123 protein-coding genes and 2 pseudogenes (1 of these 125 cut by a window edge) are annotated in these 115343 nt (G+C 30.2%); 103 read left to right on the top strand and 22 right to left on the bottom strand.

The window, feature by feature from the left end:
• The 102 genes and pseudogenes from smc to C3E89_RS07970 form a co-directional block, all read left to right on the top strand.
• Nucleotides 1-1086: the 3' end of a chromosome segregation protein SMC gene (gene smc / locus C3E89_RS08470; protein WP_236912049.1), read on the top strand. Its footprint begins 2493 nt before the window's first position; 1086 of the gene's 3579 nt are visible here — the last part of the coding sequence; the start codon falls outside the window, past its left edge; it ends in the stop codon at nucleotides 1084-1086.
• A 209-nt stretch (nucleotides 1087-1295) separates the two neighbouring features.
• Nucleotides 1296-2162, top strand: coding sequence for a signal recognition particle-docking protein FtsY (ftsY, locus tag C3E89_RS08465; protein WP_336512967.1), 867 nt, complete (start codon nucleotides 1296-1298; stop codon nucleotides 2160-2162).
• 100 nt (nucleotides 2163-2262) lie between these two features.
• Entirely contained in the window at nucleotides 2263-2646 is a 384-nt protein-coding gene (ylxM, locus tag C3E89_RS08460) for a YlxM family DNA-binding protein (protein WP_236912046.1), read from the top strand.
• On the top strand, nucleotides 2646-3986 hold the full coding sequence (ffh, locus tag C3E89_RS08455; RefSeq protein WP_236912044.1) for a signal recognition particle protein: 1341 nt from the start codon (nucleotides 2646-2648) through the stop codon (nucleotides 3984-3986). Before ylxM ends, ffh begins: the two co-directional genes overlap by 1 nt.
• A gap of 30 nt (nucleotides 3987-4016) precedes the next feature.
• Nucleotides 4017-4289, top strand: coding sequence for a 30S ribosomal protein S16 (gene rpsP / locus C3E89_RS08450; RefSeq protein ID WP_236912042.1), 273 nt, complete (start codon nucleotides 4017-4019; stop codon nucleotides 4287-4289).
• Between the two features lie 18 nt (nucleotides 4290-4307).
• Nucleotides 4308-4538, top strand: a complete 231-nt coding sequence (locus C3E89_RS08445; RefSeq protein WP_005587773.1) for a KH domain-containing protein — start codon at nucleotides 4308-4310, stop codon at nucleotides 4536-4538.
• 85 nt (nucleotides 4539-4623) lie between these two features.
• Nucleotides 4624-5127 carry a ribosome maturation factor RimM gene (gene rimM / locus C3E89_RS08440; RefSeq protein ID WP_236912041.1) on the top strand — a complete coding sequence of 168 codons (504 nt, stop codon included), beginning with the start codon at nucleotides 4624-4626 and terminating at the stop codon, nucleotides 5125-5127.
• On the top strand, nucleotides 5124-5852 hold the full coding sequence (gene trmD, locus C3E89_RS08435) for a tRNA (guanosine(37)-N1)-methyltransferase TrmD (RefSeq protein WP_236912039.1): 729 nt from the start codon (nucleotides 5124-5126) through the stop codon (nucleotides 5850-5852). Before rimM ends, trmD begins: the two co-directional genes overlap by 4 nt.
• A gap of 114 nt (nucleotides 5853-5966) precedes the next feature.
• The gene (rplS, locus tag C3E89_RS08430; RefSeq protein WP_236912038.1) at nucleotides 5967-6314 is read left to right on the top strand and encodes a 50S ribosomal protein L19; all 348 of its coding nucleotides are present in this window, start codon (nucleotides 5967-5969) and stop codon (nucleotides 6312-6314) included.
• Between the two features lie 157 nt (nucleotides 6315-6471).
• A complete protein-coding gene (gene ylqF / locus C3E89_RS08425; RefSeq protein ID WP_236912036.1) occupies nucleotides 6472-7320 on the top strand; it encodes a ribosome biogenesis GTPase YlqF in 849 nt (282 codons plus the stop codon).
• Between the two features lie 15 nt (nucleotides 7321-7335).
• Nucleotides 7336-7947 (top strand): ribonuclease HII, encoded by a 612-nt coding sequence (locus C3E89_RS08420; protein WP_236912032.1) that lies wholly within the window; start codon nucleotides 7336-7338, stop codon nucleotides 7945-7947.
• Between the two features lie 14 nt (nucleotides 7948-7961).
• Nucleotides 7962-9326, top strand: coding sequence for a hypothetical protein (locus C3E89_RS08415; protein ID WP_236912031.1), 1365 nt, complete (start codon nucleotides 7962-7964; stop codon nucleotides 9324-9326).
• Nucleotides 9327-9328: 2 nt separating this feature from the next.
• Nucleotides 9329-9619 carry an EscU/YscU/HrcU family type III secretion system export apparatus switch protein gene (locus tag C3E89_RS08410; protein ID WP_236912029.1) on the top strand — a complete coding sequence of 97 codons (291 nt, stop codon included), beginning with the start codon at nucleotides 9329-9331 and terminating at the stop codon, nucleotides 9617-9619.
• Nucleotides 9609-9965, top strand: coding sequence for a YraN family protein (locus C3E89_RS08405; protein WP_236912028.1), 357 nt, complete (start codon nucleotides 9609-9611; stop codon nucleotides 9963-9965). The genes C3E89_RS08410 and C3E89_RS08405 overlap by 11 nt, the downstream gene beginning before the upstream one ends.
• Nucleotides 9966-10035: 70 nt before the next feature.
• The gene (locus C3E89_RS08400) at nucleotides 10036-11565 is read left to right on the top strand and encodes a YifB family Mg chelatase-like AAA ATPase (RefSeq protein ID WP_236912026.1); all 1530 of its coding nucleotides are present in this window, start codon (nucleotides 10036-10038) and stop codon (nucleotides 11563-11565) included.
• A gap of 6 nt (nucleotides 11566-11571) precedes the next feature.
• Nucleotides 11572-12669: a DNA-processing protein DprA gene (dprA, locus tag C3E89_RS08395; protein WP_236912025.1), complete on the top strand. Its 1098-nt coding sequence runs from the start codon at nucleotides 11572-11574 to the stop codon at nucleotides 12667-12669.
• Between the two features lie 25 nt (nucleotides 12670-12694).
• The gene (gene topA / locus C3E89_RS08390; RefSeq protein WP_236912023.1) at nucleotides 12695-14779 is read left to right on the top strand and encodes a type I DNA topoisomerase; all 2085 of its coding nucleotides are present in this window, start codon (nucleotides 12695-12697) and stop codon (nucleotides 14777-14779) included.
• Between the two features lie 105 nt (nucleotides 14780-14884).
• Nucleotides 14885-15415: an ATP-dependent protease subunit HslV gene (gene hslV, locus C3E89_RS08385; protein WP_236912021.1), complete on the top strand. Its 531-nt coding sequence runs from the start codon at nucleotides 14885-14887 to the stop codon at nucleotides 15413-15415.
• 13 nt (nucleotides 15416-15428) lie between these two features.
• Nucleotides 15429-16814, top strand: coding sequence for an ATP-dependent protease ATPase subunit HslU (gene hslU / locus C3E89_RS08380; protein ID WP_236912019.1), 1386 nt, complete (start codon nucleotides 15429-15431; stop codon nucleotides 16812-16814).
• 13 nt (nucleotides 16815-16827) lie between these two features.
• Entirely contained in the window at nucleotides 16828-17610 is a 783-nt protein-coding gene (gene codY / locus C3E89_RS08375; protein WP_236912018.1) for a GTP-sensing pleiotropic transcriptional regulator CodY, read from the top strand.
• 260 nt (nucleotides 17611-17870) lie between these two features.
• A complete protein-coding gene (flgB, locus tag C3E89_RS08370) occupies nucleotides 17871-18278 on the top strand; it encodes a flagellar basal body rod protein FlgB (RefSeq protein WP_236912016.1) in 408 nt (135 codons plus the stop codon).
• A gap of 2 nt (nucleotides 18279-18280) precedes the next feature.
• Nucleotides 18281-18721: a flagellar basal body rod protein FlgC gene (gene flgC / locus C3E89_RS08365; RefSeq protein ID WP_236912014.1), complete on the top strand. Its 441-nt coding sequence runs from the start codon at nucleotides 18281-18283 to the stop codon at nucleotides 18719-18721.
• A gap of 5 nt (nucleotides 18722-18726) precedes the next feature.
• The gene (gene fliE / locus C3E89_RS08360; RefSeq protein WP_236912012.1) at nucleotides 18727-19026 is read left to right on the top strand and encodes a flagellar hook-basal body complex protein FliE; all 300 of its coding nucleotides are present in this window, start codon (nucleotides 18727-18729) and stop codon (nucleotides 19024-19026) included.
• A 31-nt stretch (nucleotides 19027-19057) separates the two neighbouring features.
• Nucleotides 19058-20584: a flagellar basal-body MS-ring/collar protein FliF gene (fliF, locus tag C3E89_RS08355; RefSeq protein ID WP_236912011.1), complete on the top strand. Its 1527-nt coding sequence runs from the start codon at nucleotides 19058-19060 to the stop codon at nucleotides 20582-20584.
• 15 nt (nucleotides 20585-20599) lie between these two features.
• The gene (gene fliG / locus C3E89_RS08350) at nucleotides 20600-21601 is read left to right on the top strand and encodes a flagellar motor switch protein FliG (RefSeq protein WP_442870611.1); all 1002 of its coding nucleotides are present in this window, start codon (nucleotides 20600-20602) and stop codon (nucleotides 21599-21601) included.
• Nucleotides 21594-22358, top strand: a complete 765-nt coding sequence (locus C3E89_RS08345) for a FliH/SctL family protein (protein ID WP_236912007.1) — start codon at nucleotides 21594-21596, stop codon at nucleotides 22356-22358. Before fliG ends, C3E89_RS08345 begins: the two co-directional genes overlap by 8 nt.
• 5 nt (nucleotides 22359-22363) lie before the next feature.
• On the top strand, nucleotides 22364-23692 hold the full coding sequence (fliI, locus tag C3E89_RS08340) for a flagellar protein export ATPase FliI (RefSeq protein WP_236912006.1): 1329 nt from the start codon (nucleotides 22364-22366) through the stop codon (nucleotides 23690-23692).
• A gap of 20 nt (nucleotides 23693-23712) precedes the next feature.
• Nucleotides 23713-24147 carry a flagellar export protein FliJ gene (gene fliJ, locus C3E89_RS08335; protein ID WP_236912004.1) on the top strand — a complete coding sequence of 145 codons (435 nt, stop codon included), beginning with the start codon at nucleotides 23713-23715 and terminating at the stop codon, nucleotides 24145-24147.
• A 14-nt stretch (nucleotides 24148-24161) separates the two neighbouring features.
• Nucleotides 24162-25397, top strand: a complete 1236-nt coding sequence (locus C3E89_RS08330; RefSeq protein ID WP_236912002.1) for a hypothetical protein — start codon at nucleotides 24162-24164, stop codon at nucleotides 25395-25397.
• Between the two features lie 30 nt (nucleotides 25398-25427).
• Nucleotides 25428-26741: a flagellar hook-length control protein FliK gene (locus C3E89_RS08325; protein WP_236912000.1), complete on the top strand. Its 1314-nt coding sequence runs from the start codon at nucleotides 25428-25430 to the stop codon at nucleotides 26739-26741.
• A gap of 105 nt (nucleotides 26742-26846) precedes the next feature.
• Nucleotides 26847-26987: pseudogene (locus C3E89_RS13445) on the top strand (flagellar hook capping FlgD N-terminal domain-containing protein); the annotation flags it as partial.
• Nucleotides 26967-27350: a hypothetical protein gene (locus tag C3E89_RS13440; RefSeq protein WP_336512966.1), complete on the top strand. Its 384-nt coding sequence runs from the start codon at nucleotides 26967-26969 to the stop codon at nucleotides 27348-27350. The pseudogene C3E89_RS13445 and the gene C3E89_RS13440, both read left to right, overlap by 21 nt.
• Before the next feature lie 27 nt (nucleotides 27351-27377).
• Complete coding sequence (locus C3E89_RS08315) at nucleotides 27378-27758, top strand: TIGR02530 family flagellar biosynthesis protein (protein WP_236911996.1); 381 nt, start codon at nucleotides 27378-27380, stop codon at nucleotides 27756-27758.
• 79 nt (nucleotides 27759-27837) lie between these two features.
• Nucleotides 27838-29118 (top strand): flagellar hook protein FlgE, encoded by a 1281-nt coding sequence (locus tag C3E89_RS08310; RefSeq protein WP_236911994.1) that lies wholly within the window; start codon nucleotides 27838-27840, stop codon nucleotides 29116-29118.
• 69 nt (nucleotides 29119-29187) lie between these two features.
• The gene (locus C3E89_RS08305) at nucleotides 29188-29400 is read left to right on the top strand and encodes a flagellar FlbD family protein (RefSeq protein WP_236911993.1); all 213 of its coding nucleotides are present in this window, start codon (nucleotides 29188-29190) and stop codon (nucleotides 29398-29400) included.
• Nucleotides 29401-29403: 3 nt separating this feature from the next.
• Complete coding sequence (locus C3E89_RS08300; protein ID WP_236911991.1) at nucleotides 29404-30189, top strand: flagellar motor protein; 786 nt, start codon at nucleotides 29404-29406, stop codon at nucleotides 30187-30189.
• On the top strand, nucleotides 30189-30905 hold the full coding sequence (locus tag C3E89_RS08295) for an OmpA/MotB family protein (protein WP_236911989.1): 717 nt from the start codon (nucleotides 30189-30191) through the stop codon (nucleotides 30903-30905). Before C3E89_RS08300 ends, C3E89_RS08295 begins: the two co-directional genes overlap by 1 nt.
• 22 nt (nucleotides 30906-30927) lie before the next feature.
• A complete protein-coding gene (locus C3E89_RS08290; protein ID WP_236911987.1) occupies nucleotides 30928-31350 on the top strand; it encodes a flagellar basal body-associated FliL family protein in 423 nt (140 codons plus the stop codon).
• Between the two features lie 18 nt (nucleotides 31351-31368).
• Nucleotides 31369-32355, top strand: coding sequence for a flagellar motor switch protein FliM (gene fliM, locus C3E89_RS08285; protein ID WP_236911986.1), 987 nt, complete (start codon nucleotides 31369-31371; stop codon nucleotides 32353-32355).
• Between the two features lies 1 nt (nucleotide 32356).
• Nucleotides 32357-33472 carry a flagellar motor switch phosphatase FliY gene (fliY, locus tag C3E89_RS08280; RefSeq protein ID WP_236911984.1) on the top strand — a complete coding sequence of 372 codons (1116 nt, stop codon included), beginning with the start codon at nucleotides 32357-32359 and terminating at the stop codon, nucleotides 33470-33472.
• Between the two features lie 30 nt (nucleotides 33473-33502).
• A complete protein-coding gene (locus C3E89_RS08275) occupies nucleotides 33503-33865 on the top strand; it encodes a response regulator (RefSeq protein ID WP_236911982.1) in 363 nt (120 codons plus the stop codon).
• A 2-nt stretch (nucleotides 33866-33867) separates the two neighbouring features.
• Nucleotides 33868-34380 (top strand): flagellar biosynthetic protein FliO, encoded by a 513-nt coding sequence (locus tag C3E89_RS08270; RefSeq protein ID WP_236911980.1) that lies wholly within the window; start codon nucleotides 33868-33870, stop codon nucleotides 34378-34380.
• Entirely contained in the window at nucleotides 34364-35110 is a 747-nt protein-coding gene (fliP, locus tag C3E89_RS08265) for a flagellar type III secretion system pore protein FliP (protein ID WP_236911979.1), read from the top strand. Before C3E89_RS08270 ends, fliP begins: the two co-directional genes overlap by 17 nt.
• A 10-nt stretch (nucleotides 35111-35120) precedes the next feature.
• Entirely contained in the window at nucleotides 35121-35390 is a 270-nt protein-coding gene (gene fliQ / locus C3E89_RS08260) for a flagellar biosynthesis protein FliQ (RefSeq protein ID WP_236911977.1), read from the top strand.
• A gap of 13 nt (nucleotides 35391-35403) precedes the next feature.
• Nucleotides 35404-36183 carry a flagellar biosynthetic protein FliR gene (gene fliR / locus C3E89_RS08255; RefSeq protein ID WP_236911975.1) on the top strand — a complete coding sequence of 260 codons (780 nt, stop codon included), beginning with the start codon at nucleotides 35404-35406 and terminating at the stop codon, nucleotides 36181-36183.
• A gap of 16 nt (nucleotides 36184-36199) precedes the next feature.
• Nucleotides 36200-37276, top strand: coding sequence for a flagellar biosynthesis protein FlhB (gene flhB, locus C3E89_RS08250; RefSeq protein WP_236911972.1), 1077 nt, complete (start codon nucleotides 36200-36202; stop codon nucleotides 37274-37276).
• 11 nt (nucleotides 37277-37287) lie between these two features.
• Nucleotides 37288-39312: a flagellar biosynthesis protein FlhA gene (flhA, locus tag C3E89_RS08245; RefSeq protein ID WP_236911971.1), complete on the top strand. Its 2025-nt coding sequence runs from the start codon at nucleotides 37288-37290 to the stop codon at nucleotides 39310-39312.
• Nucleotides 39312-40388, top strand: a complete 1077-nt coding sequence (locus tag C3E89_RS08240; RefSeq protein WP_236911969.1) for a flagellar biosynthesis protein FlhF — start codon at nucleotides 39312-39314, stop codon at nucleotides 40386-40388. Before flhA ends, C3E89_RS08240 begins: the two co-directional genes overlap by 1 nt.
• A 1-nt stretch (nucleotide 40389) precedes the next feature.
• Nucleotides 40390-41289, top strand: a complete 900-nt coding sequence (locus tag C3E89_RS08235; protein ID WP_236911967.1) for a MinD/ParA family protein — start codon at nucleotides 40390-40392, stop codon at nucleotides 41287-41289.
• 1 nt (nucleotide 41290) lies between these two features.
• Complete coding sequence (locus C3E89_RS08230) at nucleotides 41291-41956, top strand: flagellar brake protein (RefSeq protein ID WP_236911966.1); 666 nt, start codon at nucleotides 41291-41293, stop codon at nucleotides 41954-41956.
• A complete protein-coding gene (locus C3E89_RS08225) occupies nucleotides 41957-43000 on the top strand; it encodes a protein-glutamate methylesterase/protein-glutamine glutaminase (RefSeq protein ID WP_236911963.1) in 1044 nt (347 codons plus the stop codon).
• 2 nt (nucleotides 43001-43002) lie between these two features.
• Nucleotides 43003-45021, top strand: a complete 2019-nt coding sequence (locus C3E89_RS08220; protein ID WP_236911962.1) for a chemotaxis protein CheA — start codon at nucleotides 43003-43005, stop codon at nucleotides 45019-45021.
• 14 nt (nucleotides 45022-45035) lie between these two features.
• On the top strand, nucleotides 45036-45467 hold the full coding sequence (locus C3E89_RS08215; protein ID WP_236911960.1) for a chemotaxis protein CheW: 432 nt from the start codon (nucleotides 45036-45038) through the stop codon (nucleotides 45465-45467).
• A 14-nt stretch (nucleotides 45468-45481) separates the two neighbouring features.
• Nucleotides 45482-46084 (top strand): chemotaxis protein CheC, encoded by a 603-nt coding sequence (locus C3E89_RS08210; RefSeq protein ID WP_236911959.1) that lies wholly within the window; start codon nucleotides 45482-45484, stop codon nucleotides 46082-46084.
• Nucleotide 46085: 1 nt separating this feature from the next.
• Nucleotides 46086-46568, top strand: coding sequence for a chemotaxis protein CheD (locus C3E89_RS08205; RefSeq protein ID WP_236911957.1), 483 nt, complete (start codon nucleotides 46086-46088; stop codon nucleotides 46566-46568).
• Between the two features lie 27 nt (nucleotides 46569-46595).
• Nucleotides 46596-47342 (top strand): sigma-70 family RNA polymerase sigma factor, encoded by a 747-nt coding sequence (locus C3E89_RS08200; RefSeq protein WP_236911956.1) that lies wholly within the window; start codon nucleotides 46596-46598, stop codon nucleotides 47340-47342.
• A 15-nt stretch (nucleotides 47343-47357) separates the two neighbouring features.
• The gene (locus C3E89_RS08195; protein WP_236911955.1) at nucleotides 47358-48770 is read left to right on the top strand and encodes a DUF342 domain-containing protein; all 1413 of its coding nucleotides are present in this window, start codon (nucleotides 47358-47360) and stop codon (nucleotides 48768-48770) included.
• 12 nt (nucleotides 48771-48782) lie between these two features.
• The gene (locus C3E89_RS08190; RefSeq protein WP_236911953.1) at nucleotides 48783-49091 is read left to right on the top strand and encodes a hypothetical protein; all 309 of its coding nucleotides are present in this window, start codon (nucleotides 48783-48785) and stop codon (nucleotides 49089-49091) included.
• Between the two features lie 13 nt (nucleotides 49092-49104).
• The gene (locus C3E89_RS08185; protein WP_236911951.1) at nucleotides 49105-49569 is read left to right on the top strand and encodes a DUF6115 domain-containing protein; all 465 of its coding nucleotides are present in this window, start codon (nucleotides 49105-49107) and stop codon (nucleotides 49567-49569) included.
• Nucleotides 49570-49720: 151 nt separating this feature from the next.
• Nucleotides 49721-50428: a 30S ribosomal protein S2 gene (gene rpsB, locus C3E89_RS08180; protein ID WP_236911950.1), complete on the top strand. Its 708-nt coding sequence runs from the start codon at nucleotides 49721-49723 to the stop codon at nucleotides 50426-50428.
• Nucleotides 50429-50500: 72 nt separating this feature from the next.
• Nucleotides 50501-51148 (top strand): translation elongation factor Ts, encoded by a 648-nt coding sequence (gene tsf, locus C3E89_RS08175; protein ID WP_236911948.1) that lies wholly within the window; start codon nucleotides 50501-50503, stop codon nucleotides 51146-51148.
• Nucleotides 51149-51225: 77 nt separating this feature from the next.
• A complete protein-coding gene (gene pyrH / locus C3E89_RS08170) occupies nucleotides 51226-51942 on the top strand; it encodes a UMP kinase (protein ID WP_236911946.1) in 717 nt (238 codons plus the stop codon).
• A gap of 2 nt (nucleotides 51943-51944) precedes the next feature.
• A complete protein-coding gene (gene frr / locus C3E89_RS08165; protein ID WP_236911944.1) occupies nucleotides 51945-52502 on the top strand; it encodes a ribosome recycling factor in 558 nt (185 codons plus the stop codon).
• A 50-nt stretch (nucleotides 52503-52552) separates the two neighbouring features.
• Complete coding sequence (locus C3E89_RS08160) at nucleotides 52553-53296, top strand: isoprenyl transferase (protein ID WP_442870591.1); 744 nt, start codon at nucleotides 52553-52555, stop codon at nucleotides 53294-53296.
• Nucleotides 53297-54073 carry a phosphatidate cytidylyltransferase gene (locus C3E89_RS08155; RefSeq protein ID WP_236911942.1) on the top strand — a complete coding sequence of 259 codons (777 nt, stop codon included), beginning with the start codon at nucleotides 53297-53299 and terminating at the stop codon, nucleotides 54071-54073.
• A 22-nt stretch (nucleotides 54074-54095) separates the two neighbouring features.
• Entirely contained in the window at nucleotides 54096-55109 is a 1014-nt protein-coding gene (rseP, locus tag C3E89_RS08150) for an RIP metalloprotease RseP (RefSeq protein ID WP_236911941.1), read from the top strand.
• 4 nt (nucleotides 55110-55113) lie between these two features.
• Complete coding sequence (gene ispG, locus C3E89_RS08145) at nucleotides 55114-56163, top strand: flavodoxin-dependent (E)-4-hydroxy-3-methylbut-2-enyl-diphosphate synthase (protein WP_236911940.1); 1050 nt, start codon at nucleotides 55114-55116, stop codon at nucleotides 56161-56163.
• A gap of 22 nt (nucleotides 56164-56185) precedes the next feature.
• On the top strand, nucleotides 56186-56845 hold the full coding sequence (locus C3E89_RS08140; RefSeq protein WP_236911939.1) for an MgtC/SapB family protein: 660 nt from the start codon (nucleotides 56186-56188) through the stop codon (nucleotides 56843-56845).
• 18 nt (nucleotides 56846-56863) lie between these two features.
• Nucleotides 56864-61141: a PolC-type DNA polymerase III gene (locus C3E89_RS08135; protein ID WP_336512940.1), complete on the top strand. Its 4278-nt coding sequence runs from the start codon at nucleotides 56864-56866 to the stop codon at nucleotides 61139-61141.
• Between the two features lie 178 nt (nucleotides 61142-61319).
• On the top strand, nucleotides 61320-61784 hold the full coding sequence (rimP, locus tag C3E89_RS08130; protein ID WP_236911938.1) for a ribosome maturation factor RimP: 465 nt from the start codon (nucleotides 61320-61322) through the stop codon (nucleotides 61782-61784).
• A 14-nt stretch (nucleotides 61785-61798) separates the two neighbouring features.
• Nucleotides 61799-62848 (top strand): transcription termination factor NusA, encoded by a 1050-nt coding sequence (gene nusA / locus C3E89_RS08125; RefSeq protein WP_236911937.1) that lies wholly within the window; start codon nucleotides 61799-61801, stop codon nucleotides 62846-62848.
• 19 nt (nucleotides 62849-62867) lie between these two features.
• On the top strand, nucleotides 62868-63140 hold the full coding sequence (gene rnpM, locus C3E89_RS08120; RefSeq protein ID WP_272876593.1) for an RNase P modulator RnpM: 273 nt from the start codon (nucleotides 62868-62870) through the stop codon (nucleotides 63138-63140).
• Between the two features lie 42 nt (nucleotides 63141-63182).
• Nucleotides 63183-65219 (top strand): translation initiation factor IF-2, encoded by a 2037-nt coding sequence (infB, locus tag C3E89_RS08115; RefSeq protein ID WP_236911936.1) that lies wholly within the window; start codon nucleotides 63183-63185, stop codon nucleotides 65217-65219.
• Between the two features lie 13 nt (nucleotides 65220-65232).
• Nucleotides 65233-65610, top strand: a complete 378-nt coding sequence (rbfA, locus tag C3E89_RS08110; RefSeq protein ID WP_236911935.1) for a 30S ribosome-binding factor RbfA — start codon at nucleotides 65233-65235, stop codon at nucleotides 65608-65610.
• Nucleotides 65603-66577, top strand: coding sequence for a DHH family phosphoesterase (locus C3E89_RS08105; protein ID WP_236911934.1), 975 nt, complete (start codon nucleotides 65603-65605; stop codon nucleotides 66575-66577). Before rbfA ends, C3E89_RS08105 begins: the two co-directional genes overlap by 8 nt.
• Nucleotides 66578-66582: 5 nt before the next feature.
• On the top strand, nucleotides 66583-67476 hold the full coding sequence (gene truB, locus C3E89_RS08100) for a tRNA pseudouridine(55) synthase TruB (RefSeq protein ID WP_236911933.1): 894 nt from the start codon (nucleotides 66583-66585) through the stop codon (nucleotides 67474-67476).
• A gap of 10 nt (nucleotides 67477-67486) precedes the next feature.
• Complete coding sequence (locus C3E89_RS08095; RefSeq protein ID WP_236911932.1) at nucleotides 67487-68410, top strand: bifunctional riboflavin kinase/FAD synthetase; 924 nt, start codon at nucleotides 67487-67489, stop codon at nucleotides 68408-68410.
• Between the two features lie 130 nt (nucleotides 68411-68540).
• Nucleotides 68541-68804 (top strand): 30S ribosomal protein S15, encoded by a 264-nt coding sequence (gene rpsO / locus C3E89_RS08090; RefSeq protein WP_272876679.1) that lies wholly within the window; start codon nucleotides 68541-68543, stop codon nucleotides 68802-68804.
• 162 nt (nucleotides 68805-68966) lie between these two features.
• On the top strand, nucleotides 68967-71057 hold the full coding sequence (locus tag C3E89_RS08085; protein WP_236911930.1) for a polyribonucleotide nucleotidyltransferase: 2091 nt from the start codon (nucleotides 68967-68969) through the stop codon (nucleotides 71055-71057).
• A gap of 128 nt (nucleotides 71058-71185) precedes the next feature.
• Nucleotides 71186-71893 carry a polysaccharide deacetylase family protein gene (locus tag C3E89_RS08080; protein ID WP_236911929.1) on the top strand — a complete coding sequence of 236 codons (708 nt, stop codon included), beginning with the start codon at nucleotides 71186-71188 and terminating at the stop codon, nucleotides 71891-71893.
• A gap of 29 nt (nucleotides 71894-71922) precedes the next feature.
• The gene (locus tag C3E89_RS08075) at nucleotides 71923-73197 is read left to right on the top strand and encodes a M16 family metallopeptidase (RefSeq protein ID WP_236911928.1); all 1275 of its coding nucleotides are present in this window, start codon (nucleotides 71923-71925) and stop codon (nucleotides 73195-73197) included.
• A 9-nt stretch (nucleotides 73198-73206) separates the two neighbouring features.
• Nucleotides 73207-73638 carry a dUTP diphosphatase gene (dut, locus tag C3E89_RS08070; protein ID WP_236911927.1) on the top strand — a complete coding sequence of 144 codons (432 nt, stop codon included), beginning with the start codon at nucleotides 73207-73209 and terminating at the stop codon, nucleotides 73636-73638.
• 101 nt (nucleotides 73639-73739) lie between these two features.
• Nucleotides 73740-73979 carry a YlmC/YmxH family sporulation protein gene (locus C3E89_RS08065; protein WP_236911926.1) on the top strand — a complete coding sequence of 80 codons (240 nt, stop codon included), beginning with the start codon at nucleotides 73740-73742 and terminating at the stop codon, nucleotides 73977-73979.
• Between the two features lie 123 nt (nucleotides 73980-74102).
• On the top strand, nucleotides 74103-74786 hold the full coding sequence (locus C3E89_RS08060) for a ClpP family protease (protein ID WP_442870610.1): 684 nt from the start codon (nucleotides 74103-74105) through the stop codon (nucleotides 74784-74786).
• Nucleotides 74787-74845: 59 nt separating this feature from the next.
• Entirely contained in the window at nucleotides 74846-75676 is an 831-nt protein-coding gene (uppP, locus tag C3E89_RS08055) for an undecaprenyl-diphosphatase UppP (protein WP_236911924.1), read from the top strand.
• Between the two features lie 49 nt (nucleotides 75677-75725).
• The gene (locus tag C3E89_RS08050; protein ID WP_236911923.1) at nucleotides 75726-77870 is read left to right on the top strand and encodes an FtsK/SpoIIIE family DNA translocase; all 2145 of its coding nucleotides are present in this window, start codon (nucleotides 75726-75728) and stop codon (nucleotides 77868-77870) included.
• Nucleotides 77871-77873: 3 nt separating this feature from the next.
• Complete coding sequence (gene rimO / locus C3E89_RS08045; protein WP_236911922.1) at nucleotides 77874-79202, top strand: 30S ribosomal protein S12 methylthiotransferase RimO; 1329 nt, start codon at nucleotides 77874-77876, stop codon at nucleotides 79200-79202.
• Complete coding sequence (pgsA, locus tag C3E89_RS08040; protein WP_236911921.1) at nucleotides 79199-79744, top strand: CDP-diacylglycerol--glycerol-3-phosphate 3-phosphatidyltransferase; 546 nt, start codon at nucleotides 79199-79201, stop codon at nucleotides 79742-79744. The genes rimO and pgsA overlap by 4 nt, the downstream gene beginning before the upstream one ends.
• Nucleotides 79745-79758: 14 nt before the next feature.
• Entirely contained in the window at nucleotides 79759-80979 is a 1221-nt protein-coding gene (locus tag C3E89_RS08035) for a competence/damage-inducible protein A (protein WP_236911920.1), read from the top strand.
• 107 nt (nucleotides 80980-81086) lie between these two features.
• Nucleotides 81087-82130, top strand: a complete 1044-nt coding sequence (gene recA / locus C3E89_RS08030; protein WP_236911919.1) for a recombinase RecA — start codon at nucleotides 81087-81089, stop codon at nucleotides 82128-82130.
• A gap of 40 nt (nucleotides 82131-82170) precedes the next feature.
• A complete protein-coding gene (locus C3E89_RS08025; RefSeq protein WP_236911918.1) occupies nucleotides 82171-83157 on the top strand; it encodes a metallophosphoesterase family protein in 987 nt (328 codons plus the stop codon).
• Between the two features lies 1 nt (nucleotide 83158).
• Nucleotides 83159-84601: an AAA family ATPase gene (locus C3E89_RS08020; protein WP_236911917.1), complete on the top strand. Its 1443-nt coding sequence runs from the start codon at nucleotides 83159-83161 to the stop codon at nucleotides 84599-84601.
• Between the two features lie 11 nt (nucleotides 84602-84612).
• Nucleotides 84613-84864 (top strand): hypothetical protein, encoded by a 252-nt coding sequence (locus C3E89_RS08015; protein WP_236911916.1) that lies wholly within the window; start codon nucleotides 84613-84615, stop codon nucleotides 84862-84864.
• A gap of 4 nt (nucleotides 84865-84868) precedes the next feature.
• On the top strand, nucleotides 84869-85525 hold the full coding sequence (locus C3E89_RS08010) for an ATPase (protein ID WP_236911915.1): 657 nt from the start codon (nucleotides 84869-84871) through the stop codon (nucleotides 85523-85525).
• Nucleotides 85526-85709: 184 nt separating this feature from the next.
• On the top strand, nucleotides 85710-87239 hold the full coding sequence (rny, locus tag C3E89_RS08005; protein WP_336512965.1) for a ribonuclease Y: 1530 nt from the start codon (nucleotides 85710-85712) through the stop codon (nucleotides 87237-87239).
• Nucleotides 87240-87355: 116 nt separating this feature from the next.
• Nucleotides 87356-87616, top strand: a complete 261-nt coding sequence (locus C3E89_RS08000; protein WP_005582731.1) for a stage V sporulation protein S — start codon at nucleotides 87356-87358, stop codon at nucleotides 87614-87616.
• A 24-nt stretch (nucleotides 87617-87640) separates the two neighbouring features.
• On the top strand, nucleotides 87641-87901 hold the full coding sequence (locus tag C3E89_RS07995; protein WP_236911914.1) for a stage V sporulation protein S: 261 nt from the start codon (nucleotides 87641-87643) through the stop codon (nucleotides 87899-87901).
• A 162-nt stretch (nucleotides 87902-88063) separates the two neighbouring features.
• On the top strand, nucleotides 88064-88879 hold the full coding sequence (locus C3E89_RS07990; RefSeq protein ID WP_236911913.1) for a PHP domain-containing protein: 816 nt from the start codon (nucleotides 88064-88066) through the stop codon (nucleotides 88877-88879).
• Nucleotides 88880-89269, top strand: coding sequence for a PadR family transcriptional regulator (locus C3E89_RS07985; protein ID WP_236911912.1), 390 nt, complete (start codon nucleotides 88880-88882; stop codon nucleotides 89267-89269).
• A gap of 78 nt (nucleotides 89270-89347) precedes the next feature.
• Nucleotides 89348-90541, top strand: coding sequence for a pyridoxal phosphate-dependent aminotransferase (locus tag C3E89_RS07980; RefSeq protein WP_236911911.1), 1194 nt, complete (start codon nucleotides 89348-89350; stop codon nucleotides 90539-90541).
• A 115-nt stretch (nucleotides 90542-90656) separates the two neighbouring features.
• Nucleotides 90657-91343, top strand: a complete 687-nt coding sequence (locus tag C3E89_RS07975; RefSeq protein ID WP_236911910.1) for a HesA/MoeB/ThiF family protein — start codon at nucleotides 90657-90659, stop codon at nucleotides 91341-91343.
• 502 nt (nucleotides 91344-91845) lie between these two features.
• Nucleotides 91846-92829: a tyrosine recombinase XerC gene (locus tag C3E89_RS07970; RefSeq protein WP_236911909.1), complete on the top strand. Its 984-nt coding sequence runs from the start codon at nucleotides 91846-91848 to the stop codon at nucleotides 92827-92829.
• Between the two features lie 25 nt (nucleotides 92830-92854).
• Here C3E89_RS07970 and C3E89_RS07965 read toward each other — a convergent pair whose 3' ends face one another.
• Complete coding sequence (locus tag C3E89_RS07965) at nucleotides 92855-93175, bottom strand: LysM peptidoglycan-binding domain-containing protein (RefSeq protein ID WP_236911908.1); 321 nt, start codon at nucleotides 93173-93175, stop codon at nucleotides 92855-92857.
• A 211-nt stretch (nucleotides 93176-93386) separates the two neighbouring features.
• On the opposite strand from C3E89_RS07965, the gene lexA reads away from it, so the two are divergent.
• The gene (gene lexA / locus C3E89_RS07960; protein WP_236911907.1) at nucleotides 93387-94004 is read left to right on the top strand and encodes a transcriptional repressor LexA; all 618 of its coding nucleotides are present in this window, start codon (nucleotides 93387-93389) and stop codon (nucleotides 94002-94004) included.
• 41 nt (nucleotides 94005-94045) lie between these two features.
• Here lexA and C3E89_RS07955 read toward each other — a convergent pair whose 3' ends face one another.
• The 21 genes and pseudogenes from C3E89_RS07955 to C3E89_RS07855 form a co-directional block, all read right to left on the bottom strand.
• The gene (locus tag C3E89_RS07955; protein ID WP_236911906.1) at nucleotides 94046-95350 is read right to left on the bottom strand and encodes a methionine gamma-lyase family protein; all 1305 of its coding nucleotides are present in this window, start codon (nucleotides 95348-95350) and stop codon (nucleotides 94046-94048) included.
• Nucleotides 95351-95427: 77 nt separating this feature from the next.
• On the bottom strand, nucleotides 95428-95661 hold the full coding sequence (hfq, locus tag C3E89_RS07950) for an RNA chaperone Hfq (RefSeq protein WP_236911905.1): 234 nt from the start codon (nucleotides 95659-95661) through the stop codon (nucleotides 95428-95430).
• 13 nt (nucleotides 95662-95674) lie between these two features.
• Nucleotides 95675-96622: a tRNA (adenosine(37)-N6)-dimethylallyltransferase MiaA gene (gene miaA / locus C3E89_RS07945; RefSeq protein WP_236911904.1), complete on the bottom strand. Its 948-nt coding sequence runs from the start codon at nucleotides 96620-96622 to the stop codon at nucleotides 95675-95677.
• A gap of 13 nt (nucleotides 96623-96635) precedes the next feature.
• Nucleotides 96636-98480: a DNA mismatch repair endonuclease MutL gene (mutL, locus tag C3E89_RS07940; protein ID WP_236911903.1), complete on the bottom strand. Its 1845-nt coding sequence runs from the start codon at nucleotides 98478-98480 to the stop codon at nucleotides 96636-96638.
• Between the two features lies 1 nt (nucleotide 98481).
• On the bottom strand, nucleotides 98482-101097 hold the full coding sequence (gene mutS / locus C3E89_RS07935; RefSeq protein WP_236911902.1) for a DNA mismatch repair protein MutS: 2616 nt from the start codon (nucleotides 101095-101097) through the stop codon (nucleotides 98482-98484).
• Between the two features lie 16 nt (nucleotides 101098-101113).
• Nucleotides 101114-102436, bottom strand: a complete 1323-nt coding sequence (gene miaB / locus C3E89_RS07930) for a tRNA (N6-isopentenyl adenosine(37)-C2)-methylthiotransferase MiaB (protein WP_236911901.1) — start codon at nucleotides 102434-102436, stop codon at nucleotides 101114-101116.
• Between the two features lie 166 nt (nucleotides 102437-102602).
• Nucleotides 102603-102749 carry a hypothetical protein gene (locus C3E89_RS07925; protein WP_236911900.1) on the bottom strand — a complete coding sequence of 49 codons (147 nt, stop codon included), beginning with the start codon at nucleotides 102747-102749 and terminating at the stop codon, nucleotides 102603-102605.
• Between the two features lie 176 nt (nucleotides 102750-102925).
• Entirely contained in the window at nucleotides 102926-103519 is a 594-nt protein-coding gene (locus C3E89_RS07920; RefSeq protein ID WP_236911899.1) for a MerR family transcriptional regulator, read from the bottom strand.
• Between the two features lie 172 nt (nucleotides 103520-103691).
• Nucleotides 103692-104690 carry a M42 family metallopeptidase gene (locus tag C3E89_RS07915; protein WP_236911898.1) on the bottom strand — a complete coding sequence of 333 codons (999 nt, stop codon included), beginning with the start codon at nucleotides 104688-104690 and terminating at the stop codon, nucleotides 103692-103694.
• A gap of 1 nt (nucleotide 104691) precedes the next feature.
• On the bottom strand, nucleotides 104692-105711 hold the full coding sequence (locus C3E89_RS07910; protein ID WP_236911897.1) for a M42 family metallopeptidase: 1020 nt from the start codon (nucleotides 105709-105711) through the stop codon (nucleotides 104692-104694).
• Nucleotides 105702-106757 carry a M42 family metallopeptidase gene (locus C3E89_RS07905; protein ID WP_236911896.1) on the bottom strand — a complete coding sequence of 352 codons (1056 nt, stop codon included), beginning with the start codon at nucleotides 106755-106757 and terminating at the stop codon, nucleotides 105702-105704. The genes C3E89_RS07910 and C3E89_RS07905 overlap by 10 nt, the downstream gene beginning before the upstream one ends.
• 62 nt (nucleotides 106758-106819) lie before the next feature.
• A pseudogene (locus C3E89_RS07900) lies at nucleotides 106820-107638 on the bottom strand (CheR family methyltransferase); the annotation flags it as partial.
• A gap of 149 nt (nucleotides 107639-107787) precedes the next feature.
• Entirely contained in the window at nucleotides 107788-109761 is a 1974-nt protein-coding gene (locus C3E89_RS07895) for a bifunctional 4-hydroxy-3-methylbut-2-enyl diphosphate reductase/30S ribosomal protein S1 (protein WP_236911894.1), read from the bottom strand.
• 11 nt (nucleotides 109762-109772) lie between these two features.
• A complete protein-coding gene (locus C3E89_RS07890; protein ID WP_236911893.1) occupies nucleotides 109773-110357 on the bottom strand; it encodes a lysophospholipid acyltransferase family protein in 585 nt (194 codons plus the stop codon).
• A 4-nt stretch (nucleotides 110358-110361) separates the two neighbouring features.
• Nucleotides 110362-111024, bottom strand: coding sequence for a (d)CMP kinase (gene cmk, locus C3E89_RS07885; RefSeq protein ID WP_236911892.1), 663 nt, complete (start codon nucleotides 111022-111024; stop codon nucleotides 110362-110364).
• Between the two features lie 50 nt (nucleotides 111025-111074).
• Nucleotides 111075-111431 (bottom strand): chorismate mutase, encoded by a 357-nt coding sequence (gene aroH / locus C3E89_RS07880; protein WP_236913452.1) that lies wholly within the window; start codon nucleotides 111429-111431, stop codon nucleotides 111075-111077.
• Nucleotides 111432-111487: 56 nt separating this feature from the next.
• Nucleotides 111488-111937, bottom strand: coding sequence for a hypothetical protein (locus C3E89_RS07875; protein ID WP_236911891.1), 450 nt, complete (start codon nucleotides 111935-111937; stop codon nucleotides 111488-111490).
• 87 nt (nucleotides 111938-112024) lie between these two features.
• On the bottom strand, nucleotides 112025-113245 hold the full coding sequence (locus tag C3E89_RS07870; RefSeq protein ID WP_336512964.1) for an NAD(P)/FAD-dependent oxidoreductase: 1221 nt from the start codon (nucleotides 113243-113245) through the stop codon (nucleotides 112025-112027).
• On the bottom strand, nucleotides 113245-113856 hold the full coding sequence (locus C3E89_RS07865) for a histidine phosphatase family protein (RefSeq protein WP_236911889.1): 612 nt from the start codon (nucleotides 113854-113856) through the stop codon (nucleotides 113245-113247). The genes C3E89_RS07870 and C3E89_RS07865 overlap by 1 nt, the downstream gene beginning before the upstream one ends.
• 130 nt (nucleotides 113857-113986) lie before the next feature.
• Nucleotides 113987-114862, bottom strand: coding sequence for a MurR/RpiR family transcriptional regulator (locus C3E89_RS07860; RefSeq protein ID WP_236911888.1), 876 nt, complete (start codon nucleotides 114860-114862; stop codon nucleotides 113987-113989).
• A partial coding sequence (locus C3E89_RS07855) for a 2-oxoacid:acceptor oxidoreductase family protein (protein ID WP_236911887.1) occupies nucleotides 114846-115343 on the bottom strand: 498 nt, incomplete at its 5' end. The genes C3E89_RS07855 and C3E89_RS07860, both read right to left, overlap by 17 nt.

Raw genomic sequence — 115343 nt, 5'->3', positions numbered from 1 at the left:
GAAAACAATGCTGAAAAGATTAAATCTATAGAAAAAGAATTAGAAGATACTATAAGTCTTATTGGGACTAAACAACAAGAGTTATCGAAAAATAAAGAAGAAATAAGTAATATAGCAGATAAGACGGTTCATATTGAAAATGAAATATCTAAAATTATTACACTAAAAGATAAACAAGATAAGGATTACATGGAATTGAAAGAAGAAAAAGATCTATTGATGAAAGATTATTATTTTGAACAGGATGTGTTAAATGAGTTTAACGAAGAAATAAATAAATTATCAAAGGCGATAAACAACTGGGATCTAAAAGAGACTAAATATTGTGTACAATTAGAGAATATCAATTCAAAGCTATTAGAAGACTATGAGTTAGAATATGCAGAAGCGGTAAAATTGCGTATAGATATTGAGGATATCCAAAAGGCAACACAAGATGTAAAAAAATTAAAAAGAAAAATAAAGGATATAGGTACAGTAAATTTAAGTGCTATTGAAGATTATAAAATGGTGAAAGAGAGACTGGAATTTATAACTAAACAACACAAAGATTTATTATTGGCAAAAGAAAATCTCCATGAAGTTATTGATGATATGGAAACAAAAATGAAGAAACAGTTTTTATATAATTTCAATAATATAAATGAGAAATTTAGTGAGGTGTTTTCCATATTATTCAATGGTGGAAAAGCTAGTTTAGTATTAGAGGATGAGGACAATGTATTAACTTGTGGAATAGAGATTAAAGTACAACCTCCAGGTAAGAAATTACAAAATTTAAATCTTTTATCGGGAGGAGAAAAATCCTTAACCGCTGTGGCTTTGCTCTTTGCAATACTCAAGGTAAAACCTACACCTTTTTGTATATTAGATGAAATAGATGCTGCTCTAGATGAAGCTAATATAAGTAGATATACAAATTATTTAAAAAACTTTTCAGATAATACTCAATTTATTATGATAACTCATAGAAAGAGTACCATGGAAATGGCAGATATTTTATATGGGGTAACTATGGAAGAAGAAGGTATAAGTAAAATTGTATCTGTCAAGTTAACGGATAATCTTGAAGGAATCGCAAGCTAAGGAGGATTAGTATGTTCAAAAAATTATTTAATCGAAATAAGGAAGATAAAAAGAAAGGAAATGAAGAAAAGAATATTGTTAATGAGAGAGTAAGAGAAGATAAATTAGATAGAGAAATAGATAATAAAGAAGAATTGGAAATAAAAGAAGAACCTAAATTAAATTTTTTTGATAAGCTAAAAGCTGGTTTAGATAAGACTAGAAAAGGAATGACTGATAAAATAGATGCTATTCTTAAATCTTATGGTAAGGTGGATGAAGAGTTATTTGATGATTTAGAAGAAATATTAGTTACTGCCGATGTGGGAATAAATACTACTATGGAGATAATAGATAGGTTGAAGATTAGAATAAAGGAAGAAAAAGTCACTGAACCAGAGATGGTAAAAGGGTTATTAAAGAAAGAAATAAAGGAAATTATGAAGGAATCTGGTGAAAAAAATAGTTTAAATATTGAACCATCACCAGCAGTAATTTTAGTGGTTGGTGTAAATGGAGCTGGAAAGACTACAACAATTGGGAAACTATCCTATAATTTAAAGAATGAAGGCAAGAAGGTAATAATTGCTGCAGGAGATACTTTTAGAGCTGCAGCTATAGAGCAACTTGAAGAATGGAGTAATAGGTCTGAAACGGATTTTATTAGCCATAGTGAAGGTTCAGACCCAGCAGCAGTAATTTACGATGGTATACAAGCAGCAAAGGCGAGAAAATCTGATGTGCTAATTTGTGATACAGCAGGAAGACTTCATAATAAGAAAAATTTAATGAATGAATTAAATAAAATTTTTAGGGTTGTAGACGGAGAGTATCCAGAAGCTAGAAAGGAAGTATTATTGGTGTTAGATGCTACTACGGGTCAAAATGCAATTTCTCAAGCCAAAGTTTTTAAAGAAGTATGTGATATAACAGGAGTAGTTCTTACAAAACTAGACGGGACTGCCAAGGGAGGAGTTGTAATTGCACTTCAATCTGAGTTAGGATTGCCAGTAAAACTGATAGGTGTTGGAGAAAAAATCGATGATTTGCAAGAATTTAATGTAGAGGATTTTGTTGAAGCTATTTTCAACAATTAAATAAAAATTAATAACTTTAGCATTGACAAAAGAACTAGATTATACTAGAATAGTACTGTCAAGCTATTAACTTGACAGTACTATTTATTTTGGTGATGCTATGGTTGAGAAATTAGTAGAAGTTGGTATTTTGTTTGATTTTTATGGTAAATTGCTGAGTGAAAGGCAGTTTACAGCTATTGAATTATATTATGTTCATGATTTATCTTTAGCAGAAATAGGGGAAGAACTGGGTATTAGTCGCCAAAGTGTATATGATACCCTAAAAAGGGCTGAAGAGAATTTATATGAATATGAAAAAACCCTTGGATTAGTAAAGAAGTTTGATTTTAGCAGAGAAGAGATAGATAAGCTATATGGAATAATTGATGAAATAGAAATTGAAGCTGGCAATATAAACAACTATATGATATTAAAAAAGATTAAAGACCTAAAAGAAATAGTCAGAAGAATAATTGATAATAGCCAGGAGGTCGTTAATTAATGGTATTTGAATCTTTATCCGAAAAGTTGCAAAATGCATTAGGAAAGCTAAAGGGTAAGGGAAAACTTTCAGAAAAAGATGTTGACTTAGCTATGAGGGAAGTTAGACTTGCCCTTTTAGAAGCGGATGTAAATTTCAAGGTTGTTAAAGATTTTGTCAAAACAGTTAAGGAAAGAGCTGTTGGCTCAGAGGTCATGGAAAGCCTAACTCCTGGACAGCAGGTAATAAAAATTGTTAATGAAGAATTAACTAAACTTATGGGAGAAAAAGAATCTAAACTAATCTTTGCACCTACTCCACCGACGATTATTTTAATGTGTGGTTTGCAAGGCGCTGGGAAAACTACTACTGCAGGCAAATTAGCTAATAATTTAAAAAAGCAAAACAAGAGACCATTATTGGTAGCTTGTGATATATATCGACCTGCAGCTATTAAACAATTAGAGGTCGTTGGAGAAAGAGTTGGAGTACCTGTTTTTACCATGGGAGATAGAAATAATCCAGTAGATATTGCAAAGGCTGCAATTGAACATGGCAGAAGGAATAATAATGACTGTATTATAATTGACACAGCTGGTAGACTCCATATTGATGACGATTTAATGAATGAGTTGGAAAACATTTATGAAGCTGTTTCACCTCAAGAGGTTTTATTGGTAGTAGATGCAATGACTGGGCAGGATGCAGTTAATGTAGCTGACACATTTAATGAACGACTTGAAATAACAGGTGTAGTTCTTACTAAACTAGATGGTGATGCAAGAGGAGGGGCTGCCCTTTCAATTAGAGCAGTTACAGATAAACCTATTAAGTTTGTTGGTATGGGTGAAAAATTAGATCAGTTAGAACCGTTTCATCCTGATAGAATGTCCTCTAGAATATTGGGCATGGGAGATGTATTAAGTTTAATCGAAAGAGCCCAATCTTCAATTGATGAAAAGAAAGCATTAGAATTAGAAAAGAAGATTAGATCTCAACAATTTACACTAGATGATTTTTTAGACCAAATAGATCAAATGAAAAATTTAGGACCTATAGAGGAGCTTTTAGGAATGATACCTGGAGTAAATTCCAAGGCCCTTAAAAACTTAGATGTAAATGAGAAAGATATTATAAAAATTAAGGCTATCATTCAGTCTATGACCTCAGAAGAGAGGAACGACCCTTCTATTATTGATAGTAGAAGGAGAAAAAGGATAGCAAGTGGCAGTGGTACAACTGTTCAAGACGTAAACAAACTGTTAAAACAGTTTAAGGATACTAAAAAAATGATGAAAAGATTTACTGATATGGAAAAAACCATGAAGAAAAAAGGGAAATTTGGATTCCCCTTTTTCTAGATAGATATTAGTCTTAGAGGAGGTGAAAAGATGGCAGTTAAAATTAGACTAAGAAGAATGGGAGCTAAGAAGAACCCTTTCTATAGAATTATTGTTGCTGATTCTCGATCTCCAAGGAATGGTAGATTTATCGAGGAAATAGGCTATTATAATCCATTAACTGAGCCAAAAACAGTTAAGATAGATGATGAAAAAGCTACCAAATGGTTAAATAATGGAGCTAAACCTACTGAAACTGTTGATAGGTTGTTTAGGGAAAATGGTATATATGACAAAAACAAAGAAACTAATACTGAAGAATAATTTCTAGGAGGTGCTAAAATGGGAGAGTTAGTTGAGATAATAGCTAAAGCACTTGTAGATAATCCTGATGAAGTAGAAGTTAACGAGATTGAGGGAACTCAATCTGTGATTATTGAGTTAAAAGTAGCTGAAGAAGATATGGGAAAGATAATAGGTAAACAAGGTAGAATCGCAAAGGCTATTAGAACTGTAGTGAAAGCAGCAGCTATTAAGGAGAATAAAAGGGTGGTAGTGGAAATTATTCAGTAATATAGTATTTTCGTCTAATAAAAGGAAAATACTTTTAGGGTGCCTTTTAGGGTACCCTTTCTACTATAATTTGGTTGGTGAAAATATGGGATACATTAAAGTTGGCTGGATAATGAATACACATGGTATTAGAGGGGACATAAAAATATATCCTTTAACTGATGATATTAATCGATTTGAATATTTAAAAACGGTATATTTAGGAGAAAATAAGTTTAAAACCCAGATAGAAAGAGTTAAATATAGTAAGGGATTGGTTATTTTAAAATTAAGTAACTTCAATAATATTAATGAAGTTTTACCTTTTAAGGAAAGTTACCTCTATATAGATGAAGAAGATAAGGTGGATTTACCTGAAGACCATTTCTTTATCTTCGATATTATAGATTGTGTTGTATTTGATACTAAGGGAGATAAAATAGGTACAGTGGTAGATGTTATACAATCTGCCAGCAATGACGTATATGTAGTAAAAGACTATGAAAGAAATAAAGAATATCTAATACCTGCAGTAAAGGAGTTTTTTATTAATATAGACATTTCAAATAAAAAGATAGTCATCGATCCTATTGAAGGAATGATAGAATGAAAATCGATATATTGACTTTGTTTCCAGAAATATTCCAAGTTTTTGAAAAATGGAGTATTGTAGGCAGAACCATTGATAAAGGCATAGTATCTTTAAATAAAATAAATATAAGAGATTTTTCAGAAGATAAGCATAAACGAGTTGATGATTATCCCTTTGGTGGAGGCCCTGGTATGGTAATGAAACCAGAACCCATTTTTAAAGCCTTAGAAGAGGTTAAAACTAATGACTCATTGGTTATCTATTTATCTCCCCAGGGAAAAGTTTATAATCAGCAATTGGCTAATACATTGTCCAAAGAGAAACATTTAATTCTATTATGCGGTCATTATGAAGGTATTGATGATAGAATAGTAGAAAACTATGTTGATTTAGAGATTTCTATTGGGGATTATGTTTTAACTGGGGGAGAAATACCAGCAATGGTTGTAATAGAATCTATTATTAGGTTATTACCAGGTGCATTAAGTGGAGAAAAATCCTATATGGAGGAGTCCCATTACAATGGTCTGTTAGAACATCCCCAATATACAAGGCCAAGGATTTTTAATGGCTTAGCTGTTCCAGAGATATTGCTTTCTGGAGATCATCAGAAAATTGAGGCTTGGAGAAAATATGAATCCTTAAAAAACACCTATATAAAAAGACCAGATTTACTAGAAAAAATAAAATTAACAAATGAGGAAATTCAGATATTAGAAGAAATAAAAGAAAAATTGGAATAAAATAAGTTGTATTTTATAAATACATATGCTATAATACAGAACGTATGGAAGTAAGGACGGTCCTCTGTCATGAATAGATGGCAAGAACGTCTAGGGAGAAGGGAGGTTTGAACAGTGGATATAATTAAAATTTTAGAAGATGAACAAAAGAGAGATAACCTACCAAGTTTTAATGTGGGTGATACTGTTCAAGTTCATTATAAGATAAAAGAAGGTACTCGTGAAAGAATTCAAATCTTTGAAGGTACAGTTATTAAAAGACAAGGTGGAGGAATTAGAGAAACTTTTACTGTAAGAAGATTATCTTATGGAGTTGGCGTTGAAAGAACATTCCCTCTACATTCTCCAAGGATTGAAAATCTTGTTGTAACAAGAAAAGGTAAAGTGAGAAGATCTAAACTTTACTACTTAAGAGAAAGACAAGGTAAGGCAGCTAAAGTTAAAGAAAAAAAGAGCTATTAATGTATTGGGACTTTCATAGTCCCAATTTTATTTATAAAGAATAGATAAGTCATCACTTGTAAAGCATTGACTAGAGGAACTTGGCCTGTATGAGTTTCAAGAAAAGCTGTCTATAATATTTTTAGTTAGAAGACTTTTATAAAGAGTAGGTGAATTTATGAATATTAATTGGTATCCAGGACATATGAAAAAAACTAAAGAATCTATTAAGAAAAACTTATCCTTAGTCGACATAGTATATGAAGTAATCGATGCCCGAATACCTTTTAGTAGTAGAAATCCAGATATGGATGAGATTTTAGGAAATAAACCAAGATTAATAATTATGAATAAATCAGATTTAGCAGATAAGGCAGCCAATAGGAAATGGCAAGCTTATTTTGAAGAAAAAGGGATTTCTTCAGTTTTAGTTGACAGCATAAAAAATAAAGGATTGGAAGATGTAGTAGTCTTATCCTATAAGTTAACTGAAGAAAAGAAAAAAAATTTGGCTAAAAAGGGTATTAAGAATAGACCAATTAGAGCGATGATAGTGGGCATACCTAATGTAGGCAAGTCCACTTTAATAAATAGTCTCTCGAAACGTAAAGGTACAAAAGTTGGCAATAGGCCGGGAGTAACTAAAACAACTCAATGGATAAGAATAAAAGGTGATTTAGAATTATTAGATACCCCTGGTATATTATGGCCAAAATTTGAGGATAAAGAAGTAGGATTAAACTTGGCCTTTACAGGAGCCATTAAGGATGAATTACTTGATGTTGAGAATCTAGCAATCAAATTAGTAGAAAGGCTTAATTCCATATCTAAGACTTTTATTCAAGAAAGGTATAGTGTTTTAATTGAAAGAAAGACTCCTTATGATATATTATTAGAAATTGGAGAAAAGAGAGGGTGTATCATAAGGGGAGGAGAAATAGATTTTGACAAAGCGAGTTATATAGTATTAGATGAATTTAGAAAAGGTGTTATTGGAAGAATCACCCTAGAGTTGCCTATTTGTTAGTGTAGGAGGGTTTGTATGCCAATTAAAATAGAAAAAGAGTTACAGAGGAAAGGTTATGATTTGATTGCCTGTATAGATGAAGTGGGAAGAGGATGTTTGGCAGGAGATGTGGTAGCTTGTGCGATTATCATGCCCAAAGATATGGAGATTCCTGGAGTTAATGATTCCAAAAAACTATCTGTTAAGAAAAGGGAACAGTTATATAATGAAATCGTTAAAAATGCTATAGCTATTGGTTTAGGACAAGTAAGTCCAAAAATAATAGATGAGATTAATATTAAAGAAAGCACTAGGTTAGCAATGAAAAATGCAGTATTAAATCTAAAAGATAAAAGTGGTGCACCAGTAGTTCCAGATTATTTATTGGTTGATGCAGAGAATGTGCCTATTAATATACCTCAATTAGGTTTAATAAAAGGTGATGAAAAAAGTCATGGAATTGCTTGTGCTTCTATTATAGCTAAGGTATATAGGGATAGATTATGTGAAAAATGGGAAGAGGATTATAAAGGGTATAAAATTGGGAAAAACAAGGGTTATGGTACTAAAGAACATAGAGAAGCTATTAAGGAGATGGGACCGTCACCAATACATAGAATGACTTTCTTGAAGAATATTATAGGGTAAGGTGGTGAAAAATTATGAAGATAGAAGGTATAATTAATTCTAAAGAATTCTTTATCAAGGAAAACGAGAAACTACTCCAAGAAGGCGATTTAATAGAAGGAGAAATATTAGATGTGGAGGATAATCTTCTATTAGTCCATATAAAGGATCTAGGTATAATAAAGGCTAAATCTGAAAAACCTTTATACCAATATGAAGGTAAAACCTTAAGCTTCATAATCAAAGAATCACTACCGAATAAAATATATTTAAAACCTATCCTAGAAAATATTGTCCAAAAAGTACCTTCTTCATATCCAAAGAATAAAGAGGAATATTTGATTAATATTTTGAAAGAATTCAATATCAAACCTAGTGCTCTTTCTATTGATTTTTTAGAGAATCTAATTGGGTTTAATTTGCCCATAAATAAAGAAAATTTAGTTAATGGAATTGGTATATTAGATAAACTAGTTCAATTATTGGAAGTTCAAGAAGATGAAATAATAATATTAGCCAATTCAAAAGATGAATTTATTACTGCTGAGAAAGAGGATATAAGAAATCTACTAATTGTTAAAGAAAATGAGAAAATTAATATCCCAGAAATTTTAAAAGAAAATGTTAATTTTGAGTTAAAAGAATGGATGAATAATTTTCCAATTAATAAAATTGATAAAGAGTTGCTGAATACCGTTATTTTTTTCATCAAATATAATATTAAGCCCACTTTGAATAATATCAAATACTTTACGGAGCTAAAGGAAGACTCAATATTATTTTCTAAAGATTTTGAAATATTAAAAGAGATTATGAATAATAAGTTTACAAATTTCGTTAAAAAGATTATGATTAATAGTGGTGATACAAAAAGTTTAATTGAGGAAAACCATTCTAAATATAAAGATATACTAAATAGAATACTTGATTATCTTAAAGATAATAGTAATGTAAATAAAGATATTAAGAAAGACATTGGAGAGTTGGTTAATAAAATTGAGTTTTTAAGGGAAATGAATAAGGAGCTAGTCTTTGTTTATATACCTTTAAATTTAGATGAAAATATCCATGATACAGCTATAACTCTACTAAAGAAAAGAAAGAAAAAAAGCGGATATAAGGATAATATAAATATGTTTATCAATTTAAACACTGAAAACTTAGGCAATGTTAAAATATACTGTTTAGTATCTAATACCTATATAGAAATTAAATTTAGTGGTATAAATAAAGAGGATATTTATTTATTTAAATCCAGAGAAAATGAATTAAGAGTTTTAGTGGAAGCTTCAGGATATCAAATAGGGGCTATAGAATATCTTCCTAATAGCAACCAAAATATTTTAGATTCTTTAATAGTTAATAGGCAGGCTATATATAACTTGGATGTGCAGGTGTAACCATGAAAAAAGATATGAATAATAAAAACAAAAAGGCTGTAGCTCTTTTTTATAAGGAAGGATTTAACGCTCCTAAAGTTATAGCTAAGGGGAAAGGTGAAATAGCGGAAAAAATTATAGATGTTGGAAAAAAGCAAAATGTAGAGATATATGAGGATAAGGATTTAATTGATGAATTGATTAAATTGAATTTGCATGATGAAATTCCTCCTCAGCTATATGAAGCTGTTGCTAAAATTGTATTTTTTGTCTACCAATTAGACAAAGAAAAAGGTGAATATGATGAAGAATAATATATCTAAAGGCATATTAGGAGAAAATGAAGCTGTAGAATATCTAATATCTAAAGGGTATAGGGTAGTAGATAGAAATTACAGAACAAAAGTTGGGGAAATAGATATAATTGCCATTAAGTTTAACATTCTAGTTTTTGTGGAAGTAAAGACTAGGACTAGTATTAAATATGGATATCCTTATGAATCAGTGAATTGGAGAAAACAACAGAAGATTTATAAATCTTCGTTAATATATATGAACCATAAAAAGATGAACAACTATCAAATAAGATACGACATAATAGAAGTGTTTTTGGAAGAAAAGCCTAAAATTAACCATATAGAAAATGCTTTTTGTATATAATAGTTGAAAAATATGTTATTTTCACTATTACCCAGGGAATAGTAAATCATATTTTAATAAGGGGGCAAATATGTATTCTAAAATTAATACTTGTGTTTTACAAGGATTGAATGGATATATAATAGAGGTAGAAACAGATCTATCTAGAGGAATGCCAGTTTTTAATATTGTAGGATTGCCTGATGCATCTATTAAAGAATCGAAGGAAAGAGTAAGGACAGCTATAAAAAATAGTGGATTCGAATTTCCTCTTTCAAGGATTACAGTCAATTTAGCACCTGCCAATTTAAAAAAAGAAGGTTCTCAGCTGGATTTAGCTATTGCATTGGGAATTTTACGAGCTATGGGAGTCATTAGTGACTTTGATTTTCAAGAAACTGCTTTCATTGGTGAACTTTCGTTAGATGGACGGTTAAACCCTATAGAGGGTGTATTACCTATGGTTATATCTATGAGGAAATCGAATATTAAAAGATGCATTGTTCCTTATGAAAATAGAGATGAGGCTTCAGTAGTTGAGGATATAGATATAATTCCAGTTAAAAATTTAAATCAAGCTATTAATAGTTTAAACAGTGAAGAAGAAATATTGCCTTATAAAAATCCAATCCCTTTTTCTGAGGATGAAGAGGAACAGTTTGATATGGATTTTAGCGATATAAAGGGTCAGGAGGGATTAAAGAGAGCCTTAGAAGTGGCTGCTGCTGGCTCTCATAATATGCTTATAATAGGACCCCCAGGAGCTGGAAAAACTATGGCAGCTAGAAGACTGCCCACTATACTTCCTAAATTATCTTTTGAAGAGGCAATCGAAGTTACTAAAATATATAGCGTAGCTGGATTATTAAAATCTAATGCATTAATAAAAAAACGTCCATTTAGGGCTCCTCACCATACTGCTTCTTCTACATCATTAATTGGTGGAGGTAGAATACCTAAGCCTGGTGAAGTTTCCTTAGCTCATAATGGGGTCTTGTTTTTAGATGAGATACCAGAGTTCAAAAAGGATGTATTAGAAGTTTTGAGGCAACCTATGGAGGATGAAATTGTTACTATATCTAGGGTCAATGCTACTCTCACTTATCCAGCTAAGTTTATGATGATAGCTAGTATGAATCCATGTCCATGTGGCAACTTTGGAGATCCTTTCCACGAGTGCACATGTTCACAAAGTAGTATTGATAGATATCTTGGTAAACTTAGTAATCCTCTACTAGATAGGATCGATATCCATATTGAGGTTTTACCAGTAGACTATAAGGATTTAGAAGATAATAAAAATTTAGAAACGTCAAAAGATATTAGAGAAAGAGTAAATAGATCGAGGCTAATTCAATTGGAAAGATATAGAGATAGCAATATATATAGTAATTCACAATTAAGTCCAAGGCAAATAAAAAAATACTGTAAACTAACCAAGGGGGCAGAGACAATTTTAAAACAAGCTTTTAAAAAGTATAGATTTAGTGCGAGAACATATAATAAAGTATTAAAAGTAAGCAGAACAATAGCTGATTTAGATGGAGAAAATACAATACTTGAGAAGCATGTTTTAGAAGCTGTAAGATATAGAAGTTTAGATAATAAATATTGGGGGTAACATGGAATGATGGAGATTTCCAATAGGGATATTTTGATTTGGTTAAATAGTTTAAATATTGGGAACAAAACTATTGAAAGAATAATAGATCAAATTCCTCAATTAGTTGATCTTTGGGACCTACCATCTGACAAATTATATAGTTTAAGAAATATTAAAAGTGAAATAAAAGATAAGATATTGCATAATCGGAATGATGACTATTTAAAAAGGTTATTTTATTTGATAAACGAACAAGAAATCGATGTAATTACAATTTTTGATAAAGATTATCCTAAGAGACTACACTATATATACGATAATCCTAAAGTTTTATATTTAAAGGGAAATATTACTAAGGAAGATGATCTTGCAATTGCTATAGTAGGTTCAAGAAAAGCCACCTCTTATGGACGATGGGCTACTGAAAAATTCGTTGAGGAGCTTATAGAATTGGATGTTACTATTGTTAGTGGATTGGCTTTAGGTATAGATAGTATAGCACATAGAAAGGCTTTGGAAAATAGTGGTAGGACCATTGGGGTTTTAGGAAATGGTTTAGACATTATCTATCCTAAAAGAAATAGAAATATATATGAGGAAATCTATAAAAAAGGTGCATTAGTATCTGAGTACTTTTTAGGAGTGCCACCACTAGCATATAATTTCCCTCAGAGAAACCGAATAATTAGTGGGTTATCTTTAGGTGTAATTGTAATTGAAGCTAAAGAAAAAAGTGGCTCTTTAATAACAGCCCATCATGCCTTAGAACAGGGAAAAGAAGTTTTTGCGTTACCTGGTAACATTAATAGCATTTTTAGCAAAGGTACGAATATGTTGATAAAAGATGGGGCTAAACTAATAATGGATATTGATGATATTATTGAAGAGGTATATGAGTTGCAAGAAAAATTAAAAACGAAGAAAGAAGACGGTTTAGATTATTCTCAATTTAGTCCTATGGAGAAAAAGATAATAGAATGTATAAAAGAGGGGCCTATCCATTGTGATAGAATAGCTTTGAATACAGGAATGGACATATCTACTGTTAGCAGTATTCTTACTGTATTGGAACTAAAAGGGGCAATTAAAGAGATGACAAGTAGAATATTTACTTTGTCTTGATTAAGGTTAATCGGAGGTGTGATCATTGCAAAAGAATTTAGTTATAGTTGAATCACCTGCAAAAGCAAAGACAATTGGAAAGTTCTTAGGGAAAAATTATAAAGTTAAAGCTTCTGTAGGACATATAAGAGATCTACCCAAAAGTAGCTTGGGTATTGATATAGAGAATAATTTTAAGCCCAAATATATTACTATAAGAGGAAAAGGGCCGGTAGTACAAGAATTAAAGAACGAGGCCAAAAAATCCAAAAAAGTTTATCTAGCAACAGACCCGGATCGAGAAGGTGAAGCTATTTCATGGCATTTAGCATATATTTTAGATATAAAAGAAGATGAACTTGTAAGAGTTGAATTTAATGAAATAACAAAGGATGCTATATTAAATGCCATAAAAAACCCTAGACCAATAGATCGAAATTTAGTCGATGCACAACAAGCAAGAAGAATTCTAGATAGGTTAGTTGGGTATAAAATAAGTCCACTACTTTGGAGAAAAATTAAAAGAGGATTAAGCGCAGGTAGAGTTCAATCTGTTACAGTTAAACTTATATGTGATAGGGAAAAAGAAATTGAAAACTTCAAACCTACAGAGTATTGGAGTATAAAAGCATTATTAGAAAAAAACAAAGTTCCCTTTGAGGCAAGTTTTTATGGTATTATGGAAGATGGTAAGGAGAAAAAAATGGATCTTCCTAATAAAGAAGAAGTAGATAAAATATTGAAATCTTTAGATATGGATAACTTTATTGTAAAGGAAGTAAAAAAGGGTACTAAAAGGCGAAATCCTTATGCACCTTATACTACCAGCACTTTACAACAAGATGCATCTAAAAAATTAGGTTTTTCCACTAGAAAGACTATGATGTTAGCACAACAATTATATGAAGGAATAGATATAAAAAAAGAAGGTACTATTGGATTGATTACCTATATGAGAACAGACTCAACTAGGGTTTCAGAAGAAGCAGTAAAATTAACTAAATCATATATAGTTAAAAATTATGGAAAAACTTACAGTAATGGAGGAAAAACTTATTTAAATAAAAGTAAAAAAGAAGCTCAAGATGCACATGAAGGTATTCGACCTACATCTATATTAAGAAAACCTGATGATATAAAAGCTTCTTTAACGGAAGATCAATATAAACTGTATAAACTGATATGGAACAGGTTTGTTAGCTCACAGATGAGCCCTGCTAAGTATAATACTATTTCACTCAAGATCCTTTCTAAGGACAATATATTTAAAGCATCAGGTTCAAAATTAAAGTTCGATGGATTTTTAAAGGTTTATAATATAGAGGATAATAAGGAAAATTCTAATGAAATGCCAATGCTTGAGGAAGGAGAAAAAGTTAAGGTCAATAAGATAGAGCCTAATCAGCATTTTACTCAGCCTCCAGCTAGATATACTGAGGCTTCGCTAATAAAAACATTAGAGGAATTAGGAATAGGCAGACCAAGTACTTATTCACCAACTATTTCTACCATATTAAGCAGAGAGTATGTTAACTTAAATAATAAATCTTTTGCACCAACTGAACTTGGTCTATTGGTAAATGATTTGTTGGAAGAGTATTTTAAGGATATCGTTAATGAAAAATTTACAGCTGAATTAGAAGGAAAACTAGATGAAATTGCTGAGGGAAAATTTACTTGGCAAATAGTAGTAGAAGAATTTTATAAAGAGTTTGAGAAAGTATTGAAAATTGCTGAGGAAGAAATAGATAAAATTGAAATTGAGGATCAGGTTACCGATGAAGTTTGTGAAAAATGTGGCAAAAACATGGTAATTAAATATGGAAGATATGGTAAATTTTTAGCCTGTCCTGGATATCCAGAGTGTAAAAATACCAAACCAATATTGGATGAATTAGATGTTCCATGCCCTAATTGCGGCGGAAATATTGTAAGAAGAAGATCAAGAAAAGGTAGGATGTTTTATGGTTGCAGCAATTTTCCGGATTGTAATTTTGTTTCTTGGGATGAGCCTGTAAAGGAAAGATGCCCTAATTGTGATGGACCTATGGTTAAGAGAAAGTCTAAAAAAGGAATACTAATAAAATGTATGGATAAAGACTGCGGTTATAGTAGAAACGAAAAAGAATAAATTTTTCTGTACATTTCCTTTATAATGTAGTAATCTATTGTATAGATGATTAAATATTCTGAAAACAATATATGGATTTTATTTACATTTAGTGGGGTGTTAGTTATGATGAGTGGTACTACTATTGTAGCCATTAAAAAAGATGATAAAATAGCAATTGCGGGTGATGGGCAGATAACATTTGGAAATACTACAATTATGAAAGATACTGCAAAAAAAGTTAGAAAAATATATAACAATAATGTTATAATAGGTTTTGCAGGTTCAGTAGCAGATTCTTTAACATTAGCAGAAATATTAGAAGAGAAATTAGAGCAATATAGTGGAAACTTAAGAAGGGCGGCAGTTGAACTAGCAAAAGACTGGAGAAGAGATAAAGTATTAAGGCGATTAGAAGCATTGTTAATTGCAGCTGATAAGGAAAATTTACTTTTAGTTTCTGGAAATGGTGAAGTAATAGAGCCAGAAGAAGGAATAATTGCCATTGGTTCTGGAGGCAATTTTGCTTTAGCTTCAGGTAAGGCTTTGCTTAAACATTCTAATCTTACTGCAGAAGAAATAGCTAAGGAATCCATTTTAATTGCTTCATCTATTTGTGTTTATACTAATAATAATATAACCGTCCAAGTAATTTAAGGAGGCTGATAGGATGAAGGAATTGACTCCAAAGCAAATAGTAGAAGAGTTGGATAAATATATTATAGGACAGAAAGAAGCAAAAAAGGCTGTTGCCATCGCTTTGAGAAATAGATATAGAAGAAATTTGCTTTCTGATGAATTTAAAGATGAAGTAAAGCCAAAAAATATTCTTATGATAGGTCCAACAGGAGTCGGTAAAACAGAAATTGCAAGAAGGTTGTCAAAATTGATAGATTTGCCTTTCGTAAAAGTAGAAGCTACAAAATTTACAGAAGTAGGATATGTTGGAAGAGATGTTGATTCCATGGTCAGAGATTTAGTTGAAGAGTCTGTTCGTATGGTAAAAGTAAAGAAAATCGAAGAAGTATATGAAAAAAGTAAAAAAATAACAGATGACATTATAATTCAAATTTTATTGCCTTTGCCTTCAAAGGAAAAAGGCAGTAATCCATTAGAAATGATATTTGGAACTACAGAAGAAAAAGATGATATAGCTGAAAATGAAAAAGAGCTAATATTTAATAGACGTAAGGAATTAAAGGATAGGTTATTGAGAGGCGAATTGGATAATGAACTTATTGAAATAGATGTAAAGGATAGCCATAACTCTACCGTTGAGCTATTTAGTGGACTTGGTATGGAAGAATATAATATCAATATGGGAGATATTTTTGGTGACTTATTGCCAAGAAAGACCAAGAAAAAAAGAGTAACCATTAAAGAAGCGAGAAAAATAATTCAAAACCAAGAAGCGCAAAAACTTATTGATATGGATGAAGTAATCGATTTAGGCATTAAAAAAGCAGAGGAAAATGGAATGATTTTTATAGATGAAATAGATAAAATTGCTGGCAAGGATTATGGTGGTGGTCCTGATGTATCCAGGGAAGGAGTTCAAAGGGATATATTACCCATTATTGAGGGCACGACTGTTATGACTAAATATGGACCAGTTAAAACAGACCACATATTGTTTATTGCAGCAGGAGCATTCCATGTTTCAAAAGTAGGTGATCTTATACCAGAAATTCAAGGTAGGTTTCCTGTTAGAGTTGAGTTGGAAAGTTTGACAGAAGAGAATTTTAAAGAGATTTTGACTAAACCCAAAAATGCAATAACAAAGCAATATGAATATTTAATTAAAACTGAAGGTATTAATTTGGAATTTACCCAAGAGGCTATAGATGCTATTGCAAAGGTAGCCTTTGTATCCAATGAGCAGTCAGAAAATATAGGCGCTAGAAGATTGCAAACCGTCATGGAACAATTACTTGAGGATATTTCTTTTGAAGCCCCTGATTTAGATACTAGTGAAATAGTAATTGATGAGGCTTATGTGAATAAAAAGTTAATGGCTTATATACATGAAAAAGATATATCAAAATATATATTATAGAAGGAGGATATAGATGACTGAAAGTTTGTTACAAAAAACAAGAAGACTAAATAAAACCTTACAGAGTTCAGGTTCAAAACCTGTATCTTTTCAAGAATTAAGTAGAATACTTAGTGAAATATTAGAAGCAAATGTATATATCGCTAGTAAAAGAGGTAGAGTATTGGGTTATGAATTATCCACAGGCTTTGATTGCGATATTATTCAAAGTGAAATAGTGAAAGAAAAAAGATTTCCCAAAAAATATAATGATGAGTTGTTAAAGGTTTCAGAAACCAAAGAAAATGTTGAAGAGATAACAGAGTGTGTATTTGATCAAGTGTCACAATGTGATTATCCTGATAAGATTGCTACCATTATACCCATAAATAGTGGTGGAGAAAGATTGGGAACTTTAGTTTTAGCCAGATTTGGCCGAATGTTTACAGAAGATGATTTAGTATTAGCCGAATATAGTGCAACTATTGTTGGAATGGAAATTCTTAGATCTAAGGCAGAGGAAATAGAAGAAGAATCTAGAAAAAGGGCTATGGTACAAATGGCCATTGGAACTTTATCCTATTCAGAATTAGAAGCAATGGAACATATTTTTGAAGAATTAGATGGTGAAGAAGGACTTTTAGTTGCTAGTAAAGTAGCAGATAGAGTAGGAATAACTAGATCAGTAATAGTTAATGCTTTACGAAAGTTTGAATCTGCTGGGGTAATAGAATCCAGATCCCTGGGAATGAAAGGAACCCATATTAAGATTCTAAATGATAAATTATTAGAAGAATTAGAGAGAATGAAAGAATAATAAAAAAATAAATATTGATAAAAAAGTAGTGGATTTCCACTACTTTTTTTATTTAAAATTAGGCCTTGAGATGCATTTCCTAAAATAGGCAAAATTTTACTATGAAAATGTAGAATAATGATGTATTATATAGAATAGTTAATGCATTATATCGAATATTGTATAAAATAAAAGAATACTGTGAAAAAAGGTAAATATTGGAGTAATTAACTTGAAATATCCATTATTATGTAATGAAATATTAAGTATGAGGTGATAAAATGTTTCAACGTTTAAATGCCAATATAGACTTATATAATAAAGTACTAGATGGCTTGTGGCTAAGAGACAAAACTATTAACCATAATATATCAAATGCCAATACACCCAATTATAAAAAACTTACGGTAAATTTTGAAGATCAATTAAAATTAGCCTTAGAAAAAAACAAATCAAATCTAACTAGAACTCATATTAAGCATTTACCAGTTACGAAAAGTATTGGAGAAATAGAACCCAATATTAGCGTAGATAGAAGCCACTCCTATAGATTTGATAAAAACAATGTAAACATCGATACTGAAATGGCGGATCTAGCAAAAAACACTATAATGTATAATGCTGTAATTAATCAAGTAACAAATGAATTCGATAAGATAAAAAATGTAATTAATGAAGGGAGTAAATAAAAATGGGTATGTTTGATTCAATTAATATTTGCGCTTCAGCATTAACAGCGGAAAAGACTAGAATTGATATTATTAGCAAAAATATGGCAAACGCTAATACAACCAGAGCTACAGGTGGAATGCCTTATAGAAGGCAGATGGTAGTATTTGAAGAGAATAAGGAGAGTGCTTTTTCATCTTATTTAGATAGGTATACTAATAAATTTACTGGCAATGGTGTAGGAATAAGTGAAATTATAGAAGATAATACTCCTTATAAATTGAAATACGAACCTGGCCATCCAGATGCAGATGAAAATGGTTATGTTATGTTACCTAATGTAGATATGGTAACTGAAATGGTAGACATGATAGATGCCCAAAGAGCCTATGAAGCTAATATTACTGCTATGAATGGAACAAAGTCAATGTTAATGAAGGCATTGGAAATAGGTAGGAGGTAGGTTAGATGGAAATTAAAACTATTGGACTAAATAGCCAAATTTTATCCAAGGATGGACTAAATGAAGATTTCAAATCGGGTAATAGTAATCGATTCAGTCTATTTTTTAATGATGCATTAAATAAGGTTAATGAATTACAATTGAATAGTGACGCATATAAAAAATTATTGATTACTGGGGAAGTGGACAACCTTCATGATGTAACTATAGCAGCAGAAAAAGCAAATATTTCATTACAATTGACTTTAGGTATTAGGAATAAGGTAGTTGAAGCTTATAGAGAAATAATGAGAATGCAGATATAGAATAATAAGCTGTAAGAAATGAGGTGTTAAGGTGGGGGAAGCAATACAGCAGATGAGGAATCAGCTAAATGAAGTTTGGCAAGAAATGGATAAAAGTAAAAGGATTAAGCTAATTATTATTGGCATTGTTGTTATCTTATCAATAATTATACTTTCTATAGTATTTACTAGAACCAAATATGAAGTACTTTATCAAGACCTATCTTTAAAGGATACATCTGAGGTGACAAAAAAACTGGATGAGATGGGTGTAAAATGGAAGACACCTAGTAATGATACTACGACTATACTAGTACCATCAGAGATGAAGAACAAAATAAAGATTGAATTAGCATCCTATGGGATTCCTAAGGAAGGCTACAGTTTTCAAGATGCTTTTGATGATAGTAGTTGGACAATGACCGATTATGATAAAAAAGAAAGAATGAAACTGGCTTTGCAAAATGAGTTATCTTCAACTATCTCAGAAATAGAAGGAATTGAAAAGGCCACTGTGTACATAAACGAAAAAGAAGGTTCAGGTTTTGTTTTGGAAGAAAACAGCAAAGAGACTACTGCTTCTGTATTCGTAGAGAAAAGTGATAATAGATCAATTAAAGGGGAAACAGTCACAGCTATACAAAATCTCGTAGCTGGCTCTTTAAATATGGATCCTGAAAAAGTTCAGATAGTAGATAGTGAAGGGAAACTATTGACTGGAGAACAAGACCAATCGGATCTATTAATGACAGACCAATTTAATATTAAAAATAATTTGGAACTTAGAATAAATGAGAGCATAAAGAATTTTTTGGAAAATGTTTTTGGCACAGGAAACGTAGATGTAAGATCCAGTGTTAAGATTAACTTTGATAGTGAAAGCACTAAAGTAGTTGAATTTAGTCCTCCTATTGAGGGAAGTGAAGAAGGTTTAATTAGAAGCATGGAAGAAATAGAGGAACATATGGTAGGAGGAGGAACTGGAGGAGTACCAGGAGTGGAAGAAAATCCCCCAGATTATCAAATGGAAGACGATGGTGGGGAAAGATACGACAAAAGAAGTAGTACTATCAATTTTGAATTAAATGAAATAAACAAGGAGATTAGAAAAGCTCCTGGACAGGTAGAAGATATAACTGTAGCTGTTTTAATTAACAGAGATGTCTTAATCGATGGAGATTTTTCTGCAGACAAGGAAAGAGAAATTTCAGAACTTATATATGCTGCAACAGGTTTAGATACTAGACAAGTTGCAGTTAAAGCAGAAAGCTTTAGAACCCAAGACTTAACTGATAATGTAGTAGAGGCTAAAGATTATAATTGGTTAGCTATTATTTTGGCTTTGGTGGCTGCATCTTCTGTTACAGGATATATCCTATATAAGAGAAAGAGAAAAAGAGAATTAGAAGAGCTAGAGGAACTAGAAACTCAGATTGAAGATGTAAGGTCAATAAGAGATGAAGTAGAAGATTTAGAATTTGAAACTGAAGAGTCAAAGATGAAAGCTCAAATAGAGAAATTTGTTGATAAAAAGCCTGATGCAGTAGCTCAATTATTAAGAACTTGGTTAAATGAATAGGAGCGAATTAATATGATGAAGAGACAGTTTAATGGTAAAGAAAAAGCAGCAATATTGCTTATAGCTTTAGGGCCAGAAAAGTCTGCCGAAATTTTCAAACATCTAAATGAGGATGAAATTGAAGAACTAACTTTGCAAATAGCGAATATGCGTATGGTTTCTTCTGAAGAAAAGCAACAGGTTATAGAAGATTTTTATCAAATTGCTTTAGCTCAAGAGTATATATCAGAAGGCGGAATTAATTATGCAAAAGAAGTTCTTGAAAGAGCTTTAGGTTCTGATAAAGCCGTTGATATTATTAATAAATTAACTTCTTCATTACACGTTCGACCTTTTGAATTTATTAGAAAGGCAGACCCTAATCAATTATTAAATTATATACAAAATGAGCATCCTCAGACTATAGCTTTAATTCTGTCTTACCTACAACCTGCCCAGTCAGCCCAAATTCTTGCTAGTTTAACGCCGGAAAAGCAAGGAGAAGTGACTATGAGGATAGCAACTATGGATAGAACATCACCGGAAGTGATTAAGGAAATAGAAAGGGTACTTGAAACGAAGTTCTCTGGCATGCTGTCTCAGGACTTTACATCTACAGGTGGTATTCAATCTGTTGTTGATATATTAAATTCAGCAGATAGGGGTACGGAGAAATTTATTATGGAAGAGCTAGATATGATGGATGCAGAACTAAGCGAAGAAATTAGAAGAAGAATGTTTGTGTTTGAAGATATTGTATCTCTAGATAATAGAAGTATTCAAAGAATTATTAGAGAAATTGACAACGCTCAATGGGCAGTTGCTTTAAAGGGTGCTAGTGAAGAAGTAAGAGAAGTTGTATTTGCCAATATGAGTAAAAGATTGGTTGAGATGATAAAAGAAGATATCGAATTTATGGGACCTGTTCGTATTAGGGATATAGAAGAAGCACAGCAAAATATTGTTAATATAATTAGAAAGCTTGAAGAAGATGGTGAAATAATCACACCTAGGGGAGGAGATGAAATTATTGTCTAATATAATTAAATCCTCTAAAGTTATTGAAAGCAGTCTAGTATCTGAAAAAAATATCGATTTAGAAAATATAGCATTAAAGGAAGAATTATTAGAAGAGGCTAGAGAACGGTGTGATGAAATCATCTCGAGAGCTGAAGAAAAGGCTAGGGAAATAATCGATTGTGCCCATGAAGAATATGAAGAAAGATTAAATCAAGCTTATGAAAAATCTAAGAATATATTCAATAGATTTGAAAAAGAAGGATACGAGAAAGGTTTTAAAGCAGGGCAAGATGAAGGCTATAAGGAAGGTTATGAAATAGGGTATGGAGAAGGAAAAAGTGAATCAGAAGTGTTGATAAAAGAAGCCCTAGAAATAAAAGATAATTATATAAAAAAAAGAAATAGAATGTTAAAGGAATTAGAGGAAGATATAATACTTCTTGTTATATCTATATACGAAAAGGTGCTGTATAAAAAAGTAGAAGAAGATAAGGAACTCATTATTTCTTTAGTACTAAATGGAATAGATAATTTGGAGATATCTGAAAAACTTACTATCATTGTATCATCAGAAGATTTTCACATAGTAAATGAATCTAAGGACATTATCTTGGCAAAAGCTAGTTTAATAGATGAATTAGATATTAAGATGAATAGCAGTATGGAAAAAGGTGATTGTATATTAGAAACATCTAGAGGAAGTGTAGATGTTAGCTTAAAGAATCAATTAAAAGAAGTAAAAGATCTTTTGAAATCAATTTTAAGTAATGAGTGATAAATATGGAAGATAGTTTAAATATTAAAAAGTATATAAAGATGGTGAATGAAAAAAGATTTGTTAAGTATACAGGAAAGATAACCAAAGTAACTGGCTTAACTATAGAATCTAATGGACCAATGGCTGCTATTGGTGAATTGTGTTATATTTATCCTCACGACAAAGATGAACCAGTTTTAGCAGAAGTAGTTGGCTTAAAGGATGATAGAATTCTTTTAATGCCCTTAGGAGATATGGAAGGTATTGCTTCTGGTAGTAAAGTAGTAGCTAGTGGGAAAACTTTAAGGGTTAATGTAGGCGAAGAGCTGGTTGGCAGGATATTAGATGGTTTAGGTAATCCTATAGATGGAAAAGGGCCTATTAAAACTTTAAAGACTTACCCTGTTTTTAATTCTCCGCCAAATCCCTTAGATAGGCAATTAATTGATGAACCTTTACCTTTAGGAATAAAAGCTATTGATGGTTTTCTTACCTGTGGCAAAGGTCAAAGAATTGGTATTTTTGCTGGAAGTGGAGTTGGGAAAAGTACTCTTATGGGGATGGTATCGAGAAGTAGTTCTGCAGATATCAATGTTATAGGTCTAATTGGAGAAAGAGGAAGGGAAGTAAGGGAGTTTTTAGAAAAGGACTTAAAGGATGAAGGACTAAAAAAATCAGTAGTAGTAGTAGTTACTTCAGATCAACCTGCCTTAATAAGGGTTAAAGGAGCTTTAGTTACTACTGCCATTGCAGAGTATTTTAGAGATAGAGGGAAAAATGTATTATTATTAATGGATTCTGTAACAAGATTTGCAATGGCCCAACGGGAAATAGGGCTAGCCATAGGAGAACCACCTGTTACTAGAGGGTTTACTCCATCTGTTTTTGCTATAATGCCTAAGTTGTTAGAAAGAGCCGGTACATCCTCAAAGGGGACTATTACAGGGTTATATACGGTTTTAGTGGATGGAGATGATTTGAGTGAACCGATTACTGATACTGTAAGGGGTATCTTAGATGGTCATATAATTCTTTCACGAAAGCTGGCCAATCAAAATCATTATCCAGCTATAGATATTCTTGCAAGTGTAAGTAGGGTTATGCCTAATATAGTAGAACAAGATCATTTGGATAAAGCCAATTCAATTAAAAACATAATGGCAACATATAAAGAATCAGAGGATTTAATAAATATTGGGGCTTATAAAAGAGGTACAAATAAAAAGATAGATAAAGCCATAGAGTTAAAGGATTATATTGATGAATTACTAACCCAAGAAACCCTAGAAATATATCCATTTAGTAAAACTATTGCAATGATGGAAAAAATAGATAGTCAAATTAATGAATGATAACAGGGGGTAAGTAGGATATGGATTTTAACTTCAGATTAGAAAAAGTTCTAAATTATAAAAAAACAATAGAAGACTTAAAGAAAAGCCAATATGGGATAGTTCAGCAAAGATTAAATAAAGAAGAAAATAGGTTAGATGATTATGTGAAGTTTAAAAAGAATTTACTAAATGAAAAAGATTTGTCAGTTATGAAAACTAGTGTTGGAAATTTAGCCATGTATAGTAATTATATTAATCATGTAAATACTAGGATAAAAAAACAAGAGGAATTAGTAACTAAGGTCCAAAAAGAGTTAGAAGAAACTAAAGAAGAAATGGTTACTGCAGTAAAAGAAAAGAAAATATTTGAAAAATTAAAAGAAAATGAATATGAAAAATATTTATATGAAATTAAAAAAGAGGAAGAGAAACAAAACGATACAATAGTAAATTATAAGGTTAGTACCCAATAGTAGGGGGAATAGCAATGGAAAACATAGAGTTACCTAAGAAGGGTAAGAAGAAGAAATTAAAATTAATTTTAATAGTAGTTCTTATTATTATTCCTATTTTAGTTATAGGTCTAATCTATTATAATAATATGACTTTTAAATCGAAGATAAATAAGGTTTTAGGTAATGTGCCAGGAGGAGTTGGTGAATATTTTAAATCTTCTCCTACAGAATCTGAAAGAAATGATAAAAAAACATTTTTAGCTAACCATTACCTATCCTTAGATCCTGCAATAGCAGCAGATAAATTATACATAGTAAAAAAGGATGATGAGAAATTATATAGCGAAATCATAAGGTTGATGAATTCTAATTCTACATCTAGGACTGGAGAAATAATTAAATTAGTCAGAAATATTGAACTGAGAAAAGATTTGTTGTTTTCAATCCATGATGAAATTCAAAAAGAAAAACAGAACGAATTATTAGATGAAATTAATCGATTAGAAAATCAAGACCTTTTGCTAACTATTAATGAAATTGAAAATAGAATACAGACAGACCATGAATTCAAAGAAAATATACTAGATATTTTTACCCTTATGGATGAAGGCAAAGCAAAGGATATACTTTATTATATGGACGATGGTATTAGAGAAGATGTTTTATCGTCTTTATCTAACGACAAAAGAACCAGTTTAGAGAGCCGGTTATCTACTAAAAAGATTGAAATAACGAAGTTAGCAGATTTAGCCAATTTTTATGAAGTTAAGCCTATAGAAGAAATTTTGGAGGAAGTTGGAAATTCAAACAAGTATTCTATGGAAGAACTAGGGATTATATATAAGAATTTTTCCATATTGAAATCTGCAGAGATCTTATCAAAAATTGAAGAAGACAGCTTTGTAGAAGAATTGTTTGGTGCCATTAGAAAAGAGGAAGAATTAAATGGGGAAGAAGAATCCATAACCAATGAAATTAGCAAATCTATCCAATTTATTACTGAATACAATAAAAAGATTGACGATTTGGTAACTGTTTATAATAAGATGAGTCCAGATAAGGTGGCTAAAATAGTGGAGCAGATGATGGGCAACAATACTACAGTAACTGCACTGGAAATAAATTCAGAACCTATCTTTCAATTAACTGATGCTTCAATAATTATTGATGTACTTTCTAGAATGAGAAATAAAACTCTATCTAGCATTATGGACTATATGAGTACTGAAAATGCCTCTAGGCTAACCCAAGCGTTAGCTAGACCATAAATTATTAAATTCTGGGAAGGAGGTGAAGAATTGACCGGTTTAACTATTTTAGTAAATGAACTTCAAAAAACAGACATTAACTTTTCCAATTCTAATAGAGTTAGAAAATGCAACGATAAGGATTTTTCAAAAATTCTTGAAGGCAAAGAAATTAGTGATAGTGATGCAATAAAAAATCAAAGTAGTAAGACTCAATTTACTAAAGAAGAAAAAGTAACGGAAAATGAATTAGATACAAAGGATGATGAAAAACTAAATAAAATTAAAGATGGGTTAGAAGAAGCAATTTCTCTTTTTGACTCAATTTATAAGTTACTTCTAGGCTTAAGTTCATCAACAGAAAAAATAAGTAAAATAGATTTGGAGACTCTAAATATTGAGCTTAAACAATTGTCTACTGTTTTAGAAGAGTTATTAAACCAAAAGCAACTTATATTTACTAATGAAGACCAAAAAAATATTTTAGAAATATTTGACAGTATTGAACACCTAGAACTATTAACGGGAAACAAAGTAGAAGTAGATAAAGAATTAATAAAGGAATGTCTGGATGAACTTGAAGATAATTTTAATGAATTAAAGGAAATCTTTCAATCTATAAGACCAAGAATTGATGGTAAAACAGAATATACAAACAAAGAACCATTAAAATTAGAAAAGGATAGGAGCATTGAAGAAATAAGCTATGGACAATCTGAAGAAATTAAACCTGATGAAATGACTAATATGGCAGAAGAATTTCCTAGCAAGAATGAATCCAATACCGAAAATATTAAGGAACCAGCAGTCGAAACGAATGTAGAAAATACGGAGACAAATACACTGATAGAAAGTCCAATTTTGCAAATTTATAACGAAAATACACTAAAAGCCGATCCAGAAATTCAAAATATAGAGTTTCAAGAAATAGATAATAAGGCGGTATTTGATCAGGTAGTGGAAAAGGCAAAATTAATAGTTGATGATGACAAACAAGAGATAAGAATTAAATTAAAGCCTGAAATTTTAGGAGAACTTGTCCTAAAAATGGAGATGGAAAAGGGAGAACTTTTAGCTAAAGTATTGGTAGATAATTATAGGACAAAGGAATTAATAGAAGCAAATTTATTTCAATTTAAAGAAGAAATGAAGGAGAATGGGTTAGAAATAAAGACCTTCGAAGTATTTGTTGGAACCAATGAAGATTTTGAAAGAGAAAATAGACGTGAATTTAACTTGAACAAAAGACCATCAAAACTAAAGATCAAAAATAATGGATTTAAAGAAATTAAAGCCTACGATGAAAGTTCAACAGGAACTATTCAAAGAAATTACCACGAAGGCCAATTAAATCTATTTGCATAAGGAGGTGAAATATTGAAAGTAAACAATTACGATGATTTAGAATATATATATAAATTTGACGATAAAAAAGATGATAAAAAGGTTGGGGATAGCCATAATAATGATTTAGACAAAGATGCTTTTTTAAGGCTTTTAACAACCCAACTAGCTAATCAAGATCCATTAAGTCCTATAGAGGATAGAGAATTCATCGCTCAATTAGCTCAATTTTCTTCTTTGGAACAGATGCAGAATCTAAATAAAAATGTTGAAAAACTTAGTGAAGAAGTACTAGATTCTATGGATAATTTAAATTTAAATCAAATACAAGCTAATGTTGCCATTCTAAAGGAAATTACTAATATTAGAAAGGCTATGGAAAGCTATTTAGACATAGAACCAGAGCCAGTGGACAAAGAAGAATTAAAAACAAAGATTGAAATAGTTGAAAGATTAAGGGAAGAAAGCTATACTGAAGAAACTTGGAAAACCCTTCAGGCTGCTCTTACAACTGCAAAAGCAGTAGTAGAAAATGAAAATGCAACAAATGCAGAAATAGAAAATGCATATATAGGACTAATAACGGCAATAGAAGGGTTAGAGGATTTAGAATTAGAAGAGGACAATTAAAGTCTTCTTAGGATAGGGATGGTAATTATGAATAATTTACAAATCAAAAGGTTGGAGAACCAACTTATTAACTCATCTCAACCAATTGTTAGAAACAAGAATTTGCCTAGCAAGAATTTTGAATCGGTATTACAACAAATTCAAAATAGAGATGATGAAATTAAATTCTCTAAACATGCTATAAACAGAATGGATCATAGGGATATGACTTTAAGCAATGAGGAAATTAAAAGACTAAAATCTGGTTTCAATAAAGCTGAAGAAAAAGGTGTAAAAGACGCTTTAATCCTTATGGGAGATAAAGTTTTTATAGCAAGTATTAAAAATAAAACGGTAATTACAACAGTTAATAAAGAACAATTAAAGGACAATGTATTTACTAATATAGATGGGGCAGTTATCGTATAGCCGGACCTTTATAGGAGGTTATATATATATCCGACTGACAGAGGATATATATCTGCCCAAATAATGGGAGGGAATTAGTATGATGCGATCTATGTACTCAGGAGTATCAGGATTGAGAGTACATCAAAACAAGATGGATGTTATAGGTAATAATATAGCAAATGTAAATACTATTGGCTATAAGAGAGGTACTATGACTTTTCAAGAGGTATTTAGTCAAGTGATAAGAGGAGCTAGTGCTCCACAAGGCGGTCGAGGAGGAACAAACCCTCAGCAGATAGGACTAGGTGTAAATATTGGTGCTATAAGCACTATTCACACTAAAGGGCCAGCCCAAAGAACAGACAATCCTGAAGATTTAATGATAGATGGAGAAGGGTTCTTTGTAGTCTCCGACGATACTAATTTTGAAAATAGATTCTATACAAGAGCCGGTAATTTTACATTGGATAGGGATGGAAATTTAGTTACTGCCGATGGATATAAGGTATTAGGGTATTTGGCAGATGGAGATGGGGAGATAACTTCTGAAATAGGTGGGATTAGGGTTAATAGAACTGAAACTGTGGCAGCAACAACTACGAAAGATATTGAACTTAGGGGGAATTTGGACTCTAGGACACCAATATATAATGAGGATGATCCTGAAAATGGTATACACATAACGGATACCATAATAAAAGATAGCTTAGGGAATTCATATACGGTCAGTTTTAAATTTGAAAAAACAAATGTAAACGAATGGAATGTAACTATTAATAATGTAAAAGACCATGCTGATGATAGCGTAATGGATCCTGCGCAAGATATAGATATAACACTAAAATTTGATGAAAATGGTAAACTAGCTGTTGATTCCGATAAGGAAGCCGATTTAATTATTACAAAAAAAGGAGTTAGATTTGGTGATGATGATAACAATGCTATTAAAATTGACTTCTCAAAACTAAATCAGTACGCTAATGACATGGACGCTAAACCTTACGCAGATGGCAATTCCTCAGGAAAATTGGAGGGTTATGCTATTGATGATAAAGGGGTAGTTGTAGGGATATTTACCAATGGTGAAAGAAAGGCTTTAGGACAGTTAATGCTAGCTAAGTTTGACAACTCCATGGGGTTACAGAAAATTGGGGGGAACTTCTTTGTTGATACTAGGAACTCTGGAGAACCTCAATATGGAACTGCAGCAAGTGGTGGTTATGGAGCTATAGCCCCAGGGACTTTGGAGATGTCCAATGTAGATTTATCTATGGAATTTACCGATATGATTACTACCCAAAGGGGATTTCAAGCAAATTCTAGGATAATTACCACTTCTGATGAGATGTTGCAGGAACTTGTAAACATGAAAAGATAATCTTATAGGATAATGGGAGTAGGGGAGAACATCCCCCTCCTAAGCCTTATATAAAAGGTGGGATTATAGATGATAAAGGTAAAAAGGTTAAATGGGAAAGAATTCGTTGTAAATAGCGATTTGATTCAATTTGTTGAGGAAACCCCAGATACAGTAATTACATTGACGACGGGGCAGAAAATAGTGGTAGTTGAACCGGTAGATCAAATAATAGAAAAAGTAGTTGCTTATAAAGCAAAAGTCATTGAATATAAAAGAAGAGCTGAAAAGAAAGAGGTGTAGCAATTGGATATATCAACAGTACTTGGTCTCCTTCTCGGTGTTGTTTTTATAATAGGAGGTATTCTAACATCTGGGCAGATAGATTCTTATATACATATTCCATCTATAATAATCGTACTGGGTGGAACTATAGCTTCTACTTTAGCTAGCTTCCCTCTTAAAAACTTCCTAAACACTTCGAGAGTGATTAAGAAGGCCTTCTCTTATAAGGAAACCTCACCAGATGAGGTAATAGAAGAGATTATAAATTTAGCCAATATAGCTAGGAAGGAAGGCCTTTTAGCTCTAGAAGAGTATGCAGAAGAATTACAGGATGATTTTTTACAAAAAGGAATTATGTTAATAGTAGATGGAACCGATCCAGAGCTGGTAAGAAACATACTAGAAACAGAGCTAACCTTCTTAGAAGAAAGACATATGGACGGTCAAAGTATTTTCGAAACCATGGGTACATATGCGCCTGCTTTTGGTATGATAGGTACTTTAATTGGATTAATAAATATGTTGAAACATTTAGATGACCCTAGTATGATTGGGCCTAATATGTCCGTTGCATTAGTTACAACATTTTATGGTTCAATTTTAGCTAATGTAGTTTTTTTACCTTTAGCGCGAAAATTAAAGATAAGGAGCAAATCGGAAGTACTAGTAAAAGAGTTAACTGTTGAAGGATTATTGTCAATCCAAGCAGGAGAAAATCCAAGGATAATTGAAGAAAAATTAAAGACCTTTATTCCACCGGAAATGAGAAAGAATTATAAGAATCAGCTGGAGAGAGAGGTAATATAATGAGGCGAGGAAGAAGGGCAAGTGAAAATAATACAGGCAATTGGCTTACAACATATAGTGATATGGTAACTTTATTATTAGCCTTCTTTGTGCTTTTATTTTCCTTTTCTGAAATAGATGCTCAGAAGTTTAGAAGTATTATGAGTAGTTTTGATGGTGGGACAGGAGCATTAAATAATGGCACTACCTTGGAATTAGATGAAAATTTAGAGCCTTTAGAAGATACATTAGAGAATGAATTAGAGAGTTTAAAAGATTTGTTGGAAGAGTATGCAGAGAGTATTGGACTTGGATCTGAGATTGTACTTTCTATAGAAGAGAGAGGATTGGTAATTAGATTTATGGATAAAGTATTGTTTGATTCTGGAAGGGCGAGTTTAAGGCCGGAGTCCATTGAGATATTAAGCTCTATTGCAGAAGTATTGAATAAGGAGGAATTTAGCAATAGATTGATTAAAGTAGAAGGTCATACAGATACGGTACCAACAGGTAACTTATCTGAATTTCCAACTAACTGGGAACTATCGTCAACAAGAGCAACTAATGTATTAAGATTTCTTGTGGAGGAAAAAGGAATAGATGGAAGCAGAATTTCTTCTTCAGGGTATAGTTACTATAGGCCAATTGCTCCCAATGACACTGCTGAAAACAAACAGAAAAATAGAAGAGTGGACATTGTAATTCTTAGGTCTTCCTTTGAAGAAATGGAACCATAGTAGAAGGGAATGAGATGAAATTATGAATAATAGAAATATTATATTAGTAATAATTTTAATATTGGTAATCATATTTGCAATTCTTGGTGCTGTTCTAGGTATAACATACTATAGGAATAATAGTAATAATTCTAATGGGAACCAGGCAGAAACATTTAATCTAACATTAGAAGATATGTATTGTAATATAAAGGATAGCAAAAAGATTATGAAAGTAAAGATTACCATTGAAACTGGTAATAAAAAGACTTTAGAGACATTAACTGAAAAACAATTTTTGATTAGAGACGATGTAAATAAGATTATTAGAAATAAAACTGAGGATGAAATTCAAGGTGAAGAGGGACAAATAGCATTACAAAAAGAAATAAAGGAAAGCTTAGTAAATCTTTTTCACGACAATACTATTACAAATATTTATTTTAATGATTTAATTATTCAGTAATGAGGGAGGGAGAGGCAATTGGCAGAAGTATTATCTCAAAATGAAATTGACGCCCTACTTCATGCGCTTAGTTCTGGAGAAGTTGATGTTCAAGATATAAAAGAAGTAGAAAGTTCAAAGAAGGTAAAAAAATATGATTTTAAAAATCCACAGAAAATTGCAAAGGATCAGCTCAGGACTTTAGAGATAATTCATGAAAATTTTGGCAGGTTGTTTCAAACATTTCTATCGGGATATTTAAGAGCACCGGTTAAGATCTCTATATTGACAGTAGACCAATTTGCATATAGTGAATTTAGTAATGCTATCTCTAATCCTGCTTTTTTGAGTATTATAGATTTCGAACCTTTAAGTGGTCAAATACTTCTAGATATTTCTACTAATATAGTCTTTTCAATGATTGATAGACTTTTAGGTGGAGATGGTACTAAGGAACAAGAATTGAGGGCTTTTACTGAGATAGAGCTTACTTTATTAGAAGGAATGATGGATAAGGCAATGTCTTTAATAAAAGAAGCTTGGAGCAATGTAATTGATTTGAAACCTAGATTGGATAAAATTGAAGTAAACCCACAATTTGCTCAGATAGTACCTCATAATGAAACTATAGCTCTAGTTACTCTAAATTTAGAGGTTGGACAAATGGAAGGAATGTTAAATGTATGTATACCTTATCTAGTAATAGAACCAATTCTTGATAAATTAAGCACTAGATTTTGGTTTTCAACCACACAAAAAGAGTTATCAGAGAAAGAGTTAATGATTATAAAAAAGAGAATGCTAGATACAAGAGTACCAGTGAAGGTAGAATTGGGTTCAACGATAGTTAGTGTAAAAGATATACTGACTTTACAAAATGGAGATGTTATTAGGTTAGATACAAGCGCCGATGATAAAGCAAAAGTCAGAATAGGGTCAAATGTGAAATTTTTAGGAGATATTGGTGTTACCAAAAAAAAGATGGCAGTTAAAATAGCAAATGTTGCAAAGGATGGTGATTATTAACATGGATAAAGATATGCTTTCTCAAGAAGAGATAGATCTTCTTTTAAAAGGAACGGAAGATTTAAACGATGAATATACAAAGGAACAAGGGATTTCTGAAATAGAAAAGGATACATTAGGAGAAATAGGTAATATAAGTATGGGGACTGCAGCAACTACATTGTCAACCTTATTGAATAGAAAAGTTACTATAACTACTCCTAATGTAGAAGTAACTACAGCTGGGGAATTATCATATGAATATCCAATTCCTTTTGTGGCAGTTGATGTTAGGTACAGGGAAGGGCTAGAAGGTTCCAATATTTTAATGATCAATGTTGATGATGTTAAAATAATTGCTGATATAATGATGGGGAAGGATAAAATCGATACTGAAAGAGAATTAACAGAATTGGATTTAAGTGCTATTTCTGAAGTAATGAATCAAATGATGGGTTCATCTGCCACCTCATTATCGGAAATATTTTCAAAGAAAATAGATATAGAACCGCCAAAATCTTATGAGATAACTTTTAGTGAGGGAAGAGAAAAACTAGATGTGTTAAAGACTTCTGCACCTATAATAAAAGTATCCTTTAAGATGATAGTTGAAGATTTAATCGATAGTGAAATCATGCAGTTAATACCTATAGATTTTGGACAAGAGATGGTAGAAAATCTTATGGTTAGTTCTGATTCCGAGAGTGATGTGGAGAGCTATAGTGTTGATGAAGATATTAGTTTTATTGACGACATTGAGGAGGACTTTTCGAATAAAGTTGAAGAAAAAACGTCAAAAATCAACAATCAAAATAAAAAAGAGAAAAAAGATCATGTAGTTATCAAAAAACCGGAGTTCGAAGCTTTTGACACTGATGTTGGTGTTAGTTATAATGAATCTATCGATCTTGTAGGTGATATTCCTGTAGAGCTAACTGCTGAGCTGGGTAGAACCATCAAAAAGATTAGTGAAATTTTAGAATATGGGCCAGGTACAGTTATTGAGCTGGATAAGTTAGTTGGAGAACCACTAGATATCTATGCAAATGGAAAGTTTATCGCAAAAGGTGAAGTAGTAGTTATCGATGATAATTTTGGAGTAAGAATAACCGATGTTAATAATAGCTATGGTGGTTGATATATTGAAATAAAAAAGGGAGGAATTAATATGGCAAAGGGAATATTAATTGTTGATGACGCTTCGTTTATGAGAATGATGATCAAAGATATACTAACAAAAAATGGTTATGATGTAGTAGGAGAGGCTGACAATGGTATAAATGCAGTTGAAAAATACAAAGAATTAAATCCCGAATTAGTTATTATGGATATTACTATGCCAGAAATGGATGGAATTCAAGCTGTAAAAGAGATTAAAGGTATTGATCCTAATTCAAAAATAATAATGTGCTCTGCCATGGGACAACAAGCTATGGTTATTGAAGCTATTCAAGCTGGGGCAAAGGATTTTATTGTAAAGCCATTTCAACATGAGAGAGTGATAGAGGCTGTAAAGAAGGCTTTGAGTTAGAGATGAAAACCCGTAGAAAAATTATTTTCTATACTTTAATCCTCATATTATTAATATGTTCTCCTAGTTTTGCAGCAGGAGCTGATGATTATAGCTTAGGAAAAACTTTATTTAAGCTTGTATTTTATATTTTTATAACTATATTAGTTTTGATAATTACAATATACGGTACCAGATTTATTGCTAAAAATTCAAAAAGGTTTGTTAGTAGTAAATATATTCAAATTTTAGATATTTTGAATTTAGGAACAAATTTTAAAATAGTAATTGTAGATATTAATAAAATAATTTATATATTAGCTATAACTAACAACAATGTAGAAGTACTAAATAAAGTTTCAAGAGAGGAATTTAATAAGGGGTTAGATTTCGAAGATCAGCTGCATAAATATAGGAGCAGTTATTTCAAAAATTTTGATTATTTTAATATAATTAATTCAAATATAAAAAAAATGTTTGAGAAACCTATTAAAGATATTGATAAGGAAGACGGAGATAATGAAAAAAACAACTAAAGTATTTTTATTGGTTATTTTAATAGTTATGCTAATAGGAGAAATAAGTTATGCTCAACCGAATCTATCCTTAATTGATAGATTTTCTAGTAATGAGCCCCAAGATTATGTTTTTTCTTTGCAAATTTTGTTTCTATTAACTGTGCTTACATTAGCACCATCTATTTTAGTAATGATGACCAGCTTTACTAGATTGATAATCGTTCTTTCTTTTATAAGGAATGCATTAGGGCTTCAACAAACGCCACCAAATCAGGTTATAATAGGACTAGCCTTGTTTTTGACTTTTTTCATAATGGCACCAATAGGAGGACAAATTAACCAAGAGGCAATACAACCTTATCTAAAAGAAGAAATAAACCAAGAAGTGGCTTTGGAAAGAGCGTTAGAACCTATTCGACAATTTATGTTTAAGCAGACAAGGGACAAGGATCTTAGCCTATTTCTAAATATGAAGAAACTGGAAGGGGTTAGCAGTTTAGAAGATATTCCTAATCATGTATTAATACCGGCCTTTATAATTAGTGAATTAAAAACTGCTTTCCAAATTGGCTTTGTAATCTATATTCCATTTTTAGTAATAGATATGGTTGTATCAAGCACTTTGATGTCAATGGGTATGATGATGTTGCCGCCAGTAATAATATCTTTACCTTTTAAAATATTATTATTTGTATTGGTAGATGGATGGAATTTGATAGTTAAGTCTTTGGTACTTGGTTTTAAATAGGAGTGATGAAATGAGTCAAGGGGATGTATTAAAATTGGCCCAGGATGCTATAAGAACAATATTGATGGTGTCAGCACCCATGTTGCTATTTAGTTTAGTAGTTGGATTGATAGTAAGTATTATTCAAGCTATAACTCAGATCCAAGAGGCTACATTGGCTTTTGTTCCTAAGATAGTTGCAGTTCTTCTATCTTTAGTAATATTTGGGCCTTGGATACTTAAAGTAATTACCCAATTTACTAGCAATTTACTTACTAATATTAATTTATATATACAATAGATAGGTGTTAAATATGGGAAATATTTTAGATTTGTTATTGGCTAAATATGAAATATTCCTGCTAATTCTAATTCGAACTTCTGGAATATTCGTTGTTTCACCTTTTTTTAGTTCGCAAAATATACCTAATATTTTAAAAGTTGGTTTTTCTTTTATGCTGTCAATACTTCTGACACTATCTTTAGATATAGAACCTAATATAGTAGAAACCACTTTTACAGTATTAGTAATTAAAGAATTGATGGTAGGACTTATAATAGGGTTTATAAGTTATGCTTTTTTTTCTACTTTCTATGTGATGGGGCAGATTATTGATATGAAAATCGGTTTTGGAATGGTAAATGTTATCGATCCACAGCATAGAGTTCAGGTTCCCTTAATGGGGAATTTTTATTACATATTAGCATTTTTACTTTTTTTAACCATTAATGGTCATCATGTAATTATAAATGGATTAATTGATAGTTATAAATTTATTTCCATTGGAGGGTTTACTTTTAAATTAGACACTGGATTTTATTTGGTAGATATTCTATCAAAATCCTTTATAACTGGCTTTAAATTAAGTGCACCAATTGTTGGGACTATATTTTTAACTGATCTACTATTAGGGATTATGGCCAGAACTATTCCACAGATGAATGTTTTTGTTGTGGGACTACCATTAAAGATTTTGATAGGTTTGATAATAATAGGTCTATCTATTCCAATATTTTATTCAATTACCACTGGTTTATTTAATAATACAGTTGAAGAGATTTATAATTTTTTAAATTCTTTTGTAAAAGGTTGATAATATGGAGTTAATAATGAATCTACAGCTATTTGCAGAGGCGGAAAAAACAGAAAAGCCTACACCTAAAAAACGGAAGGATGCAAGGGAAGAAGGCCAGGTTCTACAGAGTAAAGAAGTAAATTCTACTTTTATACTATTGATAGCTTTTCTAGGATTAAAGATATTTGGTAGATATTTAATAAATTTCTTAAGAAAATTTATGATAGATGTTTATAGTACAATCGAAAACATTGATGAACTTTTTTACGAAAACAATTTAATGACAAATTTTATTAAAATTCTTTCTGCCTTTTTAATAATAGTGGCTCCCATAATATTTCTATCCTTTATCGCTGGACTTATTATTAATTACTTACAGGTAGGATTCTTATTTACTACAAAACCATTGAAGGTTAAATTGAATAGAATAAGTCCTATAGAAGGTTTTAAACGATTATTTTCAAAAAGGGCCTTAATAGAATTAGTAAAGTCTATTTTAAAAATTCTTTTAATTGGTTATACAGCTTATTCTTTCATCGATAAAAATTTAACCAAGATAATACATCTTCAGAAATTAGAATTACCTACTATGCTTAGCAATTTTTCAGGTTTAATATTTAGTTTTTCTATTAGAATTATAGGTGTATTAGCATGTATAGCTTTTTTAGATTATCTATTTCAGTGGTGGGAGCATGAGAAAAATTTAATGATGACAAAGCAGGAAGTAAAAGAGGAATACAAGCAAACAGAAGGGGATCCATTAATCAAATCGAAGATTAGAGAAAAGCAGAGAAGAATTGCCATGTCGAGAATGATTCAGGATGTACCAAAGGCCGATGTAATTATTACAAACCCTACTCATATAGCTATTGCAATAAAATATGACAGGGATTTATATGAAGCACCTTATGTATTAGCTAAAGGAGTAGACTTAATTGCAGAGAATATTAAAAAGGTAGGTAAAGAACATTCTATCCCAATGGTTGAGAATAGACCATTAGCAAAGGCTTTATATGATACAGTGGAAATTGGAAGTTTAATACCAGAAGAGTTATATGAAGCAGTGGCTGAAGTGCTGGCATATGTATATAGTTTAAAGGATAATTATTAGGAGGAAAGATAATGAAATTTGGTGATATTATTGTAGCTCTAGGTATTATAGGTATTGTTTTAATAATAATAATACCAATACCTAATGGTTTATTAAGTGTTTTGTTAAGTATTAATATAGCTCTTTCTTTACTTATTTTATTAATTGCAATGTATTCAAAAGATGTGTTAGAAATTTCCATATTTCCATCTTTACTTCTAATTGCAACTCTTTATAGGCTAGCATTAAATATATCTACTACTAGAGGAATTTTAACTAATGCAGATGCAGGAAAAGTAGTAGAGACTTTTGGAAAGTTTGTTATACAGAATAATTTGGTAGTTGGATTTATTATATTTTTAATAATTGTTGTAATACAGTTTGTTGTTATCACTAAAGGAGCAGAAAGGGTAGCTGAAGTATCAGCTAGGTTTACTTTAGATGCAATGCCAGGGAAACAAATGGCCATTGATGCTGACTTAAATTCTGGTTTGATTACTGAACAAGAAGCTAGGAAAAGGAGAAAGGATGTTCAAAGGTATGCAGATTTTTATGGTGCAATGGATGGGGCTACGAAATTTGTTAAAGGGGATGCTATAGCGGGTATTATTATTACTATTATTAATATTGTTGCAGGTTTAATAATTGGTGTAATTTCGGGGATGCCAATCAATGAAGCTGTCCAAAAATATAGCCTACTAACAGTTGGAGATGGATTAGTGAGTCAAATACCTGCATTGTTGATCTCTACAGCTACCGGTTTAGTAGTTACCAGAGCTGCTTCAGAAACCAATTTAGGACAAGACTTAATTGAACAGTTATTTGGAAATAACTCAAAATTACTATATGTAATAGGCGGAGTAATAATTCTTTTAGGCATTTTTACTACTTTACCGACTATGACTTATTTAATACTGGGTTCTATTTTTATCTTTTTAGGATATTTAATGGGAAAAGAAGTTCAAGAAGAAATAGAAGAACCAGAAGAAGAAATATCAGCAGCTGAAGAACTCAGGAAGCCAGAAAATGTACTAGGTTTGTTAAAAGTTGATGATATAGAACTGGAATTTGGTTATGGACTAATACCGCTAGCCGATGTGAATCAAGGAGGAGACTTGCTAGATAGAATAGTAATGATACGAAGGCAGATTGCTATGGAGCTAGGTTTAATCGTTCCTATTGTTCGATTAAGAGATAATATACAATTAAATCCCAATGAATATGTAATAAAGATAAAGGGGGTTAAAGTATCTGAGGGGGAAGTTTATTTTGATCACTATTTAGCAATGGATCCTGGTACAGGAGAAGGAGGTATAGAGGGCATTGAGACTATTGAACCAGCTTTTGGACTACCTGCTAAATGGATAACTGATAGCGAAAGGGAAAAGGCAGAAATATTTGGTTATACGGTGGTAGATCCTCCTTCTGTAATTGCTACACATCTAACAGAAGTAATAAAGGAAAGAGCATATGATTTAATCGGTAGACAGGATGTAAAGCTACTTATAGACAATGTAAAGGATGAATATCCAGCTGTAGTTGACGAAGTAGTGCCTAAGTTGTTATCAATTGGAGAAGTCCAGAAAGTACTGTCTAACTTACTTAAGGAACAAATAAGCATAAGGGATATGGTTACTATTTTAGAAACTCTAGCTGACTATGGTAATGTGACTAGGGATACAGATTTATTGACTGAATATGTTAGACAAAAATTATCGGGTTATATAACAAATAAATATGTTGAAAATAGTGCGTTGAATGTAGTAACTTTAGACAGCGAGGTTGAAGAAGTTATTATGAATTCCATAAACAAAACAGAAACTGGTTCCTATTTATCTTTAGAACCTAATACAGCCCAAAGAATATTAAATAATACTTTAAGAACGGTGCAGAAACTAACTACTATTGGCGAACAACCAATTATTTTAACTGCTCCAATAGTTAGGTTATATTTTAAACGTTTAACAGAACAATTAACTAGAGATTTAATTGTTCTATCCTATAACGAAATTGAACCATCGGTAGAAGTTCAGTCTGTTGGGATGGTGAATTTATAATGAAAGTGAAAAAGTATATAGGTAATACAACCCATGAAGCTATGACTAAGTTAAAGAAAGAACTTGGATCAGAAGCTGTTGTACTGAACACAAGAACTATTAAACAGAAAGGGTTATTAGGGATTTTTAAGAAACCTTTAGTGGAAATTACTGCTGCATATGAGAAAAATGATCCTTTAGATTTAAAAAATATTCATGAGGATAATCTTGTAAATATCAATAGAGAATTAATTGTTTTAAGAAATATGATTAATCAAATTTCTACTGATGTTAAAGAAAAAGATATAGAAATTCCAACAGAACTCGATAGCTATAGGAGCAAACTAATAGAAAATGGAGTAGAATATATTACTGCCACCTCCATATTGAAAAAATTAAATGAGCAGGTAGATTTTAACAATAAGGATAGTGCCATAGTTAAAGGAATAATAAAACAGACCCTTATGGAATATATAGGTCAGGTAAAACCGTTAAATTTGGATAATCCCTATCAAAAAATAATATTTTTTGTTGGCCCTACAGGAGTTGGGAAAACAACAACATTAGCTAAAATTGCAGCTCAGTTAGTCATGAAAAAAAAATATGATATAGGGCTTGTCACATCTGATACTTATAGGATTGCTGCTATTGACCAACTAAAAGCTTATAGCGATATATTACAACTGCCTTTAGAGGTTATTTATAATGAATCAGATATGTATAAAACTCTAGTTACTTTTAAAGATAAGGATATTGTATTTGTTGATACTGCTGGCAGAAATCATAGAGATATAGATGAAAATGATGAGATATTTAAAATTATAGATTCTATCAAGAATAAAGAGGTCTTTTTAGTTTTAAGTGGTACTACAGACTATAGTACTTTAAAATCAATTATAAACCATTATAGTTTTATTAAGGATTATAAAATTATTTTTACTAAGATTGATGAAAGTGAAGGTTTAGGCAATATATTGAATGCAAAATTTTTAACCCAAAATCCAGTTTCTTATATAACTACTGGGCAAAATGTTCCGGATGACATTGAAATCCTAGATAAAGAAAAGGTAGCTTGCCATCTGATAGGGGAGATTTAACATGAAAGATCAAGCTGAGAAACTTAGGGAATTAATGCGTGAGAAGGTTGGTAATGGAGTTAAATCTTCTCAACAAAGTAAAAACAAAGCGAAAGTATTGGCTATTACTAGTGGAAAAGGAGGTGTTGGAAAAACTAACTTTGCCGTTAATTTAGCTATTTCCATAAAACGACTAGGATATAGGGTATTAGTTTTAGATGCGGATTTAGGATTAGCTAATATAGAAATAATAACAGGAACAAATATAAAATATACTATCGCAGATTTAATAGCTAGGAATATAGATATTCATGAAATTATTAGTCATGGACCAGAGGGAATAAAATTCATTTCTGGTGGTTCTGGTTTACAAGAATTATCAATAATGGATGATAAAAATATTCAAAGGTTATTAGTGGAGATAGAAAGGTTAGAATATTTAACTGATTACATTATTATTGATACAGGAGCAGGAATATCAAATACAGTTATAAATTTTGTTATGGCAGCAGATGAGGTTATACTTATAACCACTTCTGATCCTACTTCAGTAATGGATGCTTATACTATGATAAAGACTTTGACAAATAATGGTTATAGAGGTAAACTAAATATAGTTACTAACATTGTCAGCGGTAGGAAGGAAGCTACGGATACTTTTAATAAATTGGATATGGCATCAAATAGTTTCCTAAAAGTGAAATTACATTTTTTAGGATACCTAGAGAGAAATAGTATTGTTAATAAGGCTGTAAAGGAACAAACACCTTTTATTATATCTAACCCTAAGTCGACTTTATCTAAAAAGATAAATATTATGGCGTTAAGGTTTATAGATTCGGATGATAATAACCATCAAGAAGAATATATTAGTTTTACTCAAAAATTTAAAAACCTGCTTTTTGGAAGAGGTGGTAGCTGATATGATAAAGGAGCAAAACACATTTAATATCGGGGACAGGATTGAGCTTATAAGAACAAATACAAAAAAAGGAAATGTTTATCCAAGCCAGGTTCTGGATATTTTGGATAAACAAATTATCGTTGTTAGCGGACCTATTTATAAAAGTGAAATAATTTTGATACATAAGGATGAGATAATTGAGGTTAGTTACATTATAGAAAATAAAGGAAGATATTCTTTTAAAGCTAAAGTATTGAAGAGAGAATATGAAAAAATTTATACTCTAATATTACAAAAAATATCTAATATTAAAAGGTTCCAATTAAGAGGGTTTTATAGGCTTTCCGTTAATATCCCAGTAATTAAAAAGTTTACCATTAAAGAGGATCATGAACAAAAAACTATTTCAGAAGAATGTAGGACAAAGGATATAAGCGGTGGAGGATTAAAGCTATATTCAAATTATCAACATGAAGTTGGAGACATTGTATCATGTCAATTCAATATAGAAGAAAGGCAAATTGAAGTAAAAGGTAGTGTGGTAAGAATAGAAAAAGTAGATACTTTTGACTATAGTTATGGTTTAGGGATAAAATTCGTAGGATTAGACGAAAAAGATAGAGATAAAATAATTCAATTTATATTTTTAAAACAACGATTGTTAAGAGAAAAAGGATTGATCTAATTGATAAGAGTATTAATAGTTGATGATTCGCCATTTGCAAGGAAAATATTAAAAGATATATTGAATGAAGATAATGAAATTGTTGTAATAGGAGAAGCTAAAAATGGGATAGAGGCTTTAGAAAAGATTCCCCTATTAAAACCTGATATTATTACCCTTGATATTGAGATGCCAGTAATGAATGGCATTACAACTTTGGAAAATATAGTTAATAATTACAGTATACCTGTAATCGTGGTTAGTAACTTGACTCAAAAAGATGCTGCATTAACTTTAGAAGCTTTAGAAAAGGGAGCTATTGACTTTATAGAGAAACCAAAAAATATTTTTAGCTTAAGTGGTAAAGCAACAAAAGTTGACATGATAAATAAAATCAAAGTGTCAGCAAAATCTAATATTAAATGTATCAAAAAGTCTACAATTAAACCTATAGCTATTAATCCTGTTATTGATAAAGATATTGGAGATAGTTTTGAATATTTAATTGTAATAGGTACTTCTACAGGAGGACCTAGAGCATTAAAGGAAGTTCTACCTCTATTGCCTAAAAATATCAATGGTTCTATTGTTGTAGTACAACATATGCCTCCAAATTTTACTAAATCATTAGCTGATAGATTAAATAGTCTATCAAAGATTAAAGTAAAGGAAGGCGAAGAAGGCGATAGATTAAAAAAAGGACATTGTTATATTGCACCGGGAGATTTTCATATGGAAGTAATTCAAAAAGAATCTGGTTATTTCATTCAATTAAATAAAAAACCAGTTATAAAAGGTTTAAGGCCTTCTGTTGATGTGCTAATGGAATCTGTTGCTAAGATAGATGATATAAAGAAAGTAGGCGTAATATTAACTGGTATGGGTTCTGATGGTTCTAACGGAATTATTAAAATAAAAAAGTCAAAAGGTTATACAATAGCACAAGACAAAGAATCATCGGTAGTTTTTGGAATGCCTAAGTCTGCTATAAATACTAAGCATATCGACAAAGTAGTTCCTTTAAACAATATAGCTCATGAAATAATGAGTAGGGTGGGGGTGTAGTAATGGATTTAGACTTAAATCAATATTTAAATTTATTTGTAGAAGAAGCAAAAGAACATTTACAAAATATGAATGAAGCTTTATTGGAATTGGAAAAAGATAAATCTAATACTTCTTTAATAAATGAGTTATTTAGGGTAGCTCATACTTTAAAAGGCATGTCTGGTACCATGGGATTTGTCAATATGGCTAGTTTAACTCATGAAATGGAAAATGTATTAGATGGTATTCGTAATAAGGATGTAGAATTGACTACGGATGTAATCGATATTATATTCGAATGTTTTGATGTGCTTGATTACTCTGTTAATCAAATTGCTGTTACTGGAAATGAAGATAAGGAAGATCATTATGATCTTGTAGAAAAATTAAAGATGATATTAAACAACAATGGAGCTAGAGAAGATGATAAAAGTGTAGGAAAAGATAAGGAAACTTCTTTAAATCAATATGTGTTAAACATAATAAATCAAGCTAAAACAAATGGATTAAATATATTCAATATTGAAATAGAACTAAGCCCAAAATGTATGTTAAAATCTGCTAGGGCTTTTATAATCTTTAATACTTTAGAATCTCTAGGTGATATAATCTACTCTAACCCTTCTGCGGAAGATATAGAAGATGAAAAATTTGATCTCAGTTTTTCTATGGTTTTTATTTCTGAAGTTGATGAGGGAAAATTAAGAGATGAGTTAAATAGCATATCAGAGATAGAACAAATTCATATATCCATCATCGATGATGTGGAAACAGTGAAAGCTAAGCCGGTTTTAGTTAAAGAAACTGAAAATCTTGAAAAAAATAAGAATGAGCCAATTAAGAATGAGCCAATGAAGAATGGCAATAAGGCTACAATATCTACTAGGGAAAATAAAATTGGCAAAACAGTTAGAGTAGACATTGATCGATTAGATAATTTAATGAATTTAGTCAGCGAGCTAATAATAATTAAGACTAGAATGGACGATTTGAGTGATATATCCAATAAAGAAAATATGAATGAGGCCATTGAATATCTTGAAAGAATCACTACCAGTCTGCATGATGCAGTTATGAAGGTCCGTATGGTTCCAATAGAAAGGGTTTTTAATAGATTTCCACGTATGGTAAGAGATTTGTCTAAAGAATTAAATAAAAAAATAAATCTTCAAATGTATGGTGAAGATACTGAGGTAGATAGAACTGTAATAGATGAAATAGGCGATCCATTAATCCATATAATAAGAAATTCTATTGATCATGGAATTGAAACCCCTGAGAAAAGAGTTAACTTAGGTAAGCCTAAAGAAGGGACTGTAATTTTGAAAGCTTTTCCTGATGGCAACAACGTTGTAGTTGAAGTTTTTGATGATGGTGGCGGAATAGATATTGAAGGAGTTAAAAGAAAGGCTATAGAAAAGGAAATAATCACTTCTCAAGAAGCAGATTTATTATCAGAAGAAGAGATTAAAACTTTATTGTTTGAACCAGGCTTCAGTACATCAGATGAAGTATCTGATGTATCAGGAAGGGGAGTAGGATTAGATGTTGTAAAAAGCAAAATTGAATCGATTAATGGGTCTATTGAGATAGAAAGTGAAGCCAATGTTGGGACTAGATTTATTATAAGGATACCATTGACTCTGGCTATTATACAGGCTTTATTAATAAAATTAGAAAATGAGATATATGCTATACCTTTAAGTTCTATTACAGAGATAACCAGTATAAATAAAGATAGTATTAGAAATATTCAGGGACAAGATATAATTCTTTATAGAGGGAAAACCATTCCTATGATTAAATTACATCAATTAATGGGATTAGAATTTATCAACTCTAATGATGAATATTTAGTAGTGGTAGTTAGAAAAGGAGAAAAACAGGCAGCTTTATTGGTGGATAATTTAATAGGTCAGCAGGAAATAGTTATAAAACCTTTGGGTAAATATTTATCAAATATTAACTATTTATCTGGAGCAACCATATTAGGAAATGGTAATGTATCCTTAATACTAGATATTAATTCAATAATATAGAGGGGTGGTCTATTATGTCTTCCGATGGAGAAAATAAATATGTAATTTTCAAATTGAACCAGGAATATTATGGAGTTCCTATAAATAGCGTTTTATCTATTGAAAAAATCGGACAAGCAACGAGAATTCCCAATGCACCTAATTACATAAATGGGGTAATAAATTTAAGAGGTGAGGTAATTCCTATAGTAAGCTTAAAAACAAAATTAGGAATGGACCAAAGTGATGAAGGTGAAAATTCTAGGATTATTGTTGTTACTGAAAATGAAATTGTTGCCGGGTTAGTAGTGGATTCATCTTCTGAAGTTTTAGAAATAGATAAGGAAAACATAGACAAGCCTCCATATACTGAAGGAAATCAATATATTGAGTATATTAGTGGGATTGGGAAGGCTTCAGGGAAATTGATTATATTACTAAAATTAGACAAAATTCTAGAATATTAAGGGAGCATAAGATCATGGATGTGGATAATTTAAATTGTGTGATGATAGATGTACTAAAGGAAATTGGAAATATAGGGTCTGGAAATGCTGTAACAGCACTTGCTAGTATGTTGGCAAAAAGGATTGATATGAAAGTACCTAAGGTGCGGATTATGGAATTTAATGACGTAGCTGAAATGTTAGGAGGAGAAGAGAAACTAGTTGTAGGAATATATTTAAATTTAGGTAGTGATATAGAAGGGAATATTATGTTTATACTAGATTTAAATTCTGCCCTTAATTTAACAAATATGCTATTAAGTAGAGAGGATAACGAACTTGACGATATAGCTATGTCTGCCTTATCAGAAGTAGGTAATATATTAGCATCTTCCTATGTAAACTCCTTAAGTTCTTTAACAGATTTAAAAATAACCGTTTCAGTTCCATCTTTAGCAGTTGATATGGCGGGTGCAATTCTATCTGTGCCTGCAATACAGTTTGGTCTTATAGCGGATCAGGTATTGTTTATAGAAACTATTTTTGAAGAAGGGGAAAATTTTGTTCATGGGAATTTGTTCTTATTACCCGATATGGATTCTTTTGAAAAAATACTATCTAGTTTAGGAGTTTTATAATATGAAAAAAATCAAAGTTGGTATGGCGGATTTAAATACTGTAAAAGCTCCTGGGATTTTGACAACTCTTGGTTTGGGTTCTTGCGTAGGGATAGCTTTGTATGATAGATATAATAAAATTGCTGGGTTAGCCCATGTTATGTTGCCTTCAAGTAATGAGATTAGAAACAACGAAAACAAATCTAAATTTGTTGATACTGGAATAGATTTGTTAATAAATATGATGGTGGAGGAAGGGGCTGTAAAAAAATATATCACTGCTAAAATAGCAGGGGGCTCTCAAATGTTTTCATTTAACAATAATAGCAGTGTTTTAAAAATAGGAGAGAGAAATGTTTTAGCAACGAAGATGAAATTAAAGGAGTTAAATATTGATATTATATCTGAAGATACTGGGGGTAACTATGGTAGAACCATAGAATTAAATGCAGAAGATGGATCTTTACTAGTAAAAACAATTGGCCATGGAGTTAAGATTATTTAATGTTCCATAGGGAGGTAAGTAATTAGAATGAAGACAGATGAACTATGGAGAAAGTATGCTAGAACTAAAGATAGAAATATACGACAATTACTTATAGAAGAATATATTGGTTTAGTTAAAATAGTTGCAGGTAGGATGTATAATTTCTATGGAAGCAAAATAGAATACGAAGATTTAGTTGGTTTTGGAGTTATGGGTTTAATAGATAGTATTGAACGCTTTGATATAAGTAAAAATATTAAGTTTGAAACCTATGCTCAGATAAGGATAAAAGGCACTATTATTGATAATATAAGGAAACTTGATTGGATCCCTAGAACATTAAGAAAAAAATCAAAAGATATTCAAAATGGTATGATTAGTTTAGAAAACAAATTAGGAAGAACTCCAACCAAGGAAGAATTATCAGATTTTTTATGTATATCTGTAAATGAATTAGAGTCTATTCTTGCTGATACAACAAATTTTAACATTGCTTCATTGGAGGATTTGCTTGTAAATAAAGGTGAATATTATATAAATAATGATAAGGATATAAATACACCAGAAGATATTTTTGAAAAAAAGGAGATAATAGAAACTCTCGGTAGAATAATTGATGAATTGAAGGATAACGAAAAAATAGTAATTTCTCTATATTATTATGAAGAACTAACCTATAAGGAAATTGGGCATATTATGGAATTATCAGAATCTAGAATTTCTCAGATACATAGTAAGGCAATATTAAATATTAAGAATAAGCTGAAAAAACTAGGAATCTATGAGAACTGATTAGGAGGCAATAATATGTATAAAATCTCCCCAAATATAATAATCGAAATTTCTAAAGATGGATTAAAAGGTTATATTACATTGATAGATGATAAAAAGGATAGTTTTAGCATTAATCAAGACATCCTAGATTATGAATTAGATGAAAAACCAATAGAAAAGATTATTGAAGAAGTGAAAGATATTTTAAAGGTAGGTTTAAATGAAGAAGAGTTAAGGATCTTATTGTCAAACGGATATTATAATAATAAAGTTTGTATTGCAGAAGGGATTTTACCTATTAATGGTAAGGATGGACATGTAAAATATAATTTTGATTTAGATAAAAAGCTAGTACCTAAGATATTACAAGATGGAACTGTAAATTATAGGGAATTAAATATTGTTAATAATGTAAGAAAAGGTGATGTTTTAGCTGAATTGATACCTCCAAGGGAAGGTAAAAATGGATATAAAGTAACTGGACAAGTAATACCATATAAGAGAGGGAAAACCCCTGTTTTAAGATACGGAAAAAATGTTAAACTATTAGATAATGGAACCGCCTTAGTTGCTGATAAAGATGGACTTGTTGAATTAAAAGGCAATAAGGTCATTGTCCTCGATGTATTTGAAGTGGAGAATGTAGATAATAAAGTAGGTAATATCTATTTCAATGGAACAGTTATAGTTAATGGAAGTGTTTTAAATGGATTCCAAGTTAAAGCAGATGGAGATGTAAGAATTAAGGGGGTAATTGAAGGCGGATATATTGAAAACACTGGAGATGTTATAGTTAGACAAGGTATACAAGGATATAATAAGCTAACTGTAAAAACTAAAGGCCATATTACAACCAGATTTATCGAGAACTCAGTAATAAATTCAGGAGGCACTGTTACTGCTGAAGCTATTATGCATAGTCATATTTATAGCAAGGACAATATCGTTCTTATTGGTAAGCGGGGTCTAATAGTTGGAGGGATTTGTCGAGCTGGAAAGGAGATTCATGCTAGGACTATTGGCTCATCTATGGCTACAAAAACTATTTTAGAAGTAGGTGTAGATCCAGAAGTAAAAGAAAGAAATGAAGATTTAAAAAAACAGATAGATCAATTAGAAGAAAATTTAGATAAGGTTGTTAAATCTTTGAATTTGCTAGATAAATTAAAGAATGTAAATAGATTAGATGAAAAGAAAGCTGAAATGTATATAAAATTACTAAAAACAAAAAACAGCTTACTAGGTGAATTGAAAAAATTTAAAGAAGAGTACAGAATAACAAAGGATAAGATTGATAAACTTTCAAGAGGACGCATAAAAGTTTCAGATACTATATATCCTGGCGTAAGAATTATAATAGGAAATAGTACTATGACTGTAAGGGATGAAATGAAAAGGTGTTCTTTTTATAGAGAAGAGGGTGAGATTAGAGTGGGCCCCTATTAGGAGTGATTATAAATGTCAATTAGACCTATTGACTATATAAATACAATTTCTAAATCTCAAGAGGTATCTAAGGCAAGACAAGTAGAAAATGATAGGGTTAAAATTCAAATGGAGCAGGGTTTTGTACAGCAAGATAAGCAGATTAAACATAATATTAAAAAAGTAAGAAATACAAGTAAAACTGAAAATTTAAGAATTGATGCAGAAAAAAGAAGGGAATCAAAAAATAGTAAGGATAATAGTGAGCAAGATAGGGAAAATAAGAAGAGAAAAAATAAGGATAGATCAAGATTAGGCGGAAATATAGATATAAAGATTTAAGTAGGTGGATTATATGCTGTCGATTATACTTAATATTGTAGGTTTATTATGTATTGTTGTTTCTCTAATAATTATAAATAATATTTCAAAAGAAGAAAAGGAACTTTATGAGGAAATCCTATTGATTCATGAAGATGTAAAATATTGTTCTAGTGCTATGGAAAATATATTTAATAGTTTTGATGACTTAATAGAAACTAGTTTAAATAATTTAGAAACTTATCAAAAAAAACATTTAAGTATAACGGATAAAGAATACGTGGAAAGGTATAACTATAGTAGTAATAATACTTTAAATCAAAATAGAAAAAATATATTAGATGATTCAAAGGAAGATAATATTAGCAACAAAGAAATAAATAGAAGAATTTTTCAATTAAAGGAGCAAGGTTTATCCAATGAACAAATTGCTAAAAAATTAAATAAAGGTGTTAGGGAAGTGGATATAATAATAAAAATGTGGTCTAGTATTAATTAAAAATATTGATCATAAACATTGATTAATGATCTTGTATATGTTATACTACTAAAGTGATTACACACATCTTCTGATATTTAAGGTTGTGCCCTAAACGGTTCCTTAAATACATGAAGAAGATGGAGGAATAAAACATGGAGGTGAATTAGATATGTCAGTTATTACAATGAAAGGTTTATTAGAAGCAGGAGTTCACTTTGGACATCAGACAAGAAGATGGAACCCAAAGATGGCAGAGTACATTTTTACAGAAAGAAATGGTATTTACATTATAGACCTTCAAAAGACTGTTAAAATGGTTGAGGTAGCTTATAATTTTGTGAAAGAAGTTGCCGCTGAAGGTGGGGAAGTTCTTTTTGTAGGTACAAAAAAACAAGCTCAAGAAGCAATAGAGGCTGAAGCTAAAAGATGCGGTATGCATTATGTAAATCAAAGATGGCTTGGTGGAATGTTGACCAACTATAAGACTATTAGAAAAAGAATCGATAGACTTCATGAGCTAGGCAAGATGGAAGAAGAGGGAATATTCGATGTTTTACCTAAGAAAGAGGTAATTCAACTTAATCATGAAAGAGAAAGACTTGAAAAATTCTTAGGTGGAATAAAAGATATGGATAGAATTCCAGATGCTTTATTTGTAGTAGATCCTAGAAAAGAAAGGATAGCTGTAAATGAGGCTAAGATATTAGGAATTCCAGTTGTAGCTATTGTAGATACAAACTGTGACCCAGATGAGATTGACTATGTAATACCTGGAAACGATGATGCTATTAGAGCAGTAAAATTGTTAACTGAGACTATGGCAAATGCTGTTTTAGAAGGGAAACAAGGAGAACAGATAGTAGACGTGGAAGAATAAGAAAAGGGTAAGGGTTTAAAGGGATATACTCCTTTACACTCTTACCATTTTTAACAATAGAGGAGGGTTAGAATGAGTATAAGTGCCGCACAAGTTAAGGAGTTAAGGGAAAGAACTGGAGCAGGTATGCTTGATTGTAAGAATGCTTTAGTGGAAACCAATGGAGATTTAGAAAAAGCTATTGTATTATTAAGAGAGAAAGGTTTATCACAAGCTGCAAAAAAATCTAGTAGAATTGCTGCAGAAGGATTAGTAGATGCCTATATTCATGGTGGAAGAATAGGTGTTTTAATCGAAATAAACTCAGAAACTGACTTTGTTGCTAAAACCGATGAGTTTAAAGAGTTTGTTCGAAATATGGCTATGCAAGTAGCAGCTTCAAATCCTAAGTATGTAAGTATAGAAGATGTTCCAGAGGAAGAAGTTGAAAAAGAGAAAGAAATACTTATACACCAGGTAGTAAATGAAGGCAAACCTGAACACGTGGCTTCTAAAATTGTTGAAGGAAGACTTGGAAAGTATTATGAACAAGTTTGCCTGTTAGAGCAACCATATATTAAAGAGCCAAGCATGAAAGTTAAAGATGTATTAAATGAAAAAATTGCTAAAATTGGTGAAAATATAAAGATAAGAAGATTTGTTAGATATGAAGTAGGAGAAGGTCTAGAAAAAAGAGAAGATAACTTTGCTGAAGAAGTAGCGAAGCAAATGAATGTATAATTAAATGGAGAACACTTGTTGTTCTCCATTTAAGTAAAGTACTAGCTATTTGATTTAATAAAAATGGGAGGATTTATATGACGGAACCAATTTTTAGAAGGGTAGTTTTAAAATTAAGCGGTGAAGCATTATCAGGGGATAAAGGACATGGAATAGATATAGATACAGTTAATAGAATTTCTGAGGAAATAAAAGGATTACGTAATCTTGGAGTAGAGGTGGCTATAGTAGTAGGTGGTGGAAATTTTTGGAGAGGCAGATTAGCTGTTGATATGGATAGGACAACTTCGGATTATATGGGAATGCTAGGTACAGTTATCAATGCTCTTGCTCTTCAGGATGCATTAGAGAATATTGGAGTGATAACGAGAGTGCAAACTGCTATAGAAATGCGACAAATTGCAGAACCTTATATAAGGAGAAGAGCAATAAGGCATCTAGAAAAAGGAAGAGTTGTTATTTTTGCTGCTGGTTCCGGAAACCCATATTTTTCAACAGATACAACAGCAGCGTTAAGGGCTGCTGAAATAGAAGCAGAGGTTATATTATTAGCTAAAAAAGGAGTGGATGGAGTTTATGACTCTGACCCATATATTAACACATCTGCTAAAAAGTTTGATAAGTTAAGATACATAGATATATTAAATATGGGATTAGGAATTATGGACTCTACAGCAACTTCTTTATGCATGGATAATAGTATACCATTAATAGTATTTGGTATAGATAAACCAAATAATATTATTGATGTAGTTTTAGGTAAAAAAATAGGTACTCATGTAAAGGAGGAGTAATTATGAATTTAGACGTTCATAGGGAATCAGAAGAAAAAATGAAAAAAACTGTAGAGGTTTATAAAGAGGATCTAAAAAGTGTTAGAGCTGGTAGAGCAAATCCAGCCCTATTAGATCAAATAACTATTGATTATTATGGAACAGCCACACCTTTAAAACAGGTAGCTAGCATTTCTGCACCAGAACCTAGATTGTTGGTGATTCAGCCTTGGGATGTTAATTTAATTTCTACAATAGAAAAAGAAATTTTAAAGTCTGATTTAGGTTTAAATCCATCTAATGATGGGAAATTAATAAGATTACCAATTCCATTATTAACAGAAGAAAGAAGAAAGGAATTGGTAAAAGTCGTGAGAAAAAGTGCTGAAAATGCAAAGATATCTATTAGAAATATTCGAAGAGAGGCAAATGATATAATTAAGAAAATGGAAAAAGACAAAACTATAAGTGAGGATGATAGGAAAGCTGCTGAAAATGAAACCCAAAAAATTACGGATAAATATATAGATGAAATTGATGATTTAACTAATAAAAAAGAGGAAGAATTATTGGAAATATAGATATTCCCCTTCTTAGACAGAAGGGGTTTTTAATGATGGGAGGTAATCTCATGGATAAGGATGAAATAATAGAATTAAAAAATAAAATAGATTTAGATAGAGTACCCAAGCATGTGGCTATTATTATGGATGGCAATGGAAGATGGGCTAAAAAGAGATTTTTACCTAGAACCGCTGGGCATCAGGAGGGTATGAAGCGTGTAATTGAAATAGTGGAAGTTGCTGAAAAATTAAATATAAAATATCTATCTCTCTATGCTTTTTCAACAGAAAATTGGAAAAGGCCGAAGGAAGAAATCGATGGTTTAATGAAATTATTAGTTCAATATATAAGAATTGAGTTAGACAGAATTCACAAAAATAATGTGAAAATACAGACTATGGGAGATTTAAATAAATTGCCTAAGTTTGCTAAAAAAGAAGTAGAAAGAGCAATAGAAAAAACTAAAAATAATACTAAAATGATTTTAAACATAGGACTAAACTACGGAGGTAGGGATGAGATTGTACGGGGTATAAAAAATCTTTTAGAAGATTATAAAATGGGTAAACTAAAAGAAGAAGACATAGATGAGGAGATATTTAAGAATTATTTATATACAAATAATCTTCCTGATCCAGATCTATTGATAAGACCTAGTGGCGAACTTAGATTAAGTAATTTTATGTTATATCAAATAGCATATACAGAATTTTGGTTTTCCCATATCTATTGGCCAGATTTTAAAGAAGAAGAATTTTATAAGGCAATTATAGACTATCAAAGAAGAAACAGAAGGTTTGGAGGAATATAGGTGAAGAGTTTAATTATAAGGGCTATAAGTGGATTGTTCATAGTATTATTAACCATTTTTATGATATCTAAAGGTGGAATCTTAGCTGCATTATTTATATTTTTATTGTCTATTATTGGAATAAGGGAATTTTTTGATGCTATAGAAAATAAAGGAGTAAAGCCCATCAAAGGAATTGGATATATTAGTTGTATAGGTTTTCTTTTTTATTCATTAGACTTTAAATGGGTATCTTTAATATATATATTCATTTTTGTAATAATAGCTTTGATATTCAATTTTATCTATAAAAAAGATATCAATTTTATAGATAGTATATCCACTATATTTGGTATACTTTACATACCTTTTTTAATGGAACATATTATATATTTAGATGGAACAATTTATATATGGTTAATTTTTATAATTGCATGGGGGACAGATACTTTTGCATATTTATCAGGTAGTTTGTTCGGCAAAACAAAGTTATGCCCCAAGTTAAGCCCAAAGAAGACGGTTGAAGGTTCCTTAGGAGGTATATTAGGTGCAATTATATTAACATTAATATATGCCAAATATTTTGGTGTTTTTCCTGTATGGAAATTTGTTTTGCTCTCTCTAATAGGATCTATTATTGCTCAAATTGGAGACTTAACTGCCTCTAAAATTAAAAGACTTACTGGAATTAAAGATTTTGGCTTTATTATGCCTGGTCATGGGGGAGTGCTAGATAGATTTGATAGCATATTGTTTACAGCTCCTTTTATTTACTATTTTGTTAATTTTTTTTTATAATATAAAACAGGTGGTGATATAGTTGCTAACAGCAATAGCAGCAGTTTTCGTATTTTTAATGGTAATACTTTTTCACGAGTTTGGACATTTTATTATTGCAAAGTCAGTTGGGGTAAAGGTTAATGAATTTTCAATAGGTATGGGTCCAAAGATATTTCAAAAACAAAAGGGAGAAACTAAATATAGTGTTAGAGCATTACCTATTGGCGGCTATGTAAGTATGGAAGGAGAAGACGAAAATTCCGATGATCCTAGAAGTTTCAATAAAGTACCCGCCATTTCTAGGATTGCAGTAGTTGTGGCTGGTGCAACTATGAACTTTATTTTAGCTATCATCGTACTATCTATAGTTTCTTTTAATGTAGGTATGCCAACTACTATAGTATTAGAAACATTAGATGATTCTCCTGCCAAAAGTGCAGGCATCCAAAGGGAGGACAGGATTGTCAAGATTAATAATATTGAGATGAAAAACTGGGATTCTATAGTTAATGAAATTAATAATTCAAGCCCTGATGAAGATATGAAAGTAACCGTTCTTCGTAATGGTGATATAAAGGATTTTACCTTAAAACCAGAAGTAAGTAATGATAACAGAGTTATAATTGGTATAGTACCTACTACTGAAAAAACTTTTATATCAGCAATTAAGGGTGGGTTGCAAAAAACTGGCTCAATGCTTATGTTGATGTTCGATTTTATTAAGATGGTTTTTAGCGGCAAAGTAAGCACTAAGGATCTATCAGGACCTGTAGGGGTAATATATACTATCGGGGAGGCTGCTAAGTATGGTTTTACAAACTTACTTTATTTAATGGGTTTTATAAGCATAAATTTGGGATTTTTTAATTTATTGCCATTACCCGCCTTAGACGGTAGTAGAATTGTATTTTTATTTCTTGAAATTATTAGAGGTAAAGCCATTGATCCAGACAAAGAAGGTTTTATACATTTTATTGGGTTTGTACTATTGATCCTATTGATGTTAACCGTTACTTATTCGGATATCATTAGATTTAATATTTTTAGAAGGTGATTTTGTGGAAAGAAAAAAGACTAGAAAAATAATGGTAGGGAATGTGCCCGTAGGTGGTGACAGCCCTATTTCAGTCCAATCAATGACCAACACTATAACTAAGGATATAAATTCTACTATTAATCAAATAAGGGGATTAGAAGAAGCTGGTTGTCATATCGTTAGGTCAGCCATCACAGATATTGAAGATGCAATGTCCATTAGGAAAATAAAGAAAAATATTAAGATTCCTTTTATTGCAGATATTCAATATGATTATAAATTAGCAATTGCAGCTGTAGAAAATGGTGCAGATTGCTTAAGAATAAATCCAGGGAATATAGGTTCAGAAATAAGGGTAAAAGAAGTTATAAATGCTTGTAAAGAAAGAAAAGTTCCTATAAGAATAGGGGTTAACTCTGGCTCTGTTAAAAAGGAGTATTTAGAAAAATATCAGGGAGTTAATGCAGATTCAATGGTAGAGAGTGCTCTTGAGCATGTAAGATTAGTGGAAAGTTTAGGTTATGAAGAAATAAAAATTTCATTAAAGGCCAGTAATGTTCCTCTTACTATAGAAACATATAAAAAAATATCTGAGAAAGTAGATTACCCTTTACATTTAGGAGTGACTGAAGCTGGACCAGTTTGGAAGGGTACTATTAAATCATCTATTGGTATGGGTAGCCTTCTTTCTATGGGAATAGGAGATACCATTAGGGTCTCGCTAACTGGAAATCCTGTAGAAGAAGTAAAAGTAGGTAGAGAAATATTAAGATCATTAGATTTATTAGATGAAGGGGTAGAGATAATATCATGTCCTACCTGTGGAAGAACTAAAATTCAATTAATTAAATTAGTAGAAGAAGCTGAAGAGAGACTAAAACCAATTAAAAAACCAATAAAGGTTGCTATTATGGGATGTCCTGTAAATGGGCCTGGAGAAGCAAGGGAAGCTGATATTGGTATTGCTGGAGGCAAAGGAGAAGGATTATTATTTAAAAAAGGAAAAGCGTATAAAAAAGTAAAAGAAGAATTTTTATTAGATGAATTGTTAAAAGAAATAGAAAACCTTTGATTATAGTTTGGAAGGTGTTTATATGTTAGATAATAAGCAGGTTGTTATAAGGCTTCTTTTATCTATATTGTTATCGGGTTTTATTGGCATAGATAGAGAGAGTACTCAAAAACCAGCTGGTTTAAGAACTCATATTTTAGTTTCATTGGGTTCTACTTTAATAATGCTATTATCTATATATCTTAATACCGAATCTCAGTATTATTCAGATAGAATTGCTGCTCAAGTTATAAGTGGAATAGGTTTTTTGGGGGCAGGTACTATATTAAGAAAGGATACAGGAGTAATAACAGGGCTAACTACTGCTGCTAGCTTATGGGTTGTTGCTGCTATTGGATTAGCGGTTGGTGCTGGTTTTTATTTGGCTGCTATAATATCTACTATATTGGTAATTATTACTTTAATGTCATTTCATAGATTTGGAAGAAGAATAAAGGCTAAAGGTTATCATTACATTACTTTAAGCATAGTGTCAGTAGATAAGCCTGGACAGATTGGAAGAGTTGGACAAATATTAGGTGATTATGGTGTTAACATACTTAGTATAGATATAGAACATAAAGATGAGGAATTGATTAAAATTAATCTAGAAATTGGGATGAAAGAGCTTAGTAAAAAATATGAAATGATGAATTCTCTTGCAAGTATAAAGAATATAATGGAGGTATCCCAAAGTGGCTAAAGGGGGCAATAGCAAAAAGTGAATAATACTAAAATAGAATTAATGCAAATCCTAAAAAAGAATCATATTTTAGTAGATTATGATATAGATTCAATATTTGTTAAAAAAGTAAAACTAAATAAAAACAAGAACATGATTGAAATAATATTAGCTTCAGAAAGTATTGTAGCAGAAGAAATATTAGATAAAATAAGAAGTATTTTTGAAAGTAAATTTGATGGTTTAAACGTGTTAATCAGTATCAAATATGATGATTTAGAAGAACTGGATAAAATATTCAATAAGTATTGGAATAACATATTATATTGCATTGAAAAAGAAATACCTTCTAGTACATCTTGGGTAAAAGAATTAGAATATGAAATAAAAAATAATTCTATAAAAGTTTTTCCTACAAACGAAATAATAAAATTTGCTCTGGTAAGTAATAGAATTGATAATAAAATTAAAGCTAAAATAATTAAAGAATTGAATATAGAAATGAATATAATTATTGACGAATCTAGAATAGAAGATAATGGCCATGAAATTATTGAAAATACAATTAATGAAGAAAAAATTATATCCTTAGAGACGTTAAACAATAATGAAAAGATCGGTAAAAACAAACCTAAGCAAAAAAAAGCATCTCCTAATGGAAATTATATTTTTGGTAAAAAGATTGAAGAAGAACCAATGAAGATTAAAGATATTACTCTAAATACTGGTTCCGCTATAGTAGTAGGAGAAGTTTTTCAGATTGAAATAAGGGATATTAGAGGTAATAGAAAGTTAGCTATATTTAACATAACAGACTTAACCGATTCTATAACTGTAAAAGTATTTCTTAATGAAAAACAGTTTGAAGATTTTGAGACTAATATTGTAAAGGGTTTATATGTAAAAATAGAAGGAGATGTTGTATTCGATAATTATTCAAAATATCTAGTACTAATGCTTAAATCCCTAAATATATTAGAAAAACAAGAAAGAATGGATATAGCTGAAGAAAAGCGTGTAGAATTACATCTCCATACTCAGATGAGTTCTATGGATGGGATAAATAGTTTTAAAAAGCTAGCTAAAAGGGCTAAAAAATGGGGACATACCGCTATTGCAATAACAGATCACGGAGTAGTTCAAGGTTTTCCTGAAGCTATGGAAGTTAGTCAGGAGCTAGGAATCAAAGTTATATATGGTGTAGAAGGTTATTTGGTTAACGATAAAAAACCTATAATATCTAATTATGATAGTGAAAAAGATTATGATACTTTTGTGGTGTTTGATATAGAAACTACTGGTCTTTCACCTAAAAATGATATGATTACGGAAATAGGTGCAGTTAAAATAGAAAAGGGTAAAGCAGTAGGGGAATTTAGCCAATTAATTAATCCAGAAAGGTCTATTCCAAATAAAATTATTAACTTAACTGGTATTACTAATGAAATGGTAAAAGATAAACCTACTATTCAGGAGGTTTTACCAGAATTTGAATCCTTCATAGATGGGGCTGTATTAGTTGCACATAATGCTTCATTTGATATATCGTTTATAAGAGAACAACTTGCAAAACTAGGGAAAAAGCTAACTAATCCTGTTTTTGACACATTGGAACTATCTAGAGCTCTATTTCCTCAATTAAAAAGTCATAGACTTAATTTAGTGGCTAAACATCTAAATGTAAGCTTAGTAAACCATCATAGGGCTGTAGATGATGCTAAGGCAACTTCTGAGATATTTCTAAAATCTATGGATTTACTAAATAAAAATGGAATTACCGAATTTGATAAAATAAACAAACTCATTGAGGAAAAAGATATTGCAAAGGATGAATCTTATCATATTGTAATTTTGGCCAAGAATTTAACGGGATTAAAAAATTTATATAAATTAATATCTCAATCTCATTTAAACTATTTTTATAGGAAGCCAAGAATTCCCAAAACCTTGCTTAATAACTATAGAGAAGGATTAATATTAGGAAGTGCTTGTGAAGCAGGGGAACTATATAAGGCAATTTTGAAGAATAAAAGTTATAATGAATTACAGGATATTGTAAATTTCTATGATTATTTGGAAATTCAACCCTTAGAAAATAATATGCATTTAATTAGAAATGGATTGGTAAAAGGGAAAGAAGAGTTAATGGCTATTAATAAAAAAATTGTAGAAATGGGTGAAAGGTTCAATAAACCTGTTGTTGCAACTGGAGATGTACATTTTCTAGACCCTGAAGATGAGGTTTACAGAAGAATACTGATGTTTGGCCAAGGCTATTCTGATGCTGATTTACAACCACCTTTATATTATAAGACTACAGATGAAATGCTAGAAGAGTTTGGGTACTTGGGCCAAGAAAAAGCTAAAGAAGTGGTTGTTAAAAATTCTAATATAATTGCAAATATGGTAGAAGAAATAGATCCTATTCCAAAGGGTACTTATCCTCCTGTAATAGAAGGTGCTGAAAAAGAATTAAGAAAGATTACCTATAATCGAGCTATTGAAATATATGGTGATCCTTTACCTAATTTAGTGAAAGAAAGGTTGGATAAGGAATTAAATTCAATTATTAAGAATGGATACGCTGTAATGTATATTATAGCTCAAAAATTAGTGTGGAAATCTTTAGAAGACGGATATTTAGTAGGTTCAAGAGGTTCAGTCGGTTCTTCTTTTGTTGCAACTATGAGTGGAATTACTGAAGTTAATCCTTTAGTACCTCATTATGTATGTCCTAGTTGTAAATATAGTGAATTCATAGAAGATGGATCTATAGGGTCAGGAATTGATTTACCAGATAAAGATTGCCCAAAATGTGGAGAAAAGATGATAAAAGACGGTCATGATATTCCTTTTGAAGTCTTTTTAGGATTTGAAGGAGATAAAGAACCAGATATAGATTTAAATTTTGCTGGCGAATATCAACCTTCTGCTCATAAATATACAGAAGAACTATTTGGTGAAGGTTATGTTTTTAGAGCTGGAACTATAGGTACTATTGCTGATAAAACAGCTTATGGTTTTGTAAAAAAATATCATGAAGAAAAAGGGTTAAATGTTCATCCAGCTGAAATAAATAGACTTGTACAAGGTTGTACTGGAATTAAAAGAACCTCTGGACAACATCCTGGTGGGGTTATGATAGTACCAAAAAATAAAGAAATTTATGACTTTACACCTATTCAATATCCAGCTGATGACAAAAAATCGGGAGTAATAACCACTCATTTTGATTATCACTCAATTAGTGGTAGAATTCTAAAACTGGATATCTTAGGACATGATGTTCCTACCATAATAAGGATGTTAGAGGAGATCACAGGAGTAGATCCAAGTAAGATTCCTTTAGATGATAAAGAAACTATGGAATTATTCACTAGTGTTAAGCCATTAAATATGGATGATAAAGAAATAAATATTGAAACAGGCACTTTGGGTATACCAGAATTCGGTACAAAGTTTGTACGGCAAATGCTAATGGATACAAAACCTACTACTTTTGCTGAATTAGTCAGAATTAGTGGTTTATCCCATGGTACTGATGTTTGGCTCAATAATGCACAGAATCTAGTTAGAAATGGCATAGCATCACTAAAGGAAGTTATTTCGACAAGGGACGATATTATGCTCTATTTAATCTACTCTGGTCTTGATAAAAAAAGAGCTTTTAAAATAATGGAAAAGGTAAGAAAAGGAAAAGGATTAACAGATGAAGATGAAGAATACATGAAAAGATTCAATATACCAGAGTGGTATATTGAATCATGTAAAAAAATAAAGTATATGTTTCCAAAAGCTCATGCTGTTGCTTATGTTATGATGTCTTATAGAATTGCCTATTTTAAGGTTCATCATCCTGAGGCTTTTTATGCTACTTATTTTACGACTAAAGCACAAGATTTTGATGCTCATTTGGTTTTAAAAGGGCAGGAAGCTGTGAAGGAAAAAATTAAAGAGCTGGAGGGTTTATCTAATCAAATGACTGCAAAGGAAAAAAACCTTCTTACTGTTTTAGAAGTTGTTCAAGAAATGTATGCAAGAGGGTTTAATTTTGAAAAAGTTGACCTTTATAGATCAGATAGTGATAGATTCTTAATAGGCGAAAATGGAATATTGCCTCCCCTTAAAAGTTTAGAAGGGGTAGGAGAGACTGCAGCAAGAAACATTGTTAAGGAAAGAGAAAATGATAAATTCTTATCTATAGAAGATTTTGTCACAAGAACAAAGGTGAGTAAAACTGTGGTAGAAGCACTTAGGGAACATGGTTGTTTTAGTGATTTACCTGAAAGCAATCAAATTAGCCTTTTTAATATTTGATTTTCCCTAGGAATATGATATAATTATAATGATTAAGTTGTGTGGACAATACAAGGTTAATTTGCTTAATAGAGTGGGCTGACCCACTCTTAATTTGTTTGAATTAATCATAATAAAACTAAAGGTATATTTCTTTTTATATTACAAAAAATAGGTATGATTTTATGGAGGTGATAATTTGAGTAAAAAAAATATTATTAGAACTGTAAAAGAACATTGTGAACCTATAATAGAGGATCTTGGATATGACTTAGTAGATTTAGAGTATATTAAAGAGAATGGAAACAATATTTTAAGGTTTTATATAGGTAAACTAGATGGCATAAGTATCGACGATTGTCAAAGGGTAAGTGAGCAAGTAGGAGATAAATTAGATGAACTAGATCCTATAGATGAAAGCTATTATTTAGAAGTTTCTTCACCAGGATTAGATAGACCTTTGAAGACTGATAAGGATTTAAAAAGGAATATTGGTAAGGATGTAGAGATCAGCCTTTATAAAAACATAGATGGAAAAAAGAAATATATTGGACAATTGATAGACTATGATGAAGAATTTATTCAAATAAAAGAAGATAGTTTAGGATATAAAAAAATACAAAGAGAAACAATTTCAAAGATTAAATTAGCAGTAAAATTTTAAGGGAGGTTAAATTAATGAATGCAGAGTTTATTGATGCCCTTGAAGAAATAGAAAAGGAAAAAGGGATATCTAAAGAGATCATTTTTGATGCTTTAGAATCTGCACTAATTTCGAGCTACAAGAAAAACTTTGGTTCATCTCAAAATGTAGAAGTAGAAATAGATAGAGAGACAGGAAGAGTAAGAGTAATTGCAAAGAAGATGGTTGTTGATGAGGTTGAAGATGATTTATTGGAAATAGATATTGAAGAGGCAAAAAAAATAGATGATATTTATCAACTTGGAGATATTGTAATTGTGGAAGTAACTCCAAAAAACTTTGGAAGGATTGCGGCTCAAACAGCAAAACAAGTAGTTATACAGCGGATAAAGGATGCAGAAAGAGATGTAATATATGATGAATTTATAAATAGGGAGAATGAAATAATTACAGGGATGATCCAAAGGATTAGTAAAAATAATGTATATATTGATCTGGGTAAAACGGAAGGCATATTACCTCCTACAGAACAAATAGAAGGGGAAGTATATAACCAGGGAGATAGAATAAAGCTAATTATATTAGAAGTAAAAAAAACAACTAAAGGACCTCAAATAATACTTTCCAGATCTCATCCTGGATTGGTTAAAAGGTTGTTTGAATTAGAGGTTCCTGAGATTCATGAAGGTGTTGTGGATATTTATGCTATATCTAGGGAGGCAGGTTCTAGGACTAAAATTGCCGTTCATTCTAAAGATCCTAATGTAGACCCTGTGGGCGCTTGTGTTGGGTTTAAAGGCAGTAGGGTAAAAGCTATAGTTGAAGAACTCAACGGGGAAAAAATAGATATTATTATATGGAGCAATAATATTGAAGAGTTTATAGCTAATAGTTTAAGTCCTTCAAAGGTAGTAAAAGTAGAAGTTAATGAAAGAGAAAAATCAGCTTTGATAATCGTGCCAGACTACCAATTATCCTTAGCAATAGGTAAAGAGGGTCAGAATGCTAGGCTGGCAGCTAAGTTGACAAATTGGAAAATAGATATTAAAAGCGAAAGTCAGTATGATGGTGAGTTAGAATCTTAGAATTTAGTGGGGTGATATTTTGAGAAAGAAAAAAATACCTCTAAGAAGATGTGTTGCATGTAATGAAAGTAAATCTAAGAAAGAATTGATTCGGGTGGTAAAAAATAAGGATGGAATTATTAATGTTGATTTAACAGGAAAGATGAATGGTAGAGGAGCTTATATTTGCTCAAGTATAGAATGTTTAAATAAAGCTAAAAAAAGTAAAAGATTAGATAGGGCATTGGATATCCAAATACCTGATGAAATATATGATAATTTAAATGAAATAATTAATGTTGATCAGAAATAAAATATGGAATTATCACCTGTAAAAATACTGGGGGTGTATAGTTTGATAAAAATAAGAGTATATGAACTTGCTAAAGAACTTGGGATGTCAAGTAAGGACTTAATTGAAAAAATGAAAGAATTAGATTTAAATGTTAGCAGTCATATGAGCTCATTAGAAAGCGAAGAGGCAGAAATGATAAAAGAACTTTTTGAAGAAGATAAAGAAGTTTCAAAAGAAAAGAAAAATATTGATAAAGGAAATAAGATGAATAAAACACAAAAAAATGATAATAAACAAAAGAGTGAAGAGACAACTTCCAAGTCTGATAATGAGAAAGATAATAATATTATTGAAATAGGAGATAATATTATAGTTAAAGATTTAGCAGATATGATGGGTGTAAGCTCAACTCAAGTAATAACTAAATTAATCGGTTTAGGTGTTATGGCTAATCAAAATCAATCTATCGATTTTGATACTGCTAGCATTATTGGGGATGAATTTAATTTTAAGATTGTTAAGGAAGAAATGGAAGATGGGGAAGATATAGAGAAGGAATTTGATCTAGATTTTGAAGACGATCCTAAAGATTTAAAGCCAAGGCCACCTGTTGTTACAGTAATGGGCCATGTTGATCATGGGAAAACTTCTCTTCTAGATGCTATTAGAAAAACTTCTGTAACTACACAAGAAGCTGGAGGAATTACCCAACATATAGGTGCTTCCATAGTAAATGTAGAAGGTAAAAAAGTTGTTTTTCTAGATACTCCTGGTCATGAGGCTTTTACTTCTATGAGGGCTAGAGGTACTCAAGTCACAGACTTAGCTATATTAGTTGTTGCTGCAGATGATGGAGTAATGCCTCAAACTATAGAGGCTATCAACCATGCAAAAGCAGCAAATGTACCTATAATTGTAGCTATAAATAAGGTTGATAAACCAGATGCAAATATTGATAGAATTAGACAAGAATTAGTTGAACATGGATTAGTACCAGAAGAATGGGGTGGGGATACTATTAGTGTACCCGTTTCGGCTTTAAGAAAAGAGGGTATAGATGAGTTACTAGAAATGATCCTTTTAGTTGCAGAAATGCAGGAATTAAAAGCTAATCCTAATAGGAAAGCTGTAGGTACTGTTATTGAAGCTCAGCTTGACAAAGGCAAAGGCCCTATTGCTACTGTGTTAGTACAAAAAGGTACCTTAAAGGTAGGAGATATGATTGTTTCAGGAAGTGCAAGTGGAAGAGTAAGAGCTATGTTTGATGATAAAGGCAAAAAAGTGAAGAAAGCTGGCCCTTCAATACCAGTAGCTATTTTAGGTTTGTCTGAAGTGCCACTATCAGGTGATTTATTATATGCTGTTGAAGATGAAAAGACAGCAAGAGCTTTTGCTGATAAAAACAAAGAACTAGTCAGAGAAGAACAATTAAAATCTTCACAGAAGATATCTCTAGACGATTTGTTTGAAAAAATCCAATTAGGTGAGATTAAAGATCTTAATATAATCATAAAAACCGACGTAAGAGGAACTATTGATGCGATTAGACAATCTTTGGAAAAATTAGAAAATGATGAGGTTAAAGTAAATGTCATTCATGGTGGTGTTGGAGGTATCACTGAAAGCGATGTAATGTTAGCTTCTGCATCAAACGCTATAATCATTGGTTTTAATGTTAGACCTACTTTAAATGCATTGGATATAGCAAAACATGAGAAGGTAGATGTAAGAACTTATAGAGTTATTTATGATGCAATAGAAGATATTAAATCTGCTATTAAGGGGATGTTGGAGCCTAAGTATGTAGAGGAAGTTATTGGTAGAGCTCAGGTTAGGGCCATTTTCAGAGTACCTAATGTAGGTGTAGTTGCAGGAATCTATGTACAGCAAGGAAAAGTTACTAGAAATAGTACTATTAGATTATTAAGAGATGATGTTGTTGTCTTCGAAGGAAAGGTATCATCTTTAAAAAGATTTAAAGATGATGTGAGAGAAATAACTACAGGATATGAAGGTGGACTAGGTTTAGAAAATTATAATGATATAAAAGAAGGAGATATTTTAGAATCATATATTATGAAAGAAGTGGAAAGATAAGGGGTGTAACCTTATGAATAACAAGAGGATAAATAGAATTTCTGAGGAAATTAGGAAGGTAGTTTCAGAATTAATAACAAGGGAGATCAAAGATCCAAGAGTAAATCTAATGACTAGTGTTACAAAGGTACAGGTAACTAATGATTTAAGCTATGCAAACATATATGTTAGTGTATTAGGAGACAAAGAAGTAAAAGAGGACACTTTGAAAGGGTTAAAAAGTGCCAAGGGGTTCATTAGAAAAGAAATTGGAAATAGGATTGATTTAAGGCATGCACCAGAACCTGTTTTTCATCTTGATGAATCAATAGAACACAGCCTTTATATTTCTAAACTTATTGAAAAAGTTAATAGAGAAGATGGGGATAAAAAAGGAGATAGGGATGAATAATTCAATAGAGGTTTTAATGTTAGATGCAATTGAACTGATTAAGAAGTCAAATAATATTTATTTGGTTTCTCATGTGCAGCCAGATGGAGATAATATTGGTTCTACATTAGCCTTAGCCAGGGCTATTGAAAAGCTTAAAACTAATGTAAAAGTGCTCAAAGTAGATGATATACCTTCTGACTACCAGTTTTTACCTGGAATAGATAAGATTAAAGATTATTCTGTAGATGAATCAATAGACTTATTAGTGTCTTTGGATTCTAGCGATTTGCATAGATTAGGCCCAGGTAAGGAATTTGCCTTAAAAGCTAATAAGGTTATTAATATTGATCATCATATCACAAATGATAATTTTGGAGATATAAATATAGTATCTCCTTCATCTGCTGCAACAGGAGAAATAATATATGAGTTTATTAATAAAATGGGAGTAGATATAGACAAAGATATTGCAACTTGTTTATATACTGCTATTAGTACAGATACTGGAAGCTTTATGTATAGCAATACAAGTTATAAAACTCATTTAATTATTGCAGAATTATTGAAAACTGGAATTGATGCAGATAATATTAATATTAATTTATATCAGAGTAGGAGCATGGCTAGAACAAAACTATTTATAGATTCTATGAATAGCCTGGAAACATACTTAGAAGGAAAAGTTGGGATTATAGTCGCAACTCAGGATATGTTAAAAGCTAATCACGCTAAAATGGAGGATACAGAAGGTCTAATATCTTTCGTAAGAGGTATTGATTCTGTAGAAGTTGCTTGTCTACTAAAAGAAGTTGATGAAAAGGAAGTAAAAATAAGTTTAAGAAGTAAGAAACAAATTGATGTAGCTAAAATATGTAATAAATTTAATGGTGGAGGACATGTTAGAGCAGCTGGATGTACTATTTTTGAAAATGTTAATGTAGCAAAGGATATTATTTTAGAAGAAATTCTAAAGAACTTTAGGTGATTTATATGGATGGAATAATAAACTTATTTAAACCTAGGGGCTTTACCTCCCATGATGCAGTATCTAAGATGAGGAAAATATTAGGTATGAAAAAGATTGGACATACTGGAACCTTAGACCCAAATGCAACTGGGGTTCTTCCCTTATGTATAGGAAAAGGAACACGAATTAGTGAATATTTATTAAATGTAGATAAAGAGTATATAGCTGAATTAACTCTAGGCATGGCTACAGATACTCAGGATATAGATGGTAATGTTACTAATTGTTCATCAAAAAAGGTTAGTAAATTAGATATATACAATGCTTTTGAAAGCTTTATAGGAGAAATTGATCAGATTCCCCCTATGTATTCGGCACTGAAAAAGAATGGGAAAAAATTATATGAGTTAGCCAGAGAAGGTAAGACGATAGAACGTCCTTCTAGAAAAGTAAACATATATGATTTGAGAATATATAATATAATTGATAATAAAAAAGTTATTTTTTACGTTAAATGCTCTAGGGGAACATATGTAAGGACATTATGCCATGATATAGGAAAAATTTTAGGAACATTTGGATATATGTCTTACTTAATTCGAATTGGCGTAGGTAATTTTAATTTAGAGGATAGCTATAGTTTTGATTATATAAAAAGTTTAGATAATGATAAACTAAAGTCTATAATCTGTCCTATAGATAAAAGTATAGGTCATATGGACTCTTTAGTTGTTGAGGATAGATTCTATAATGGGTTAATTAATGGAAATATTATACCTTTTGCAAATGATATATTTAGTCTTTCTCAAACAGATAAACCTGCCAGAGTATATTGTAAAAATACTTTTATAGGAGTGGGAAGAATTATATTTAGAAATAATATACCCAGTTTAAAAATGGATAAAGTTTTTGTGTAAGGTGGTAAATATGGAAATAATAGATTTAAATAATTTTGAAGAGAATATATATGAAACCGGCATAGCTTTAGGGAATTTTGATGGAATCCATGTTGGTCATCAATATTTAATAAAGGATAATATAAAAAAGGCAAAAGATAAAAATTTAAAACCTTCAGTTTTATTATTTAAAAATCATACAAAAACCCTATTAGGAAATAAAGAAAGTTCAAAACTAGAAATTATTACTCCTTATGATCAAAAATTAAATATACTAGCTGAATTAGGCATTGAAGTAATATATACTATAAATTTTGACAAAAGTATTATGAAATTATCACCAGAAGAATTTGTAAAAGACATCTTAATTAATAGATTAAAGGCAAAACTAGTAACTGTTGGATTTGATTATAGATTTGGACATAAAGCAGCAGGAGATAGTGAGTATTTGTTATTCTTAGGAGAAAAGGAAGGATTTCAAGTCAATATTATTAAACCAATCTATGTAAATAACGAAGTAGTTAGCAGTACTAGAATACGTAATCTTATTAAATCAGGATATATTAAAAAAGCAAACAATCTTCTTGGGCGTGATTATTTTATTATTGGAAAGGTTATTAAAGGGAAAAGTAGAGGAAGTAAAATGGGTTATCCTACTGCAAATCTAAAATTGGATAACAATTACATTATTCCTAAGATAGGAGTATATAAGACTATTACTCTTTTAGATACCAAAGAGTATACCAGCTTAACCAATATAGGTTACAACCCAACTTTTAATGAGAACGAACTAAAGATAGAGAATTATATTTTAGATTTTAGCGGTGATCTCTACAATAAATTTATAGAAGTAAAGTTTGTTGAATTCATCAGAGATGATATTAAATTTAATACTACTACAGAGCTAATTAAACAGATTGAAAAAGATGTAGAATATGTTAAAAAGCATCAATAATATTTACAATTGGAAAGATATATGATAATATTAACTTGATGTATAAATTACCACTTGCTAAGTTTATCGTACCTCGGCGATTTACTTAGCTTTTGGTGAAACTAAATTTAGAGGAGGTATAAAAATGACAATGACTAAAGAACAAAAAGCTCAAATTATCGAAGAATACAAATTACATGAAGGTGATACGGGTTCACCAGAAGTTCAAATTGCAATCTTAAGTCACAGAATCAATTCTTTAACAGAGCATCTTAAAGCCCATAAAAAAGATCACCATTCAAGAAGAGGTTTATTCAAAATGATAGGTCAAAGAAGAGGTCTATTAAGATATTTAGAGAAAAAAGATATTGAGAGATATCGTGCATTAATTGAAAAATTAGGAATTAGAGGATAATAAGAGCGGGGATCTATCCCGCTCTATTGATTTATTTTTTACTTTAAACTTATATAGTGTTTATTGAAAACTAATTTTATTTATTAACCTAAACTATTAGTGTTTTTAATAAATAAAAGGTTATAATAATAATATGTTTAAATTATCAAAAGGAGGTAGAGCATGGAAAGGCAGTTTCAGTATAATTTAGCTGGGAGAAATCTTTCTATTACGATTGGAAAAGTAGCTGAACAAGCCAATGGTGCATGTTTACTCCAATATGGAGATACAGTTGTACTAGTCACAGCTACAGCTTCTAAAGAACCGAGGGAAGGGATAGATTTTTTCCCATTAAGCGTTGATTTTGAGGAAAGGTTGTATTCAGTAGGTAAAATTCCAGGAGGTTTTATTAAGAGGGAGGGTAAACCTAGCGATAAAGCAATACTAACATCTAGGTTAATCGACAGACCAATTAGACCTCTTTTTCCAGATGGATACAGAAACGATGTACAAGTTATTGCTACTGTACTATCTGTTGATCAAGATTGTACACCAGATATAGTTGGGATGATTGGCTCTTCTATAGCTTTAACTATATCAGACATACCTTTTAATGGGCCAACAGCCTCTGTTTTAGTCGGATTAGTTGATGGAAGATTTGTTATAAATCCTACGGCTGAAGAAAGGGATAAATCAAGTATTCATTTAGTAGTTTCAGGAACCAAGGATGCAATTATGATGGTAGAGGCAGGAGCTAATGAGATACCTGAAGAAACTATGTTAGAGGCTATATTATTTGCACATGAAGAAATAAAAAAATTATGTGGCTTTATTGAAGAAATTAAAAAGGAAGTAGGTAAGGAAAAGCAAGATTTTATAGTCTTTAAGCCAGATAGTCAAATTGAAAAAGAAGTTAGAGAATATACAACAGAAAAGCTTGTTACCGCAATACAAACCTTTGAAAAACAAGACAGAGAAGAAGCAATTGATAAAGTGATGGAAGAAACGCTAGAGAAATTTGTGGAAAAGTATCCTGATAATGAAAAGGATATCGTTGAAACAATGGAGGAAATATTAAAAGAAGAAGTTAGAAGACTTATTCTAGAAGAAGGAATTAGACCTGATAATAGAAAGGAAGACGAAATTCGACCTATAACTACTGATGTAGGATTGTTACCTAGAGCTCATGGCTCTGGATTGTTTAAAAGAGGCCAAACTCAAGTATTGACTGTTGCAACTTTGGGAGCTGCTAGTGATGTGCAAATAATAGATGGAATAAGCGAAGAAGAATCAAAGAGATATATGCATCATTATAATTTTCCGCCATATTCTGTTGGTGATACTAGAGTTTTAAGAGGGCCAGGAAGACGTGAAATTGGGCACGGCGCGTTAGCTGAAAGGGCTTTAGAGCCTGTTATTCCAGCTGTCGAAGATTTCCCTTATACAATAAGACTAGTATCAGAAGTATTAAGTTCAAATGGTTCTAGTTCTCAAGCTAGTGTATGTGGTAGCACTTTAGCTTTATTGGATGCAGGAGTACCAATAAAGGCACCTGTAGCGGGAATTGCAATGGGATTGATAAAATCAGACAGTAAGGTTGCTATATTATCGGATATTCAGGGTTTAGAAGACCATTTAGGAGATATGGATTTTAAAGTTGCAGGAACAGAAAAAGGAGTAACTGCTATTCAAATGGATATCAAAATATCTGGTATAGATAGGGCTATATTAAGTGAAGCTTTAAGAAAAGCCAGAGAGGGAAGACTGTATATATTGGAAAAAATGAAACAGGCGATTTCTGAACCAAGAGAAGAATTATCTCCTTATGCACCAAGGATAATTACAATGCAGGTCCATCCAGATAAAATTAGGGATATTATAGGACCAGGTGGTAAAATGATTAATAAGATAATAGATGAAACTGGTGTTAAAATTGATATTGATGATGATGGAAAAGTATCCATAGCTTCTGAGAATATGGAAAATGGAGAAAAAGCAATGGAGTTAATTAATCAAGTAGTTAAAGATGTAGAAGTTGGAGATATTTATATGGGTAAAGTGGTTAAAATTGTTCCTTTTGGAGCTTTTGTAGAAATTATCAATGGGAAAGAAGGCTTGCTTCATATATCAAACATTGCTAATGAAAGGATTAATAAAGTTGAAGATGTATTGGCCAGCGGTGATCAGGTGTTAGTTAAGGTAATAGATATAGATAATCAAGGAAGAATAAATTTATCGAGGAAAGCAGCATTGCCAAAAGTAGAAAAGGAATAAAAATAAATTTAGTACTAAATGCATGAACCCAATTTAGGTTCATGTTTTTAATTTTTATAAATATTTGAATATAATTTTCTATCCTTCTGAATATAAATAATGGTAGAAAGATCTTTGGAGGGGTAGATATGAGAATATTAATTGTTAATAAGAAGGTTGCATCTATATTATTACTCATTATTTTGATAATAATAGTTGTAGGGATCTATTTTTCCTTTTATAATAGAGTAGATGAAACATTTAAAATGGATATATATTATAAAGGAAATGTAGATGATAAGGTTATATCTTTTGCATGTAATGTAGATTGGGGTAATGAATATATTCAACCTATGTTAGAAATTTTCTCCGTAAACGATATTAATATAACTTTTTTTGTTACTGGAACTTGGGCTAAAAAGAACCCGGAATTGCTAAAAACTATGTATGAGGCTGGGCATCAAATTGGTAATCATGGATATAGACATATAGATTATGATAAACTTAGTTATGAAGGAAATAGAGAAGAAATATTAAAAGCCCATAATATTATATATGATATTTTAGGTATTGAACCTGAATATTTTGCTCCTCCATCTGGAGCATACAATGATAATACTTTAAAAGCAGCAAAGGATTTAAACTATGATGTCATTATGTGGACAATTGATACTATAGATTGGAGAGAAGATAGTACTAAAGATAAAATAATAAATCGAGTAATTAGTAAAATTGATAATTCAGCTATTGTATTGATGCATCCAACTAAAGAAACGGTGAAATCATTACCTGAAATTATATCTTTTCTATATAAAAAAGGTTACAAGATTGGTACAATAAGTGATGTAATTGAATAATAATTATTTACGTAATTAGGAGGACAAAAATGTACTTTAAGGATAAGTTGGATAATGGAATTCAGGTGGTTATGGAGAGAATTCCATATGTTAATTCAGTTTCTATTGGGGTGTTAGTAAATGCTGGTATTACGAATGAGGACAGGTATATAAACGGAGTTTCACATTTTATTGAGCATATGTTATTTAAAGGTACTACAAATAGAACAGCCATGGATATTGCTGGTTCAATAGACGATATTGGAGGGCAAATGAATGCTTTCACAAGTACAGAATATACTTGTTTCTATATTAAAGTATTAGATAAGCATTTACCAAGAGCTATAGAGCTTTTATCTGATATGTTTAATAACTCTCTTTTTGATGTGGAATCTATTGAAAAGGAAAAAGGAGTAATTTATGAAGAAATAAAAATGTATCAAGATTCACCAGAGGACATAGTTTATGATTTATTAAGTGAACTTATGTTTGAAAATACTCCATTAGCTCTGCCTATATTGGGATCATTTGATACTATAAGCAATTTAAATAGAAATTCAATTTTGAAATATTTTTATGAAAATTATATTCCTGAAAATATTGTTATTTCAATAGTAGGTAATTTTGATTCTAAGGAAACTTTAAAAGTTTTAAATAATTACTTTAAAAATGGCTCAACTTATTTTAATAGTAGTCTAAAATATAATGATATACCAGATTTTAGACAAAAACTAAGTAGTAAGCAAAAAGATATTGAACAATTAAATTTTTGTGTAGGAATGGAAGGCGTTAAAAGAGATTCTGAAGATCTATATCCTATATTAGTTATGAATAATATTTTTGGTGGAAGTATGAGTTCTAGGCTATTTCAAAGAATCAGAGAGGAAAAGGGGTTAGTTTATTCTATTTATTCCCATGCTACATCCTTTCAAAATATAGGGGCGTTTACTATATATGCTGGCCTAAGTGTAGATCAAATCATCAATGTGGCCAAGCTTATAAATGAAGATATAAAGAATTTGAAAGTTGATTTAATAACTAAAGATGAATTAAGAAAATCCAAAGAACAGATAAAAGGTAATTATATACTTGGGATGGAAAGTACTTTCAGTAGAATGTTAGATATGGGAAGATCTGCATTGTTATTAGGTAAAACTCTAACTCCAGAAGAAGTGTTGAAAAAAATCGATGATGTAAAAATAGAAGATATTGAAAGAATAGTCCATAAAATCTTTGATAAAAGCAAATATAATATAGCCTATGTAGGGGATATTACGAATCAACAAAGACTTGACAATAATTTAAAAGAAATATTTTTTAGTTGAGGTGATATTATGAAAATAGAAATAGTAAATAAAAGTGATTTTCCTCTTCCTAACTATAAGACTAAAGGATCTGCGGGCATGGATTTATATGCTAATATAGATAATCCAATTTCCATTAATCCTATGGAAAGAGTATTAATTCCAACAGGATTATATATATCTATACCTAATGGTTATGAAGCTCAAATAAGAGCAAGAAGCGGACTAGCTTTGAAACATGGGATATCATTAGTTAATGGAATCGGAACTATAGATAGTGATTATAGAGGAGAAATAGGAGTTGTTTTAATCAATTTTGGCAAAGAAGCATATACAATTAATAAAGGTGATAGAATTGCCCAATTAGTGATTGTAAAATATGAGAAGGCTGAGTTTGTTCAAGTTTCAACATTGGATTCTACAGATCGAGGAGATGGAGGTTTTGGACATACAGGGTATTAATTTACCCTGTCATATTATCATATCTAATGTTATCATAAATGATATGACATACATTTATAATAAAAACATATTATATAATATAAATTAAAGGAGATGATAATATGACAATAATGCTTAGTGAATTAGGTGGTAAAGAAATAATAAATTTAAATAATGGTCAAAGACTTGGAATAATAGCTGATTCAGACATTATAGTTGATAAAAAAACAGGTAAAATAATAACATTATTAGTACCTGAAAGGAAGTTACAACTTAGGTTATTTGGTGAAAATACAGAGATTGAAATACCTTGGGATACTATTAGGAAGATTGGAAATGATATGATAATAGTGGAACTTTAAATATTATAAACCTGATTCTAGGAATCAGGTTTAATACATTATCTTTTTTATTCTATTTAAGCATATTATAATCAAAAAAGTTAAGACTATAATAATAGATATGATTAATATGATGGAGGTTATATTGTGAATAATGATACAGTTAATAATAGCGATAATTTGATTGATAATGTAAAGGAGTTAGGAACACCAAAAGCACCTAATTTTGAAAACAATATTCAATTTATTTCTATAATAGGAGAAATAGAAGGTCATAATATTTCATCTTCCGATAAAAAAACAACTAAATATGAGCATATAATACCTATGTTAATTGCTTCAATGCAAGATCCTAAGATTGAAGGAATCTTTATTATACTAAATACTGTAGGTGGAGATGTAGAAGCTGGATTAGCATTAGCAGAACTGATAAATAGTATTGATAAACCTAAAGTGTCTTTAGTATTAGGTGGAGGGCATAGCATAGGTGTTCCTTTAGCCACTGCTTCGGATTATTCTTTTATAGTACCCTCAGCAGCGATGACAATCCATCCTATAAGAACTACAGGATTAGTAATTGGTGTTCCTCAAACCTTTAGATATTTTGAAAAGATGCAGAAAAGAATCATTAACTTTATTTTAAGAACATCTAAAATTAACAAGCATACTTTAAGGGAGTTGATGTATTCTACTGATGAATTAGCTAATGATGTTGGCACCATACTTATTGGCAAAGATGCTGTTAACTATGGTTTAATAGATGAAGTTGGAGGATTTAGCCAAGCACTGAGAAAGTTAAATAGCTTTATCAACACTAAAAATCCATAGTCTAACAGTATAAATTGTGCTATAATAACATGAGAATATGAATTAAAGGGGGAATTGAATTGACACTAGTTCAAGCAGTTATTCTAGGAATATTTCAAGGGATTGCTGAATTTTTACCCATTAGCAGTTCTGGACATTTAGTAATTTTACAACATTTTTTTGGTATAAGAGAAGGAAATCTTTTTTTTACCGAGATGCTTCATTTTGGTACTTTAATATCTATAGTAATAGTTTACTTTAATGATATAATAAAGATAGTTGTTGAGTTTATTAAAATGGTTAAAAATTGTATTGTTAATAGAAAACTTAAGATAAGAAACGATTATCAAAAATTAGGTATACTTATTATAGTAAGTAGCATACCTACTGCTGTAATTGGACTAGCTTTTGAAGATTTTTTCGAGAAGCTTTATTCATCTTCTATACTTCCTATAGGTATAGCTTTTATAGTTACTGGTATTCTATTATGGATTGCAAATAATAAAAGTTATGAAAATAAAAGAGTTAGAAATATGAGCTTTCTAGATGGGTTAATCATAGGTACATTTCAAGGTGTAGCTATAATACCAGGCATATCTAGATCTGGTTCTACTATTGTAGCTGGATTGTTTAGAGGATTAAACAGATCCTTGGCTACTGAATTTTCTTTTTTATTAGCTTTACCTGCAACATTTGGAGCAGGATTACTAGGAATACGAGAAGTTATTAAAACAAATAGCCAAGTAGCTTTTACAATGCCTTTGATAATAGGAGTTTCATTATCAACAATAGTTGGAGTATTTGCGATAAAACTTTTAATAAGAATACTTAAAAAAGATAAACTACATTATTTTTCCTACTATTTATGGATAATAGGATTAATAACAATTGTATCATCCTTTATAAAATAATAAATATGAATAATTTCATATTAAACTTGTTCAAGAGGTGGTGATCTTCTTGAGTAAAAAGAAGAAAAGAAAAAACATTGATATTGCAAGAGAAATTATAGGAATAATAATTATTTCTTTTGGCGTTTTATCTGCAATCAGTCTAATTAGTGATAAAACTGGTATTATCGGAGTATTTTTACGAAGTATATTTTTCACCCTTATGGGTTTTGGGGGCTATATATTTCCTCTTATTATTATTGCTGTAGGATTATTGTTTATTATAAATAGATTTGATATTAATAAAGATATAAAGTCTATTTACTTACTTATTTTATTTTTATGTTTCTTGACTTTAGTTGATATTAAATCTCAAACTGGTGCAAGATTTTCTTCAAAAATTGCTAATTCTATAGAATTAAGCAAAGAAGGATTGGGGGGAGGGTTTATTGGATCAGTTTTTGGATTTTTATTTTTAAAACTATTTGGTTCAGTAGGGTCCTATATTGTAATTGGTTTTATTATTTTAATTTCTGTATTACTATTCACTGAAGTAAGAATAAAAGACTTTGTAACAAAACTAAAATTGAAGAAAAAAAATGTAACCAATTTTAAAATAAATACTAATGCTAAAGAAAAAGCATCCAAGATAAATAAAGAAAATAATATTGATATTGATAAAGAAATAGTTATCCATGACCATACTAAAAAGTCTAAAAATAAAAATAAAACAAAGGCATCAATTAATGATGAAATGATAATTAATAAAAACAGCAATGTGATAGAAAATTATACACTGCCTCCTTTAGAACTATTAAATGATTTTGAGAAAAAACAAGATCCTCATAATAAAAAAGAAATATTAAATAATGCAAAAAAAATTGAGGAAACTATGAAAAACTTTGGTATTGATGCGTCTATTATCCAAATCAATAAAGGACCATCTATTACTTGTTATGAATTACAGCCTGCACCAGGTGTTAAAGTAAGTAGGATTGTTAATTTATCAGATGATTTAGCTTTAAACTTAGCTACATCTGATATTAGAGTTGAAGCACCAATACCGGGAAAAGCTGCAGTAGGAATTGAAGTCCCAAATAGAATAAAGGACAATGTTGGGTTGAAAGAGATATTACAATCTGAAGAATATATGTCCCTAGATAGCAATATACCTTTATTACTAGGAAAAGATATATCTGGTACACCTATAGTTTCAAGTATAGATAAAATGCCCCATCTTTTAATTGCTGGAGCAACGGGTTCAGGCAAGAGTGTTTGTATCAACACTATTATAATGAGCATATTATTTAAAGCCCATCCTGATGATGTGAAGCTTTTACTAATTGACCCTAAGGTAGTTGAATTAAGTATTTATAACGGTATACCCCATTTGTTAATACCTGTAGTTACTGAGCCTAGGAAAGCTGCTTCTGCACTTAACTGGGCTGTTGAAGAAATGGAAAGAAGATATAAATTATTTGCTAAAAACAATGTGAGAGATATTAGTGGGTATAATGAAAAACATCGGAATAAAAAAGATGAAAAACTTTCTAGTATTGTTATTATTATTGATGAGCTGGCTGATTTAATGATGGTAGCGGCCCAAGAAATAGAGGATTTTATATGTAGACTAGCTCAGATGGCAAGGGCAGCTGGAATATATTTGATTGTAGCAACTCAGAGGCCTTCTGTAGATGTTATAACTGGTACTATTAAAGCTAATATACCTTCAAGGATATCTTTTGCTGTGTCATCTCAGGTGGACTCTAGGACTATATTAGACATGGTCGGTGCTGAAAAATTACTGGGAAAGGGAGATATGCTTTTTTATCCTTCAAATCTTTCAAAACCGATTCGTGTACAAGGAGCCTTTATAAGCGATATGGAAGTTGAAGAAGTTGTAAGCTTTTTAAAAGCACAAAATTTGACAGAGTATGATAATGAAATAATTGAAACTATACAAAGTGAAATAGAATTAGATAATATTTTAGGTGACACAGATGAACTGCTACCAAAAGCAGCAAGTTTAGTAACGGAAGAAGGACAGGCTTCAATATCTCTGCTTCAACGAAAATTGAAGATTGGATATGCAAGAGCTGCAAGAATAGTTGATGAGATGGAAGAGTTAAATATCGTTGGTGGTCATGAAGGAAGTAAACCAAGAAAGGTACTTGTTTCTAAAGATGAAATTGATTCTTTATTCAAGGAGAGATAATATATGAATGAAAAAAAGGTTTCTATTGTAACATTAGGCTGTTCAAAGAATGAAATAGACTCAGAATTAATGATGGGAATTTTGAAGAAAAATAACTATAAAATGACAAACTCTTTAGAAGAGTCAGAGATCATCATTATAAATACTTGTGGATTTATAGAGGCTGCAAAAGAAGAATCTATAGAGACCATTTGGGAGATGACAAGGTATAAAAAAGAAGGATCATGTAAATATATTATATTAGCAGGATGTTTAGCGGAAAGATATTCTAAAGAGCTTTTAGAGGAAATTGATGATATTGATGGAGTAATAGGCACAGGTAATATAAAAGATATTATTAAAATTATCTATGAATTAGAGAAAGGAAATAACAAGTTAAAGATTACGGAAAATATAAATGAAAATTATTTAGAAGAAATTAATAGGCAAAGTTTCAGAACTACTGAATACGTTAAAATATCCGAAGGTTGCAACAATCACTGCACATATTGTATTATTCCTGAATTAAGGGGTAAACATAGAAGTAGAAAGATGGAAGATGTTATTAATGAAGCAAAATATTTGGTTAAAAATGGTGTGAAAGAGATCATATTAATTGGACAAAATACTACGGACTATGGAATAGATCTATATGGAGAATATAAATTAAATGAATTACTAGATAATCTTAACACTATTGAAGGGTTAAAATGGATAAGATTACTTTATTTATATCCAGATAATATTACATCTAAATTAATCTTATCAATTAAAAATAATGATAAAGTAGTTAAATACTTAGACATACCTTTACAACATGTTAACAACCAAATATTAAAAAAGATGAATAGACAAATTTCAAAAGAAGATATTGAGAACTTAATATCAATATTGAGAAAAGAAATCCCAGGTATTATTCTAAGAACAACTTTTATAGTAGGATTTCCTGGAGAAGACGATAGTAGTTTTGATGAACTTTATGAATTTGTAGAAAGTGCTAAATTTGATAGGCTAGGAGTGTTCACTTATTCAAGAGAAGAAGGTACACCTGCTAATAATTTTAATAATCAGGTAGATGAAGCTGTTAAAGAATATAGAAGAAATAGGATTATGGAGCTTCAACAAGGGATATCTTATTACTTAAACAAGGGAAAAGTTGGAAACACTTATGAAACTGTAATAGAAAATATATATGAAGATGGGATATATATAGGTAGAAGTTATATGGACAGTCCAGATATAGATGGAATATTATATATTCGGTCTAAGAAGCCTCTTGAAATAGGTCAGTTTGTAAATGTATTAGTTACTGATTGTTTAGAATATGATTTGATTGGAGAGATTATAGAATGAATTTAGCAAATAAAATTACTCTATTAAGGGTACTTATGATACCTCTATTCATGATAATATTGCTTTCTGATTTTAGTAATAATACTTATATTGCAGCTTTGATTTTTACTATAGCTTCAGCAACAGATGGGATAGATGGATATATTGCTAGAAGCAGGGGGCAAGTAACTACCTTTGGTAAATTTATAGATCCTTTGGCAGATAAGTTATTAGTTTCTACAGCTCTAATTTCTTTGGTTCAACTTGGTAAAGTACCAGCTTGGATTGTGGTAATAATTATAGCTAGAGAATTTACAATTACCGGTTTTAGAATTATTGCAGCTTCAGAGGGAATAACGATCGCTGCTAGTTCTTTAGGTAAGATAAAGACCATTACACAGTTGATAGCTATAATCAGTTTATTAATAGATAATTTTCCATTCAGATTGATAAATTTTTCATTTGATATTATTATGTTGTATATTTCATTATTTTTTACTGTGGTATCTGGAGTGGATTATCTATATAAAAACAAACATGTTTTGACAACTAGTAAAAAATAGCTGAGGTGATTGGGATGATTGCTGAAATAATATCAGTAGGGACTGAAATAATATTAGGTAGTACATTGAATACAAATACCTATTATTTGTCTAAAAAACTATGGGAAATTGGAGTTGATGTATTATATCATACTTCGGTAAAGGATAACCCAAAATCATTAGAACAAGTAATCAAAATAGGATTAGAAAGATCAGATATATTAATATTTACTGGTGGATTAGGACCTACATCTGACGATATAACAAAAGAAGTTGTAAGCAAGACTTTAGGCCTTGATTTAGAATTAAATAAAATAATGGAAGACAACATAAAAAAATATTTCAGTGAAAAAGATCAAAACATGCCTTCTAATAATACCAAACAAGCCTATCTCCCTAAAGGTGCTAAGTTTTTAACAAATGAAATTGGAACTGCTCCTGGAATCTATATTGAATGGAATGGAAGAAAAATAATATTACTACCAGGACCTCCTAAAGAAATGGCATTAATGTTTAATAAATATGTGATACCTCTAATTCAACAAGATTTTATCATTAAAATTAAAACTATTAATACTATAGGAATAGGTGAATCTTCTTTAGAAACTCTACTATTAGATATTATAAAAGAGCAAAATAATCCATCTTTGGCTACTTACGCTAAGGAAGGACGGGTGGATATTAAAATTATTGCTAAGGGTTGTGATGAAACGGAAGTAAATAGCATGTTAGAAGATATGATAAGTAAAATTGAAGATAGGATAGCACAATATATTTACAGTTATGAAGATGAAAGCATAGAAGAGATAGTATTTAAAAAACTAAAAAGTAAAAATATGAAAATAGCTTTTTGCGAATCATGTACAGGAGGTTTAATATCTACTAAGTTAACTAGGATACCAGGCGCTTCTCAGGTATTTGATAGAGGAATTATAACCTACTCTAATATTTCAAAGGTGGAAGAGGTAGATGTTAATAAAAATACATTGGATAAATATGGAGCTGTAAGTGAACAGGTGGCTATAGAAATGGCTAAAGGGCTTCTTCGTAAAACTGGAGTAGATATAGCATTATCTACCACAGGTATAGCAGGACCTTCCGGCGGTTCTGAATTAAAGCCAGTTGGACTTGTTTTTATAGGTATTGCAACCAAAGATAGTTCTTATGCTATTAAATCTATTTTTAGTGGAGAGAGAAAATCTATTCAAAATAGGGCTGCGTTAAGGGCTTTTGACGAGCTAAGAAAGATTTTATGAGAAAAGTATATTTATCAATTGACTAAAAGATCAGATTATTATACAATAATCTTAGAACTCATGTTCCAAAATGTGAAGGGTGGTGAGTCCAGTTTAACTGGAGAAATATGGCCGATAAGAATGAAAAGAATAAAGCTTTAGATGTGGCTATTAGCCAAATCGAAAAACAATTTGGTAAAGGATCTATAATGAGATTAGGTGATACCAAAATTGAGAAGATGGAAGTTATACCGACTGGCTCTTTAGATTTGGATATTGCATTAGGTATTGGAGGTGTTCCTAGAGGAAGAATTATAGAAATATATGGACCTGAATCCTCGGGGAAAACAACAGTTGCATTACATGTTATAGCTGAAGCACAAAAAAGAGATGGTATAGCTGCTTTTATTGACGCAGAACATGCTTTAGACCCAAATTATGCTAAAAAATTAGGAGTAGATGTTGAGAATCTTATAGTATCTCAACCTGATACTGGAGAGCAAGGACTAGAAATAACAGAAGCTTTAGTAAGAAGTGGGGCTGTAGATATCGTTGTTGTAGATTCAGTTGCTGCATTAGTACCAAAAGCTGAAATAGAAGGGGAAATGGGTGATAGCCATGTGGGATTACAAGCTAGACTAATGTCACAGGCATTAAGAAAATTGGCTGGAGCGATAAATAAGTCAAATACAACTGTAATTTTTATTAATCAACTGAGAGAAAAAGTTGGAATTATGTTTGGTAATCCTGAAACCACTACAGGAGGTAGAGCTTTAAAATTCTATTCAAGTATACGATTAGATGTAAGAAGGATAGATTCAATAAAACAGGGCGATAGTGTTATAGGGAACAGAACTAGAGTTAGGGTGGTAAAAAACAAGGTAGCTCCACCTTTTAAACAAGCAGAATTTGATATTATGTATGGTTTAGGTATATCCAAAGAAGGTAATATTTTAGATGCTGGAGTTGTAGCTGAAATTATTGATAAATCTGGCTCTTGGTATAGCTATGGAGAGCATAGGCTTGGCCAAGGTAGAGAAAATGCTAAAGATTTTCTAAGGGAGAATTCTGAAATTACATTAGAAATTGAAGAAAAAATAAGAGAAAAATTTGGCTTGGATTCAGATAAAAAAGTTAAAAAAGAAAAGGAAGACAAAGAAAAAACCAAATAAACCTCCTAATTAGGAGGTTTATTTATAAGGAGTGTTTTATTTGAAGTTACTTTTTTTAACTGATACTCATATAAGAGGTACTACGCCTAAAAATAGAAAGGACAATCTTCCTGAAACATTAGAAAGAAAATTTAAAGAAATTATAAAAATAATAGAAGATCACAATATTGATTATGTATTACATGGTGGAGATTTATTCGATAGACCAGATATATCGGTTTCCATAGTTGGTAATTTTGCTTCTATATTGAATAATTTCGAAGTTCCTATATATATTGTTTGTGGGAATCATGATGTTTATGGGCATAATCCTGATACAATTAATAGAACCATGCTTGGACTTTTAGATACTCTAAAAGTTGTTAGAATAATCAATAAAGATGAAGTGGTTTATTTAAGAAAGGATGGAATTAAGGTACAACTGACTGGTCAACCATATACTTACAATGTTGATAATGAATTAAATAGGTCAAATTATATAATAGAGAAAATACCAGAAGATGTAGATTATGCAATACATATGGTTCATGGTATGTTATTGAATAAGCCCTTTTTTCAAGGTATTCCTTATACTTTAATTGACCATATAAAACACACAAAGGCTCATATAACTTTGTCTGGACACTATCATTCGGGATTTGGCATAATAAAAGTCGATAATAAGTATTTTGTCAATCCAGGGAGTCTTATAAGGGTTACTAATAGTTTAGCTGAAATAGAACGAATTCCCAAAGTAGCTATCATAGATTTAGAAGATTCTATTGGTGTTAAGCTTATAAATTTAAAAACTGCTTCAAAAGGCGAAGAGATCCTAGACAGAAAAGAGATTGAAAATCATATATTTAAGAATGAGAGATTGTTTGAATTTAAACAATCTATCGATACAGCTGTGAACTTTGAAAAATTAGAAATAAATGAAATTTTGATGGAGGTTTCTAATACGGAAGGAGTATCTGATGATATAAAGAAAGAGGCTCTTAGAAGGATTTCTCATTCCCAAATGAAAACTTTAGGAGATGAATTTTAATATGAGATATATTAAAAAAATAATTTTAGAAAATTTTCAATCTCATAAATATACAGAGGTTGAATTTGACCAATATTTAAATGTTATTGTAGGTCCATCTGATCATGGTAAAACTGCTATAATCAGAGGTATCAAATGGGCTTTATTCAATGAACCTTCTGGGGATTTTTTTATTCGGGAAGGAGAGAACGAGTGCAGTGTAACAATAGTTTTCAGTGATGGGTCAAAAATTAAGAGATATAGAAATAAAACTAAGAATGCTTATTATTTATACGATTCTGAGGGAAAAGAAACAGTGTTTGAAGGGTTTGGAACAAAAGTTCCTCGAGAAATAATAGAGAGAACTTCTATGAGAAAGATAATTTTGGATAGTAACCAATCTAGTTCAATAAATATTGGAGAGCAGTTAGAAGGGCCTTTCTTACTTTCTGAAAAAAATTCAACTAGAGCTAATGCTATTGGAAGATTAGTTGGAGTTCATATAATAGATGATGCTTTAAAAGATACATTAAAAGATATTAGAAATTTAAATATTAAGAGAAAAAATCACGAGGAAATACTAGAAAATTTAAAAAATAATTTATCAGAGTATGATTATCTGGATGATCTAAAGACAAAGACAGAAAAATTAAAAATTATTAGAAACAATATTTATAATTATCAAAGCAAATTAAATAAATTAGTTCAGATATCGAAGAATTTAATAAAGATAAATAAAGAAATTGCATTATTGAAAGATTACTTAAATAAATTGGAAAGTCTTAATACAATAACTGATATTCAAAAAGAACTAACTAATAAAATTAAAGATTTTAATTTTATATTTAATGGATATAATAGATTAATTAGGATTCAAAATGACATTAACTATAATAAAAATTTGCTAGTTACCTTAAAAAACATTGACAAAATATCGGAAATAACTAACCAAGTAAACTCCTTTATAAATAGGACTAACAATTTATACAAAGTTTCTAAAGTAGTTGATGAAATTTCGACTTCAATATTAAACAATAAAAGAATATTGGAAATATTTAAGGAAACTGAAGAAATAGAAGAAAAGATTGCTATTATTGAAAAGGAGTACTTAAGAATTAGTAAATTGCTAAATTTAAAAGAACAATTTGATAACATCAATAGAAGCCTTGCTGTTGGAAAAACTTATATAGAAAAATTGTCCCTTATTGACAACATTTCTCAGATTGAAAGTTTGTTAGATTTTAAAATCAATCAGTTAAATCAATTAAAGGATTATTACAGTAAATATTATGCTACTATAACTAGAAAATTTGAAATTGAAAAGGGTTTGTCAAAAGTAAAAAAGGAAATGAGTATTCATTTAAAGCAATATAAAACAATTTTATCCAAATTAGAGGTATGTCCTCTATGTTTTAGTGATATTGATAAGTATAGAATTGAGGAGATAATAAATAACTATAGATAGGAGGAAAAATCTTGAAAGATTATGAAAAGGATCTTAATGAATTACGGGAAAATCTTGAAAAGGCAAAAAGTTTAAAGTATAGAGCTGAGGCCAGACTAGAGCAACTTAACAATCAACAACAAGAAATTATAAGAGAACTAAAAGAATTAGGAGTAAATCCTGATGAATTAGAAGAGGAAATTAAAAGATTACAGTCAGAAATAGACGGACTGTTTAAAGAAGCAAATAGATTATTACCAAAGGATATTCTAGAAAAGAAGTGATACAATGATAAATAGTTATGAAACTTTAGATGGTTATATAAATAAAATTGATTCTTTTATTTCAAAAGAGCAAGGTAAAAAGGAAAAAATATTAGAACAAATTAATGAGAATAACGATTTAATAAAAAATATTCAATTACAAATTGATTTGATAGAAAAAGTAAGTTTACTTCTTCAGAGGACTTCAGAGTTTGCTAGAAATCAAGCGAAAATACAAATCGAATCGTTAGTAACTAATTGTTTGCAATATATTTTTGAAAGCAATATAGAATTTAAAATAGAAATTGAGGAACTATATGGGAAACCAAATGCGGAGTTTTTTGTTATTACTGAGGCAGATAATACTGTAATTAAAACAAAACCTGAGCAATCCCGCGGTGGGGGAGTCGTGGATATCATATCTTTAGCTTTACGTATAGCATTCCTTCAAGTTCATAAACCTAGGATAGAAGGACCACTAATTTTAGATGAACCTGCTAAACATGTAAGCGAGGATTATATTTTTAATGTAGCAGATTTTTTAAAAAAAACATCAGAGATGTTTGATAGACAAATAATTATGGTTACTCATAATAATCATCTTTCATCTATTGGCACAAATGCTTATAGGGTTAGTATGAAAGGGTCGGAAAGTCATATAGAAAAGATAACGCCTAATTAATCCTCTTGACATATTTATTTAAAAGTAATAAAATGTAATCGTACCTAAATATACAAAATTCATTTGTATGCTATATAAGCCGAAGGCCTAAGCTACTCGGTTTATATTTTTACCTAATGATCTTGTTTAAAAAGAATATGTGGTATGAAACTTGAAAACTAAATAGAATAGGAGGTGCATCGTTATTGATCTTATAATTAACATCTTAATTGCTATTATAGGGATCATTATTGGTTTTTATATAAGAAAAACCATCGGTGAAAGAAAAATAGGAAATGCTGAAGAATTAGCTAAAAAAATTATTGAGGATGCAAATAGGGATGCTGAAACAAGTAAAAAAGAGCTTTTATTAGAAGCAAAGGAAGAAATTCATAGAATAAGAATTGAAAATGAAAGAGAAAACAGGGAGCGAAGGACTGAAATTCAAAAACAAGAAAGACGTTTATTACACAAAGAGGAATCTATAGATAGAAAGCTTGAATCCTTAGAGAAAAAGGAAGATAGTCTTGATAGAAAATCCAAAGAACTAGACCAGAGAGAAGGTCTTATTGAGGAATTGTATAGTAAACAAGTAGAAGAATTAGAAAGACTTTCAGGCCTAACTTCCGATGAGGCAAAAGAGCTATTATTAAATGATATTAAAAAAGAAATAGCGCATGAATCAGCTCTTCTCATTAAGGAGATGGAAAATAAAGCTAAGGAAGAATCAGAAAAGAAAGCAAGAGAAATAATATCTTGTGCCATCCAAAAATGTGCAGCAGATCATGTGGCAGAATCTACCGTAACTGTTGTTGCTTTACCTAATGATGAAATGAAAGGTAGAATTATCGGTAGAGAAGGTAGAAATATTAGAACTTTAGAAACTTTAACAGGTATTGATTTAATAATAGATGATACCCCTGAAGCTGTAGTGCTGTCCGGATTTGATCCCATTAGAAGGGAAATAGCGAGAATTGCATTAGAAAAATTGATTATTGATGGAAGAATCCATCCTGCAAGGATAGAAGAAATGGTGGAAAAAGCCAAAAAAGATGTAGACAATGTTATTAGAGAAGAAGGGGAGCAGGCTGCATTTGATACAGGGATTCATGGACTTCATCCTGAATTAATAAAACTTCTAGGAAGATTGAAATATAGAACTAGTTATGGACAAAATGTGCTTAGACATTCTATAGAGGTAGCACACCTTGCTGGAGTTATGGCTTCTGAATTAGGTGCTGATGTTAAAGTGGCTAAAAGAGCAGGTTTACTTCATGACATAGGTAAAGCAGTAGATCATGAAGTGGAAGGTCCACATGTTGATATAGGTGTAGATTTAGCCAGAAGGTATAAAGAATCTAGGGAAGTACTACATTGCATTGCTGCTCATCATGGAGATACAGAACCTGGTACAGTAGAAGCAGTGTTAGTACAAGCTGCAGATGCAATTTCAGCTGCAAGACCAGGAGCACGAAGGGAAACATTAGAAGCTTATATTAAGCGATTAGAGAAGCTGGAGGAAATCGCTAACTCTTTTGAAGGTATAGAAAAATCTTATGCCATACAAGCAGGTCGAGAATTAAGAATTATGGTTAAACCTGAAGATGTAGGTGATAATGAAATAGTTCTTACTGCCAGAGATATAGTAAAGAAAATAGAAGCAGAACTAGATTATCCTGGTCAAATAAAGGTAAATGTTATTAGAGAAACTAGAGCTATAGAATATGCTAAGTAAAACTTTTGTTTTTTTTTTATAATTTTTCAAAATAAAAGAGGATTTTAACAATAACTGTAGAATTAATATATAAACATAAAATATATTAATAAAATAGTGTAGAGGGGGATATTTTAATGGATGTATTAAAAGTATCAGCAAAATCAAGTCCAAATTCTGTAGCAGGAGCGCTAGCCGGAGTATTAAGAGAAAAGGGCAATGCAGAAATCCAAGCTATTGGTGCAGGTGCTTTAAACCAGGCAGTTAAAGCAGTAGCCATAGCACGAGGATTCGTAGCGCCAAGTGGAATCGATCTAATTTGTATACCCGCTTTTACTGACATTGAAATTGATGGTGAAGAAAGGACAGCTATTAAGTTAATCGTAGAACCAAGATAGTGAAATCTTAAGGGGGATGTTTTAATGGATGTATTAAAAGTATCAGCAAAATCAAGTCCAAATTCTGTAGCAGGAGCGCTAGCAGGTGTATTAAGAGAAAAGGGTAATGCTGAGCTCCAAGCTATTGGTGCAGGTGCTTTAAACCAAGCAGTTAAAGCAGTAGCCATAGCACGGGGATTCGTAGCGCCTAGTGGAATCGATCTAATTTGTATACCCGCTTTTACTGACATTGAAATTGATGGCGAAGAAAGGACAGCTATTAAGTTAATCGTAGAGCCAAGGTAATTTTTAAAGCGAGTAAAATGAAAAAACCTACTAAATATAGTAGGTTTTTTATTTTTGAATTGTATAGTAAATCATTAAATATTCATTTATATCTTGATATATCTTGATACATGGGATGGTAATTGTATATAATATAATTGTAAAAGACAAAGGAGAGTTATTATGATTTTCGATTTACATGTACATACAACTTTTTCTGATGGGTTACTTGCCCCAGAACAAGTTGTAGATTTAGCTTTAAAAAAGAATATAGATGGTATTGCTATTACAGATCATGATACTATTTTAGGAGTAGAACCAGCTATTGCTTATAGTAATAAAGTAGGCAATATTAAAGTTATACCAGGAATTGAGTTCGGATGTATTTTTAGGAATGAGGAAGTTCATATACTTGGTTACTTTATAGATTATAAAGAGAAAAAAATAATTGATATTACTAAAAGATTACGTAGAAATCGTATTGCTAGAGGTCTTGAAATGATTAAAAAAATAAATGATCTTGGTATGGAATTAACTATCGATGAAGTAAAGAAGTTATCTAATAAAGATTATATTGGTAGGCCTCATATAGCTAGAGCTTTAATTAATCGAGGATACGTTACTAGTATACAAGATGCTTTTAATAAATGGCTCAATAGAGGTATGCCAGCATATGTAGAAAGAGATACACTCACATTAGTAGAGACAATTAACTTAATACACGAATCTAATGGCATAGCTGTACTTGCACATCCTGGTCTTTTAATCGATAAAGACATTATATATTATTGCATTGATAATAGAATCGATGGACTAGAAGTAATCCATTCAAAACATAATGATGAGGATGTGAAGTCTTTAATAGAAATTAGTAGAAAACTTGGAGTAATAATAACTGGCGGATCTGATTGTCATGGACATATAATAGATGGGGATTATTTATTAGGTAAATATTATATTGATATCTATGATATTCCTATTATGAAAGGAAGGATCTAATTGACAAATTCTAATTTTAAAAGTGAAAGAAACAGGCAGTTTCCTTCTAAAATCAGTACTACTTCTTTTGTAAAATTATATATTTTACATTTATTAAAGGAAAAAAGTTATTATGGAAATGAGATTATAGAGGAAATTAAGAGTAGGCTGCATAACAAATGGGAGCCAAGCCCTGGAATGGTATATCCTTTATTGCGAGAATTAGAAGAGGAAGGATATGTTACTGGATGGTGGGAAGAACCTGATAAAAGATCTATAAGAAGGTATCGATTAACAGATGATGGGTATAAACATTATCAAATTATTTTATTGCAATATAAATCTAGTTTTGAGGACTCTTTGTCTATTGTTAAAAGTGTATTAAAAGATATTTATGGGATGAAACTATGATTTTAATTTATATATAAAATATATTTTTACTCTAATGATAAGCTATATTAATATTAAACAAAATAGGAGGGCTTTATTATGAACTTAAGTTTATCAGAAAAAGGATTAAAAATCTCACCATCTGTAACATTAGAAATTACTGCTAAGGCAAAAGCTATGAAAGCAGAAGGATTAGACGTAATAAGTTTTGGGGCAGGAGAACCAGATTTTAATACTCCTGAAAATATCAGGAATGAGGGAATTAGAGCAATTAACGAAGGGATGACTAGATATACACCAGCATCAGGAATTATAGAGTTAAAAAAGGCTATATGTAAAAAATTCAAATCCGAAAACAACCTAGATTATACGACCAGCAATATCACTATATCTAGTGGAGCTAAGCATTCAATATATAATGCTTTAATGGCAATTATAAATCCTGGAGATGAAGTAATAGTAAGTGTTCCATACTGGGTTAGTTATCCTGAGCTAATCAAAATATCTGGCGGAAATCCCGTATACATAAAAACTAAGGAAGAAAATGATTTTAAATTTACAATGGCAGATTTAGATCAAGCTTTAACAGATAAAACGAAAGCTTTAATATTAAATAGTCCAAGCAATCCAACAGGAGCAATTTATGAAAAACAAGAGTTAATAGAGATTGCAAATTGGGCTATTAAAAATAATATATTCGTTATATCTGATGAGATTTATGAAAAATTAGTATATGACGGAGAACATATAAGTATTGCTTCGATTAACCCTGATATAAAGAAACTCACAATAGTAATAAATGGAATGTCTAAAGCTTATGCTATGACAGGATGGAGAATTGGATTTGCAGCAGCTCATGAAGATATAACAAAAATAATGAGCAATATTCAAAGCCACACTACTTCTAATCCTTGCTCAATATCTCAATATGCTAGTGTAGAAGGCTTATTAGGAGATCAGAGTAGTATTTATGAAATGAAAGAGCAGTTCAATAAAAGAAGAAACTTTATGGTGGAAAAAATAAATTCCATAGAAGGGCTTAATTGTAGAAAGCCAAAGGGAGCATTTTACGTTATGATTAATATTACTCAACTAAAAGGAAAGACTATTGGAGGGACTAAAATAAATAATTCTTTGGATTTAGCAAAAATACTACTTGATAAAGGAATGGTTGCAGTAATTCCTGGAATAGGATTTGGTGATGATGATTATATAAGATTATCTTATGCAACATCTATGGAAAACATAGAGAAAGGACTTGAAAGAATTAAAAATATTGTAGAAAGCGACTAATATATTTGACATAGTACAATAATCCATTAAAGCGATTAACTTCTATAGAAGGTTTACATAATAAATTTATGTAAACCTTCTTGAATATTAATATACTTATAGTAGGTGATATGTAATGGAACGATATATAAGAAATATGGAAGCTTTATCAGTAGAAGAAATTAAGATATTAAATAACAGTAAAGTTTGTGTTGTTGGATGTGGGGGCTTAGGCGGCTATATAATTGAAATGTTAGCAAGGATTGGTGTTGAATATATTACTGCTATAGATGGTGATGTATTTGATGAAACCAATTTAAATCGACAATTAGTAAGTCACACAAAAAATATGGGAAAAAGCAAATCCATAGAAGCTAAAAAAAGAATCGAATTGATCAATCCTCATACTTATATAAATGCTATAGATATGATGATAGATCAATCTAACTCAACATCTCTTCTAAAAGATCATGATGTAATTATAGATGCCCTTGATAATATAAAAACGAGAATCTTAATTCAGTCTACTTCATCAAAGTTAAATATACCCATGGTACATGGAGCTATTGGTGGATTTTATGGACAAGTTACTACCATTTTTCCTAATGATAATACTTTAGACTTTTTATATCCTAAAGATAGTAGGGGAGAGAAAGGGATTGAGAAAAAGTTGGGAAATCCATCTTTTATACCACCACTTATAGCTTCTATAGAAGTAGCAGAAGTAATAAAAATTTTAATAAACAGAGGAGATCTTTTAAGGAAAAAAATACTACTTATAGATTTATTAAATAATAGTTATGATATAATCCATATAGAATAAACATAGATATTTAGTATTGTTTATTTTCATTTTCAATTATTTTCATGAAATTAGTCTATACTATGATTCTATCCTAAAATACGATGTTTAGAATTTATTTATAGATAAAGGATTGTTAAGTATATTAAGAGAATATTCAAATGTTAGGCCCCATACGTCCTATAAATGGATTTATAATGAATAAACATATAAACCCATGACAGTGATTATAAAAAGCTATTATAAACGAAACTGGAGCTAGTTTTTTTAAAGCTATTATAATTAATACGGTTGGCTTGAGTTTTGCTTAAAAGCTAAGTTTATATTGTGATAAAATTAGTTTTTAAAATTAGATCTAAATAATAAAAAGAATATCAAAATATAAATTTAATTTTAACTATATTAATTCTTAAAAATATATCATAAAAAAGAAGGAAATTATATATTTATGTCGAATATATAAATAGTCACAAAATAAGTATTTTGTGACTATTTATATCAAAATACAGAAAAGAGGGGTATAATGTATGGAACACCATTGATACTTGAAGATTATTTAAATTACATGGAGACGATTAAAGGTACTTCTCATAACACTGCGAAGGAATATTTTTTTGATTTACGTACTTTTTTTAGATTTATAAAATTAAGATACAAGCTTGTAGATGATAGCATTCCATTCGAAGATATTGACATCGAAGATGTAGATATTGAATTGGTTAAAAAAATCAATATTCAGGATCTACACTCTTTCATATCTTACGTTGATAAAAATAGAAATAATGGAAATTTTGCTAAGTCTAGAAAAGTCGCAAGTCTAAAATCATTCTTTGATTATCTTTATTTAAAGGTAAATTTAATTAGTAAAAATCCTGCTGATGGGCTTGAATTTCCTAAAACCGATGTTAGACAACCAGTCCATTTCACTTTAAATGAATGTGAAAGACTATTGAATACCATTCTAGAAAATAAAAGTGATTTTTTTAGGAAACGTGATTATGCAATTGTTATGTTATTTTTAAATTGTGGTTTAAGACTATCTGAGTTGTCCAGTATAGATATCACAAAAATTAAAGCCGATACATTGACAGTCATTGGTAAAGGGAATAAAGAAAGAACTATATACTTGAATCAAGCTTGTGTGGACGCTGTAAAGGACTATCTAAGTGTAAGACCAAAAGATGGAGTAGATACAAATGCTCTTTTTTTAAGTATGAGGAAAAATAGAATGAGTAATAGGGCTATTCAACATATGATAGATAGATATCTGGAGAAAGCAGGATTTGATACTTCTATTTATTCAACTCATAAATTAAGACATACTGCTGCTACGTTAATGTATAAGTATGGCAATGTAGATATAAGAGCTTTACAAGCCATTCTAGGCCATGAAAATGTTTCTACTACTCAAATATATACCCATATAGATGATGAAAGGTTAAGAGACGCCGTGAAAAGTAATCCTTTAGCAAATGTTAAACCTAACTTTACTGATAGCAATGAATAATGGGTAGGCTTTTACAGCCTACCCATTATTCATTGGGGTTATGTTTGATAGGTATTTTTAACAAATCTCCAGGATAGATATCAGCGTTTTCCATTTTATTGAATTCCCTTATTTCAAATATCATTCTTCTTACATCATAATTTTCTGGCATATTTTCAATAGCTATATTCCACAATGTATCTCCTTTTTTAACTATTAATTCGGTATAGGCATGTTTGTATGTAGAGCTATAAACTTTCTGATTCTTAGTAAACATAAAAATAATAGCTATTGCTATAATCATTGTAGTGATAACAAAGATTGTAAATCTTCTTTTGTTAACAATTTTATATTTAACTTTTTTCATAAAATCACCTCGCACATTAGTTCAAAACGTTTGTTCTAATTATATTCTAATAAAACATAAGTTCCTTGTCAATAGTTTTTTAAAAAAAGAACTAACGTTTGAATATTTATTTTTTCTATGATATAATGAACTAAATTAATAATTGGATGGCTAAGTCATGTTTAATGACTAGTCTTGTTCTTATACTTTAAATTTATGGGAGGTGTATAACGTGTATGAAGATTTAAATCAAACTCAATTAGAGATTTTACATTTCATGAAAAGTCAAATTCAAAAAAAGGGATATCCTCCATCTGTGAGAGAAATATGTAAAGGCGTAAATTTGAAATCTACTTCTACTGTTCATAGGCATCTAGAAAAACTAGAAACAAAAGGTTATATAAGAAAAGATCCTACTAAACCAAGAGCTATTGAAATCCTTGATAGGGATGAAGATTCTTTATTTGCAGTTAAAAAAACTGTAGATATACCTATAATAGGAAAAGTCACTGCTGGTCAACCAATTTTGGCAGTAGAACATATTGAAGATACTTTTCCAGTTCCTATCGAAATGGCTGAACGGGGGCCCCTTTTTATGTTGGAAGTCCAAGGTGATAGTATGATAGAAGCTGGTATACTAAGCGGTGATTATGTACTAGTTAAGCAACAAAACCATGCTATAAATGGAGATATTGTGGTGGCGCTATTAGAAGATGAAGCAACCGTTAAAAGATTTTTCAAAGAAAAGGATTATATTCGACTACAACCAGAAAATGAAGCTATGTCTCCTATATTAGTAAGAGAAGTAAGTATTTTAGGAAAAGTTATAGGATTGTATAGAAAGTTTTAAAAGCATATATATTAATATCGATTTACGGTAAAATAAGCTAACTAATAAGTTAGCTTATTTTTATCAATTAAATTGTTATTATATAGGTTGTTTAATGAATTTATTACACCAAGCTTACAGTGCTCATAAGTTAGCCCCCCTTGATAATAGGCAAAAAAAGGTTCTCTCATGGGACCATCAGCACTTAATTCTATTGAAGATCCATCTATGAAACCTCCTGCAGCCATTATTACCTTATCTTCATATCCAGGCATATCCCATGGTAATGGAGTTACATAAGAATCTACAACCGCTGCTTTTTGAACGCCTTTGCAAAACTCGACAACTCTATCCGGAGATCTTAATTTTACGGCTTGAATTATATCACTTCTAACATCATCTATTTCAGGTACAATTTCAAATCCTAGTTCTTTATAAACAATACCAACTAATAAGGCTCCTTTTATAGCTTCTGAGACTACGTGAGGAGCTAGGAAAAGACCTTGTAATGTAGAACGGGTTGTACCAAAGGTCAAGCCACAATCTTTTCCTAGACCAGGTGCAGTGCTTCTATTGGCTACTTGTTCAACTAGTTCAGATTTACCTACTATATAGCCTCCGGTTAATGCTATACCTCCACCTGGATTTTTAATCAATGACCCTGCCATGATATCTGCTCCTACATCAGTAGGTTCTTTTTTTTCTGTAAATTCGCCATAGCAATTATCTACCATAATAATAATGTTTTTATAAATTTTTTTAATCTCTTTTATAGCTCTTTCCATTTCATCCATGGGTATAGCTTTTCTATCACTATATCCTGTAGATCTTTGAATTAATAACAATTTAGTATTATTGCTAATATTTTTAATTGTTTCTTCTACATTAATACTATCATTTATTAATGGTATTTCATTGTACTTAATACTATAGTCTAAGAATGTACCTTTTTGATCCCCTTTAACTCCGATTACTTTTAATAACGTATCATATGGAGTACCTGTTATAGAAATGAACTCATCTCCAGGCCTTAATAGACCTGCTAATGTGAGGGTAATTGCATGAGTTCCTGATACAATAGTAGGTCTTACTAAAGCATCTTCTGCATTAAAAACTAATGAATAAATTTCCTCAACTTTATCCCTACCTATATCACCATATCCATATCCAGTAGTCCAGTTGAAATCTGTAGAACTCAATTTAGCATCTTGCATGCTTTTTATTATTTTATATTGATTGTACTCCTTTATCTTATTAATATAATTAAATTTATCTAAAATCAACTTTTCTTTTGAATTTACAAATTCAATTACATTTTTATTTAAACCATAATGTTTACATAATATATTTATTGTATCCTTATCCATATTACATCGCCTTTCTAATTATTAGTAAATACAAAAGCCTCTGATAAGTTCAGAGACATTTGTTAATTAAGTAATTCCTAGTCTGTATTATTATTTATTAAATTAATAGGCTTAACAGGTATGATTGTAGATATAGCATGTTTATATATAAGCTGTTGTTTTCCCTCACTGTCTAATATAATAGTATAATTATCGAAACCTTTAACAACACCTCTTATCTGATATCCATTAATTAGATAAATGGTAATAGTATTATTATCCTTTCTTGCCTTATTAAGAAAAACATCTTGTAGGTTTGTTATAGTCTTCACATATTCCCCTCCCTTATATATTTATGAACTTTTTTGTATAACTAATAATATGTTCATTAATATGTTCAATTGAATCATATTCATTGATATTAATCCAATAAATTCTATTATCTCTTCTAAACCAAGTTAATTGCCTTTTAGCAAATCTTCTTGTATTTCTTTTAAGAACTTCGATAGCCTTATCTAGACCCATGTTTCCGTTTAAATAAGATATAATCTCTTTATAACCTATAGCTTGCATCGAAACTAATTCTTTACTATAACCCATTGATAATAGCTTTTTAACTTCTTGTACTAAACCTTCCATGATCATCATATCGACTCTTTCATTTATACGCGAATACAATTTAGCCCTATCCATAGTTAGTCCAACCATAACTAAATTATATTTATCTACTTCTTTTCTAAAGTCCTTATTATAATGCGACATTGGTTTACCAGTTTCATAATATATTTCTAATGCTCTAATTATTCTTTTTCTATCATTAGGATTTATCCTTTTGGCTGATTCCTCATCTATCTTAGATAATTCATCATAGATATATTGATTACCATGTATATTTGCAATTTCATCATATCTTTTTCTAAATTTTTCATTAGCTTCAACCCTAGCAAATTTTAATTCATATACTAAGGAATTAAGATATAGTCCCGTGCCTCCAACAACTATAGGAATTTTTTTTGCTTTATTAATTTTATTAATGTATTTTTCAGCATAATGTTTATAATCCGCAACCGTAAATTCTTCATCAGGATAAACTATATCAATTAAATAATGAGGAATATTCTCCATTTCTTCTTTTTTTATTTTTGCAGTACCGATATCCATGTATTTATATATCTGCATAGAATCAGCTGATATTATTTCCCCTTTAATTTTTTTTGCTAAGTCTATAGAAATTGATGTTTTCCCTATAGCTGTTGGTCCAAGAAGAATCAATAAATCTTTTTTAGTTTCCAATAATATCATCCTTTTACATTATTCTTTTGAACTCTTTTTCAATATCTTTTTTTGAAATTTCAATAATAGTTGGCCTACCATGAGGACAGGTATATGGGTTTTTGCACTTACTTAACTGATCTATTAGACTTCTAATTTCAACATTATCCATAATATCACCACTTTTGATGGCTTTAGTACAAGCCATTTTAATTATTTTGTCTAATTTAATTTCGTAGCTGCTCTTGATATTTAAAGCAATAGTGTCAAGTAAATCCATAAACAATTCTTTAATTTGGGGTTTTCCAAACAATATAGGAACACCTCTTATTATAACGCTATTGTTGCCAAATTCTTCAATAATAAATCCTAAATTATTAAAGAATTGAATATTTTCCATAACGGTTTCAATTTCTGGATTGCTTAGTTCGACTATTTCAGGGGTTAGAAGATTTTGAATAACTACTTTTTCTAACTCATATTCTTCTTTGTATCTCTCATAAATAACTCTTTCATGGGCTGCATGCTGGTCAACAACAAAAACCTTCTCCATTTCAGGGTTTTCCATTAGTATATAAGTTGAAAATAAAACCCCTAATATTTTTGAATTCTTAAATGAAATATCCAATTGATTATCATAATTTTGATTAGTTGAATATTGAGTTATTGAATTCTTGTTACAAGTTAGTTCTTCATAATAGTTTATCTTACTATCAATATTATTCATATTACTACTTTCACTATGCGATTCTTTAGCACTATTAATTAATTTTTTTTCTTCAATAACATTCAAATAACTATTATCAACAATAGCTTTTTCATATAAAAGGGGTAATTCATTTTGATTTTCTTCCACTTTTTCTTTGGTAAAAGTAACTTTTGGAATTGATAGTATTCTATTTAAAGTATTATCTATTATATTTTCAAGAATGTTAGACATCTCACTTTGATTCACAAACTTAATATCCTGTTTTGTTGGATGAATATTTACATCAATTAATGATGGATTTATATCAATAAATATAATAAACACTGGATATCTATTATTAGGTATAATAGATTTATATTTATTCTCAATAAGGGTTGATATAAAATTATTCTTAACATATCTATTATTAACATATAGATACTGGTGACTCCTATTGCTTCTATAAAAACTATTGTTAGAAATATACCCATTTATTTTAAAATCAGAGGAATTAAAGTCTATACTTATAAGATTCTTACTAAAGTCCTTACCAAGTAATGTATATATATTTGATTTTAAATCACTATTTTCAGATGTATTAAATATAATTTTATTATCTTTAATATATTTAAAGGAAATTCCTTTGTTTCCTAATGCCAATTTATAAATAATATCGCTAATATTATTTGCTTCTACAGTATCACTTTTTAAGAAATTTTCTCTCACTGGTAGATTATAAAACAGATCCCTTACAATCATAGTAGTCCCTTTGGGACAACCAACTGGTCTTATCTTTAGCACTTCTCCATTTTGTACAAAAGCTTGTAGGCCAGATAAATCATTAACTGTCTTTGTAAGGACTTCCATTTTTGATACTGCAGAAATACTTGCTAATGCTTCTCCTCTAAACCCAAAAGACACTATTCTATACAAATCTTCTATATTGGTTAATTTACTAGTAGAATGACGTTTAAAAGCTATTTTTAGATCCTCTTTTGTAAATCCATCCCCATTATCTGTAACTCTTATATAATCTTTTCCTCCATTAGTTATTTCTATAGTTATACTTGATGAATTCGCATCTAAAGAGTTTTCCACAAGTTCTTTAATTACTGAAGAAGGTCTTTCAATAATTTCTCCAGCAGCAATTTTTTGTATTGTCAATTCATCTAGAATTTTAATCTTTGTCATTTTATGCCCTCTCCTTAAGTTTCTTAGCTTCTTCTATTAATTCATATAATATGTTAATAGCTTCTATAGGTGTTAGTTTAGATATGTCTACACTATTTATCTTATCTATAAAATAGTTTTTCCTATAATCTAAGAAATTAAGTTGTTGATTATGAACAGTTAAATTATTAGTACCAGAAGACTTATGATTTTCTTCAATTTGTATCAATATTTCATTAGCTCGATCTATAATCTTTTGATCAATGCCAGCTAATTTAGCTACTTGTATACCATAACTTTTATTAGTACTTCCTTCTACTATTTTTCTTAGAAATATAACTTCATCACCTTTTTCTTCAGCCAATATTGTTAAATTCTTTACTCCTTCTAACTTATCTTCCAGTTCTATCAGTTCATGATAGTGGGTTGCAAAAAGGGTTTTAGCCTTTATATTTTGAGCAATATGTTCAATTAGAGACCAAGCAATACTTAGACCGTCGTAAGTACTTGTACCTCTCCCTACTTCGTCTAATATAATTAAACTATTCTCTGTTGCATTTTCAATTATATTTGCTACTTCATTCATTTCTACCATAAATGTGCTTTCTCCTTGCGACAAATTGTCAGAAGCACCAATTCTGGTAAATATTCTATCAACAATACAAATATTTGCCTTTTTTGCGGGAACAAAAGACCCTATTTGGGCCATCAATGTAATAATAGCTACCTGTCGCATATAGGTAGATTTACCTGCCATATTAGGGCCAGTTATAATTTGTACCCTATTATTTTTATTGTCCATATAGGTATCATTTGGAACAAATCTATCATCCATTATAGTTGCTTCAACAACAGGATGTCTTCCTTCCACAACTTCAATTATACCATCATTGTTTAATTCAGGTTTCACGAAATTATTTTGATATGCAACTTGGCTAAAAGAATTTAGAACATCAATTTTAGAAATTAATTTACTTACTCTTTGTATTCTGTTTGTTTGTTTTTTTATTTTATCTCTAATTTCATTAAATATATTATATTCTATATCTACTATCCTTTCCTCTGCTCCTAAAATTTTATGTTCTATTTCTTTTAATTCTACAGTATGATATCTTTCAGAATTAGTTAACGTTTGTTTCCTAATGAAATAATCAGGAACTAAATTTAAATTTGAATTCGTAACTTCAAAATAATATCCAGATTTTTTATTGAATCCAACTTTCAAATTTTTAATACCAGTTTTCTTTTTTTCCTCTAATTCTAAATTGGCTAACCACTGTTTGCCTTCTATGCTAGCTTTCTTTAATTCGTCTAAATTTTTATTATAACCTAATTTGATTATCCCTCCTTCTCTAACGGAAATAGGGGGATTATCTACTATGGATTTATCTAATAATTCATAAACATCCTCTAAAGTGTCTATTTGCATACCTAATTTAAGAAACTCTTTTTTATTAGAATCTATCAACAGTTTTTTAAGTTCTGGTATCCTAGATACTGAAATTTTTAAAGAAAACAAATCCCTAGCATTGCAATTACCATAAGATATTTTACCAATCAATCTTTCCAAATCATATATCTTTTTTAAACATCCTTTTATTTCATCCATGAGAATGATATTATCAACAAGCAATTGAACTATGGCTTGACGTTTTTTAATTTCATTAATATCTATTAAAGGTTGCTCAAGCCAGCTCTTTAACAATCTTCCTCCCATAGCAGTAGATGTTCTATCTAATAACCATATTAAGGCCCCTTTTTTCTCTCTTGTCATGATTGTTTCGTGTATTTCTAAATTTATTCTAGTATTTATATCTAATATCATATATTCATTTGAATCGTAGAATTCTAATTGGTTTATATGATTTAGGGAATCTTTTTGAGTTTCATACAAATATTCAATTAATTTTCCCGTTGACAAAATGGAATACATTTTACCTTCTAAGTTCAGCGTTTCTAAGTTAGATACATTAAAATGGTTGATAATCAAACTTTCCCAATCTTTTTTTTCTGTAGTCATAGAATCATAAACATTTATATAAGGATTTATTCTATTCTTGATAGTTTTAAGTATTTTCTTATTGTTGGTAAACTTATCATTGCATACTATTTCTGATGGAAATATCTTTCCCAATTCATCTAAAATAAAATTATAAGATTCATTCTCTTCCCTTAAAGTTTCAGTAGTGTACATCTCACCTGTAGAGCTATCAACATAGGATAATCCAATACCAGATTCATCTATATATATAGAAGCTAAGTAATTGTTAGTTTTTTCATCTAATACATTGATATCAGTAATAGTTCCAGGGGTTATTACTCTCACTACATCTCTATCTACTAATCCTTTCGCTAAAGCTGGATCTTCTAATTGTTCACATATGGCTACCTTATATCCTTTCTTTACCAACTTAGAAACATAGACATCAGAGACATGATGAGGTACCCCACACATTGGAGCTTTTTCATTTCCACCTGCATCTCTTTGAGTTAAAGCAATTTCAAGCTCTTTTGCGGCTATCAAAGCATCATCAAAAAACATTTCATAAAAATCCCCTAATCTGAAAAAAAGAATAGAATCCTTATAATTTTCTTTTATCTCTTTATATTGTTTCATCATTGGTGTTAAGTTATCCAAATTTAAAACCTCCGAATCATATTATAGAACCTTCTAGAGTAAATGATTTAACCTTTTCTATCTTTACATTAACTAAATTACCTATCAATTCTTTATCGCCTTCAAAATGAACAAGTTTGCCATGTCTTGTTCTACCAGTTAATACATTTTCGTTGTTTTTACTTACTTCTTCAACTAAAACTTCAACAATTTCATCTAAATACTTTAGATTTTTCTCATAAAATATTGGATATAAAGAATCTAATAATCTTTGGAATCTTTTATGTTTTACATCATCAGGCACTTGTTCTTGCATTTTAGCAGCAATAGTACCTTCTCTAACTGAATATAAAAATGTAAAAGCTGAATCAAATCTAACTTTTTCAACTAGATCTAAAGTTTCATTAAAGTCTTCTTCCGTTTCCCCTGGGAAGCCTACTATAATATCTGTAGATATTGCAATATCAGGTATAGATTTTTTGATTTTTTCAATTAAAATTAAATAGTCTTCTTTTTTATATTTTCTATTCATTGCCTTTAATATCCTGTCACTGCCAGATTGAACAGGGAGGTGTAAATGTTCGCACACTTTATCTAATTTTGCCATAGCTTCTATTAATTCATCTGACAAGTCTTTTGGATGAGAAGTCATAAACCTTATGCGTTCAATTCCATCTATTTTATTTACATCTTCCAATAAATTAGCGAAGGAATAATCATAACCTAAAGTTTTTCCATAAGAATTCACATTCTGGCCTAATAAAGTAATTTCTTTATACCCTTTTTTAGCTAAGCTTTCTATTTCTTTAATAATATTCCCTGGCTCTCTGCTTTTCTCTCTGCCTCGTGTATATGGTACTATACAATAAGTACAAAAATTATTGCATCCATACATAATATCTACGAAGGCTTTAAAAGAAAATTTTCTATTAGCTTTAATATCTTCTGCTATTTCCCTATTATCTTCTACTATATCAACAACTGTTTCATTAGTTTGCAAATGTCTATTAATTAACTGTGGCAATTTGTGTATATTTCCAGTTCCAAAAATAATATCTACATGTTTATATTTTGAAAGTATTACATTTCTTGCTTCTTCTCGTTGCATCATGCATCCACATACAGCTAGTATTAAATCAGGATTTCTTCTCTTTAAATCCTTTAATGCACCTAATTGACCATATACCTTTAACTCCGCATTTTCTCTAACCAAACAGGTATTATATATAATAAAATCACTTTCTTCTTTATTATCTGTCCACTTATAACCCATAGTTTCTAATATCCAAGATATTTTTTCGGAATCATGTTCATTCATTTGACAACCATAGGTTACAATTGTATATTTTTTATTTTTCATTTGTAATCCTCCTAAAACTAGTCATCTTATATTATAACAAAAAACAAAAAGAAATAACATTTTAATCTTTTCGTTTAAATGTATCTCATCTTATTTATTATATCATTATAAATAGCCTATTGGAAGTTCAATAGGCTATTAGATAGACTTTAATATATTATTAATTTTAATCTTCTTGTATAAGTACATTTTCATAAGGTTCACAATTTTCTAAAGAACATAGTCCGCAAATATTATTTATACAGGAAACTGCCCCACATTTTTTGTAAGTGTATTTTCTTCTGGATTTTATAGATTTGATTTTTTTCTTCATACTAATCAACCCCTTTTGTTTGTTTATAAGAAAATTATATCATTAAAATTGTTATAAAGCAAGGGATTATTCAGAATAATGAAATATATAATATAAAATATTGCAATAAAACATTCATATTAATTATAATTTAATCGAATATGCAATATTTAATTCATAAAAATTCATTTTATATTTCAACTATTGTTAAATAACCTTTGGAAAAATCCTTTATTATTTTCCATTCTTTTTATTTTTTCTTTCAAGGCAGCAACTTCATAAGATTTTTCTTTAACTTTCATTTTTAATTTCGCATTCTCACAAATTAAAACATCTCTTTCTTTACTACTTAATTCATTTCTTAGTGCAATTATTTCATCCATTAATTCTTTGATTATCTTTTCGTTATATTCAGAATTGTTTTCTAAGATTTTAATTAAATCATCAAAAAAAATTTCTTGCAAGTTTATGCTTATCTCTTTGGCTAATTCAATAGAACTAATACTCTCTTCTTGGCTGACATTGGTTAAAGCAGCTTCTTCATTAGTAGTTACTAACATTTCTGGTGATTTTAAAATTAATTTGATTTGTTTATTGCTAAAACCTTTTTCTTGAAGAGATTTTATATATTGAAACAATTCAATTTCTGTATAAGTATAAAATCTGTGATTGGATTCATTTCTTGGAATTTCTAGTTCAAATTCTTTTTCATAATATCTAAGTACATGAGGAGGGTAGCCTGTCAACTCAGCCACTTCAGATATTGCATATTGTTTATCAACTTCTAACATTTTAGTTTAATACCCCCTTAAAAACAGTCTTATATAAATATTCTTTAATGTGTTTAAAATTCCTTTATAAAAAATAACATTTTATTTAACAATTATTGATATAATACTTCAATAATTTTCATAGTCCAATAAAATTATCAAAAATCAAAGAGCTCTTTTAAGAGCTCTTTAGCTATAAGTTAATATCATGTTCTAAAAGTTTTATCAATAAGTTTATGGAGTTAAGTATGTCTTTTTTGGACGCCATTTCTATTGTAGAATGGACATACCTGGTAGGTATAGATATAACTCCAGAAGGTACCCCTTCTTTAGTTAAATGAATAGCACCTGAATCTGTACCACCATATTCTAGTACTTCTAGTTGATAAGGTATCTCATTTTTTTTCGCAATATCCACCATAATTTGTCTCAATTTTGGATGGGTTAAAATTGAATTATCTTTTACTTTTATAGCAGTACCTTTGTGTAATCCAACTGCAAAAGTTTTGGCTTTAGGCGTATCACCACTCCCTGTTACGTCAATGGCTATACCAATATCTGGCTCAATTCTAAAAGCAGAAGTTTTTGCTCCTCTCAAACCTACCTCTTCTTGTACTGTAAATACGAAATATAGATCATTTTTAGTATTTTCTATTCTTTTTAATGCTTCAATAGCAACAAAACATCCAACTCTATCATCTAAACATCTCGTAAATACAACATTCTCATTATCGCTATACTCTGATTTATAAACACATATATCTCCAATAGTAACTAGTTTTTCTGCCTCTTCTTTATCCTTAGCTCCTATATCTATAAACATATTGGCTAATTTAAGTTTAGAAATATCTTCAATAGGTTCAGAAGAAACAACACCCACTGTTCCATTTTCAAAAATAACTTGTTGGCTTAGTGTAATAAAAGGAGATATTCCACCAATGTTGGTAAACCTTAAGAAACCTTTATCATCTATATCGGTAACCATCAATCCAATTTGGTCCATATGAGCAGCTATCATTATTCTTTTACCATTACCCTTTTTTCTAGCTATTAAATTACCAAGATCATCTGTGCTCATTTCGTCAACATAGTCTTTAATTTCATTCTTAATATACTCTCTAATGATCTTCTCATTACCAGACGGCCCGTAAAGATTAACCAATTCTATAAGAAGTTGACTATTAAACTTCATATTACAGTTCCCCCTTTTTATACTCAGCTAAGATAGCTATTAATAATTTATAGGTATTAGCATAATCATTTTTACTCATTACTGAAGTTGGTGAATGAATGTTTCTACAAGGTACAGATATTGTTGCAGTAATAGATCCTTCCCTTGCAGTGTGTATTTTCCCTGAATCATTTCCACCCATAGATGTTTTTCTATATTGATAAGGTATATTGTTTCTCTCAGCAATCTTAACTATTTTATTTCTAAAGTCCATATTATATAGAGTTGTTCTATCTACTAATGAGATTGCAGGTCCCTTATTTAAGTATGTAGGTATTAAATGCTTATCTAGTTTTGGTATATCATAACATAAAGTTCCTTCTAGTATTATACTGATATCTGGGTCGACTCGATATGCAACAGGCCCTGCTCCCACAAGCCCTACTTCCTCCATTACGGTAAAAACACCATAAAAGCTTACTTCTTTTATCTCTTTAAGTAATTGAACTAATAAGCTACATCCTACTCTATTATCTAATGCCTTTGCTTTTACTAGATTATTACCAAATTCAACATATTGACTTTCAAACATTACATAATCACCAATACTAACCAGTTTTTCTGCCTCTTCTTTTGTATTAACCCCTATATCTATATATAACTGATCAATGTTTAACGCCTTCTGCCATTCTTCTCTTTTTTGTAAATGAATAGGTTTTGCTCCTATAACTCCTAATATTTTATCTTTACCTACTAGGACTGGCTTAGAAACTAAAATTCTTTTATCAATGCCACCAACAGTAGTAAATTTAAGTAATCCCATATTATCGATATCTGTAATCATTAAACCTACTTCATCCATATGGGCTGTAACCATTAACTTTTTAGAACTATTATTTCCCTTTTTAAAGGCTATTATATTTCCTAATCTATCAACATTAATGTCATCTACATAGTCTTTTATTTCATTAAGAATAATATCTCTAACTTCCTTTTCATTACCAGATACACCTGAAGCCTCAGTTAATTTTTTTAGTAACATAGTAACCCCTCCAAGTTTTCATTTGAAATAGATGCTATGAAGAATGCTAATAATTTAGCTGTATTTTTCAAGTCTGTCATATCTACTACCTCTACAGAAGTATGCATATATCTTAAAGGTATAGATAAACATAAAGTTGGGATTCCCTCTCTTGTAATTTGCATTGCTCTTCCATCTGTTCCAGTGGGACCAGGTGTTACTTCAAATTGATAAGGAATATTATATTCCTTAGCTACTGCCACTATCTTTTCCCTAAGTCTTGGATGGATATTTCCCCCTATTGTTATTCCAGGACCTTTACCCATTTCAATTGTATCTGATTTTGAAAGTTCTGGAGTTGAACCAAATCCTACATCGATTGCTATACCAATATCTGGATTTATCTTATAAGAACTTGTGAAAGCGCCTCTCATACCAACCTCTTCTTGAACAGTATTAACAAAATAGATATCAGCTTCGTGGTTAATATTTGATAACTCTTTAATACATTCATACATAGTTGCTACCCCTGCTTTATCATCTAGAGATTTCCCCATTACTCTATTATTTTTTAAAGAGTTAAAACTCCGTCTAATGGTAATTGGATCCCCAATATTGATAAGTTTTTCTACCTCTTCCTTTGAATAACCTATGTCTATTATCATATCTTCCATTTTTATGGCTTTATTTACTTCCGATGGTTCTTGTAAATGGGGAGGTTTTGATCCAATGACTCCAAATAAATCTTTATTTCCATGTACTATGACTTCTTGACCTAGGATGGTTCTAGGATCTATACCTCCGATACTAGTGAATTTTAGAAATCCGTTATCTTCAATATTCTTAACCATTAAACCAATTTCATCCATATGAGCAGATATCATTATTTTTAAGTTTGAATGATTATTTGTTCCTTTTTTTAATATTATTATATTGCCTAATTTATCCACATATACACTATCAGCATAGTTTTGGAAAGTTGATATTAAGGTATCATTAATTTTATACTCATGTCCTGATACACTGCTCCCATTACTCAATATCTTTAAAAACTCTTTAGTCTCCAATTTATTACCCCCCTTTAATAAGTATTTCCATTGTATTATAACATAAAATTTATTTAGATACACTAATTAATTTTGCCATAGAAAAAGGTTTTAATAGTTTTGTAATTATAACGTTCAGGCAAGATTATTTGTTCTGTACTTCCAACAAATAATACTCCATTATTATCTAAACTATTGTGAAATTTTTTATATAACAATTCTTTTGCCTCGTCGGTAAAATATATCATTACATTTCTACAGGCAATTAAATCTATATTCTTAGGAAAAAGGTCTTTTAAAAGATCTAATTTTTTAAATGTTACACGTTCTTTTATTTCATTTTTTATTCGATATGAATTTCCAACCTTTTCAAAGTACTTTTTTTTAAATTCAATTGGTAAATTAGTTAAAGCTTTATTAGAGTAAAGACCTATTTTAGCTTTTTCTATAGCTTCATCATCAATATCAGTAGCTAATATTTCTATTTCATTCAGATTATAAAATTTCGTCATCAACATAACTAGCGAATAGGGCTCTTCTCCAGTAGAACAGGCTGAACTCCATATTTTTAGTGTTTTTTTGCTTTTACTAATTAAATTTGGTAATATAAAGGTTTCTAAAACCTTCCATTGAGATGGATTTCTATAGAACTCAGATACATTGATTGTCATATAATTTATAAACTGGTCTAATAAAAATTTGTCAGATTTTAACCTTTGAAAATATTTATTAAAATCATTAAATCCATTTCTGTTCATCAAGGAAGTGATTCTTCTTTTCATTTGTTTTTCTTTATAGTAATTTAAATCTATATTAATTAGATCATTAATATTTTTTTTGAAAACTTCATATTTATCCATGGATGCCCCCTTAAAGATGATATATGATTGGAATAAATCGAGAAAGAAAGATAAAGTTTAGAATTTAAAAAATTTCTGTGGTGTAAAACCACAGAAATATTAATGTAAAGGGGGTCTTGATGTAGTTTGTGAGGTCACAATGATATTATTCTCAAAATTACATTTATTATACATCAATTCCCTTCACATTTTTAGTTATCTTTAATAATATCTTCTATTTTTACATCCATTTCTTTATTTTCAAATTTATCCTCTTGAATTTCTTTTTTTTCACTATCTTCTTTAATGGCTTTCATACTCAAGCTAATTCTTTGTTCATCCTCATTAATATCAATGATTTTTACTGAAATTTCCTGGCCAAGTTTTAGTCTATCTGATGGCTTGTCTACATGCTCTGTAGATATTTGAGAAACGTGAACTAAACCATCAACACCTTCTTCTAGTCTAACAAATGCTCCAAAATCTAAAATATTTACAACCTTTCCCGATACTATATCTCCAATTTTTCTTTTTTCTAAAAAGACCTCCCATGGTTTTGGAAGAATTTGTTTTAGACCTAGAGATATTCTGTTTTTGTTTTTGTCAAAATCTAGGATTTGAACTTGAATTTTCTCACCTGCTTTTACAACTTCGGATGGGTGGTTTATCCTATACCAAGATAGATCAGATATATGGATTAACCCATCTAAACCACCGATATCTACAAAGGCTCCAAAGTCAGTCAATCTTTCAACTTTACCATCAATGACCTTTCCGATTTCTAAAGTTTCCCAAAGAATTTCTCTTTTCTTTTCTAATTTTTCACGTTCGACTATTTTACTAGATAGTACAATTCTTTTTCTATTCTTGTCAAAATCAATAATTTTTGCAATTAGTTTTTTTCCTTTATATGCACTTAAATCGTCAACATAAGTTACTGAAATTTGAGATGCAGGAATAAAGCCATGTATTCCTTTTACTAATACTGATAAACCACCTTTTACATTTGTAAGCACTTTACATTCTAATTCTTCTTTGTTTTCATAAGCCTCTTCTAGTTCTTCCCAGCTTTTTATAACTTCTAGTCTTTTGGTAGAAAGTACTACATTGCCTTCTCCATCATCTAGCCTTACTATATAAACTTCTATTTCATCCCCTTCTTTAAATAAATCCTTTGGATTTATATCTGGATCATTAGATAGTTCTTCCTTTGTAATTATTCCGTCAGATTTATAATTGATATTAACCATAATTTCATTGTCAGTTACATAAATAACTTTACCTTTTACAATATCTCCTCTATGCATTCTAACTAATGTGTTTTCTATTGCTTCCATTATTTCATTATTATTGATATTATCCATTGTATTAACAACCTCCTTAATTATCCAATCAGGTGTAGAAGCACCTGCGGTTATTCCTATTGTATTAAATTTTGATAGCTTTTGTAAAGGTAAATCTTTTAATGATTCTATATGATATACATTGTTACAATATTTTTTACTTATTTCTACTAATTTATTGGTATTGGAGCTATGATATCCTCCTATAACAATCATACATTCAACTTTTTTTGCTATTTCTTTACATGCATTTTGCCTTAAATTTGTAGCGTTACATATAGTATTGAAGATTTTAACATCTTTACCTTTGAAAGAAATAATGTCTGATAATTTTTCAAATTTTTCTAGAGTGTTAGTAGTTTGAGAGACGATGCATAATTTATCATAATTTTCTATATTCTGTGCTTCTTCTGCATTGTCTATGATAATAGCTTCATCGTTACACCATCCATTAATTCCTACCACTTCTGGGTGGTTTTTATCTCCGATAATTACAATTTTATATCCTTTACTGCTATATTCGTTCACTTTATTATGAACAGACTTTACATAGGGACATGTGCAATCAATTAATTCTAAATTTAAGTCTTGAATATTTTCTTGAACTTTACGGGGGATGCCATGAGATCTAATGATTATCTTTCCCTCTTTTATAAAATCAATATTTTCTATTACTGTTAGACCTTCATTATTAAATTTCTCCACTACTTGAGGATTGTGGACTATTGGACCTAGAGAATAGGTATTTATACCTTCTGATCCTTTAATAGTTTTTTCGGCAGTATTGACTGCTTTTTTAACCCCAAAACAGTAACCAGCATGTTCTGCTAAATAAACTTTCACAATTTTTCCTCCTATGCATTATTTAATGAATAGATAGATTTTAAAATATCCTTACTAATATTTTTATATTCCTCTGTAGAAAGCCTTTTATCAAAGTATTTATCTAAATAAATAGGCTCACCTATCTTAACTGATATTTTACTAAATAATTTGTATTTTGATTGAATATATACGGGGATAATTGATGATTTTCCCTTTATACTAATTAAGCTTATGCCAGGTTTAGCGCTATCCAAATCCATTTTTTTGACTCTAGTTCCTTCAGGAAAAATGCCTAGTATTTTCTCTTCTTTTAATACTTTTAAAGATGAACGTATAGCTGAAATATCTGAACCTTTCCGATCTACTGGAAATGCTCCTAGTTTAGAGACTAATATAGATAGAATTTTATTGTTAAATAATTCTTTTTTGGCCATAAAAGATATTGGTCTAGGCACAGCTATTGCTAGAACAACAGGATCTAATAAACTGATATGATTAGAGCATAATATGATTCTGCCTTTAGCTGGTATGTTTTCACGACCATGAATATCTATTCTAAAAATAATATTAAATATTAAAATTGCAAGGAACCTAATAACTTTATAAAAATGCAACTAGTTACCTCCCTTCTATTACAGCGATAATTTCATTAACACATTCTTCTACTGATTTACTAGTTGTATCTAGTAAGTATGCATCTATACTTTTTTTTAAAGGAGCAATTCTCCGTGTGCTATCTATATCATCTCTTTTTTTAATTTCGAATAAAACTTTTCCATAAGAAATATCTTTCTCTCTTTTTTCTAATAATTCATTATATCTTCTTCTAGCCCTTTCCTCGACTGAAGCTGTAATAAAAAATTTATAATTTGCATTAGGAAGGACAACAGTTCCAATATCTCTTCCATCTAAAATAACACTGCTAGATTCTGATAATTTTCTTTGTAACTCTACCATTTTTTCTCTTACTTCCTTTATTTTTGATATATCAGAAACATTATTGCTTATTGCATTTTTCCTAATTTCTTTGTCAACATTTTCTCCATCTAAGTATATATGATTATCTTTAAAATAAATAGAAGTCGTCTCCATTAGATTTATAACCCTGTCAGTATCCTTAGGATCAATACCTGCCTCTATTACTTTTAGAGTCAGAGCTCTATACATGGCGCCAGTATCAATATATTCTAATTTTAATATTTCAGCAACCCGTTTAGCTATAGTACTTTTGCCTGCTCCAGCAGGACCATCAATTGCTATAACTAGTCTTCTATTAGACATTTTAATCCTCCTAATAAAATAATAACCACCCATCGGTGGCAGTGTTGTTTTTATTCATTTAAATCAGGTCTCAATGTTTTTGCCTTATTTAGATATATATGTTTTACATCCTTTTGTTCTAATAAATCTTGATATAAAACTATTGCTCTAATACATCTTTTAATGCTACCTACAACATCCATTTCATTGAAACACATTAAACCACATTGGGTATATCCTAACAACCTAGCAGCCTTGGCAGGGTATTCAGCATTTAAATCTTTAGTTGATGAGAATAAAATGCTAATAACATTATCTTTTATTAGATTATTGTCACTTTCTATTCTTAGCAATAACTCTTTAGTAGCTCTTATAATTTCCTCTTTATTATTATGTTCAACAGTAGTAGCTCCTCTAATCGAAACCATTTTCAATTATACCACATCCTTTAATAATTATATATTAAAATCTGGAATCAAACAAGTTATTTTAATTGAACTTTGCTTAATATTTCTATACTTTGTGATGTTGTTATAATAGTATCTAATTTAGGCATATCTAAATTACTACTTACCCCTACTACTTTAATAGTTAGTTTATCATTATATTTTGTTCCGTCAATTTCTACAAGATCATTATGGTAGACATTAATTTTTATTTCATCATTTTTTGTAAAATCTCCAGCATATTGTCCATTAACTAAAACTTCAATATTATAAAAATTAGGTGTCATATTTTTAAGAATAATTATTCCCTTTTCATAATAATCAGTAGAACCGGATAGATTAAAAAACTTGTTATTATCAAAATCAATAGAAGTAAAAATTGAATGTTTGTTATTATAATCAATAAATTGAATTATTAGTAGAAGCATTAAGGAACAAATCGATAAAAATATCAATACCTTTTCTAAATAGTTATAGATAAATTTCATTTTAGCCTCCTAAATCCATTATTTATAATACTCTATGCGTATTGTTTACAAATAATGAAAATATTATAAGGCTAATCTTTAAAACTGTTAGACATTCATGCCAGCTAAGTATCCTGTAGAATATGCAACTTGTAAGTTGTAACCTCCTGTTAATCCATCTACATCTATAATTTCACCTGAAAAAAACAAACCAGGAATAAGTTTAGATTCCATTGTAGAAGGATCAATTTCCTTTGTAGATATTCCTCCAGAAGTTACTATAGCCTCTTCTATAGGTCTAAATTTCTTAAAAGTTAAAGGTAGGTTTTTTATAGTTTTAATAATTTTTAACCTTTCTTCTTTAGTTATTTGGTGAACAGGTTTTATTTCACTAATAGAAGCAAGATAAATAATTACTGGTATTAGTTTTTGTGGCAATAATTCATCTAAACCATTTTTAATTTGCCTGTTTTTGAATTTTTCAAAATCTCTTAGAATTCTATTATCCAATTTTTCGTAAGATAAAGCAGGTTTTAAATCAATAGAAAAATTTACTTTTTTATCAATATGTTTATTGATTATATTGCTTATTGATAATACAATAGGCCCAGATATACCATAATGCGTAAATATCATTTCTCCAAATTCTTCATGTATCTTTTTGTTTTTAACTAGGGCAATTAGTTTTACATTTTTTAGAGATAAACCTTGCAGTTTTTTAATCCACTCTTCTTGTATTTCTATAGGTACTAAAGAAGGCCTTAATGTCATAATTTTATGACCAAAATTTCTTGCGAAATCATATCCATCTCCAGTTGAACCAGTAGCTGGATATGATTTGCCTCCAGTAGCTAAGATTATTTTATCAAAAATGTCAGTACTATTGTCTTTGAATTTAATGATAAATTTATCATTGCTATTTCTTATATCTATTACTGTTTTATTTAGTAATACCTTCACGTTATTATCTACCAAAAATTTTTCTAGGGATTTTATTACATCACTGGATTTATCAGAGGCTGGGAAAACTCTATTTCCTCTTTCAATCTTAAATTTCAATCCATAAGACCCTAATAACTCTAGTATGTCTTTATTTGAAAAAGAATAAAAACTACTATATAAGAATTCTTTATTAGTTATGACATTATCAAAAAAGTCTTCTATGGGAGAAGCATTAGTGATATTACATCTGCCCTTTCCTGTTATAAATAACTTCTTTCCAAGTTTATTATTTTTTTCGATTAAGGTTACATCTTTACCTCTGGAGCCTGCAAATCCGGCAGCTATTATTCCAGCAGGTCCTCCTCCTATTACAGCAACTTTCATAATTAATTCTCCTCTATATGACTTGTATCATTAAATAGTTTTAAAACTCTATTATATTCTCTAATTTCTATAATAGACAAACTTACATTATTTATAGTTAAATTTTTAAAAGACACTAGATCAATGTCTAATAAACCTAAAATGATAGTTTTTAAAGTAGCGCTATGAGAAACTATTAAGAAATTATTAATTGTATCATCGTTGATTATCTTATTTATTCCTTTCATAGCCCTATGTTGTAATTCTTTTAATGTTTCTGCACCTTCAATTCTTAACTTATCCGGTTCTTTTCTCCACAAAATTAACTCATTAGAATACTTAGTATTCATTATTTCGTTAGTAATTCCTTCCCATACTCCAAAATTGATTTCTCTAAACTCTTTCATAGGTATTATGTCAAGATTAAGTTTATTTCCAATAATTTTAGCAGTCGTAAATGCTCTACTCAAGTCACTAGAATATATTTTTTCTATTTTTTCATTAATTAATCTATTTCCAATTAAATTGGCTTGTTCAATTCCCTTATTAGTAAGGGGGATATCCTGTTGACCTTGAATTTTTTTTAAAACATTCCATTTTGATTCTCCGTGTCTTACTAAAAATATTTTTTTCATATATTTACCTCCAATTTATGAGTATACATTATATTATAACAAAATATTATTTAATATTGAATATATCATTTATGATAACATTAATTATGCTATAAAAATAATAAATAAAACTACCAAATTACTGGTAGCTTCATTTATTATTTTTATTATTGGTATTGTATACATTATGTTTTTTCCATATCTTTTCAAGGTCTTCAAAATATGATGTAATATCATCTTTCTTCTCTGTTCCCAATGCAATAATAAAGGCGTTTATTAAGCTCATAGGGGCTACCAAAGAATCTACAAAGGATAACATATTACTACTTGCTATGAGAGTTGTATCTGCATACTGGGCTGCTGGTGATATAGGACTATCAGTAATACCTATTATCTTACAACCTTTTTCCTTACCATAGTCTAATGCTTCTAAAGTTCTTTTAGAATATCTTGGATAACTTATTCCGATAATAACATCTTTATCAGTAATTTTCAATAATTGTTCAAAAACATCGCTAGGACCTGAGGTTACTACTTTCACATTATCTAATAAAAAATTTAAATAAAAACCCAAATATCCAGCTAAAAAAGATGAACTTCTAAGACCTAATACAAATACATTTTTTGCTTCTAATGTTATCTCTACAGCACTTTGAAAAGCATGATAATCAATTTCACGTAACGTTTTCTCAATATTATCCATATCCTTTTTCACAGCTTGTTTCAACGCATTTTCATAGTCTGTAAAATCTCTACTTAAAGATATCCTTTGAACTGTAGTCAATTTATTTTTAATTAATTCTTGTAACTCTTTCTGCAATTCTCTATATCCATTGTAACCTAAAGTATTAGCAAATCGCACTACGGTAGACTCGCTTACCCCTACCGTTTCACCTAAAGTTGCAGCTGTCATAAATGCAGCTCTATCATAATTATTCATGATAAACTCAGCAATTAATTTTTGCCCCTTACTTAAACGATTGAAATTATTCTGAATTACTTTAATTAAATCAACATACTTCTCCATACAGTTTATCCTTATGATTTTCTATTAGCTTAAAACCTTCTTGAAGAGCTTTTTTGTTTAACTCTTCTGTCCCACGGGGCACTCTACTTAATACTGCCTTTTCAAGAGCTTCTTTACTTACTACTTTGGTTAATTCATAAATACTGCCTAAAGCAATAATATTCGCAACCATAGGTTTTTTTAGTTGATTTACAGCTGTATCTAATATTGGTATAGTATAAATCTTTACATCATCTCTATCTGGTTTTCTAGAAACAGATGCATCTAAAATTAATACTCCACCTGGTTTTAGGGAATCTATATATTTATCACAAGCTTTTTGTGTTAAAGATAATAATATATCACATTTATCTACTTTTGGATAATTAATATTATTGTCACTAATTATAACTTCCGCCTTACTAGCTCCTCCTCTTGCTTCCGGTCCATAAGACTGGGATTGTACTACATTTTTACCATCATGCAATGCAGCTTCTGCTAA

Source organism: Clostridium sp. Cult1 (assembly GCF_021655095.1).
GTDB lineage: Bacteria > Bacillota > Clostridia > Tissierellales > Tepidimicrobiaceae > Schnuerera.
This window is presented reverse-complemented; position numbering and strand designations above follow the sequence as displayed.

Bases quoted from the DNA above. Each gene is read 5' to 3' on its own strand.
- C3E89_RS07970 (WP_236911909.1), top strand. From the start codon at position 91,846: ATGTATGGAACACCATTGATACTTGAAGATTATTTAAATTACATGGAG.
- nusA (WP_236911937.1), top strand. From the start codon at position 61,799: ATGAATGCAGAGTTTATTGATGCCCTTGAAGAAATAGAAAAGGAAAAA.
- C3E89_RS08230 (WP_236911966.1), top strand. From the start codon at position 41,291: ATGATAAAGGAGCAAAACACATTTAATATCGGGGACAGGATTGAGCTT.
- C3E89_RS08105 (WP_236911934.1), top strand. From the start codon at position 65,603: ATGAATAATTCAATAGAGGTTTTAATGTTAGATGCAATTGAACTGATT.
- C3E89_RS13440 (WP_336512966.1), top strand. From the start codon at position 26,967: ATGCAGAATCTAAATAAAAATGTTGAAAAACTTAGTGAAGAAGTACTA.
- C3E89_RS08190 (WP_236911953.1), top strand. From the start codon at position 48,783: ATGTCAATTAGACCTATTGACTATATAAATACAATTTCTAAATCTCAA.
- C3E89_RS07990 (WP_236911913.1), top strand. From the start codon at position 88,064: ATGATTTTCGATTTACATGTACATACAACTTTTTCTGATGGGTTACTT.
- C3E89_RS07910 (WP_236911897.1), bottom strand. From the start codon at position 105,711: ATGTTACTAAAAAAATTAACTGAGGCTTCAGGTGTATCTGGTAATGAA.
- dprA (WP_236912025.1), top strand. From the start codon at position 11,572: ATGATGGAGATTTCCAATAGGGATATTTTGATTTGGTTAAATAGTTTA.
- rbfA (WP_236911935.1), top strand. From the start codon at position 65,233: ATGAATAACAAGAGGATAAATAGAATTTCTGAGGAAATTAGGAAGGTA.
- C3E89_RS08270 (WP_236911980.1), top strand. From the start codon at position 33,868: ATGAAAACCCGTAGAAAAATTATTTTCTATACTTTAATCCTCATATTA.
- flhB (WP_236911972.1), top strand. From the start codon at position 36,200: ATGAATCTACAGCTATTTGCAGAGGCGGAAAAAACAGAAAAGCCTACA.
- C3E89_RS08400 (WP_236912026.1), top strand. From the start codon at position 10,036: ATGTATTCTAAAATTAATACTTGTGTTTTACAAGGATTGAATGGATAT.
- C3E89_RS08405 (WP_236912028.1), top strand. From the start codon at position 9,609: ATGAAGAATAATATATCTAAAGGCATATTAGGAGAAAATGAAGCTGTA.
- aroH (WP_236913452.1), bottom strand. From the start codon at position 111,431: ATGGTTTCGATTAGAGGAGCTACTACTGTTGAACATAATAATAAAGAG.
- fliQ (WP_236911977.1), top strand. From the start codon at position 35,121: ATGAGTCAAGGGGATGTATTAAAATTGGCCCAGGATGCTATAAGAACA.
- tsf (WP_236911948.1), top strand. From the start codon at position 50,501: ATGAGTATAAGTGCCGCACAAGTTAAGGAGTTAAGGGAAAGAACTGGA.
- fliJ (WP_236912004.1), top strand. From the start codon at position 23,713: ATGGATTTTAACTTCAGATTAGAAAAAGTTCTAAATTATAAAAAAACA.
- frr (WP_236911944.1), top strand. From the start codon at position 51,945: ATGAATTTAGACGTTCATAGGGAATCAGAAGAAAAAATGAAAAAAACT.
- C3E89_RS07875 (WP_236911891.1), bottom strand. From the start codon at position 111,937: ATGAAATTTATCTATAACTATTTAGAAAAGGTATTGATATTTTTATCG.
- C3E89_RS08305 (WP_236911993.1), top strand. From the start codon at position 29,188: ATGATAAAGGTAAAAAGGTTAAATGGGAAAGAATTCGTTGTAAATAGC.
- C3E89_RS08140 (WP_236911939.1), top strand. From the start codon at position 56,186: ATGTTAGATAATAAGCAGGTTGTTATAAGGCTTCTTTTATCTATATTG.
- C3E89_RS08445 (WP_005587773.1), top strand. From the start codon at position 4,308: ATGGGAGAGTTAGTTGAGATAATAGCTAAAGCACTTGTAGATAATCCT.
- C3E89_RS08160 (WP_442870591.1), top strand. From the start codon at position 52,553: ATGGATAAGGATGAAATAATAGAATTAAAAAATAAAATAGATTTAGAT.
- C3E89_RS08095 (WP_236911932.1), top strand. From the start codon at position 67,487: ATGGAAATAATAGATTTAAATAATTTTGAAGAGAATATATATGAAACC.
- hslV (WP_236912021.1), top strand. From the start codon at position 14,885: ATGATGAGTGGTACTACTATTGTAGCCATTAAAAAAGATGATAAAATA.
- C3E89_RS08315 (WP_236911996.1), top strand. From the start codon at position 27,378: ATGAATAATTTACAAATCAAAAGGTTGGAGAACCAACTTATTAACTCA.
- C3E89_RS08220 (WP_236911962.1), top strand. From the start codon at position 43,003: ATGGATTTAGACTTAAATCAATATTTAAATTTATTTGTAGAAGAAGCA.
- C3E89_RS07920 (WP_236911899.1), bottom strand. From the start codon at position 103,519: ATGTTAGAAGTTGATAAACAATATGCAATATCTGAAGTGGCTGAGTTG.
- hslU (WP_236912019.1), top strand. From the start codon at position 15,429: ATGAAGGAATTGACTCCAAAGCAAATAGTAGAAGAGTTGGATAAATAT.
- flgC (WP_236912014.1), top strand. From the start codon at position 18,281: ATGGGTATGTTTGATTCAATTAATATTTGCGCTTCAGCATTAACAGCG.
- C3E89_RS08080 (WP_236911929.1), top strand. From the start codon at position 71,186: ATGAGAATATTAATTGTTAATAAGAAGGTTGCATCTATATTATTACTC.
- rpsB (WP_236911950.1), top strand. From the start codon at position 49,721: ATGTCAGTTATTACAATGAAAGGTTTATTAGAAGCAGGAGTTCACTTT.
- C3E89_RS08330 (WP_236912002.1), top strand. From the start codon at position 24,162: ATGGAAAACATAGAGTTACCTAAGAAGGGTAAGAAGAAGAAATTAAAA.
- C3E89_RS08205 (WP_236911957.1), top strand. From the start codon at position 46,086: ATGAAAAAAATCAAAGTTGGTATGGCGGATTTAAATACTGTAAAAGCT.
- C3E89_RS07860 (WP_236911888.1), bottom strand. From the start codon at position 114,862: ATGGAGAAGTATGTTGATTTAATTAAAGTAATTCAGAATAATTTCAAT.
- C3E89_RS07955 (WP_236911906.1), bottom strand. From the start codon at position 95,350: ATGGATAAGGATACAATAAATATATTATGTAAACATTATGGTTTAAAT.
- fliR (WP_236911975.1), top strand. From the start codon at position 35,404: ATGGGAAATATTTTAGATTTGTTATTGGCTAAATATGAAATATTCCTG.
- mutL (WP_236911903.1), bottom strand. From the start codon at position 98,480: ATGACAAAGATTAAAATTCTAGATGAATTGACAATACAAAAAATTGCT.
- ffh (WP_236912044.1), top strand. From the start codon at position 2,646: ATGGTATTTGAATCTTTATCCGAAAAGTTGCAAAATGCATTAGGAAAG.
- trmD (WP_236912039.1), top strand. From the start codon at position 5,124: ATGAAAATCGATATATTGACTTTGTTTCCAGAAATATTCCAAGTTTTT.
- fliG (WP_442870611.1), top strand. From the start codon at position 20,600: ATGAAGAGACAGTTTAATGGTAAAGAAAAAGCAGCAATATTGCTTATA.
- truB (WP_236911933.1), top strand. From the start codon at position 66,583: ATGGATGGAATAATAAACTTATTTAAACCTAGGGGCTTTACCTCCCAT.
- C3E89_RS07965 (WP_236911908.1), bottom strand. From the start codon at position 93,175: ATGAAAAAAGTTAAATATAAAATTGTTAACAAAAGAAGATTTACAATC.
- C3E89_RS08415 (WP_236912031.1), top strand. From the start codon at position 7,962: ATGAAGATAGAAGGTATAATTAATTCTAAAGAATTCTTTATCAAGGAA.
- ylxM (WP_236912046.1), top strand. From the start codon at position 2,263: ATGGTTGAGAAATTAGTAGAAGTTGGTATTTTGTTTGATTTTTATGGT.
- codY (WP_236912018.1), top strand. From the start codon at position 16,828: ATGACTGAAAGTTTGTTACAAAAAACAAGAAGACTAAATAAAACCTTA.
- fliE (WP_236912012.1), top strand. From the start codon at position 18,727: ATGGAAATTAAAACTATTGGACTAAATAGCCAAATTTTATCCAAGGAT.
- miaB (WP_236911901.1), bottom strand. From the start codon at position 102,436: ATGAAAAATAAAAAATATACAATTGTAACCTATGGTTGTCAAATGAAT.
- C3E89_RS08240 (WP_236911969.1), top strand. From the start codon at position 39,312: ATGAAAGTGAAAAAGTATATAGGTAATACAACCCATGAAGCTATGACT.
- rimO (WP_236911922.1), top strand. From the start codon at position 77,874: ATGAATGAAAAAAAGGTTTCTATTGTAACATTAGGCTGTTCAAAGAAT.
- C3E89_RS08010 (WP_236911915.1), top strand. From the start codon at position 84,869: ATGATAAATAGTTATGAAACTTTAGATGGTTATATAAATAAAATTGAT.
- C3E89_RS08295 (WP_236911989.1), top strand. From the start codon at position 30,189: ATGAGGCGAGGAAGAAGGGCAAGTGAAAATAATACAGGCAATTGGCTT.
- C3E89_RS08185 (WP_236911951.1), top strand. From the start codon at position 49,105: ATGCTGTCGATTATACTTAATATTGTAGGTTTATTATGTATTGTTGTT.
- C3E89_RS07925 (WP_236911900.1), bottom strand. From the start codon at position 102,749: ATGAAGAAAAAAATCAAATCTATAAAATCCAGAAGAAAATACACTTAC.
- C3E89_RS08000 (WP_005582731.1), top strand. From the start codon at position 87,356: ATGGATGTATTAAAAGTATCAGCAAAATCAAGTCCAAATTCTGTAGCA.
- C3E89_RS08065 (WP_236911926.1), top strand. From the start codon at position 73,740: ATGACAATAATGCTTAGTGAATTAGGTGGTAAAGAAATAATAAATTTA.
- C3E89_RS08235 (WP_236911967.1), top strand. From the start codon at position 40,390: ATGAAAGATCAAGCTGAGAAACTTAGGGAATTAATGCGTGAGAAGGTT.
- flhA (WP_236911971.1), top strand. From the start codon at position 37,288: ATGAAATTTGGTGATATTATTGTAGCTCTAGGTATTATAGGTATTGTT.
- fliY (WP_236911984.1), top strand. From the start codon at position 32,357: ATGGATAAAGATATGCTTTCTCAAGAAGAGATAGATCTTCTTTTAAAA.
- fliI (WP_236912006.1), top strand. From the start codon at position 22,364: ATGGAAGATAGTTTAAATATTAAAAAGTATATAAAGATGGTGAATGAA.
- pyrH (WP_236911946.1), top strand. From the start codon at position 51,226: ATGACGGAACCAATTTTTAGAAGGGTAGTTTTAAAATTAAGCGGTGAA.
- dut (WP_236911927.1), top strand. From the start codon at position 73,207: ATGAAAATAGAAATAGTAAATAAAAGTGATTTTCCTCTTCCTAACTAT.
- C3E89_RS08275 (WP_236911982.1), top strand. From the start codon at position 33,503: ATGGCAAAGGGAATATTAATTGTTGATGACGCTTCGTTTATGAGAATG.
- C3E89_RS08420 (WP_236912032.1), top strand. From the start codon at position 7,336: ATGCCAATTAAAATAGAAAAAGAGTTACAGAGGAAAGGTTATGATTTG.
- fliP (WP_236911979.1), top strand. From the start codon at position 34,364: ATGAAAAAAACAACTAAAGTATTTTTATTGGTTATTTTAATAGTTATG.
- cmk (WP_236911892.1), bottom strand. From the start codon at position 111,024: ATGTCTAATAGAAGACTAGTTATAGCAATTGATGGTCCTGCTGGAGCA.
- C3E89_RS07915 (WP_236911898.1), bottom strand. From the start codon at position 104,690: ATGAAGTTTAATAGTCAACTTCTTATAGAATTGGTTAATCTTTACGGG.
- recA (WP_236911919.1), top strand. From the start codon at position 81,087: ATGGCCGATAAGAATGAAAAGAATAAAGCTTTAGATGTGGCTATTAGC.
- C3E89_RS08215 (WP_236911960.1), top strand. From the start codon at position 45,036: ATGTCTTCCGATGGAGAAAATAAATATGTAATTTTCAAATTGAACCAG.
- C3E89_RS08310 (WP_236911994.1), top strand. From the start codon at position 27,838: ATGATGCGATCTATGTACTCAGGAGTATCAGGATTGAGAGTACATCAA.
- C3E89_RS07995 (WP_236911914.1), top strand. From the start codon at position 87,641: ATGGATGTATTAAAAGTATCAGCAAAATCAAGTCCAAATTCTGTAGCA.
- C3E89_RS08195 (WP_236911955.1), top strand. From the start codon at position 47,358: ATGTATAAAATCTCCCCAAATATAATAATCGAAATTTCTAAAGATGGA.
- C3E89_RS08200 (WP_236911956.1), top strand. From the start codon at position 46,596: ATGAAGACAGATGAACTATGGAGAAAGTATGCTAGAACTAAAGATAGA.
- rpsP (WP_236912042.1), top strand. From the start codon at position 4,017: ATGGCAGTTAAAATTAGACTAAGAAGAATGGGAGCTAAGAAGAACCCT.
- C3E89_RS07865 (WP_236911889.1), bottom strand. From the start codon at position 113,856: ATGAAAAAAATATTTTTAGTAAGACACGGAGAATCAAAATGGAATGTT.
- rimM (WP_236912041.1), top strand. From the start codon at position 4,624: ATGGGATACATTAAAGTTGGCTGGATAATGAATACACATGGTATTAGA.
- flgB (WP_236912016.1), top strand. From the start codon at position 17,871: ATGTTTCAACGTTTAAATGCCAATATAGACTTATATAATAAAGTACTA.
- C3E89_RS08210 (WP_236911959.1), top strand. From the start codon at position 45,482: ATGGATGTGGATAATTTAAATTGTGTGATGATAGATGTACTAAAGGAA.
- C3E89_RS08020 (WP_236911917.1), top strand. From the start codon at position 83,159: ATGAGATATATTAAAAAAATAATTTTAGAAAATTTTCAATCTCATAAA.
- C3E89_RS08075 (WP_236911928.1), top strand. From the start codon at position 71,923: ATGTACTTTAAGGATAAGTTGGATAATGGAATTCAGGTGGTTATGGAG.
- C3E89_RS08290 (WP_236911987.1), top strand. From the start codon at position 30,928: ATGAATAATAGAAATATTATATTAGTAATAATTTTAATATTGGTAATC.
- C3E89_RS08035 (WP_236911920.1), top strand. From the start codon at position 79,759: ATGATTGCTGAAATAATATCAGTAGGGACTGAAATAATATTAGGTAGT.
- C3E89_RS07975 (WP_236911910.1), top strand. From the start codon at position 90,657: ATGGAACGATATATAAGAAATATGGAAGCTTTATCAGTAGAAGAAATT.
- rpsO (WP_272876679.1), top strand. From the start codon at position 68,541: ATGACTAAAGAACAAAAAGCTCAAATTATCGAAGAATACAAATTACAT.
- ftsY (WP_336512967.1), top strand. From the start codon at position 1,296: ATGACTGATAAAATAGATGCTATTCTTAAATCTTATGGTAAGGTGGAT.
- C3E89_RS07980 (WP_236911911.1), top strand. From the start codon at position 89,348: ATGAACTTAAGTTTATCAGAAAAAGGATTAAAAATCTCACCATCTGTA.
- C3E89_RS08085 (WP_236911930.1), top strand. From the start codon at position 68,967: ATGGAAAGGCAGTTTCAGTATAATTTAGCTGGGAGAAATCTTTCTATT.
- C3E89_RS08410 (WP_236912029.1), top strand. From the start codon at position 9,329: ATGAAAAAAGATATGAATAATAAAAACAAAAAGGCTGTAGCTCTTTTT.
- ylqF (WP_236912036.1), top strand. From the start codon at position 6,472: ATGAATATTAATTGGTATCCAGGACATATGAAAAAAACTAAAGAATCT.
- pgsA (WP_236911921.1), top strand. From the start codon at position 79,199: ATGAATTTAGCAAATAAAATTACTCTATTAAGGGTACTTATGATACCT.